Origin of the sequence: Burkholderia sp. RF7-non_BP4, assembly GCF_001521935.1 — a bacterium.
Taxonomy (GTDB): domain Bacteria; phylum Pseudomonadota; class Gammaproteobacteria; order Burkholderiales; family Burkholderiaceae; genus Burkholderia; species Burkholderia diffusa.
Genome location: NZ_LOTA01000035.1, coordinates 57,672 through 167,783, shown reverse-complemented (window position 1 = coordinate 167,783; position 110,112 = coordinate 57,672). Strand labels below are relative to the sequence as shown.

At 66.8% G+C, this 110,112-nt stretch carries 112 protein-coding genes and 6 tRNA genes (2 of these 118 running past the window's edge); 44 read left to right on the top strand and 74 right to left on the bottom strand.

Annotated features, from left to right (window positions below; all coding sequences use genetic code 11):
• The 5 genes in view from WS49_RS16190 to WS49_RS16170 are tightly spaced (at most 43 nt apart) and all read right to left on the bottom strand, a layout consistent with a single transcriptional unit that may run on beyond the window.
• Positions 1–337 carry the start of an MraY family glycosyltransferase gene (locus WS49_RS16190; protein WP_059530334.1) on the bottom strand. The gene continues 770 nt to the left of window position 1, outside the view, so 337 of the gene's 1,107 nt are visible here — the first part of the coding sequence; the start codon lies at positions 335–337; its stop codon lies beyond the left edge, outside the window.
• Between the two features lie 27 nt (positions 338–364).
• Positions 365–1,387: a UDP-glucose 4-epimerase GalE gene (gene galE / locus WS49_RS16185; RefSeq protein WP_059530331.1), complete on the bottom strand. Its 1,023-nt coding sequence runs from the start codon at positions 1,385–1,387 to the stop codon at positions 365–367.
• A 14-nt stretch (positions 1,388–1,401) separates the two neighbouring features.
• Positions 1,402–2,538, bottom strand: a complete 1,137-nt coding sequence (locus tag WS49_RS16180; protein ID WP_059530328.1) for a glycosyltransferase family 4 protein — start codon at positions 2,536–2,538, stop codon at positions 1,402–1,404.
• 43 nt (positions 2,539–2,581) lie between these two features.
• The gene (locus WS49_RS16175; protein ID WP_059530325.1) at positions 2,582–3,406 is read right to left on the bottom strand and encodes a glycosyltransferase; all 825 of its coding nucleotides are present in this window, start codon (positions 3,404–3,406) and stop codon (positions 2,582–2,584) included.
• A complete protein-coding gene (locus tag WS49_RS16170; RefSeq protein WP_059530322.1) occupies positions 3,403–4,659 on the bottom strand; it encodes a lipopolysaccharide biosynthesis protein in 1,257 nt (418 codons plus the stop codon). The genes WS49_RS16175 and WS49_RS16170 overlap by 4 nt, the downstream gene beginning before the upstream one ends.
• A gap of 242 nt (positions 4,660–4,901) precedes the next feature.
• Between WS49_RS16170 and WS49_RS16165 the strand changes: the two genes are divergently transcribed.
• The 4 genes from WS49_RS16165 (at position 4,902) to waaA (ending at position 9,793) form a co-directional block, all read left to right on the top strand.
• Positions 4,902–6,296, top strand: a complete 1,395-nt coding sequence (locus WS49_RS16165; RefSeq protein WP_059530319.1) for a phosphomannomutase/phosphoglucomutase — start codon at positions 4,902–4,904, stop codon at positions 6,294–6,296.
• A 177-nt stretch (positions 6,297–6,473) separates the two neighbouring features.
• Positions 6,474–7,469, top strand: coding sequence for a lipopolysaccharide heptosyltransferase I (gene waaC, locus WS49_RS16160; protein ID WP_059530317.1), 996 nt, complete (start codon positions 6,474–6,476; stop codon positions 7,467–7,469).
• A 43-nt stretch (positions 7,470–7,512) separates the two neighbouring features.
• Positions 7,513–8,397, top strand: a complete 885-nt coding sequence (locus WS49_RS16155) for a Kdo hydroxylase family protein (protein ID WP_059530314.1) — start codon at positions 7,513–7,515, stop codon at positions 8,395–8,397.
• A 37-nt stretch (positions 8,398–8,434) separates the two neighbouring features.
• Positions 8,435–9,793, top strand: a complete 1,359-nt coding sequence (gene waaA / locus WS49_RS16150; protein ID WP_059530311.1) for a lipid IV(A) 3-deoxy-D-manno-octulosonic acid transferase — start codon at positions 8,435–8,437, stop codon at positions 9,791–9,793.
• 60 nt (positions 9,794–9,853) lie between these two features.
• Here waaA and ureG read toward each other — a convergent pair whose 3' ends face one another.
• The 16 genes from ureG to hemN form a co-directional block, all read right to left on the bottom strand.
• A complete protein-coding gene (ureG, locus tag WS49_RS16145) occupies positions 9,854–10,501 on the bottom strand; it encodes an urease accessory protein UreG (protein WP_059530309.1) in 648 nt (215 codons plus the stop codon).
• A 14-nt stretch (positions 10,502–10,515) separates the two neighbouring features.
• Entirely contained in the window at positions 10,516–11,196 is a 681-nt protein-coding gene (locus WS49_RS16140; RefSeq protein WP_059530307.1) for an urease accessory protein UreF, read from the bottom strand.
• Complete coding sequence (gene ureE / locus WS49_RS16135) at positions 11,183–11,803, bottom strand: urease accessory protein UreE (protein WP_059530305.1); 621 nt, start codon at positions 11,801–11,803, stop codon at positions 11,183–11,185. The genes WS49_RS16140 and ureE overlap by 14 nt, the downstream gene beginning before the upstream one ends.
• 18 nt (positions 11,804–11,821) lie before the next feature.
• Positions 11,822–13,528, bottom strand: a complete 1,707-nt coding sequence (ureC, locus tag WS49_RS16130; protein ID WP_044846265.1) for an urease subunit alpha — start codon at positions 13,526–13,528, stop codon at positions 11,822–11,824.
• Positions 13,529–13,556: 28 nt separating this feature from the next.
• Positions 13,557–13,862 (bottom strand): urease subunit beta, encoded by a 306-nt coding sequence (locus tag WS49_RS16125; protein WP_059448107.1) that lies wholly within the window; start codon positions 13,860–13,862, stop codon positions 13,557–13,559.
• 14 nt (positions 13,863–13,876) lie between these two features.
• The gene (gene ureA, locus WS49_RS16120) at positions 13,877–14,179 is read right to left on the bottom strand and encodes an urease subunit gamma (protein ID WP_006048588.1); all 303 of its coding nucleotides are present in this window, start codon (positions 14,177–14,179) and stop codon (positions 13,877–13,879) included.
• Positions 14,180–14,415: 236 nt separating this feature from the next.
• The gene (locus WS49_RS16115) at positions 14,416–15,291 is read right to left on the bottom strand and encodes an urease accessory protein UreD (RefSeq protein WP_059530302.1); all 876 of its coding nucleotides are present in this window, start codon (positions 15,289–15,291) and stop codon (positions 14,416–14,418) included.
• Positions 15,292–15,476: 185 nt separating this feature from the next.
• Entirely contained in the window at positions 15,477–16,169 is a 693-nt protein-coding gene (gene urtE / locus WS49_RS16110; RefSeq protein WP_059530298.1) for an urea ABC transporter ATP-binding subunit UrtE, read from the bottom strand.
• Between the two features lie 4 nt (positions 16,170–16,173).
• The gene (gene urtD / locus WS49_RS16105; RefSeq protein WP_059530295.1) at positions 16,174–17,031 is read right to left on the bottom strand and encodes an urea ABC transporter ATP-binding protein UrtD; all 858 of its coding nucleotides are present in this window, start codon (positions 17,029–17,031) and stop codon (positions 16,174–16,176) included.
• Positions 17,028–18,215, bottom strand: a complete 1,188-nt coding sequence (urtC, locus tag WS49_RS16100) for an urea ABC transporter permease subunit UrtC (protein ID WP_059530292.1) — start codon at positions 18,213–18,215, stop codon at positions 17,028–17,030. Before urtC ends, urtD begins: the two co-directional genes overlap by 4 nt.
• A gap of 1 nt (position 18,216) precedes the next feature.
• On the bottom strand, positions 18,217–19,836 hold the full coding sequence (urtB, locus tag WS49_RS16095; RefSeq protein WP_059530290.1) for an urea ABC transporter permease subunit UrtB: 1,620 nt from the start codon (positions 19,834–19,836) through the stop codon (positions 18,217–18,219).
• Positions 19,837–19,976: 140 nt separating this feature from the next.
• Positions 19,977–21,284 carry an urea ABC transporter substrate-binding protein gene (gene urtA, locus WS49_RS16090; RefSeq protein ID WP_059530287.1) on the bottom strand — a complete coding sequence of 436 codons (1,308 nt, stop codon included), beginning with the start codon at positions 21,282–21,284 and terminating at the stop codon, positions 19,977–19,979.
• A gap of 533 nt (positions 21,285–21,817) precedes the next feature.
• The gene (locus tag WS49_RS16085) at positions 21,818–22,141 is read right to left on the bottom strand and encodes a rhodanese-like domain-containing protein (protein WP_059530285.1); all 324 of its coding nucleotides are present in this window, start codon (positions 22,139–22,141) and stop codon (positions 21,818–21,820) included.
• Between the two features lie 14 nt (positions 22,142–22,155).
• Positions 22,156–22,812, bottom strand: a complete 657-nt coding sequence (locus tag WS49_RS16080; RefSeq protein ID WP_059530282.1) for a protein-L-isoaspartate O-methyltransferase family protein — start codon at positions 22,810–22,812, stop codon at positions 22,156–22,158.
• A 104-nt stretch (positions 22,813–22,916) separates the two neighbouring features.
• Positions 22,917–23,174 carry a hypothetical protein gene (locus WS49_RS16075; RefSeq protein ID WP_059448113.1) on the bottom strand — a complete coding sequence of 86 codons (258 nt, stop codon included), beginning with the start codon at positions 23,172–23,174 and terminating at the stop codon, positions 22,917–22,919.
• Between the two features lie 72 nt (positions 23,175–23,246).
• Positions 23,247–24,638 (bottom strand): oxygen-independent coproporphyrinogen III oxidase, encoded by a 1,392-nt coding sequence (gene hemN / locus WS49_RS16070; protein WP_059530279.1) that lies wholly within the window; start codon positions 24,636–24,638, stop codon positions 23,247–23,249.
• A 170-nt stretch (positions 24,639–24,808) separates the two neighbouring features.
• On the opposite strand from hemN, the gene WS49_RS16065 reads away from it, so the two are divergent.
• From WS49_RS16065 to WS49_RS16055, 3 genes are all read left to right on the top strand, one after another.
• Positions 24,809–25,126, top strand: coding sequence for a YkgJ family cysteine cluster protein (locus WS49_RS16065; protein WP_059530541.1), 318 nt, complete (start codon positions 24,809–24,811; stop codon positions 25,124–25,126).
• A gap of 141 nt (positions 25,127–25,267) precedes the next feature.
• On the top strand, positions 25,268–25,849 hold the full coding sequence (locus WS49_RS16060; protein WP_059530276.1) for a DUF1439 domain-containing protein: 582 nt from the start codon (positions 25,268–25,270) through the stop codon (positions 25,847–25,849).
• Positions 25,850–25,927: 78 nt separating this feature from the next.
• On the top strand, positions 25,928–26,758 hold the full coding sequence (locus WS49_RS16055) for an undecaprenyl-diphosphate phosphatase (protein WP_059530273.1): 831 nt from the start codon (positions 25,928–25,930) through the stop codon (positions 26,756–26,758).
• A gap of 110 nt (positions 26,759–26,868) precedes the next feature.
• Here the strand turns inward: WS49_RS16055 and trmB are convergent, their stop codons facing one another.
• From trmB to WS49_RS16035, 5 genes are all read right to left on the bottom strand, one after another.
• On the bottom strand, positions 26,869–27,636 hold the full coding sequence (gene trmB / locus WS49_RS16050) for a tRNA (guanosine(46)-N7)-methyltransferase TrmB (RefSeq protein WP_059530270.1): 768 nt from the start codon (positions 27,634–27,636) through the stop codon (positions 26,869–26,871).
• A gap of 132 nt (positions 27,637–27,768) precedes the next feature.
• Positions 27,769–27,843 (bottom strand) — tRNA-Gly (locus WS49_RS16045).
• Between the two features lie 150 nt (positions 27,844–27,993).
• Positions 27,994–29,877 (bottom strand): P-loop ATPase, Sll1717 family, encoded by a 1,884-nt coding sequence (locus WS49_RS35645; protein ID WP_179949250.1) that lies wholly within the window; start codon positions 29,875–29,877, stop codon positions 27,994–27,996.
• Complete coding sequence (locus WS49_RS16040) at positions 29,807–30,055, bottom strand: helix-turn-helix domain-containing protein (protein ID WP_082725525.1); 249 nt, start codon at positions 30,053–30,055, stop codon at positions 29,807–29,809. The genes WS49_RS35645 and WS49_RS16040 overlap by 71 nt, the downstream gene beginning before the upstream one ends.
• 141 nt (positions 30,056–30,196) lie before the next feature.
• Complete coding sequence (locus WS49_RS16035; RefSeq protein ID WP_156441398.1) at positions 30,197–31,324, bottom strand: hypothetical protein; 1,128 nt, start codon at positions 31,322–31,324, stop codon at positions 30,197–30,199.
• Between the two features lie 509 nt (positions 31,325–31,833).
• Here WS49_RS16035 and WS49_RS16030 point away from each other — a divergent pair.
• Entirely contained in the window at positions 31,834–32,178 is a 345-nt protein-coding gene (locus WS49_RS16030) for a cupin domain-containing protein (RefSeq protein ID WP_059466993.1), read from the top strand.
• Between the two features lie 299 nt (positions 32,179–32,477).
• On the opposite strand, the gene WS49_RS16025 is transcribed toward WS49_RS16030, so the two are convergent.
• From WS49_RS16025 to WS49_RS16010, 4 genes are read right to left on the bottom strand one after another with little or no spacing between them, the layout of a single operon-like run.
• The gene (locus WS49_RS16025) at positions 32,478–32,684 is read right to left on the bottom strand and encodes a hypothetical protein (protein WP_059530263.1); all 207 of its coding nucleotides are present in this window, start codon (positions 32,682–32,684) and stop codon (positions 32,478–32,480) included.
• A gap of 9 nt (positions 32,685–32,693) precedes the next feature.
• Positions 32,694–32,906, bottom strand: coding sequence for a 30S ribosomal protein S21 (gene rpsU, locus WS49_RS16020; protein ID WP_059530260.1), 213 nt, complete (start codon positions 32,904–32,906; stop codon positions 32,694–32,696).
• A gap of 34 nt (positions 32,907–32,940) precedes the next feature.
• Positions 32,941–33,150 (bottom strand): hypothetical protein, encoded by a 210-nt coding sequence (locus WS49_RS16015; RefSeq protein WP_059530257.1) that lies wholly within the window; start codon positions 33,148–33,150, stop codon positions 32,941–32,943.
• A gap of 47 nt (positions 33,151–33,197) precedes the next feature.
• Positions 33,198–33,482 carry a hypothetical protein gene (locus WS49_RS16010; RefSeq protein ID WP_059530254.1) on the bottom strand — a complete coding sequence of 95 codons (285 nt, stop codon included), beginning with the start codon at positions 33,480–33,482 and terminating at the stop codon, positions 33,198–33,200.
• A gap of 480 nt (positions 33,483–33,962) precedes the next feature.
• On the opposite strand from WS49_RS16010, the gene WS49_RS16005 reads away from it, so the two are divergent.
• Positions 33,963–35,123: an enolase C-terminal domain-like protein gene (locus WS49_RS16005; RefSeq protein WP_059530251.1), complete on the top strand. Its 1,161-nt coding sequence runs from the start codon at positions 33,963–33,965 to the stop codon at positions 35,121–35,123.
• Between the two features lie 218 nt (positions 35,124–35,341).
• On the opposite strand, the gene WS49_RS16000 is transcribed toward WS49_RS16005, so the two are convergent.
• The gene (locus WS49_RS16000) at positions 35,342–36,097 is read right to left on the bottom strand and encodes a DeoR/GlpR family DNA-binding transcription regulator (RefSeq protein ID WP_059530248.1); all 756 of its coding nucleotides are present in this window, start codon (positions 36,095–36,097) and stop codon (positions 35,342–35,344) included.
• Between the two features lie 81 nt (positions 36,098–36,178).
• On the opposite strand from WS49_RS16000, the gene WS49_RS15995 reads away from it, so the two are divergent.
• A complete protein-coding gene (locus tag WS49_RS15995) occupies positions 36,179–36,784 on the top strand; it encodes an NUDIX domain-containing protein (RefSeq protein WP_059530245.1) in 606 nt (201 codons plus the stop codon).
• 79 nt (positions 36,785–36,863) lie between these two features.
• The gene (locus tag WS49_RS15990) at positions 36,864–37,739 is read left to right on the top strand and encodes an SIR2 family NAD-dependent protein deacylase (protein ID WP_059530242.1); all 876 of its coding nucleotides are present in this window, start codon (positions 36,864–36,866) and stop codon (positions 37,737–37,739) included.
• A 37-nt stretch (positions 37,740–37,776) separates the two neighbouring features.
• Here WS49_RS15990 and WS49_RS15985 read toward each other — a convergent pair whose 3' ends face one another.
• Together WS49_RS15985 and WS49_RS35035 are read right to left on the bottom strand one after the other, a co-directional pair.
• Positions 37,777–38,988 (bottom strand): S53 family peptidase, encoded by a 1,212-nt coding sequence (locus WS49_RS15985; RefSeq protein WP_059530239.1) that lies wholly within the window; start codon positions 38,986–38,988, stop codon positions 37,777–37,779.
• A gap of 125 nt (positions 38,989–39,113) precedes the next feature.
• Positions 39,114–39,374, bottom strand: coding sequence for a hypothetical protein (locus WS49_RS35035; RefSeq protein ID WP_156441397.1), 261 nt, complete (start codon positions 39,372–39,374; stop codon positions 39,114–39,116).
• 25 nt (positions 39,375–39,399) lie between these two features.
• On the opposite strand from WS49_RS35035, the gene crcB reads away from it, so the two are divergent.
• The gene (gene crcB, locus WS49_RS15980; protein WP_059530237.1) at positions 39,400–39,786 is read left to right on the top strand and encodes a fluoride efflux transporter CrcB; all 387 of its coding nucleotides are present in this window, start codon (positions 39,400–39,402) and stop codon (positions 39,784–39,786) included.
• Positions 39,787–39,810: 24 nt separating this feature from the next.
• Positions 39,811–40,161 carry a DUF190 domain-containing protein gene (locus WS49_RS15975; RefSeq protein WP_059530233.1) on the top strand — a complete coding sequence of 117 codons (351 nt, stop codon included), beginning with the start codon at positions 39,811–39,813 and terminating at the stop codon, positions 40,159–40,161.
• 9 nt (positions 40,162–40,170) lie between these two features.
• On the opposite strand, the gene WS49_RS15970 is transcribed toward WS49_RS15975, so the two are convergent.
• Both WS49_RS15970 and WS49_RS15965 read right to left on the bottom strand, forming a co-directional pair.
• On the bottom strand, positions 40,171–40,734 hold the full coding sequence (locus tag WS49_RS15970; protein ID WP_059530230.1) for a YggT family protein: 564 nt from the start codon (positions 40,732–40,734) through the stop codon (positions 40,171–40,173).
• A 76-nt stretch (positions 40,735–40,810) separates the two neighbouring features.
• The gene (locus tag WS49_RS15965) at positions 40,811–41,740 is read right to left on the bottom strand and encodes a Rossmann-like and DUF2520 domain-containing protein (protein WP_059530227.1); all 930 of its coding nucleotides are present in this window, start codon (positions 41,738–41,740) and stop codon (positions 40,811–40,813) included.
• Positions 41,741–42,208: 468 nt separating this feature from the next.
• On the opposite strand from WS49_RS15965, the gene WS49_RS15960 reads away from it, so the two are divergent.
• The gene (locus tag WS49_RS15960; protein WP_059467009.1) at positions 42,209–42,505 is read left to right on the top strand and encodes a hypothetical protein; all 297 of its coding nucleotides are present in this window, start codon (positions 42,209–42,211) and stop codon (positions 42,503–42,505) included.
• A 103-nt stretch (positions 42,506–42,608) separates the two neighbouring features.
• Here the strand turns inward: WS49_RS15960 and WS49_RS15955 are convergent, their stop codons facing one another.
• Together WS49_RS15955 and WS49_RS15950 are read right to left on the bottom strand one after the other, a co-directional pair.
• Complete coding sequence (locus tag WS49_RS15955) at positions 42,609–43,280, bottom strand: LysE family translocator (RefSeq protein WP_059530224.1); 672 nt, start codon at positions 43,278–43,280, stop codon at positions 42,609–42,611.
• Between the two features lie 34 nt (positions 43,281–43,314).
• Positions 43,315–44,871: a UbiD family decarboxylase gene (locus tag WS49_RS15950; protein ID WP_059530222.1), complete on the bottom strand. Its 1,557-nt coding sequence runs from the start codon at positions 44,869–44,871 to the stop codon at positions 43,315–43,317.
• A 596-nt stretch (positions 44,872–45,467) separates the two neighbouring features.
• Between WS49_RS15950 and WS49_RS15945 the strand changes: the two genes are divergently transcribed.
• Positions 45,468–46,598, top strand: coding sequence for a transglycosylase SLT domain-containing protein (locus WS49_RS15945; protein WP_059530220.1), 1,131 nt, complete (start codon positions 45,468–45,470; stop codon positions 46,596–46,598).
• Positions 46,599–46,706: 108 nt separating this feature from the next.
• Here the strand turns inward: WS49_RS15945 and WS49_RS15940 are convergent, their stop codons facing one another.
• From WS49_RS15940 to WS49_RS15900, 9 genes are all read right to left on the bottom strand, one after another.
• Positions 46,707–47,903, bottom strand: a complete 1,197-nt coding sequence (locus tag WS49_RS15940; RefSeq protein WP_059530218.1) for a pyridoxal phosphate-dependent aminotransferase — start codon at positions 47,901–47,903, stop codon at positions 46,707–46,709.
• Positions 47,904–47,973: 70 nt separating this feature from the next.
• On the bottom strand, positions 47,974–48,411 hold the full coding sequence (gene nusB, locus WS49_RS15935; RefSeq protein WP_059530215.1) for a transcription antitermination factor NusB: 438 nt from the start codon (positions 48,409–48,411) through the stop codon (positions 47,974–47,976).
• Complete coding sequence (ribH, locus tag WS49_RS15930) at positions 48,408–48,926, bottom strand: 6,7-dimethyl-8-ribityllumazine synthase (RefSeq protein WP_059530212.1); 519 nt, start codon at positions 48,924–48,926, stop codon at positions 48,408–48,410. The genes nusB and ribH overlap by 4 nt, the downstream gene beginning before the upstream one ends.
• A 53-nt stretch (positions 48,927–48,979) precedes the next feature.
• Positions 48,980–50,122: a bifunctional 3,4-dihydroxy-2-butanone-4-phosphate synthase/GTP cyclohydrolase II gene (gene ribBA / locus WS49_RS15925; protein ID WP_059530209.1), complete on the bottom strand. Its 1,143-nt coding sequence runs from the start codon at positions 50,120–50,122 to the stop codon at positions 48,980–48,982.
• Positions 50,123–50,309: 187 nt separating this feature from the next.
• Positions 50,310–50,828, bottom strand: coding sequence for a DUF1993 domain-containing protein (locus WS49_RS15920; RefSeq protein WP_059530206.1), 519 nt, complete (start codon positions 50,826–50,828; stop codon positions 50,310–50,312).
• Between the two features lie 182 nt (positions 50,829–51,010).
• On the bottom strand, positions 51,011–51,640 hold the full coding sequence (locus WS49_RS15915) for a riboflavin synthase (RefSeq protein ID WP_059530203.1): 630 nt from the start codon (positions 51,638–51,640) through the stop codon (positions 51,011–51,013).
• A 14-nt stretch (positions 51,641–51,654) separates the two neighbouring features.
• Entirely contained in the window at positions 51,655–52,776 is a 1,122-nt protein-coding gene (gene ribD, locus WS49_RS15910) for a bifunctional diaminohydroxyphosphoribosylaminopyrimidine deaminase/5-amino-6-(5-phosphoribosylamino)uracil reductase RibD (protein WP_059530200.1), read from the bottom strand.
• A 15-nt stretch (positions 52,777–52,791) separates the two neighbouring features.
• Complete coding sequence (hemL, locus tag WS49_RS15905; RefSeq protein WP_059530198.1) at positions 52,792–54,075, bottom strand: glutamate-1-semialdehyde 2,1-aminomutase; 1,284 nt, start codon at positions 54,073–54,075, stop codon at positions 52,792–52,794.
• Positions 54,076–54,249: 174 nt separating this feature from the next.
• On the bottom strand, positions 54,250–54,702 hold the full coding sequence (locus WS49_RS15900) for a hypothetical protein (protein ID WP_059530197.1): 453 nt from the start codon (positions 54,700–54,702) through the stop codon (positions 54,250–54,252).
• 254 nt (positions 54,703–54,956) lie between these two features.
• Here WS49_RS15900 and WS49_RS15895 point away from each other — a divergent pair, with 254 nt between their 5' ends.
• Positions 54,957–56,174, top strand: coding sequence for a Bcr/CflA family multidrug efflux MFS transporter (locus WS49_RS15895; protein ID WP_059530194.1), 1,218 nt, complete (start codon positions 54,957–54,959; stop codon positions 56,172–56,174).
• Between the two features lie 95 nt (positions 56,175–56,269).
• Here WS49_RS15895 and WS49_RS15890 read toward each other — a convergent pair whose 3' ends face one another.
• From WS49_RS15890 to zwf, 3 genes are all read right to left on the bottom strand, one after another.
• A complete protein-coding gene (locus WS49_RS15890; protein WP_059530192.1) occupies positions 56,270–58,198 on the bottom strand; it encodes a bifunctional transcriptional regulator/glucokinase in 1,929 nt (642 codons plus the stop codon).
• Positions 58,176–58,856: a 6-phosphogluconolactonase gene (pgl, locus tag WS49_RS15885; protein ID WP_059530190.1), complete on the bottom strand. Its 681-nt coding sequence runs from the start codon at positions 58,854–58,856 to the stop codon at positions 58,176–58,178. The genes WS49_RS15890 and pgl overlap by 23 nt, the downstream gene beginning before the upstream one ends.
• Before the next feature lie 86 nt (positions 58,857–58,942).
• The gene (gene zwf / locus WS49_RS15880) at positions 58,943–60,412 is read right to left on the bottom strand and encodes a glucose-6-phosphate dehydrogenase (protein ID WP_059530188.1); all 1,470 of its coding nucleotides are present in this window, start codon (positions 60,410–60,412) and stop codon (positions 58,943–58,945) included.
• 430 nt (positions 60,413–60,842) lie between these two features.
• On the opposite strand from zwf, the gene WS49_RS15875 reads away from it, so the two are divergent.
• From WS49_RS15875 to WS49_RS15860, 4 genes are all read left to right on the top strand, one after another.
• Positions 60,843–62,090: an ABC transporter substrate-binding protein gene (locus WS49_RS15875; RefSeq protein WP_059530186.1), complete on the top strand. Its 1,248-nt coding sequence runs from the start codon at positions 60,843–60,845 to the stop codon at positions 62,088–62,090.
• A gap of 138 nt (positions 62,091–62,228) precedes the next feature.
• Entirely contained in the window at positions 62,229–63,167 is a 939-nt protein-coding gene (locus WS49_RS15870; RefSeq protein WP_059530184.1) for a carbohydrate ABC transporter permease, read from the top strand.
• Positions 63,157–64,014, top strand: a complete 858-nt coding sequence (locus WS49_RS15865; RefSeq protein ID WP_059448153.1) for a carbohydrate ABC transporter permease — start codon at positions 63,157–63,159, stop codon at positions 64,012–64,014. The genes WS49_RS15870 and WS49_RS15865 overlap by 11 nt, the downstream gene beginning before the upstream one ends.
• A 112-nt stretch (positions 64,015–64,126) precedes the next feature.
• Entirely contained in the window at positions 64,127–65,245 is a 1,119-nt protein-coding gene (locus WS49_RS15860; RefSeq protein WP_059530181.1) for an ABC transporter ATP-binding protein, read from the top strand.
• Between the two features lie 103 nt (positions 65,246–65,348).
• On the opposite strand, the gene WS49_RS15855 is transcribed toward WS49_RS15860, so the two are convergent.
• The 3 genes from WS49_RS15855 to trxB all read right to left on the bottom strand — a co-directional run bounded on the left by WS49_RS15855 (position 65,349) and on the right by trxB (position 67,836).
• Positions 65,349–65,972: a trimeric intracellular cation channel family protein gene (locus WS49_RS15855; protein WP_059530178.1), complete on the bottom strand. Its 624-nt coding sequence runs from the start codon at positions 65,970–65,972 to the stop codon at positions 65,349–65,351.
• Complete coding sequence (locus tag WS49_RS15850; protein WP_059530175.1) at positions 65,959–66,738, bottom strand: Smr/MutS family protein; 780 nt, start codon at positions 66,736–66,738, stop codon at positions 65,959–65,961. Before WS49_RS15850 ends, WS49_RS15855 begins: the two co-directional genes overlap by 14 nt.
• 135 nt (positions 66,739–66,873) lie before the next feature.
• Positions 66,874–67,836 carry a thioredoxin-disulfide reductase gene (gene trxB, locus WS49_RS15845; RefSeq protein ID WP_059530173.1) on the bottom strand — a complete coding sequence of 321 codons (963 nt, stop codon included), beginning with the start codon at positions 67,834–67,836 and terminating at the stop codon, positions 66,874–66,876.
• Positions 67,837–68,124: 288 nt separating this feature from the next.
• On the opposite strand from trxB, the gene WS49_RS15840 reads away from it, so the two are divergent.
• The 7 genes from WS49_RS15840 to WS49_RS15810 all read left to right on the top strand — a co-directional run bounded on the left by WS49_RS15840 (position 68,125) and on the right by WS49_RS15810 (position 77,239).
• Positions 68,125–70,434, top strand: a complete 2,310-nt coding sequence (locus tag WS49_RS15840; RefSeq protein ID WP_059530170.1) for a DNA translocase FtsK — start codon at positions 68,125–68,127, stop codon at positions 70,432–70,434.
• 46 nt (positions 70,435–70,480) lie between these two features.
• Entirely contained in the window at positions 70,481–71,170 is a 690-nt protein-coding gene (lolA, locus tag WS49_RS15835) for an outer membrane lipoprotein chaperone LolA (RefSeq protein WP_059530168.1), read from the top strand.
• Positions 71,171–71,357: 187 nt separating this feature from the next.
• The gene (locus WS49_RS15830; protein WP_014897797.1) at positions 71,358–72,668 is read left to right on the top strand and encodes a replication-associated recombination protein A; all 1,311 of its coding nucleotides are present in this window, start codon (positions 71,358–71,360) and stop codon (positions 72,666–72,668) included.
• A 223-nt stretch (positions 72,669–72,891) separates the two neighbouring features.
• On the top strand, positions 72,892–74,193 hold the full coding sequence (gene serS, locus WS49_RS15825; RefSeq protein WP_059530166.1) for a serine--tRNA ligase: 1,302 nt from the start codon (positions 72,892–72,894) through the stop codon (positions 74,191–74,193).
• A 131-nt stretch (positions 74,194–74,324) separates the two neighbouring features.
• Positions 74,325–74,415: transfer RNA gene (locus WS49_RS15820), tRNA-Ser, on the top strand.
• 135 nt (positions 74,416–74,550) lie between these two features.
• A complete protein-coding gene (locus WS49_RS15815; protein ID WP_257127664.1) occupies positions 74,551–75,498 on the top strand; it encodes a phosphatase PAP2 family protein in 948 nt (315 codons plus the stop codon).
• Positions 75,499–75,703: 205 nt separating this feature from the next.
• Positions 75,704–77,239, top strand: a complete 1,536-nt coding sequence (locus WS49_RS15810; RefSeq protein ID WP_059530162.1) for a methyl-accepting chemotaxis protein — start codon at positions 75,704–75,706, stop codon at positions 77,237–77,239.
• A 33-nt stretch (positions 77,240–77,272) separates the two neighbouring features.
• Here WS49_RS15810 and WS49_RS15805 read toward each other — a convergent pair whose 3' ends face one another.
• Entirely contained in the window at positions 77,273–78,433 is a 1,161-nt protein-coding gene (locus tag WS49_RS15805; protein WP_059530159.1) for an alkane 1-monooxygenase, read from the bottom strand.
• 538 nt (positions 78,434–78,971) lie between these two features.
• Here WS49_RS15805 and WS49_RS15800 point away from each other — a divergent pair.
• The 5 genes from WS49_RS15800 to WS49_RS15780 all read left to right on the top strand — a co-directional run bounded on the left by WS49_RS15800 (position 78,972) and on the right by WS49_RS15780 (position 82,261).
• Positions 78,972–79,625: a GNAT family N-acetyltransferase gene (locus WS49_RS15800; RefSeq protein ID WP_236873226.1), complete on the top strand. Its 654-nt coding sequence runs from the start codon at positions 78,972–78,974 to the stop codon at positions 79,623–79,625.
• Between the two features lie 166 nt (positions 79,626–79,791).
• Positions 79,792–80,559: a septum site-determining protein MinC gene (minC, locus tag WS49_RS15795; protein WP_059530157.1), complete on the top strand. Its 768-nt coding sequence runs from the start codon at positions 79,792–79,794 to the stop codon at positions 80,557–80,559.
• Between the two features lie 59 nt (positions 80,560–80,618).
• Positions 80,619–81,434, top strand: a complete 816-nt coding sequence (minD, locus tag WS49_RS15790) for a septum site-determining protein MinD (RefSeq protein ID WP_044849298.1) — start codon at positions 80,619–80,621, stop codon at positions 81,432–81,434.
• Between the two features lie 12 nt (positions 81,435–81,446).
• Positions 81,447–81,701 (top strand): cell division topological specificity factor MinE, encoded by a 255-nt coding sequence (gene minE, locus WS49_RS15785; protein WP_006486661.1) that lies wholly within the window; start codon positions 81,447–81,449, stop codon positions 81,699–81,701.
• Positions 81,702–81,859: 158 nt separating this feature from the next.
• Complete coding sequence (locus WS49_RS15780; RefSeq protein WP_059530155.1) at positions 81,860–82,261, top strand: YXWGXW repeat-containing protein; 402 nt, start codon at positions 81,860–81,862, stop codon at positions 82,259–82,261.
• Positions 82,262–82,377: 116 nt separating this feature from the next.
• On the opposite strand, the gene WS49_RS15775 is transcribed toward WS49_RS15780, so the two are convergent.
• A complete protein-coding gene (locus WS49_RS15775; RefSeq protein WP_059530153.1) occupies positions 82,378–83,919 on the bottom strand; it encodes a chloride channel protein in 1,542 nt (513 codons plus the stop codon).
• A gap of 175 nt (positions 83,920–84,094) precedes the next feature.
• Between WS49_RS15775 and waaC (WS49_RS15770) the strand changes: the two genes are divergently transcribed.
• Entirely contained in the window at positions 84,095–85,093 is a 999-nt protein-coding gene (gene waaC, locus WS49_RS15770) for a lipopolysaccharide heptosyltransferase I (RefSeq protein WP_059530151.1), read from the top strand.
• Positions 85,094–85,150: 57 nt separating this feature from the next.
• On the opposite strand, the gene WS49_RS15765 is transcribed toward waaC (WS49_RS15770), so the two are convergent.
• The 9 genes from WS49_RS15765 to rph form a co-directional block, all read right to left on the bottom strand.
• Positions 85,151–85,330: a hypothetical protein gene (locus WS49_RS15765; protein ID WP_059530148.1), complete on the bottom strand. Its 180-nt coding sequence runs from the start codon at positions 85,328–85,330 to the stop codon at positions 85,151–85,153.
• A 98-nt stretch (positions 85,331–85,428) separates the two neighbouring features.
• On the bottom strand, positions 85,429–86,739 hold the full coding sequence (locus WS49_RS15760) for an MFS transporter (RefSeq protein ID WP_059530145.1): 1,311 nt from the start codon (positions 86,737–86,739) through the stop codon (positions 85,429–85,431).
• A gap of 301 nt (positions 86,740–87,040) precedes the next feature.
• On the bottom strand, positions 87,041–87,532 hold the full coding sequence (locus WS49_RS15755) for a TonB family protein (protein ID WP_059530142.1): 492 nt from the start codon (positions 87,530–87,532) through the stop codon (positions 87,041–87,043).
• 228 nt (positions 87,533–87,760) lie between these two features.
• Complete coding sequence (locus tag WS49_RS15750; RefSeq protein ID WP_059530138.1) at positions 87,761–88,054, bottom strand: hypothetical protein; 294 nt, start codon at positions 88,052–88,054, stop codon at positions 87,761–87,763.
• A gap of 153 nt (positions 88,055–88,207) precedes the next feature.
• Positions 88,208–88,609 (bottom strand): hypothetical protein, encoded by a 402-nt coding sequence (locus tag WS49_RS15745; protein ID WP_059507119.1) that lies wholly within the window; start codon positions 88,607–88,609, stop codon positions 88,208–88,210.
• Positions 88,610–88,760: 151 nt separating this feature from the next.
• A tRNA-Ser gene (locus WS49_RS15740) sits at positions 88,761–88,848 on the bottom strand.
• Between the two features lie 42 nt (positions 88,849–88,890).
• Positions 88,891–90,105: a radical SAM family heme chaperone HemW gene (gene hemW, locus WS49_RS15735; protein WP_059530135.1), complete on the bottom strand. Its 1,215-nt coding sequence runs from the start codon at positions 90,103–90,105 to the stop codon at positions 88,891–88,893.
• 34 nt (positions 90,106–90,139) lie between these two features.
• On the bottom strand, positions 90,140–90,769 hold the full coding sequence (gene rdgB / locus WS49_RS15730) for an RdgB/HAM1 family non-canonical purine NTP pyrophosphatase (protein WP_059530132.1): 630 nt from the start codon (positions 90,767–90,769) through the stop codon (positions 90,140–90,142).
• Positions 90,762–91,502, bottom strand: a complete 741-nt coding sequence (gene rph, locus WS49_RS15725) for a ribonuclease PH (protein ID WP_059530129.1) — start codon at positions 91,500–91,502, stop codon at positions 90,762–90,764. The genes rdgB and rph overlap by 8 nt, the downstream gene beginning before the upstream one ends.
• A gap of 175 nt (positions 91,503–91,677) precedes the next feature.
• Here rph and WS49_RS15720 point away from each other — a divergent pair, with 175 nt between their 5' ends.
• The 4 genes from WS49_RS15720 to WS49_RS15705 all read left to right on the top strand — a co-directional run bounded on the left by WS49_RS15720 (position 91,678) and on the right by WS49_RS15705 (position 95,983).
• A complete protein-coding gene (locus WS49_RS15720; protein WP_059467048.1) occupies positions 91,678–92,601 on the top strand; it encodes a YicC/YloC family endoribonuclease in 924 nt (307 codons plus the stop codon).
• A gap of 6 nt (positions 92,602–92,607) precedes the next feature.
• Positions 92,608–93,291, top strand: a complete 684-nt coding sequence (gene gmk, locus WS49_RS15715) for a guanylate kinase (protein ID WP_059530126.1) — start codon at positions 92,608–92,610, stop codon at positions 93,289–93,291.
• 58 nt (positions 93,292–93,349) lie between these two features.
• Positions 93,350–93,553, top strand: coding sequence for a DNA-directed RNA polymerase subunit omega (rpoZ, locus tag WS49_RS15710; protein ID WP_006025620.1), 204 nt, complete (start codon positions 93,350–93,352; stop codon positions 93,551–93,553).
• 63 nt (positions 93,554–93,616) lie between these two features.
• On the top strand, positions 93,617–95,983 hold the full coding sequence (locus tag WS49_RS15705; protein ID WP_059530123.1) for a RelA/SpoT family protein: 2,367 nt from the start codon (positions 93,617–93,619) through the stop codon (positions 95,981–95,983).
• Positions 95,984–96,160: 177 nt separating this feature from the next.
• Here the strand turns inward: WS49_RS15705 and WS49_RS15700 are convergent.
• The 3 genes from WS49_RS15700 to WS49_RS15690 form a co-directional block, all read right to left on the bottom strand.
• Positions 96,161–96,237: transfer RNA gene (locus WS49_RS15700), tRNA-Arg, on the bottom strand.
• Positions 96,238–96,298: 61 nt separating this feature from the next.
• Positions 96,299–96,375, bottom strand: a tRNA-Arg gene (locus WS49_RS15695).
• 61 nt (positions 96,376–96,436) lie between these two features.
• Positions 96,437–96,513 (bottom strand) — tRNA-Arg (locus WS49_RS15690).
• A 130-nt stretch (positions 96,514–96,643) separates the two neighbouring features.
• Between WS49_RS15690 and greB the strand changes: the two genes are divergently transcribed.
• Positions 96,644–97,207 carry a transcription elongation factor GreB gene (greB, locus tag WS49_RS15685; protein WP_059530120.1) on the top strand — a complete coding sequence of 188 codons (564 nt, stop codon included), beginning with the start codon at positions 96,644–96,646 and terminating at the stop codon, positions 97,205–97,207.
• A gap of 107 nt (positions 97,208–97,314) precedes the next feature.
• On the opposite strand, the gene WS49_RS15680 is transcribed toward greB, so the two are convergent.
• Complete coding sequence (locus WS49_RS15680) at positions 97,315–98,457, bottom strand: porin (RefSeq protein ID WP_059530117.1); 1,143 nt, start codon at positions 98,455–98,457, stop codon at positions 97,315–97,317.
• A 507-nt stretch (positions 98,458–98,964) separates the two neighbouring features.
• Positions 98,965–99,228, bottom strand: coding sequence for a hypothetical protein (locus tag WS49_RS15675; RefSeq protein ID WP_059530114.1), 264 nt, complete (start codon positions 99,226–99,228; stop codon positions 98,965–98,967).
• 393 nt (positions 99,229–99,621) lie between these two features.
• Here WS49_RS15675 and WS49_RS15670 point away from each other — a divergent pair, with 393 nt between their 5' ends.
• Complete coding sequence (locus WS49_RS15670; protein ID WP_027783827.1) at positions 99,622–99,825, top strand: cold-shock protein; 204 nt, start codon at positions 99,622–99,624, stop codon at positions 99,823–99,825.
• Positions 99,826–99,985: 160 nt separating this feature from the next.
• Complete coding sequence (locus WS49_RS15665; RefSeq protein ID WP_059530111.1) at positions 99,986–101,113, top strand: exonuclease domain-containing protein; 1,128 nt, start codon at positions 99,986–99,988, stop codon at positions 101,111–101,113.
• A gap of 37 nt (positions 101,114–101,150) precedes the next feature.
• Here the strand turns inward: WS49_RS15665 and WS49_RS15660 are convergent, their stop codons facing one another.
• Together WS49_RS15660 and WS49_RS35640 are read right to left on the bottom strand one after the other, a co-directional pair.
• Positions 101,151–101,744, bottom strand: coding sequence for a chorismate mutase (locus WS49_RS15660; protein WP_059530108.1), 594 nt, complete (start codon positions 101,742–101,744; stop codon positions 101,151–101,153).
• Between the two features lie 220 nt (positions 101,745–101,964).
• A complete protein-coding gene (locus WS49_RS35640) occupies positions 101,965–102,111 on the bottom strand; it encodes a hypothetical protein (RefSeq protein WP_167359231.1) in 147 nt (48 codons plus the stop codon).
• A 197-nt stretch (positions 102,112–102,308) separates the two neighbouring features.
• Between WS49_RS35640 and WS49_RS15655 the strand changes: the two genes are divergently transcribed.
• From WS49_RS15655 to WS49_RS15640, 4 genes are all read left to right on the top strand, one after another.
• Positions 102,309–102,698 (top strand): DUF2946 domain-containing protein, encoded by a 390-nt coding sequence (locus WS49_RS15655; RefSeq protein ID WP_059530106.1) that lies wholly within the window; start codon positions 102,309–102,311, stop codon positions 102,696–102,698.
• A gap of 127 nt (positions 102,699–102,825) precedes the next feature.
• Positions 102,826–105,174 (top strand): TonB-dependent receptor, encoded by a 2,349-nt coding sequence (locus WS49_RS15650; protein WP_059530104.1) that lies wholly within the window; start codon positions 102,826–102,828, stop codon positions 105,172–105,174.
• Positions 105,162–106,421, top strand: coding sequence for a sialidase family protein (locus WS49_RS15645; protein ID WP_059530102.1), 1,260 nt, complete (start codon positions 105,162–105,164; stop codon positions 106,419–106,421). The genes WS49_RS15650 and WS49_RS15645 overlap by 13 nt, the downstream gene beginning before the upstream one ends.
• On the top strand, positions 106,418–106,900 hold the full coding sequence (locus WS49_RS15640) for a TlpA disulfide reductase family protein (protein WP_059530099.1): 483 nt from the start codon (positions 106,418–106,420) through the stop codon (positions 106,898–106,900). The genes WS49_RS15645 and WS49_RS15640 overlap by 4 nt, the downstream gene beginning before the upstream one ends.
• An 88-nt stretch (positions 106,901–106,988) precedes the next feature.
• Here the strand turns inward: WS49_RS15640 and WS49_RS15635 are convergent, their stop codons facing one another.
• The 4 genes from WS49_RS15635 to WS49_RS15620 all read right to left on the bottom strand — a co-directional run.
• Entirely contained in the window at positions 106,989–107,243 is a 255-nt protein-coding gene (locus tag WS49_RS15635; RefSeq protein ID WP_059530096.1) for a GlsB/YeaQ/YmgE family stress response membrane protein, read from the bottom strand.
• Between the two features lie 214 nt (positions 107,244–107,457).
• On the bottom strand, positions 107,458–107,670 hold the full coding sequence (locus WS49_RS15630) for a hypothetical protein (RefSeq protein ID WP_059530094.1): 213 nt from the start codon (positions 107,668–107,670) through the stop codon (positions 107,458–107,460).
• On the bottom strand, positions 107,667–109,412 hold the full coding sequence (locus WS49_RS15625; protein WP_059530091.1) for an FAD-dependent oxidoreductase: 1,746 nt from the start codon (positions 109,410–109,412) through the stop codon (positions 107,667–107,669). The genes WS49_RS15630 and WS49_RS15625 overlap by 4 nt, the downstream gene beginning before the upstream one ends.
• Positions 109,413–109,617: 205 nt before the next feature.
• Positions 109,618–110,112, bottom strand: the 3' portion of a protein-coding gene (locus WS49_RS15620; RefSeq protein WP_059530089.1) for a helix-turn-helix transcriptional regulator. The gene runs 315 nt beyond the window's last position; only the last 495 of its 810 coding nucleotides appear in the window; its start codon lies beyond the right edge, outside the window; it ends in the stop codon at positions 109,618–109,620.

Sequence of the window (110,112 nt, the reverse complement as noted above, 5' to 3'; positions counted from 1 at the left end):
GCGCGGCCGCGCCCATCGTGCACAGCAGCCGCGCGCGCGGCGACACGCGCTTGGTCAGGTCCTCGACGAGCCCGGAGAGGAACGCCGGCATCCCGCAGGCCACGATGCCGAGAATGCTGCCGGCGATCGTCGGATAGCGCCGGGTCAGGAGCAGCGCGGCAATGACGACGCCGGCGAGGATCCCGATGCCCCCGACGCGCGGCACGGGCCGCACGTGGAATTTCTGCACGCCGGCCAGATCGCTGTCGATCGAGAATTTCTCGTGCAGATGCGCATAGCGCACGATGAACAGCGTGACGAGCAGGGAGACGATGAAGCCGGACGCGAAGCTGAGCATGGGATCGCTCGAAAAATGGACAGCGGATTATACAAAACCGCGAGGGTTCCCCTCCTGCCATTTCCAGTGGTCGGCACACATCTCCTCGATCCCGAGCGTCGCGCGCCAGCCGATGAGGTCGGCGGCGGCCTGCGGATTCGCGTAGCACTCGGCGATGTCGCCAGGGCGGCGCGCGACGAGTTCGTACGGCACCGGGCGGCCCGACGCCTTCTCGAACGCGCGCACGACTTCCAGCACGCTGTAGCCCTGGCCCGTGCCGAGGTTCACGACGAAGCTCGCATCGCGCTTCGCGAGCGCGTCGAGCGCGGCGATGTGCCCCTTCGCGAGATCGACGACGTGGATGTAGTCGCGCACGCCGGTGCCGTCCGGCGTCGGGTAGTCGGAGCCGAACACGCGCAGCTTCTCGAGCTTGCCGACCGCGACCTGCGCGACGTACGGCATCAGATTGTTCGGGATGCCGGCCGGATCCTCGCCGATCAGCCCGCTCGCATGCGCGCCGACCGGGTTGAAGTAGCGCAGCGTCGCGATGCGCCACGACGGGTCCGATACCTCGAGATCGCGCAGGATCTGCTCGGCGATCAGCTTCGACTGGCCGTACGGGTTGGTCGCGGACAGCGGGAACGATTCGTCGATCGGCGAGCGCTCCGGCACGCCGTACACGGTGGCGGACGAACTGAACACGAATTGCTTGACGTTGCGCTCGCGCATGATCTTGAGCACGGAGAGCAGTCCGCCGAGGTTGTTCTGGTAGTACTCGAGCGGCTTCGCGACCGATTCGCCGACCGCCTTGAGCGCCGCGAAATGGATCGTGCCCGTGATCGGATGTGCGTCGAACACTTTCGCGAGCGCGGCTTCGTCGCACACGTCGACCTGGTGGAACGCGGGCGTCCTGCCCGTGATCCGCTCGATGCGCCGGACGGACTCGGCCTTGCTGTTGACGAGGTTGTCGACGATCACGACATCGTAGCCGTTGTCGAGCAGCTCGACGGCCGTGTGCGAGCCGATGTAGCCCGCACCGCCGGTAACGAGGATGGTGCCTTTAGCGGTCATGCTGATGCGCTCCTTCAGAGTGTGATGCCGGTCAATGTATGAATGGTCTGCCGGTAACGTTCGACGACCTGCTGCTCGTCGAATTCAGCGGCGACCTTGCGGCGGCCGCGCGCGCCCATCGCATCGCGCCCGGCAGTCCCGAGTTCGATCATGCGGATCAACTGCTCGGCGAGGCTCGCGCTGTCGCGCACGCGGCACAGGAAGCCGGTTTCGCCGTCGGCCACGACGTCGCGGCAGCCCGGCACGTCGGTCGCCACGATCGGGCGGCCCATCGCGGACGCTTCCATCAGCGTGCGCGGCACGCCCTCGCGGTACGACGGCAGCACGACGCAATCGGCCGTCGCGATGTGCGGGCGCACGTCGTGCGCCTCGCCGAGATACTCGACGACGCCTTCGCCGACCCACGCGTCGACGTCCGCGCGGCCAATCGCGCTCGGATTGTCGACGCCGAGCGGCCCGAGCAGCTGGAAGCGCGCATCCGGGTAGCGGGCCCGCACGACGCGTGCGGCCTCGACGTATTCGCGCACGCCCTTGTCCCACAGCAGCCGGCCGATCAGGATGAACACCGGGCCACGGCCGGCGGGCAGCGGCGCCGGCGCGAACTGTTCGAGATCGACGCCTTCGCCGTGCAGCAGCCGCGCGCGGTCGGGGTGCGCAAGCAACTGCTCGTCGGTGAAGGTCGCGAGATCGTCGCGGTTCAGGAACCAGACTTCACGCGGAAAGCGGAACGCGAACCGGTACAGGCGCTTCGCGACGCTGGCCGCGCGGCTTTTCTGGATGAACACGTAGCCGAGGCCGGTGGTGACCGCGATCGACGGCACGCGCGCGAGCCACGCCGCGATCGACCCGTAGATGTTCGGCTTGATCGTGTAATGGAACACGAGATCGGGCTTGAGCGCGCGGTAGTGGCGCGCGAGCGCGGCAAGCGTGCCGAGATCCTCGCGCGGGCTCGTGCCTTTCGACGCCACGGCGAGCGCGACGTAGCGACAGCCCATCTGCTCGAGCAGCGGCACCGTGCGGTCGTGCGGCGCGATCACGATGACCTCGGCGCCGCGCGCGACGAGCGCACGGATCAGCCCGTGGCGGTACGTGTAGATCGCCCAGGCCGTGTTGCAGACGAGCGCGATGCGCAGCGAGGGGGTAGCGGACATGAAAAAAAAGAAAAAATAAAGCGTCGAAAATGCCGGATGCGGACTACGCGGACGGGCGCGCCGCGAACAGCGTCCGCTTGATCCGCTGCAACGTGCGGTACGGCGTCACGAAATGCAGCAGGTTCTTGGCGAGGCCGGCCCAGTCGTACGGGTTCAGAACGTTGAAGTGTCGCAGCAGCAGCGATAGCGTCGATATCAGCTGGCGGCGGCGCTTGGTCGCGCTGATCCCGCCCTCGTTGAGCTCGTAGTAGAGGCCGAGCTCGGGCAGGTTCGCGCAATCGTAGCGTTGCATTAACCGTAAAAAAAGATCGAGATCCTCGGCCGCGCGGTACTTCGCCCGATAGTTGCCGACTTCGCGCACCGCGTCGATGCGCAACATGACCGACGGATGCACAAGCGGCGAGCGCAGGAAGCGCGTGCGGCGCAGCGTGCGCGGATCGGCGGGCGGCGTCAGCATGAAGCGCGGCTCGCCGGCGCGCGACACGACCTGGGTCCACATGCCGACGCAGGCCACGCGCGGGTGGGCGTCGAGATATGCGCGTTCTTTCGCGAGGCGCTGCGGCGCGGCGAGGTCGCCGGCGTCGATGCGGGCCGCATAGCGGAAGCCGCGCGCCGCGAGCGCGTCGATGCCGGCCTCGAGCGCGCGCTCGATGCCGCCGTTTTGCGGCATGCGCAGCACCTCGACCGCGAGGCCGGGCAGGTCGGGCGCCGCGATTGGCGGCGTGCTGCCGTCGTCGACGATCAGCACGTGCACCGGCGCGTCCTCGCGAAACGACGCGAGGGTGCGCACGACGTCGTCGTGGCCGTTGTAGGCCGGCATCAGCACGGCCACGTCGTCGAGCGGGGGCGGACAATCGGGAGACGTCATGGGCGCAGCTTGATACGAATGTAATAAAAATTAACGGCGGCGGCGGCAACATAGCCGGCCGCCAGCCCGACGAGCGCGCCGTACAGGCCGAGCGGGGGGATGGCGAACACGTTGACGAGCGCGGCGATCGCGAGCGCGAGCACCCATTTCGCCAGCAACACGAATTTTGCTTGATATTTGAGAACGATAAGATTGCCTATCGCCTCGATGCCGGCCGGCACGGACAGCCAGACGGCCCAGCGGAAGATGTCGACCGACGCCTCGTAGCCGCGGCCGAACACCTTGCCGACGATGAGCGGCGCGGCCGCATCCAGCACCAGCGCGCCGGCCGTCATCAGGCCGGCGGTCATCGCGATCAGCCGGACGATGTTGCGGCGCAGCCGCGCGACGTCCTGCACGCGGTATACGAACGCGGGCGCGATGGTCTGCGCGAGCATCAGTGCGAGCGTGATCCAGTTCTCGTTGAGCTGCTGGGCCGCCGAATAGCGGCCGAGGTCGGCGAACGACACGTGACGCTCGAGCATCAGGCGGTCGAGCTTCAGGAACAGATACATGCAGATCAGGCCGAGCCAGAACACGGTGCCGGCGGTGGCGAAGTGCCCGAACAGCGGTTTGTCGAACGTCCAGCCGAGCGTGCCGCCGTTACGATGGCGGTAGTAGAGCAGCAGCGCGAAGCCGATCGCGGCGGCCTCCAGCGCCCACAGCCATGCGAAGCGGGCGGGGCCGGCGGCCGCGCGGACCAGCAGCCAGACGCACAGCGCCTTCGCCAGCGCGGTGACCATGCTGGTCACGAGCTGCGGCTTGCTGTAGGTCATGCTCTGCAGCCACGCGTTGATCACGCCGACGAACGGCTCGCGGAACACCATCGTGACCGCGAGGCCCGCGAGCATCGCGCCGACGAGCGGGTCGAACGCGCCGGCGCCGATCGCGACCCAGGTCGCGACGAGCGCGGCGGCGGACACGCCGATGCGCAGCGCGAAGGCGCTGCCGAGCACCGCGCCGAGTTGCGCGGGCGGGCGCTGGACGATGGTCGGAACCAGGATTTCGGCGCCGCACACCCAGGTGAGCGGTGCCAGTACGAGGAGAAGCGTATTCGCATACTGCCATTTGCCGAACACGTCCGGCCCGAAATAACGGGCCAGAAGACCGCTGATCGCGATCGCGACGCCGATCTGCGTGAGCCGTTCGAGCCCCAGCCAGACGAGGTTCGCGACGGCCTTCGCGACGTCCGGGTTGCCGAATCGCTTCAGCATGCGGGGCAGCCGCGCGCGCGCGAGGCGGCCGGCAGGGCGCCCGGAGGCGGCAGGGTGGCGGCGGCGGAACGGCTAGGCATTAAAATGGACGGAATCCGCGTCATCAAAACCCGCGATTATAAGTTGGATCGGGGCCGCTCCAGCCGTCCCGTTCCTTGCAGCGCCGGGCCCGCATGTATGATGCCGGGCATGCGCGAAAGGCGGCCAGATTATTTTCCATGCACGCAACCGAGAGAGAATCGATGATCTCCCAATCCATCTTCAAGGCATATGACATTCGCGGTGTGGTCGGCAAGACGCTCGACGCCGACACGGCGCGCGGGATCGGCCGGGCATTCGGCAGCGAAGTGCGCGCACAGGGCGGCGACGCGGTCGTCGTCGCGCGCGACGGCCGCCTGTCGGGGCCCGAGCTCGTCGGCGCACTCGCCGATGGCCTGCGTGCGGCGGGCGTCGACGTCGTCGACGTCGGCATGGTGCCCACGCCGGTCGGCTATTTCGCGGCGAGCGTGCCGCTTGCGCTGAAGGGCGGCGAGCGTCGCGTCGATTCGTGCATCGTCGTCACGGGCAGCCACAACCCGCCCGACTACAACGGCTTCAAGATGGTGCTGCGCGGCGCGGCGATCTACGGCGAGCAGATCCAGGCGCTGTACCGCCGCATCGTCGACGAGCGCTACGAGACGGGCAGCGGCTCGTACGAGGCATTCGACGTCGCCGACCAGTACATCGAGCGCATCGTCGGCGACGTGAAGCTCGCGCGCCCGATGAAGCTCGTCGTCGACGCCGGCAACGGCGTCGCGGGCCCGCTCGCGACGCGCCTGTTCAAGGCGCTCGGCTGCGAACTCGTCGAGCGCTTCACCGACATCGACGGCACGTTCCCGAACCACCACCCCGATCCCGCGCACCCGGAAAACCTGCAGGACGTGATCCAGGCGCTGAAGGACACCGATGCCGAGCTCGGCTTCGCGTTCGACGGCGACGGCGACCGCCTGGGCGTCGTCACGAAGGACGGCCAGATCATCTTCCCGGACCGCCAGCTGATGCTGTTCGCGGAGGAAGTGCTGTCGCGCAACCCGGGCGCGCAGATCATCTACGACGTGAAGTGCACGCGCCATCTCGCGCAGTGGGTGAAGGCGAAGGGCGGCGAGCCGCTGATGTGGAAGACGGGGCATTCGCTCGTGAAGGCGAAGCTGCGCGAGACGGGCGCACCGCTCGCGGGCGAGATGAGCGGCCACGTGTTCTTCAAGGATCGCTGGTACGGTTTCGACGACGGTCTCTACACGGGCGCGCGCCTGCTCGAGATTCTCGCGAAGGCGGCCGATCCGAGCGCGCTGCTGAACGCGCTGCCGGACGCGATGAGCACGCCCGAACTGCAGCTCTGGCTCGACGAAGGCGAGAACTTCCGCCTGATCGAGAAGCTGCAGAAGGAGGCGAAATTCGACGGTGCGGACGAGGTCGTGACGATCGACGGCCTGCGCGTCGAATACCCGGACGGCTTCGGCCTCGCGCGTTCGTCGAACACGACGCCGGTCGTCGTGATGCGGTTCGAATCCGAGACCGAGGAAGGGCTCAAGCGCATCCAGGACGACTTCCGCCGCGTGCTGACGGCCGCGAAGCCGGACGTCAAGCTGCCGTTCTGAAAACCGGCGGCCTGCGGGCCGCCGCCGGCGCGACGATGGTCGAACGATCGTCGCGCCATCCCCGAAAAGCGGCGCACGCCGACGGCGTGCGGCCGCTTTTTGCCTGTGTGGTCCCCGGGGCGCGATAAAATCGCGTCTTTATGCCTGTCGCCGGCCGTCCGCCGGCGTTTTTTCAGCGTGCAAAAGATCCTGATCGTGCGCGTGTCGTCGCTGGGCGACGTCGTGCACAACATGCCGGTGATCGCCGATATCCGGCGTCGCCACCCCGACGCGCAGATCGACTGGCTCGTCGAGGAGAGCTTCGTCGACCTCGTGCGGCTCGTCGACGGCGTGCGCGACGTGCTGCCGTTCTCGCTGCGCCGCTGGCGCAAGAAGCCGTTCTCGGGTGCGACGTGGCGCGAGATCCGCGCGTTCCGCAAGCGCCTCGCGGCCGAGCAGTACGACCTCGTGATCGACTGCCAGGGGCTCATCAAGACGGCCTGGGTCGCGAGCTGGGCGCGCGGCCCGCTCGCGGGCCTCGGCAACCGCACCGACGGCGCGGGCTACGAATGGCCGGTGCGTTTCTTCTATCGCAAGCGCGTGCCGATCGCGCCGCGCACGCACGTGGTCGAGCGTTCGCGCCAGCTGGTCGCGGCCGCGTTGGGCGACCCGGCGCCGACGCCGGCCGATCCGGTCGACTTCGGCCTCGATACGCGTGCGGCGGCGCTCGCGGTCGCGGCGCTCGGCCTGAACCTGCCGGTGCCGTACGTGGTGTTCGTGCATGCGACGTCGCGCGCCGACAAGCAGTGGCCGGACGCCGCCTGGATCGAGCTCGGCCAGGCGCTCGTGCGGCGCGGCGCGTCGCTCGTGCTGCCGTGGGGCAACGACGCGGAGCGCGCGACCAGCGAGCGGCTCGCGAAGGAGTTCGGCGCGGCGGCGATCGTGCCGCCGAAACTGTCGCTGCCGGCCGTCGTCGGCCTGATCGACGGCGCGGCCGCGACGGTCGGGGTTGATACAGGTCTGGTTCACATCGCGGCCGCGCTGAAGCGTCCGACGGTCGAACTGTACAATTTCGCGACGGCCTGGCGCACCGGTGGTTACTGGTCGCCGAACGTCGTCAATCTCGGCACGGCGGGGCAGCCGCCGTCGATCTCGCAGGTGAAGGCGGTGCTCGCGGGCTTCGGTCTGCTGTGATGCCCGTCATGCCTGCCCTGCCCGTCACGCACGCGAATCGATCATGAGCGAATCCCAGATCATCGAAGTCCCGTCCGCCGACTGGAGCGGACACAACCTGTCGGTGCCGCGCGAGCAGCTGCTCGCCGCGGTCGAGGAAGGCAAGGTGCTGTATTTCCCGCACCTGCGCTTCGCGATCGAAGGCGGCGAGGAAGCGCTGCTCGATCCGGCGCTCGCCGATCCGAAACGCAAGAACATCAGCCTCGCGCCGAACGGCGGTGCGCTCGCCGGCGTGCTCGGCGACAGCGTCACGCAGTCGGCCGTGCGCGCGCTGGTCGCGCGCTTCCAGCAGCAGGCCGGCACGCTCGTCGACGGCCTCTTTCCCGAATACCGCGGCAAGCTGCGCGTCGCGCCGACGAGCCTGCGGCTGATGCAGGTCGAGACGCGCCAGACGTCCTGGCGCAAGGACGACAGCCGGCTGCACGTCGACGCGTTCCCGTCGCGGCCGAACTACGGCGAGCGGATCCTGCGCGTGTTCACGAACGTGAACCCGGCCGGGCAGCCGCGCGTGTGGCGCGTCGGCGAGCCGTTCGAGGACGTCGCGAAGCGTTTCCTGCCGAAGATCCGGCCGCAGTTCCCGGGTTCGGCGTGGCTGCTGAACCTGCTGCACGTGACGAAGTCGCCGCGCAGCGCATACGACCACCTGATGCTGAACCTGCACGACAGCATGAAGGCCGATCTCGACTACCAGAAGACCTGCCCGCAGCAGACGATGCCGTTTCCGCCGGGCAGCGTGTGGATATGTTTCTCGGACCAGACTTCGCACGCTGTGATGTCCGGCCAGTTCATGCTCGAGCAGACCTTCTTCCTGCCGGTCGACGCGATGGTGCGTCGCGAATGCGCGCCGCTCGGGATTCTCGAGCGCCTGCAGGGCAGGGCGCTGGTTTGAGCGCGCACCGCATCCTTCACGGTTTCGGAGCCCGCGCATGCTGAGGGCGATCTATCGCGCGCTGTGGTGGCTCGTCGCGCCGATCGCGGTCATCCGGCTCTATGTGCGTTCGCGCAAGGAGCGCGGCTATCGCGAGCACATCGGCGAACGCTTCGGTCACGTCGCGGGCCGGTCGCCGGACGATCGCACGCCGCTGATCTGGGTGCATGCGGTGTCGGTCGGCGAGACGCGCGCCGCGCAGCCGCTGATCGACGCGCTGATGCATGCGCGTCCCGACGCGCGCATTCTGCTCACGCACATGACGCCGAGCGGTCGCGCGACCGGCGAGCAGATCTTCGGCGATCGCGTGTTGCGCTGCTATCTGCCGTACGACATGCCGGGCGCGGTGCGGCGCTTCCTGCGCGCATGGCGGCCGACGCTGGGTCTCGTGATGGAAACCGAGGTGTGGCCGACGCTGATCGACGAGTGCCGCCGCGCGGACGTGCCGCTCGTGCTGACCAACGCGCGGATGTCCGCGCGCTCGCATCGACGTGCGGCGAAGTTCGGCGCGGCGACGCGCGACGTGTTCGGCGGTTTCTCGCGCGTGCTCGCGCAGAGCCCGGCCGACGCGGAGCGGCTGACGTCGCTCGGTGCACGCAACGTGACGGTGCTCGGCAACCTGAAGTTCGACATGACGACGCCGCCTGAGCTGGCGGCGCGTGGCCATGCATGGCGCGACGCGATCGGCACGCGGCCGGTGTGGGTCGCCGCCAGCACGCGCGAGAACGAGGAGGCGCTGGTGCTGCAGGCGTTCGCCGCGATGAAGACGCCCGGCGCGCTCCTCATTCTTGTGCCGCGTCATCCGCAGCGCTTCGCCGAAGTCGAGGCGCTCGTCGAGCGCAACGGGTTCAAGTGTGTGCGGCGTTCGGTGTGGGGTGCGGACGCGGCGGCGCTCGCCGCGGGTCGGCCCGCCGCGGCCGAACCGTTGCCGGCCGACGTGACGGTGCTGCTCGGCGATTCGATGGGCGAACTCGGCGCGTACTATGCGGCCGCCGACGTCGCGTTCATTGGCGGCAGCCTGCTGCCGCTCGGCGGGCAGAACCTGATCGAGGCCTGTGCGGTCGGCGTGCCGGTGCTGATCGGGCCGCACGTGTTCAACTTCACGCAGGCGACCGCCGATGCGGTCGCGGCCGGCGCGGCGATGCAGGTCGCGGATTCGCTCGATCTCGCGCACGTGCTCGACGCGCTGTTCGCCGACAAGGCACGGCGCATCGCGATGGGCGCGGCGGGCGCCGCGTTCGCGTCGCGCCATCGCGGCGCGACCGCGCGCTCGGTCGACGTGCTCGCGGCGTTGCTGCCGCCGGTCGAGCGCGGCGGGCGTGCGATGCACGGCGCAGCCGGCGCATCCGACGACTAAGCGGGCGGCGCAAGGCCGTTTCCCCCGGGTAGACGTGGCGGCATGCTGCCGCCGCGTCGCTCACACCGTCAACAATCCCTTCTTCTCGATGAACGCAATCACGTCCGCGACGCCGTCGAGCGCCTTCAGGTTCGTCATCACGTAAGGCCGCTCGCCGCGCATCTTCTTCGTGTCCGACGCCATCACGTCGAGGTTCGCGCCGACGAGCGGCGCAAGGTCCGTCTTGTTGATCACGAGCAGGTCGGACTTCGTGATGCCGGGGCCGCCCTTGCGCGGAATCTTCTCGCCGCCCGCGACGTCGATCACGTAGATCGTCAGGTCCGACAGCTCGGGGCTGAACGTCGCCGCGAGATTGTCGCCGCCCGATTCGATGAACACGATGTCGGCGTCGGGAAAGCGCGACAGCATCCGGTCGACGGCCTCGAGGTTGATCGATGCATCCTCGCGGATCGCCGTATGCGGGCAGCCGCCCGTCTCGACGCCCATGATGCGTTCCTCGGGCAGCGCGCCCGCGACCGTCAGCAGGCGCTGGTCTTCTTTCGTGTAGATGTCGTTCGTGATCGCGACGAGGTCGTAGCGCTCGCGCATCGCCTTGCACAGCATTTCGAGCAGCGTGGTCTTGCCGGAGCCGACCGGGCCGCCGATGCCGACGCGCAGCGGCGGCAGTTTCTTGGTGCGGCGGGCGGAGGAGAGAGCGGGTGCGTTCATGGCGTGGGTGGGATTCAGGAGCGGAACAACCGCGAATACTGGGTTTCGTGCCGCGCGGACAGGATGCCGAGCTGCGGCGCGAACGTGTTGATGGCGTCGGGCGGCGTCGCGAGCGCGCGGCGCACGGCCGCGTCGATCGCGCCGCGCAGCGCGACGATGATGCGCTGGCCGGCGAGCTGGCCGAGCGGCACGGCTTTCAGCGCGGCCGACGTCTGGTTCTCGACCCAGCCGAATGCGTAGGCGGCGAGCGTCGCGTCGGCGCCGGCATCGTGCGCGGCGGCCGCGTAGGCGAACGCCGTCGGCAGCGCGATCGGCGAGATCGACGCGAGCGTCGCGCGGCGCGCGGCATCGCCCCATTCGAGCGACGCGCAGAGTTGCGCGAGCGACCAGCCCATCTGCTCGGTTTCGCGGCGCAGCTCCGACGATTCGCGGCTCGCGACGAACCACGCGTTCTCGCGTGCGAGCGCATCGGCGTCGTGCGCGTGCCAGCGCGCGAGCTGGTGCGCGAGGAACGGCAGCTCGCCGTGCGCGAGCACGTCGGTCAGCCCGCTCGCGATCCAGTCGCGCGCGGTGTCGGCGTCGCGGATCAGGTTCGCGTCGAGCGCGGCTTCGAGTCCCTGCGAATAGCTGAACGCGCCGATCGGCAGCGCGGGCGACGCGAGATGCAGCAGCGCGACGAGCTCAGTGGTGGTCATGACCGTGGTGGCCGTGCGCGCAGCCCGGACCATGCTGATGATCGTGATCGTGATCGTGATCGTGATCGTGATCGTGATCGTGCGAGTGGCCGTGATGCTCGCCGAATACCTGCTGCGCGAGTGCGTAGTCCTCGGCGAACGTCGCGTCGTGTCCATGCTTGTGGCCGCCGCCGTATGCGCCGGCTTCCGGCTGGAACGGTGCGCTGGTTTCTTCGACCTGCGTGCCGAGCCGGCGCAGCATGTCCGCGAGCACGGGATCGGCTTCGAGCTTCAGGTAGCCGTCGCCGATCTCGACCGGCGTGTGACGGTTGCCGAGGTGATACGCGGCGCGCATCAGCGTGAGCGGATCGGCCGCATGCACGAGCAGCACGGTCTCGGGCGCCGCGGCGACGCGCACGAGGGCGCCGTCGTCGGCGACGAGCACGTCGCCGTCGCGCAGCACGGTGCCGCGCGGCAGCAGGACCGCAACGTCCTCGCCGGTGTCGAGCGTCGCCGCGAGGCGGCTCTTGCAGCGGGCGTCATAGGCGAGCGTGAGCGTCGGCGCGCGCGCGACGAGCGACGCGGCGAGCTTCACGTTCGGGGCAATGCGTTTGTCGAGGGTGCGCATGGAACGAAAAACCGGAAATCAGAACAGGAAATAGCGCTGCGCCATCGGCAGCACCGTCGCCGGCTCGCAGGTGAGCAGCTGGCCGTCGGCGATCACGTCGTAGGTTTCGGGATCGACGCTGATCGACGGGCGCCATGCGTTGTGGATCATGTCGGCCTTCGTCACGTTGCGGCAGTTGCGCACGGGCACGACGCGCTTTGCGAGCCCGTAGCGTTCGGCGATGCCCGCATCGGCGGCCATCTGCGACACGAAGGTCAGCGACGTGCGCGCGAGCGCACCGCCGCGCGTGGCGAACATCTCGCGGTAGTGGACGGGCTGCGGCGTCGGAATCGATGCGTTCGGATCGCCCATCTGCGCCATCGCGATCATCCCGCCCTTGAGGATCATCGACGGCTTGATCCCGAAGAACGCGGGCTCCCACAGCACGAGGTCGGCCCACTTGCCGGGTTCGATCGAACCGACTTCGTGCGCGATGCCGTGCGTGATCGCCGGGTTGATCGTGTACTTCGCGACGTAGCGTTTCGCGCGGAAGTTGTCGTTGCGTGCGCCGTCCTCGGGCAGCGCGCCGCGCTGCACCTTCATCTTGTGCGCGGTCTGCCAGGTGCGGATGATCACTTCGCCGACGCGGCCCATCGCCTGCGAGTCGGACGACAGCATCGACAGCGCGCCGAGATCGTGCAGGATGTCCTCGGCCGCGATCGTCTCGCGGCGGATCCGCGATTCGGCGAACGCGAGGTCCTCGGCGATCGACGGATCGAGGTGGTGGCACACCATCAGCATGTCGAGATGTTCGTCGAGCGTGTTGATCGTGTACGGGCGCGTCGGGTTGGTCGACGACGGCAGCACGTTCGCCTCGCCGCACACCTTCAGGATGTCGGGCGCGTGGCCGCCGCCCGCGCCTTCGGTGTGGTACGTGTGGATCGTGCGGCCCTTGAACGCGGCGACCGTCGATTCGACGAAGCCGCCTTCGTTCAGCGTGTCGGTGTGGATCGCGACCTGGGTGTCGGTGTCGTCGGCGACCGACAGGCAGTTGTCGATCGCGGCGGGCGTCGTGCCCCAGTCTTCATGCAGCTTCAGGCCGATCGCGCCGGCCGCGATCTGCTCGACGAGCGGCTGCGGCAGGCTCGCGTTGCCCTTGCCGAGGAAGCCGAGGTTGATCGGCCAGCCGTCGGCGGCCTGCAGCATCCGCTCCATGTGCCACGGGCCCGGCGTGCAGGTCGTCGCGTTGGTGCCGGTGGCCGGCCCCGTGCCGCCGCCGAGCATCGTCGTGACGCCCGAGGCGAGCGCCTCGTCGATCTGCTGCGGGCTGATGAAGTGGATGTGCGTGTCGATGCCGCCGGCCGTCACGATCAGCCCTTCGCCGGCGATCACTTCGGTCGCCGCGCCGATCGCGATCGTCACGCCCGGCTGGATGTCCGGGTTGCCCGCCTTGCCGATCGCGGCGATGCGGCCGTGCTTGATCGCGATGTCGGCCTTCACGATGCCCCAGTGATCGAGGATCACCGCATTCGTGATGATCGTGTCGGGCACGTCGGCGGCCACCCGCTGCGACTGACCCATCCCGTCGCGGATCACCTTCCCGCCGCCGAATTTCACTTCCTCGCCGTAGGTGGTGAAGTCGCGTTCGATCTCGATCAGCAGTTCGGTATCGGCGAGCCGCACGCGGTCGCCCGTCGTCGGCCCGAACATTTCCGCGTATGCGCGGCGGCTCAAGCGTAGTGTCATGTGCTGTTCCTGAAGAGCGGGGCGCGGCTTACAGCGGCCCCATCACCTTGCCCTGAAAACCGTAGACGGCGCGTTCGCCGGCCAGCTCGACGAGCTCGACGGTGCGCGTCTGGCCCGGCTCGAAGCGCACGGCCGTGCCGGCTGCGATGTTGAGCCGGAAGCCGCGCGCGGCGGCGCGGTCGAACGACAGCGCGTCGTTGACTTCGAAGAAGTGGTAATGCGAGCCGACCTGCACCGGGCGGTCGCCGGTGTTCGCGACGACGAGCGAGACCGTCGCGCGGCCCGCGTTCAGTTCGTGCTCGCCGTCGTCGGTGAGGATTTCGCCGGGGATCATGCGTGCTACCTCGGTCACGGAATCGGGTGGTGGACGGTGACGAGCTTGGTGCCGTCGGGGAAGGTCGCCTCGACCTGGATGTCGGGAATCATCTCCGGCACGCCTTCCATCACGTCGTCGCGCGTGAGCAGCGTCGTGCCGTAGTGCATCACCTCGGCGACGGTCTTGCCGTCGCGCGCGGCTTCCATCAGCGCGGCGGTGATGAACGCGACCGCTTCCGGATAGTTGAGCTTCAGCCCGCGCGCGCGGCGGCGCTCGGCCAGCAGCGCCGCCGTGAAGATCAGCAGCTTGTCCTTTTCTCGGGGAGTCAGTTTCATGAAGGCAATCGTTCAGGAAAACGTAATTTTTATCGGTGCGCGGGGTTCCGGCCGGGGCGCGGGTCATCGTAGCACCGCGCCGTTTTTCGTGCGTCGTGTAGCCGTTATGTAAGCAGCAAGGCGCGTGCCATGTCGATGGAACGCGCCTCGATGCGCGATCGTGGTGCGCGATGCATGAATCGTGGGCGGGGCGGGCGGCGCGGCTGCGCCGAAACGGTGCGTGGCGGGCCGCGCGCTCAGGTCTGCCAGAGGCGCAGCGGCCGTGCGTCGACGCCGTGCACGAGCGGCCGCAGGTAAAGCCAGCAGTCGGCGAAGTGACGCTGCAGCGCTTCCATCGACGTCGATACCGCGCGCACCAGCACGACGCCCGGCGTCACGCAGGTCGCGCCCGCGCGCAGTGCGTCGTCGAACGGCATCCGCGCGGCGAGCGCTTCGGCGAGCGCGGCATCGCACGCGGCGCCGGCCGCCCACAGCGTGCCGTACACGGGAAAGCCGCCGAGGCCCTGCAGCGCGCCGCGCAGCGGATCGTGCGCGTCGAGCAGCGCGCGCTCGGTCCAAAGCGGCCGTCCGTCGGCATCGACGAGTGCCGAACCCGACGCGATGCGGCCGGCCGACCACGTTTCGCCGGCCGCCTGACGGCCGAGCTGCGTCGCGTCCCAGCCGATCGCGCTCGCGCCGGCGCCGAGCGTCACGGTGAAGTCGAGCGCGGCGTGGGCCGCGTCGAAGAACAGGTTGTTCTGCGGCAGCCAGTCGAGCTTCGCGTGCTCGCCGACCGTGATGCCGATGCGCTGCGTCGCGTCGAGGCCGTTCGACTTGTACCACTTGGTCGCGCCGGGTGTCGTCAGCACCGCGTGCGTGCCGTCGCCGAGCGTGATGTCGATGTCGAGCCGGTCGCCGCCCGCGACGCCGCCCGGCGGGTGAACGATGACCGCGTGGCAGATGGCGTCGCCTTCCGGATACAGCGGCCGCTGGACGCGCAGCGGGCCGTCGTGCAGCCGGTGGGCGAGCGTCGTGCGCGCGCCGTGCCGCTCGAAGCCGAGTTCGAGACGGCCGCGCCACGACTTGGCAACGGCGGGACGGGACAGCGGGGCGTGGGAATCGAGGGCGGACATCGGCGGGAAGCTGGAGACGGGCGCGGGGATCGGAGATGCTACCGCAACACTATACGCCTGGGTGTTCGGGATGCCGAACGAGGCGACGGGGAGGGGCGGCCGCGCGGCGGCGATGCCGACGTTCGTCCGGCATGCGTCGATCGCCGGCACCTCGCGGCAACGTCATCGCGTGCCGCATTCCTCGGCTACACCGCGATCAGCTCGCGCACGCCGTGGGTTTCCATGTCACGCGCCTCGCCGCCCGCGATGACCTCGCCGCGGCTCATCACCCAGTAATGGTCCGCGATCGAGCGCGCGAAGTCGTAATACTGCTCGACGAGCAGCACGGTCATCTGCGATTCGTCGACGAGCTGGCGCAGCGTGCGGCCGATGTCCTGGATGATCGACGGCTGGATGCCCTCGGTCGGCTCATCGAGGATCAGCAGCTGCGGCTCGCTCATCAGCGCGCGGCCGATCGCGAGCTGCTGCTGCTGGCCGCCCGACAGGTCGCCGCCGCGCCGCGCGCGCATGTCCTTCAGCACCGGGAACAGGTCGTAGATGCGGTCGGGCACTTTCGACGGCGCCTTGCGGCTCGCCGCGCCGACGAGCAGGTTCTCCTCGACGGTGAGGCGCGGAAAGATGTCGCGGCCCTGCGGCACGTACGCGAGGCCGGCCGCGACGCGCGCATATGGCGGCAATGCGCCGAGCGCCGTGCCGCGCCACGACACGCTGCCGCTCTTCGCGGCGACGACGCCCATCAGGCAGCGCAGCAGCGTGCTCTTGCCGACGCCGTTGCGGCCGAGCAGCACGGTGAGCTTGCCGTCGTCGGCGGCAAGCGTGACGTTGCGCAGGATATGGCTGCCGCCGTAATACTGGTTCAGTGCATCGATCTTCAGCATTGGATTACCGTCCGAGGTAGGACTCGATCACCGCGTCGTCGCGCTTGACCTGGTCGAGCGTGCCTTGCGCGAGCACCGCGCCTTCGGCCATCACCGTCACGCGGCCCGTGTCGCCCGCGAGCGCCGCGACGAATTCCATGTCGTGCTCGACGACCATCATCGAGCAGGTGCCGCGCAGCGTGTTCAGCAGCTTCGCGAGTTCCATCGTCTCGTGGTCGGTCATGCCGGCGGCCGGCTCGTCGAGCAGCAGCAGAGCCGGGCGCTGCATCAGCAGCATGCCGATCTCGAGCCGCTGCTTCTGCCCGTGCGACAACTCGCCGGCCGCGCGATACGCGTCGCTTTCGAGGCCGATCAGCGCGAGCGTCTCCTCGATCTTCGCCTGCGCGGCGCGGTCGAGCCGCGCGCGCAGCGACGCGAGCCAGCCCTTGTCGGTCTGCATCGCCAGTTCGAGGTTTTCCCACACCGGATGCTGTTCGAACACGGTCGGCTTCTGGAACTTGCGGCCGATCCCCGCACGCGCGATCTCGGGTTCGTTCATCCGCGCGAGGTCGATGGTCTGGCCGAGAAACACCTTGCCCGCATCGGGGCGGGTCTTGCCGGTGATCACGTCCATCATCGTCGTCTTGCCCGCGCCGTTCGGGCCGATCACGCAGCGCAGTTCGCCCGCGTCGATCGCGAGCGACAGCTTGTTCAGCGCGCGAAAGCCGTCGAAGCTCACCTCGATGTCCTCGAGGTAGAGGATCGTGCCGTGCGACGTGTCGATGCCGGGCGGCACCACGCGGCCCATCGATGCGGTGCCGCTGACGGTCAGCAGCTCGTCCTCGGCCGGTGGTGTGAACTGATAGAGGGCCGTGCCGTTCATGCGCGTTTCCCCTTTGCGAGCAGTGTGTCGACGAGGCCCATGATGCCGCGCGGCAGCAAGAGCGGCACGAGCACGAAGATCAGCCCGAGAAAGAACAGCCAGTATTCGGCGAAGTACGCGGTGAAGAGGCTCTTCGCGCCGTTCACCGCGAACGCGCCGACGATCGGCCCGATCAGCGTGCCGCGCCCGCCCACCGCGACCCAGATCGCCATTTCGATCGAGTTGCCGGGCGACATCTCGCCGGGGTTGATGATGCCGACCTGCGGCACGTACAACGCGCCCGCGATCCCACACAGCACGGCCGACAGCGTCCATACGAACAGCTTGTACGCGAGCGGGCTGTAGCCGAGGAACATCAGCCGCGTCTCGCCGTCGCGCACCGCGGTGACCACGCGCCCGAGCTTGCTGGTGACGATCGCGCGCGCGGCGATGAACGCGAGCACGAGCGTCGCGAAGGTCAGCAGCAACAGCACCGTGCGCGTGCCGGGCGACGTGATCGGAAACCCGGCGATGCGCTTGAAGTCGGTGAAGCCGTTGTTGCCGCCGAAGCCCGTCTCGTTGCGAAAGAACAGCAGCATCGCGGCGAACGTCAGCGCCTGCGTGATGATCGACAGGTACACGCCCTTCACGCGCGAGCGGAACGTGAAGAAGCCGAACACCCATGCGAGCACGGCCGGCACGAGCACGACCAGCGCGAGCGCCCAGGCGAGATGCTGCGTGCCGCTCCAGTACCAGGGCAGCTGATGCCAGTCGAGGAACACCATGAAGTCGGGCAGGTCGCTGCCGTACTTGCCGTCGCGGCCGATCTCGCGCATCAGGTACATGCCGATCGCATAACCGCCAAGCGCGAAGAAGAGGCCATGGCCGAGGCTCAGGATTCCGCAGTAACCCCACACGAGATCGAGCGCGAGCGCGGCGATCGCGTAGCACATCAGCTTGCCGGCGAGCGTCATCGCGTACGCGGACAAGTGGAACGCGCTCGACTCGGGCGCGACCAGCGCGGCGAGCGGCACGCCGATGCCGATCGCGATGCACAGCGCGACGAGCGCGAGCCACGCGCGGCGCGACAGCAGCGCGGGGCGGGGCGGCAGGCCGAGCGCGAAACCGTCCTCCGCACGCGCGGAGGCAGGAGGCTTCGGCGCGTCGGCGATCGGGTTCGACAACGAATCGGTGATTGAAGTCATGTCAGGCCTCCGCGCTGCGTCCCTTCGGGGCGAACATGCCCTGCGGACGTTTCTGGATGAACAGCACGATCATCACGAGCACCGCGATCTTCGCGAGCACGGCGCCCCAGAACGGCTCGATCGCCTTGCTGACGAGGCCGAGCCCGAAGCCGCCGAGCACGGTGCCGGCGATCTGGCCGACGCCGCCGAGCACGACCGCCATGAATGAATCGATGATGTAGTTTTGCCCGAGGTCCGGGCCCACGTTGCCGATCTGCGACAGCGCGCAGCCGCCGAGGCCGGCGATGCCCGCGCCGAACGCGAACGCATACGCGTCGACGCGCGCGGTCTTCACGCCGACGCACGCGGCCATCCGGCGGTTCTGCGTGACCGCGCGCACGAACAGGCCGAGCCGCGTCTTCGTCAGCACGCCCCAGGCGACGCACACGACCGCCAGCGCGAACGCGAGGATCGCGAGCCGGTTGTACGGCAGGATCAGGTTCTGCATCACGGTCACGCCGCCGCTCATCCACGACGGGTTCACGACCTGCACGTTCTGCGCGCCGAACAGCATGCGCATCGCCTGGATCAGGATCAGGCTCACGCCGAAGGTCGCGAGCAGCGTCTCGAGCGGGCGGCCGTACAGGTGCCGCAGCACGAGCCGCTCCAGCACGATGCCGACCAGCGCGGCCGCCGCGAACGACACCGGTACCGCAACGAGCGGATACCAGTCGAATGCCGCCGGCGCATAGCGCTGGATCAGCGTCTGCACGACATAGGTTGCGTACGCACCGATCATCAGGAATTCGCCGTGCGCCATGTTGATCACGCCGATCAGCCCGTATGTGATCGCGAGGCCGAGCGCCGCGAGCAGCAGCACGCTGCCGAGCGACAGGCCCGCGAACACGGTGCCCGCGATTTCGCCGCGGCGCTGCAGCGCGTGCAATGCATCGAGCCCTTGCTGCGCGGCTTCGCGCACGCGCGCGTCGGGCTCGGCGAAACTGCCGTCCGCGTTCTTCGCGACGAGCGGACGCAACTGTTCGATCATGTCGAGGTCGCGGCGCGCGGCCACCACCTGCACGGCTTCGAGACGCTTCGCCGGATCGGCATCGTGCAGCGCGGCGATCGCCCATAGCGCATCGAGGCGGCGCTTCAATGCCGGATCGGTTTCCTTCGCGCGGGCGCGATCGATCATCGGCTTGAGTGCCGGGTCGGGCGACTTCAGCAGCGCGTCGATCGCGTCGCGGCGCGCGGCGACGTCGGGCGAGGCGAGGGCGAGACCCGACAGCGCGCCGGCGATCTTCGTGCGCAGCAGGTTGTTCAGCATCACGGGCTGCGCGTCGCCGGCGGGCGTCGCGGCCTGCGTGAGCGCGTCGTGCGCGGTGTCGCCGGTCTGGATCAGCAGGCGTCCGTCGCCGGTCGCGAGCGCGTCGCCGGTCGACAGCGCATTGAGCAACGCGACGGCGCGCGGATCGGCATCGGCGGCGAGATGGTCGATCGCGGTCGTCTTCGCGTCGAAGTCGTCGCCGGCGAGCGCGGCGGTATCGGCCGCCGTCAGGGCGAACGCGGCGCGCGGCAGCGCGCCCGCCAGCGCGGCACAGGCAATGACCGTGACGGCGGCGCGGCGAAAGCGTGTAGGCATCGGGAAATCCTGTCGGGCGTGGGAAAGCGAATGCGTGCGGCGGTGCGCGAGCGCCTGCGGCGCGTTACCGCAATCGCGGCGAGTGCCTGCACCGGCCTGCGAATGGAGCGCCACGCCGGTGCGCGGCGCTCCGCATCGCATCAGGCGAGCGCCGCGCGCTGCCGGCGCAGGAACGCCGGGATCGAGCTGACGACGTCCGGCTTGCCCTGGTTGCCCGCGATGAATGGGCTCCACGGCTGCGCGCGCACGGCCGTCTTCGTCTTCCACACGACGTTGAACTGCCCGTCGCCGCGAATCTCGCCGATCATCACCGGCTTGTGCAGGTGATGGTTGCCGTCCATCGAGAGCGTGAAGCCCGACGGCGCGGCAACCGTCTGTCCGATCATCGCGACGCGCACCTTGTCGACGTCGGTGCTCTTCGCCTTCTCGACCGCCTGCTTCCACATGTGGATGCCGACGTAGGTCGCTTCCATCGGATCGTTGGTCACGCGCTTCGCGCCGCCCGGCAGGTTGTTCGCCTTCACCCACGCGGCGAACTGGTCCTTGAACTTCGTGTTCGTCGGGTTCTTCACCGACATGAAGTAGTTCCACGCGGCGAGATGGCCGACGAGCGGCTTCGTGTCGATCCCGCGCAGCTCTTCCTCGCCGACCGAGAACGCGACCACCGGCACGTCGGTCGCCTTGATCCCCTGGTTGCCGAGCTCCTTGTAGAACGGCACGTTCGAATCGCCGTTGATCGTCGAGATCACGGTCGTCTTGCCGCCCTGCGCGAAGTTCTTGATGTTCGCGACGATCGTCTGGTAATCGCTGTGGCCGAACGGTGTGTAGACCTCCTGAATGTCGGCGTCTTTCACGCCCTTCGATTTCAGGAACGCACGCAGGATCTTGTTGGTCGTGCGCGGATACACGTAGTCGGTGCCGAGCAGGAAGAAGCGCTTCGCGCCGCCGCCTTCCGCGCTCATCAGGTACTCGACGGCGGGGATCGCCTGCTGGTTCGGCGCGGCGCCCGTGTAGAACACGTTGCGCGACATTTCCTCGCCTTCATATTGCACCGGGTAGTAGAGCAGGCCGTTCAGTTCCTCGAACACCGGCAGCACCGACTTGCGCGACACCGACGTCCAGCAGCCGAACACGCACGCGACCTTGTCCTGCGTGAGCAGTTGGCGCGCCTTCTCGGCGAACAGCGGCCAGTTGGATGCGGGGTCGACGACCACGGGCTCGAGCTTGCGCCCCATCACGCCGCCGCTCTTGTTGATGTCGGCGATCGTCATCAGCGCCGTGTCCTTCAGCGACGTTTCGGAGATTGCCATCGTGCCCGACAGCGAATGCAGGATGCCGACCTTGATCGGACCCGTGCCCGCATCGGCCGCGTGCGCGAACGGACTCTTGCCCGCCAGCGCGAGTGCACCGGCCATCGAACCGAACTTCAGCAGACTGCGACGTTTCATCGAGTTCCCCTTGACGTGTTGGATAGGCGTGCGCCGTGTCGGCGCCGGCATCGGACTAACGCAAGGCATGTGCCAGTCGCACCGATGCACGCCGGGCGTGCCTGTGCGGGGTGGCGCGGGGCGTCGGCGTGGTGCGCGTGACGCGTCGTGCAGCATGCGCGATCCGTTGCGGTGCAGTCGCGCGGGCGCAAATGGTGCACGGCGTGCGCGCCGGTGCGAGCGCGAAGGTCACTTGTTTAGGGACGCGCGGAACGTGATCGATGCGCATGCATCCGGCCGCGTCGTGCCGGCGTGGTCGTGAAGTGCGACGGGAAGGGCGAGGCGCTCCGCTCGACGGGGGGCCATGTTCGGGTGCCCGCCACCGGTCGTCATCGAACGAACGCGGATGGGCGACGCGCTGAATCAATCGAAGAAGGAGGAAGCAGAAACGCAAACGGGCGCGCCATGCGCGCCCGTTCGGCGGATCGGAGCGATCGGCTGCAACGGGCCGGTCGCCGTGGCGGCGCGCGATGCGCCGCCGGAAGGTCAGTCACTCAGTAACGCGGCACGGACGGATCGACGTCGCGCGACCACGCGTCGATCCCGCCTTGCAGGTTGTACAGCTTCGTGAAGCCGCGCGATTCGAGGAACATCGCGACCTGGGCGCTGCGCATCCCGTGATGGCACACGCAGACGATTTCCGCTTCGTCGTCGAGCTCCTCGCTGCGCGCGGGGATCTGCTGCATCGGGATCGACACGCTGCCGGCGATCTGCGCGGTCGAGATTTCCCACGGCTCGCGCACGTCGAGCACGATCGGCGCGGGACGCGCCGGATCGCGAAGCCATTCCGCGAGCATCGCGGGCGTCAGGATCTGCATGGAAGCTCCGCCGCTCAGAATTTGAAGCGCGACGGTTCGATCGCGTTGACGAGGTGATTGACGTAGGTTTCGAACACGTCGGCGACACGGTACTGCTTGTCGTCGATGCGCGTGATGATTTGCGCCTTCATCACCGGACGGCCGCCGACGAACGCCGACAGGCGGCCGCCGATCTTCAGCTGTTCGAGCATCTGCTGCGGCACGACCGGCAGGCCGCCCGCGACGCAGATCACGTCGTACGGCGCCTTGTCGGGCCAACCGAGCGAGCCGTCGCCGAGCACGACTTCCGCGTTCGTCACGCCGTCGTTGCGCAGGTTGTCCGCCGCGAACTTTGCGATGGTCGGATCGATATCGACGGCCGTCACGTGCTGTGCGCGATGCGCGAACAGCGCGGCCAGGTAGCCCGAACCCGCGCCGATCACGAGCACGTTTTCGTGCTTCTTGACCGCCAGTTCCTGCAGCACGCGTGCTTCGACGCGCGGAAACAGCATCTTGCTGCTGCCGCCGGGCAGCGGCAGCTCGAGGTCGGCGAACGCGAGATCGCGGTGTTCGGGCAACACGTAGTTTTCACGCTTGACGATCGCCAGCAGGCCCAGGACGTCCAGATCCAGCACGTCCCACGGCCGGATCTGTTGTTCGATCATGTTGAAACGCGCGTTTTCGATATTCATGGTGTGGTCACGCAGCCAGGTCGGCCATCAGCGGGGGTAGAGAAACTTCGTGATTGTACCAAACGGGGCAGCGGCGAAGCCTTCAGACGGCCTGCAACAGACCTTTACCCCTTGCTCTTCTTGATCTGCGCTTCGAATGCGAGGTCGAGCTTGCTCGCCTTGCGCGGCTTTTTGGGGCCGAATTCGTCGACGAACCTGACGAATTCGTCGAGCGGCAGCGGCTCGCTGCGCTTCTCGGCAGTGCCGCCCGAGCGGTCGACCAGATAGAACAGGCCGCCCGCCATCGCGACGGCCGCGAATTGCGGGTTGCCGGAACGGGTCTTCAGGCGTTCGACCGCGTTGGTTGCTTTGGTGGTGCGCATCGTGCGGGTTCTTGCAGGGGCGTTGAGCCCCTTACTTTATCAAACCGGCCGCCCGCATGCGGCCGTGCGGCGTCAGACGGTGCGCGAGTAGCGTTGCCGCGGCGTCTGGCCGAGGTAGGCGTCGAACGCCATTGCGATGTTGCGCACGACCATCCGGCCGGCCGGGTGGATCGTCAGGCGGTCGCCGGCGATGGTCAGCAACCCGTCCTGCTCGAACGCGCGCAGCGCGTCGAGCTCGCGTGCGAAGTGATCGGCGAAGCGGATCCCGTGCGCGGCCTCGATGTGCGAGAACGGCAGTTCGAGGTTGCACATCAGCTGGGTGATCACGTCCCGGCGCAGCCGGTCGTCGGCCGTGAGCCGCACGCCGCGCGCGATCGGCAGCCGGCCCGCGTCGAGCGCGGCGCCATACGCCGGGAGGTCCTTCGCGTTCTGCGCGTAGACGTCGCCGACCTTGCCGATCGACGACACGCCGAAGCCGACCAGGTCCGTATCCGCGCGCGTGCTGTAGCCCTGGAAATTGCGCTGCAGCGTGCCGTTTCGCTGCGCACGCACGAGTTCGTCGGTCGGCCGCGCGAAGTGATCCATCCCGATGTACACGTAGCCGGCCTGCGTCAGCATGTCGATCGCGAGGCCGAGCAGCGCGACGCGCGTCGCGGGCGGCGGCAGCGTCGCGTCGTCGATCTGCCGCTGCATCTTGAACAGGTGCGGCATGTGCGCGTAGCCGAACACCGAGAGGCGGTCGGGCGCGAGTTCGATGATCGTCTCGAGCGTGCGCGCGAACACGGCGACCGTCTGGTGCGGCAGCCCGTAGATCAGGTCGACGCTGACCGAATGGAAGCCCGTCGTGCGTGCGGTCGACAGCAGGTCGGCCGTCATCGCGAGCGGCTGGATCCGGTTGATCGCCTGCTGCACGACCGGGTCGAAATCCTGTACGCCGAGGCTCAGCCGGTTGAAGCCGATGTTGCGCAGGTGCACGAGCGTCGCGGGCGTGACCGTGCGCGGGTCGATCTCGATCGAGAACTCCGCGTCGGCGTCCGGCGCGAGCGCGAAGTGTTCGCGGGTGGCCACCATCAGCTCGGCCGTTTCGTCGTCGGACAGGAAGGTCGGCGTGCCGCCGCCCCAGTGCAGCTGCGTGACCGGGCGCGCGGCATCGAACAGCGCGGCCTGCAGCGCCAGCTCGCGCTTCAGTTGCTCGAGATACGGGCGCGCGCGGCGGCGGTTGTTGGTCGCGATCTTGTTGCAGCCGCAATAGAAGCAGGCCGTGTTGCAGAACGGGATGTGGAAGTACAGCGACAGGTCGCTCGACGACGCGCCGGGGTCGCCCGCGGCGCGCACGTAGTCGGCCGGGTCGAAATCGTCGCGGAACTGCAGCGCGGTGGGGTAGGACGTATAGCGCGGCCCGTTCGCGCCGTACTTCGCGAGCAAATCGGGACGGAACAGGGTGTCGGCAGAACCGGAACTCATGATGGTCTCGCGCTTTTTAGATGCTTTCGAGTATATAAACGCGCATTCCGGCTGCATTGTGTAATAACGTCGCAGCCGGCGGTGGCACAATGCGCAGTGGGCCGCCGCACGCTGCGTCCGGTTGCCGCACCGTTTTTCGTTGTTCGTGAGAGAGCAGAGTGTCCGTCGAAATGTCTGTCCGTCCGGCGCCCGCCGATGTCCCGCCGCCGCATGCGTGCCGCGAGCGGTGCGGCGCGTGCTGCATCGCGCCGTCGATATCCTCGCCGATTCCGGGGATGCCCGACGGCAAGCCGGCCGGCGTGCGCTGCGTGCAGCTCGGCGACGACCTGCGCTGCCGGATCTTCGGCCGGCCCGAGCGTCCCGCGTGCTGTTCGGGGCTGCAGCCGTCAGCCGAGATGTGCGGTGCGTCGCGCGACGACGCGCTCGCGTGGCTGACGCGCCTCGAGGTCGCGACGCAGCCGTCGCCCGGCGCCGGCGCGGCTCGCTGACGCATTGCCCGCGCTGCTGTCCACCGGCATGCGCATGGAACCGGCGACATGCGCCGAAGCACTAACTTCGGTCCCCGGCACCGCTTGCGGCCGAGCCGGTAACCCGACTGCCGCTTCGCCCGATACAGGAGATTGTCCAGCATGACCGCATCTTGCACGCCCGGCCGGCGCCGCTTCCTCGCCGCCTGCGCCGGCGCCATCGGCGTGTCGGTATCGCTCGCCGCCTGCGCGTCGACGTTCCCGTTCATCCCCGATCACTACACGTTCTCGCGCGGCGACGTGCAGAAAGCCGTCGCGCGCAAGTTTCCGTACCAGAAGACGGTCGCGCAGGTGGTCGACGTGTCGCTCACCAATCCGGCCGTCAACCTGCTGCCCGACCAGAACCGCGTCGCCGTGCAGCTCGACGCGCATTTCGCGAGTCCGTTCCTGCGCGAACCGGTGAGCGGCAAGTTCATCGTGTCGGGCCAGCTCGCTTACGACGCGCCGAGCCGCTCGGTCGTGCTGAAGGCGCCGGCCGTTGACAGCCTCGTGCTCGACGGCAACGCGCAGATGTACGCGCAACAGGTCGGCGCGGCCGCCGGCCTGCTCGCGACGCAGGTGCTGACCAACTACCCGATCTACACGTTCAAGCCCGAGCAGCTGCAATTTGCCGGCGTGAACTACGAACCCGGTACAATTACGATTCTTACAAACGGCATACGCGTGGCGATCGTCGAAAAGTGACGGCGCACCGCGCGCGGCCGGGCGGGCCGCGGCGGTGACGCGGCCCTTTCTTTCGACTACTTCGGAGTTGGGCCACGGATGGACTGGATCCTGATCTGCAAGGCATTGATCCTCGGCGTCGTCGAGGGGCTGACGGAATTCCTCCCGGTGTCGAGCACCGGCCACCTGATCGTCGCGGGCAGCTTCCTGAATTTCAACGATGCGCACGCGAAGACCTTCGACGTCGTGATCCAGTTCGGCGCGATCCTCGCGGTCTGCTGGGAATACCGGCAGCGGATCGTGTCCATCGTGACCGGGCTGCCGAGCCGGCCCGACGCGCGGCGCTTCACGCTGAACGTCGTGATCGCCACGATTCCCGCGATCGCGCTCGGCCTGCTGTTCGAGAAGAAGATCAAGGCCGTGCTGTTCTCGCCGGTGCCGGTCGCGTTCGCGCTCGTCGTCGGCGGCGCGATCATCCTGTGGGCCGAGGCGCGACAGCGCGAACGCGGCGAGCCGCCGCGCGTGCAGTCGGTCGATGCGCTCACGCCGCTGGACGCGCTGAAAGTCGGCATCGCGCAATGTTTCGCGCTGGTGCCGGGCATGTCGCGTTCTGGTTCGACGATCATCGGCGGAATGCTGTTCGGCCTCGACCGGCGCGTCGCGACCGAATTCTCGTTCTTCCTCGCGATTCCGATCATCTTCGGCGCGACGCTCTATGAAACGGTCAAGGACTGGCAGGCGTTCACGGTCGATGCGCTCGGCCTGTTCGCGCTCGGGCTCGTGGCCGCGTTCGTCAGCGCGTTCGTGTGCGTGCGCTGGCTGCTGCGTTTCGTCGCGACGCACGACTTCACCGTGTTCGCGTGGTACCGGATCGCGTTCGGCCTGTTCGTGCTGCTGGTGGGTTACAGCGGGTGGCTGAACTGGGCGTGATGCCGGTGCGGGGGCGACGGCGCATCCAATAGAAAACGGCCCGATCGGCAGCAGATGCCGGTCGGGCCGTTCGTCATTGTGCGGCAGGTAGCGTGCGTTGCGCGCCGTGTTCAGCTGGCGCGTTTGCGGAACACCAGGTCCCACACGCCGTGGCCGAGCCGCAGCCCGCGCCGTTCGAACTTCGTGACGGGGCGGTAGTCGGGGCGCGGCGCGTAGTCGGCGGCCGTGTTTTCGAGCGTCGGTTCGGCGCCGAGCACTTCCAGCATCTGTTCCGCGTAGTTTTGCCAGTCGGTCGCGCAGTGCAGGTATGCACCGGGCTTCAGGCGCGATGCGAGATGCGCGACGAGCGGCGGCTGGATCAGCCGGCGCTTGTGGTGGCGCGCCTTGTGCCACGGATCCGGGAAGAAGATGTGCACGCCGTCGAGGCTCTCCGGCGCGAGCATGTGCTCGAGCACCTCGACCGCGTCGTGCTGGATGATGCGGATGTTCGGCAGGTCCTGCTCGCCGATCAGCTTCAGCAGCGCGCCGACACCCGGCTCGTGCACCTCGACGCCGAGGAAGTCGTCGCCTGGGCGGTGCGCGGCGATTTCCGCGGTCGATGCGCCCATCCCGAAACCGATCTCCAGGATGCGCGGCGCGCGGCGGCCGAACACGGCGTCCCAGTCCGGGATTTCCGCCGCGTACGGGACGACGAAGCGCGGGCCGAGATCGTCGAGCGCGCGGCGCTGGCCGGTCGACACGCGGCCGGCGCGCGTCACGAAGCTGCGGATGCGGCGGCGGTGCAGCGGGTTGACTTCGTCGGCGCCGTCGGCGGCTTCGTCGGGAAGGGCGGCGTCGTCCGGCGGCAGGCCGGCTTCGTTCGGATCGTCGTGCATCATCGGTGACAGAGAAAGGCTCGGTTCGGGCGCGGGCCCGTCATGCGCAGCGGCGCTACCGGATGAACCGGCAGATGGTACAAAAAAGCCGCCTTCGACGAGGCGGCTCTTGCGCAGGCTGCGAGCAGCCGAAGGTGGAGCGGGCGATGGGAATCGAACCCACGTCATCAGCTTGGGAAGCTGAGGTAATGGCCATTATACGACGCCCGCAGAGCCTGCGATTCTACAGGGGTTTGGGTGGGGATGGCAAGCGGGGGAGTTTGGCTGCTGGCACCGAAACTGGCATGGCCGCTCGGTGGAGCGGTGGCATCGCTGGGGCCAGCAATTCACCGCTCTTGTTGCTGAACAATCTACTTGTGGTTAAACATCCGGCTTGGTCGATGCTCGCTTCGGCGAGCGGTCCTTCCACGGCCGACGACGTTGAGACGGTGCTTCGCCGGCAACTTTACTTGCACTAGTGAATTTCTTCCCAGCGTTCACATTGGCATTCCCGGGCGCACCATCGAGGCGTTCCCCTCTGATCTGATGCTGCTTTATGCCAGTTGTTGTTTTGGCGTTGCTGGTATTTGCATTATGAATTCGTCCCTTCCTTTTTCTACTATATTTCTGTCGTTTCTCTGAGTCGGTGGGGGTGTGTGATCTCGTTCTTTTCCCAATGTCTAGTGCTTTGGCTACGCCTGGGTTGATTATAAGTGTGCCGGTAGTTTTAATTTTTGGGGAGAGATTATTGAGGGATCTTTCTCGATATGACCAATGGAAGAAGCGATCCGAGTCTTGCAGGGAATTTTCTTTGTAGCCAATTAAATTGACATCGTAAAAAAATTGAAGAAGTGCTTCGGGATCGCGAAGGTAATCTCGATTTCCAATGCTCTCGCCCTCTGCCCATGCGGAGAAGTGCTTGAAAGCTATCGAGAATGTGTTTAGGTCGAAATTTGATCGCCCATTTAGGTATTGGAAAAATTTTATATAGATGGAAAAATCATTTTGATGCATGTAAAAGGCTGCGTAATTCCTTATCTCCCCTAGTAGGTAATCCGAGTATTCTCGGGTAAAATTGGGGTCCTGCATAATGTCGACGGGGATGTGGAATAGTCCGCCTCCTGCTCTTTTTGATATCGTTATTTTTCTGGAGATCCTCACGAAAGTTAATATATCTCGTGGTTTCTGAAATGAATTCTTGAGAAGTTTTTTGAATGTCGAGTTTTCTTTTTCTGCGACGAAATACTGATCGGCAGCGGCCACGGAATCGATTTGGAAATTTTGTTGGCTGGAAAAAAATTTACCAGATGCTTCGTAGAGACGCGAAATTCGAAGATCTTGCTCTGTGGTTGACCAATCAAGAAATACGGAATTGTCTTGTAATCTTGAATTGGAGTTGTAAAGATTCAGTGCGTGAAACACATCGGGTCGTACTAGCAAGACAATTTTAATTCGGCCATTTGAGTCACGGATTGATCCAAAAAATTCATTGTTGAGTTGCCACGTGGCTTCTCCGAGGCCTTTGATGCAAGCAATGTAATCGGCATATGGTACCGACTCCGGGCGGTAATCGATTCCGTCAACGAATACGACGTGATGATGTTTGAGGGAGAGATCTGCAAGCGCAGATTTAAGTCTGCCTTCTATGTCAAGTAAGTGGTGCTTGATTCTCTCGGTGGTGTCGGTTGATTTGTTCTTGTGCTCCCCCGAGAATTTGGCGACCTTCTCTTTGCCTGCTTCTGCAGAATAATTTCGCTCCTGAATCATTTCGAAAGCAACTTCCACTTCCGGGTTTAGCGCCTCTTTGTTGAACTCTCGTATTTCGCGCTCGATTGTGCTGAATTTTCCTGTAATTCCGGCGAAGAATCCTTTTGATTTTGCGATTATGGCTTGGCAGGTCATGTTTAGGAGCAGGGGGCGCCAAATGTTTGCGTAATCGCTGTACGCCAGTTTCCCGCTCCTTTTTAGCTCAATGAAGCGTTTATACTGACTCTCGGTCATCGTGGTGAGCTTGCATCGATGACGGTCCAGCTCGTTAGCTTCAAGGTACGCTGCATACGCCGTCTTCCCAGATCCTTTTTCTCCGATAAGGAAGTAGACAGATGGCTGAAGGCAATCTTGCAGATCCGTCGTGCGTAGAAAAATTTTATTAAAAAATTCTCGTTGTTTTCGTGTCTTATAATTTACGGCGTCATTAAATGGTTCTTGTAGGTCCTGAAGTGGCTTCCATGCGCGCGTATTCCCGCTCGTCGCTATCCAGTCCATCGAGCGCGTCCGCAATCATCGCCAGTTGGTCATCCGGTCGCTTCGATCCGCGCTGCAACAACTGGTCTACCGAGCAGTTGAGTGCGTCACTAAGCTGCTGGAGCCGATGCAAAGTCGGCGCACGAGCGCCATGCTCCCATCGGCTGAGAGTGACATGAAAAATGTCACTGTTGCTCATCGGATTTCTCGATGAGCGGACGAAGGTTCCAGGAAATTTATGCTGACGGACGAGAAATGAATGCGAATCGCAACCTCATTTTTTAAATGAGGTTGCGCGCGGCCGAGGTTTGTCAAGCCCCATTTAGACTTATTTAAGCAATTAATCAAAGAGGTCTCTATTCTGTCCGGAGATCGGTTCGAGGCTACTGAATATCAATTTGGGCCTCTTTGCACCAATTCGTCCTTTTTCGTCCATCCTATCAACTACCCCAATGAGACGGCAAGTCTCGAAAAGCATGGGTTTATATGGCACTATATTTCTGGTTTCGGGATGGGCGGTAAGAATATGTCCTTGATACTTGAAGCCCATTGATTGAGACGTTTTGTTTTCACGAGTTACTTCGCCGGTGAGCGAAACGGTGGCGCCGTGAACAAGTTCTGGGAAAAGAAGCTCGTCAATCAACTCGTCTTCGTCATCTGAGAAGATTGATTTTTCGCGCGCAGTGATGATCTCTTGATCAATTTTTCCATCCACAAGTACGCCGATCGATAAAGTGGTCTCTGTATCAATGTTCGCGGCTAGCGCGCCGATGTACTCAGGGTCCGTCATTGCAATCGGCTGGCGCACTGCCTCCAAGCGCTTGCGCGCCGCCAACTCCCAGCGCGTTAGATGTTTGTCTACTTCATCAATTGCGGGTCGCAATACGTCTAAAGCTACAATCTGCCGGACGGGCAGGACCGCACGTGCTATGTCGACGTCGGCTATGCCAGCGTCCCGCATCTGTTGCAGAAGCGATTCCTCAAGTTCAAGACTTTCTTTGCGTCCTATGGGGCCGCGCAGGCGGCCGATTCGTGACATCATCTCAAAAGCTAGTTGAGCAAGCGATGCTGTTAGGCTCTTTAACGCCGCGTTGATCTGATCTGCCTCGCGGATTTTGCTATCCAACTGACGGACTTTTGCTTCAATGCCGAAGCCCTTGACCGACTCGAACCGTTCGAACTGGCTAAGCAAAAAAAGCAGAATGCCGACCGTGAAGGCCAAGGACGCATTCGTCGTTTGGTTCCGCCATAGAAGATAGAATCCGTTTCCTATGCCGGCGACAGCGAATATCGCAGAAAGTAACGGCAAGAGCTGAGCCAGCATCGGTTTACGGTTTTCGGAGTTTGTTGCCACAACGGTTCCTTTTTTATCCGTGACGCTGGAACTGGATCGTACCGCAAAGTTGGGCCGCGTTTGCGGCGCATAGCGTGCGTGGCAGCTTATTCGATCGGACTTGCCGATATCCAATGGCTGTCCTTCGCCGGGTAGATTCGATGCTGCGTCTATATCGTCAGCTTCTTGGGATTGGCGCTGGCATGAAAACTGGCATCGCCGTGAACCCCGCATGAACAGTGGTTTTTCGTGGAGCCGGGAGAAAATACGACGTGAGAACGCGCGTGAATAGTGGTTTTGATTAACGCGCTGGGGCTTGGGAAGCTGAGGTAATGGCCATTATACGACGCCCGCGGAACGCGTAGTTCTACAGGGTTTGGCTTGGATGTTGCAAGCGAGCCGTTTTTGGCCGCCTGCGTCGAAGCAGGCATGGGCTCGGTGGTTGAGCGACGGATCGCCGGAAGCGGGTGTCAAGGATCGGCCCGAATCGGTCCGTCAACGCAAGGCCGACCGGAACACGACGCGCGCCCGCACACAGGCCCGTGTCGAAAATTGACGAGTCGGTGTCGGACGCATACAAGCCCCGGTGAAGCTTTCGAACTAACGTGACAGACCTCTTACCCGATCGTCAGTCTGGAGCCGACATGTCCGATTTCATCACCGTTCTGCGCAAAACCTGCCCGACCCCGGTCGTCGACGCGACCAAGTGGAAGCGCATCGGCGGCGATCCGCACACCGTGAACCTCAACGCCTACCTCTCGAAGGATGGCAGCAAGATCATGGGCACGTGGATCTGCACGCCGGGCAAGTTCGAGGTGAACTACGAGAAATGGGAGTACTGCCACTTCCTCGACGGCTATTGCATCATCACGCCGGAAGGCGAGGAGCCGGTGCATCTGAAGGCCGGCGACGTGTTCGTCATCGAACCCGGCATGAAAGGGACGTGGGAAGTGGTGGAGACGGTGCGCAAGTACTTCGTGTTTGCCTGAGCGGGCCCGTCGATTCGACTTGCGTACGAGCGCCGGTCGAATCGATGCGTTGAACCGCATTCCGGTTCGGAAACAACTCGCCGAGCGTGATCGCACGCTCGGCCGGTTCCGCTATCCCGTCGATCCCACCGATCGCGCCGACTGCCTGTCGCTTCCGAGAGCGGTGGTGATGGGAGCGTGTCGATCGAACCCGCAGGGTCGACGATGAGAAAGAAGCGCGGCCAGTCCAGAGTCGGTCAGGCCGCTCGCATGCGCCGCACTGACCAGCACGATGCGATTCGACAACATCGAGGCGGCATTCAATGCTCGATGCTCAACGCCTTTTCGATCGCGGCAATCAATCTGAATGCATCGTCCCGGCCGATCAGGAGGCCGCGACTGGTGTACTCGCAGCCGAACGCGTAGAAGCTCGGCAGAAGCGTGATCGCGTCGTTCTGTCGATCGAAGTCGACCTCGCATTTCGTCAACGGGAAGAACGGAGGATCCTCGACGGTCGGCTGGTACACGGCGTTCTCCTAGTAGAGCTTGCGAGGCGGCAGCATGCGTTTCGCGCGCAGGCGCTGTCTCGCGACGGCGCTGGCTTTCTTGCGCTTGCGCTCGGTGGTCGGCTTTTCATAGCTGGTGCGACCGCGCAACTCGCGGATCAGGCCCGTCTTCTCGATGTTTCGACGGAAGCGCCGGAGCGCGACATCGACAGGTTCGTCGGGCTTGAGGATGATCGTCGTCATGTAAGTCCTGATTCAAGACATGCGTGGAGGAAAACTAGCCGAGTCGGGTCATGACGGCACTCGCGATCTCGTCGGATTCGAATTCCGAATATCCGGCGCTGATCGACAACGCGCGTACGGCAGCGAACATCTGCAACTCGGGTTGGTGACGCAACGCAGAACCGGCGAGGCCGTCGTTCGGGACCGCGTCGGTCCTGGAAATCTCGCGCCGTTCGATCAGGCGGAGGAGTTCATCGATGATCATTTCGTCATCCGAATCAGAGTGCCGCCGCGCTGCCGCGACAGGAAGCGTCAATGGGAATCGGCGAAGAGCGGCTGCTCGCCGCGATTGCCGTCGATGATCTCCTCCGCGTAGCGTACGGACGCCCGGCGCGCTTCGCCCGCCGATTCGAACGGTGCGTTCTCGAGCAGCCGGAACGTTTCGCTGCGGGTCAGCGTGTCGGTGGTGCCGCGCAGGCAGATCTTCACGGCCGCGTCGAAGCCGCCGTCGTAGTTGTGCGGATTACCGTTCAGTGACGGAATGTGCGGATAGATCAGCGGATAGATTTCGAAGCCACGATAGAGATGCATGCTCATGATGAACTCCTGGGTTCGGTCGCGACAAATCGCGTGGACGAACGCATCCGACCGGTATCGCCGCGGCGCGGCGTGACGGGTGGGGTGAAAAGGGCGGCAATGCGTGCGGGTAACGGCGCGACGCAGTGAGAGGGTAGACGGCGGGGCGAGCGGCGAGTGGACTGACGCGGGCTCGGACAAAATTCATCATACGCGCTTCGCGTCGGATGTCCATCTAATTCGCGGCCGTGCCAGTGCGGTGCGATGACCGGCGTCGAGGCCGCAACACGCGTCGCGCATGACGCGGCATTCGTCCGCACTTCGACGCGGCACGGCGCGATCCGGATGATGTCGATCGAGTCCGATCCCTTCGCCGCATCGTGACGGTCGCGCGCCTGCACGACATCGCGCAAGCGCCTATGATGCAGCGATCCGCCAGTCGCGCCGGCCGCAATGCGCGCATGGCCCGCGAACGCCGAACGTTTTCCCGGAACCCCGACCATGCGCATCATCGACATCCGCGAACAAGCGATCCCGGTTTCCCGCTATGCCGATCCGGCGATTCCGTCGGGCGGCCTGACGACGAGCGTCGTCGCGATCGTCACCGATGTCGTGCGCGATGGCCGGCCGGTCACGGGTTACGGCTACGCATCGGTCGGCCGTCACGCACAGGGCGGGCTGATTCGCGAACGATTCGCGCCGCGTCTGCTGGCCGCCGCGGACGCCATCGCCGACGATGCCGGCACGAACCTCGATCCATTTCGCGCATGGCGCGCGATGATGGCGGGCGAGAAGCCCGGCGGGCACGGCGAACGCTGCGTCGCGGTCGGCGTGCTCGACATGGCGATCTGGGATGCCGCCGCGAAGATCGCGGGCCTGCCGCTCCATCGCTTCGTCGCCGACCGGCTCGCGCGCGACGCGGCACCTCGCGTGCGTGTCTACGCGGGCGGCGGTTACCGCTATCCGCACGACGATCTCGCGCGCCTGTCGGACGAGATGCATCGCATCGCCGATCTCGGCTACACGCACGCGAAGATCAAGATCGGCGGCGCGGATGTCGATCACGACAAAAGACGCATCGAAGCCGCCGCGGCATGTCTTGCCGACAGTTCGCATCTCGCGGTCGATGCGATGAACGCGTACGACGCGACGAGCGGACGCGCAGCCGCCGCGATGCTGGCACCGTTCGAACTCTGGTGGTTCGAGGATCTCTGCGATCCGCTCGACCTGCCGCTTCATGCGGACCTGGTCGCGCAATACGCGCCGCCGGTCGCGGCCGGCGAGGCATTGTTCTCGCTCGCGGAAGCGAAGCTGCTCGAACGCTACGGCGGTCTGCGCCCGGACCGCGACGTCCTCGTGTTCGATCCGGTGCATTGCTATGGCCTGCCGGGCTATCTGCAGATCGTCGACCATTTCGTGTCGAACGGCTGGCAGCGCGATGCGTTCTGGCCGCACGGCGGTCATCTGTTCTCGCTGCACGTCGTGTCGGCGCTCGGGCTCGGCGGCGCCGAAGTCAGCCCGTTCGCGTTCCGTCCATTCAACGGGCTGGCGGACAGCGAATCGGTCGACGCCGGCTACGCGGCCGTGCCGCAGGCGCCGGGCATCGGCTTCGAGCTTCATGCCGATGCGTACCACGCGTTTCGCGCGGTAGCCGGCTTGTGAACGGCGCGGCCGGTCTCGGCGCGCGTCGATCGTGAAGCGGGCCGCGAATCCGAGCCTCGTCGCCGCGATGAACCGGTCGAGCACACGCCACGTGAGCGCGCGGTCGAACCACGCGCGGCATGACCGTACGCCGTGGGCGAGCCGCCGTTACCCGATCACGCGCACGCCGACCAGCAGCAACGCGCCGCCGACGTCCAGACGTCGAAGCCACCGCTCGGCTATGCGCGCACGACCGTCACGCCCGCGGCCTCGATCGGCTCGGTCAGCGCTGCATCGGTTTCCTGTTCGACCACGATCGCTTGTGCGAGCGCGACCTCGCCGATCACGAACTGCGACGCCGCACGCAGTTTGGATTGCGAAGCCAGCACGACCGTCTCGCCGGCGCGCCCCGCCAATGCGCGCTTGATCGCCGCTTCCTCGAAGTCGCCGGTGCTCAGCCCCGCGACCGGATGAACGCCGGTCACGCCCATGAAATACAGGTCCGCGTGGATGCGCGAGATGCCTTCCATCGCCGCGGCGCCCACCGCGACGATCGAATGCTTGTACAGCCGTCCGCCGATCAGGATCACGTCGATCGACGGATGCGCGGCCAGCGCGACGGCGACGCTCGGGCTGTGCGTGACGATCGTCGCGCGCAGGTCGGGCGGCAACTGGCTGACGAGCAGTGCCGACGTCGTGCCGCCGTCGACGATCGCGACTTGTCCGGGCGCGATCATCTGCGCGGCCCGGCGCGCGATGCGCCGCTTTTCCGCGGTTTCGAGCGCCTCGCGCTGCGCGAACGGCGCGACCGCCGGCGACGCCGGCAATGCGCCGCCGTGCACGCGCTGCAGCAGGCCCTCGGCCGCCAGTTCGCGCAGGTCGCGCCGGATCGTGTCCTCGGACACGCCGAATTGCGCGCTCAGTTCGACGGCCAGCACCTGGCCGTCGCGGGCGAGCGCGTCGAGGATCGCTTTCTTGCGTTGGGTCGTCAGCATCGGGGTTGCACGAAATTTCTTGAAATTGCACGAATGTGCACGTTACCATGCGTGCCGTCACTTGTCGAATGGGAGACCACCATGGCCGCAACGCGGGACCGTGTCCGCATCGTCGATACGACGGTGCTGTCCGATGACTGGTATGTGCTGAAGAAGGTAACGTTCGATTTCCTGCGCCGCGACGGCACGTGGCAGCGTCTGAGCCGCGAAACGTACGACCGCGGCAACGGCGCGACGATCCTGCTGCGCAACGCGGCGACGGGCGACGTGCTGCTCACGCGGCAGTTCCGGATGCCGGCGTTCGTCAACGGACACGACGGGATGCTGCTCGAAGCCGCCGCCGGCCTGCTCGACGACGCGACGCCCGATGCACGGATTCGCGCGGAGGCCGAAGAGGAAACCGGCTATCGCGTGCGCGGCGTGCGCAAGGTGTTCGAGGCGTTCATGAGTCCGGGCTCGGTGACGGAAAAGCTGCATTTCTTCGTCGGCGAATACGATGCGTCGCTGCGCACGGGCGACGGCGGCGGCATCGCGGAGGAGGGCGAGGATCTCGAGGTCGTCGAGATGCCGCTGCACGCGGCGCTGGATGCCGTCGAGCGGGGCGAGATCGTCGACGCGAAGACGATCATGCTGCTGCAGTACGTCGCGCTGCGGGAACCCGCGGGCGGGCGCGCCGCGGCGGCGTGATGTCGCGGCGCGGCGCCCGAACCGGCGTATGATCGCGCGACGCCACTCGTGCACCGTTCGACGCTTCCGCTGCTCCATCATGCCGATTTCCGACTCGTCCGATTTCACCGATTCCAGCGCCGCTGCCGCATCACTGCCGGCTCATCTGGTCGCGTCCGCCGTCGAGGCGCTCGCGCGTGCCGATGCACTGCTCGTGACGGCCGGCGCCGGCATCGGCGTCGATTCGGGGCTGCCCGATTTCCGCGGCACGGATGGCTTCTGGCGCGCGTATCCGGCGCTGCGCCACGAGCGTTTCGAATTCCACGAGATTGCCTCGCCGCAGGCGTTTCGCGCGCATCCGCAGCTTGCGTGGGGCTTTTACGGCCACCGTCTCGGACTCTACCGGCAGACGGTGCCGCACGCGGGCTTTGCGATCCTGCGGCGCTGGATGGACGCGATGCCGAACGGCGGCTTCGTGCTGACGAGCAACGTCGACGGCCAGTTCCAGAAGGCCGGCTTCGATCCGGCGCGCGTCGTCGAGATTCACGGTTCGATTCATTCGATGCAGTGCCTGCGACCGTGCTCGGACGACACATGGGACGCCGCGCTGTTCACGCCTGACGTCGACGCGACCGCGTGCCGGCTGGTCGGCGAGCTGCCGCGCTGCCCGCATTGCGGCGGCCTCGCGCGACCGAACATCCTGATGTTCGGCGACGACGGCTGGCTCGGCGAACGCTACGACGCGCAGGAGCGGGCCCTTCAGGACTGGATCGCGCAGGCGGGATGGGTGACCGTCGTCGAGATCGGCGCGGGCACGGCGATTCCCACCGTGCGTCTCTCGAGCGAACGGCTCGGTGCCGACGTGATCCGCATCAACGCACGCGAGGCCCATGCCCGCCGCGCGGACGTGATCGGGCTGAAGGGCGGCGCGCTCGCGACGCTCGTCGCGCTCGACCGAGCATGGCACGGCGGCTGAGCGGCGCGGGACGAACCGGCCGGTCGCGGCCGCGCGATCACGGCTGCGCCACGAGCGCCTGGACGAGCGCCGGCGCGATCGGCGAGCCGAGGCCCGTCACGTAGTCGTAGCCGCCCGCTGCGTTGCAGATGCTGCCGCAAGTGCCGTTGGATCCGCTCGTCACGTCGTGATAGTCGCTGCCGTAGGCGTTTTTCCCGACCGTATAGAGCGTGTCGTAGGTGCCGCTCAGCGAATGTTTGCCGGCTGCCGCACGCAGCGAATTCGCGATCGCGACGAGCGCCGACCATTGCGGCGCGCCCGCGCTCGTGCCGCCGACCTGGAACCAGCCCGCCTGCCCCTGATAGGTGACCGAGTCGTACACCGCGAAGCCGCTGGACGGATTCGCGTCGTAGCTGACGTCGGGCACGCCGCGCTTGCCGGCCACCGGCACCGGCCAGCCGGTCTGCCCGGCCGGCTCGGCCTCGATCGAGCTGACGCCGCCGCCGCTGCCGCTCCACGCGGCCTCGCCGACGTAGGCGCCGGACGCGTCGGTCGACAACGTCGTGCCGCCCACCGCCACCACGTACGGCGACGCCGCCGGGTACTCGGTGCCGGTGCCGCTGTCGCCGGACGATGCGACGAACGTGACGCCCGATACGTTGAAGTGGCTGTCGAAGCCGGTCTCGCTGCCGAACTCGTTGCCGCCGAAGCTCATCGACACGACCGATGCGCCGCGCTTGACCGCGACGTCGACCGCGGCCATCAGGTCGCTGAAGCTCGCCGACGCGGCTTCGACGAGCACGATCTTCGCCTTCGGCGCGATCGCATGCACCCATTCGACGTCGAGCGACATCTCGAGCGACCAGCCCGCATCCGTCTTGGGTCGCGCGCCGCGCGCGTAGACCCTGGTGAAGCAGCCGTTCGACGAAGTGCAGGCCGGCAGCGAGAACGCGTTGCTGAATACGCCGAGATCGGCTTCGATTTTCGGATCGTCGTACGCGTCGACGATCGCGACGACCATCCCGTCGCCCTGGTTGGCGATCGAATCGAACCCGTACGCATGCCGTACGAGCGCGGGTGTGAGGCCGGCTACCGTGGCGGTGTTCGCGCGTTGTTTCGTATGGAACGGCGGGCGCGCATAGCCTTTCGGCGCGCGGTTGCCTTCGACGTAGGACGGGGGGCCGTTGCCCTCGGCGAGCGCGACGCTCGATGCGAGCAGCGACGCGCACAGCGCCGGAATCAACATGGATGACAGGCGGTAATTGTTCATTTTTCGAGTCTCCATGCCGATGGAGTGGTGGGCGAAATTATTTTACGAAACCGGTCGAATGAATTGCATGGAATATCGGCCTGATTCGGGAATGTCTGGATTAGGGAAAACATGCGGAATGCCCGTCAAAGCATGGCTTGCATCGGCGGCGTGGGGCTGCGAGGCTGATTTTTCGACTTCGGGAAAATCAGATGAATAATCGAATTGTTTATAGTGATTTGTAATGTCCTGCGTAATGCATTGGAAAATGCCGACCCCGGCGGCGCATGGAAATAATGAAATGCGCGATTCCGACGCGACACGATCCCGTGCGCGCCGGGGTGCCGGCCGGCATTGCCGGCGCGGCGCGATTGCGCATACAGTTCGGCGTAGGCCGCATCCGCCATGCGGTCTCGTCAGCGAGGAGCTCCCTTGTTCTATTCGATCGTCGCGATCTTCGTCGGCGCCGGGCTCGGCGCATTGCTGCGCTGGTTCCTGAGCCTTGCGCTCAACGCGTTCTTTCCCGCCGTGCCGCTCGGCACGCTCGCCGCGAACCTGATCGGCGGCTACGTGATCGGCATCGCGGCCGTCGCGTTTACCACCCGCGTCGGGCTGCCGCCCGAGTGGCGACTGTTCGTGATCACCGGCTTCCTCGGCGGCCTCACGACATTCTCGACCTATTCGGTCGAAGTGATGACGCACGCGGTGCAGGGCGAATTGGGATGGGCGTTCGCGGTGGCTGCCCTACACTTGACTGGATCGTTCACGCTGACGGCGCTCGGCATGTGGACCGCGCGCGCGTGGTTCGCGGCGGCCTGAGCGCGTCGGCATCGGGAGGGCGCGATGGACAGGGTCTTCTTGCGCTTCTACGTGCACGAGCAGCACCGGCTGCACTGGAAGCCGCTGTGGGAGTGGTTGCTGGAGGAGGGAAACCGGATGGGCGTCGCGGGCGGTTCCGCGTTTCGTGCGATGGCCGGCTTCGGCCGGCACCGGGTGCTGCACGAGGATCGCTTTTTCGAGCTGCAGGGTTCGCTCGCGATCGAGGTCGAGTTCATCGTCACCGAGGACGAGGCGCAGCAACTGCTCGAGCGGCTGGCGCGCGAGAAGGTGCGCGTGTGCTACGCGATGATTCCCGCGCGCTTCGGCGTGATCGACACGCTCGAGGCGCCGCCGGCGCAGGGGCCGGCAGCGTAGCGCAATACGTCAGATGCCGAACATCGTCAGCGACACGGCGGCGCGCGTGACGATCATCAGCAGCACCTGGACGATCACGAACAGCAGGATCGGCGACAGGTCGATGCCGCCCAGGTTCGGAATCACGCGGCGCAGCGGGTTCAGGAACGGCGCGGTGAGCTGGTAGAGGATCGGCATCGCCGGCGAGCGCGGATTGAGCCACGACAGCAGCGCCATCAGGATCGTCATCCAGATCACGAGATTGAGCGCCCACTTCACGACGGTGAGCAGCGCGACCACGACGAGCGTCGCGATCACCGAGGCCGGATCCAGGCCGGCCATCACGACCATCAGCACCACATAGACGAGCGCGGTGAGGAGGGCGGCGACGACGCTTGCCCAGTCGATGCCGCGCACGCCCGCGATCACGCGGCGCAGCGGCAGCACGAGCCAGTTGGTCGCCTGCAGCACGGCCTGCGTGACGGGGTTGTACGGCGGCACGCGGACGGCCTGCATCCAGACGCGCAGAATCAGCGCGGCGCCGAACAGCGTGAAGACGGTATTGAGCAGAAAACGGGCGATCTCGCCGAACATCGTTGGCATCCTTTTTATACAGTCGAGTAGCGTGCGGCCGCCAACGCCGGATGGCGGCGCATCGGCCGACACCTTATCACGCCTCGTCTTGCGGCGGGGAGGGGTGCCCGATCGTGCGCTCGAGCGACGTTTCGACGGCCTGCGCAAGCGCCGGCAGCGCGGGCGGCGGCGCCGCGCGCTTCGCCGCGAGCGCGACCGCGCGGCGGGTCATCAGCGCATACAGCGTCGCGTGGTCGCCGCCGCGCGCCTCGAGCAGCGCGAGCTGACGCTCGACGATGCCGGTGTCGCCGCGCGACACCGGGCCTGCCAGGGCGTTCGCGAGGCCCTTGTCGCGCGCGGTCGCGATCGTGCCGGTGAGCATCGGCAGCAGCGCGCGCAACGCGGCTTCCTCGTCGAAGCCGAGGCCGCGCCACAGCTCGACCGCTTCCGACAGCCCGCACAGCGCGAAGCTCGCCGCGTAATGCGCGGCCGCGTGATACAGCATTCGGCCGCCGGCCGGAATCGACAGCGGATGGCAGCCGAGTGCGGCAGCAAGTCGCAGCAGCGTCGCATGCAGCGCGCCGTCGGCTTCGAGCGTGACCGAGCAGCCGTCGATGCGGGTGAGATCGGCGTCCGTGCCGCCGAACAGATAGAGCGGATGGAAGCCGCCCGTGGCCGCGCCTTGCCGCTTTGCCGGATCGAGCAATTCGACCGCCGACGCGCCGCTGCAGTGGACGAGCGCCTGGCTTGCCGCGCGCGCCGCATCGAACCGCAGCGCGGCGGCGGTCGATGCGAGATGGTCGTCGGGCACGGTCAGGAAGATCAGGTCGGCGGTGTCGACGACCTGCTGCGGCGTGTCGACCGCCCGGCAGCCGTCGATGCGCGCGGCAAGCGCCGCGGCCGATTCCGCCGTGCGGCTCGCGATCGCGACGACCGGAAAGCCGGCCGCCGCGAAGCGCAGCGCGAGACAGCGCGCCAGGCGGCCGGCGCCGATGAAGCCGAGGCGGGGAGTGTCGGGGAGGGGCATGGCGGGTCCACGAAGCGCAAACGGAGCAGACGCCAGTATCGCAGGAATGACGGGGCGGTCGTGGATAGGCGGCGTTTGCCGAACGGGGACGGCCCGAACGGGCGGCGTTCGCTACGGCCACGCGGCAAATTCTTGAGGTGGCTGTGCCCCGCTTGGCGTGTCGGCGTCCTGTCGCAAATTTGTAATCGTTGATTACTGAAGCATGCGCGCCGCGCTTACCGGATCCGGTAAAACTGACCGGCCGGCATGGCGCGATTTCGCTGGTCGGACGGAATCGCGGGACCCGCGAGGGGGATCGCCGGTCCGCGCGGCCCTGCCGCACGGTGGCCGCGGCCGTCTGGAATTGCAATTTGCAACAAATGCGCGATACGCGGGCGGCGGGTTTTCGCTACATTGCATCCATGCGACGTGCATGCCCGCCGTTGCCGACAGGAGCGCACAAATTACCGCTCCAGCAGGAGAATCGAAGTGAAAAAGCTCATTCCGTTCATCGCCGCCGCCGCGCTGGCCCTGGGTGCCGCAAGCGCCGCGCAGGCTCACGTGTCGATCGGGGTCGGCATCGGTGTCCCGGTCGCACCTGCGTATCCCGTGTATGCGCCGCCTCCGCCCGTGTACTACGCACCGCCCCCGCCCGTGTATTACGCGCCGGCGCCGGCTTACTATGCGCCGCCCGCCGTGGTCGTCGGCGGCTACGGTGGCTACTACGGCCGTCCGTACTGGCGTCACGGCTACGGCGGCTGGGGTCACCACGGCTGGCGTCGTTGACGCATTCCGCGTGGCGGCCTGACCGCGCGCGGCAAAACGGCGCAACGTCCCTCGCGGGGCGTTGCGCCGTTTTTCATTCGGGGCGCGGCTCGGGGCGCGGCGGTCACGCCGCGTGGGCAATCAGGTCGCGGTAGCCGCCGACGATCACGCTGTACGAGAAATACGCGAACAGCAGCGCCGACGCGACGTGGCACGCGCGCATCATCCCCGCGCCCGCGCGCTTGCGGCCCTGGCTCGCGAGCGTGCACATGAAGAGCGTCCACGCGAGGCCGCCGAGGAAGAAGCCGGACAGGAACACCGACGCCGTCGCCGGCGTGGTCGCGCCGGCTTTCGCGATCAGCGCGCCGCCGACCGCCGCGAACCACAGGATCGCGCTCGGCGACGACATCGCAAGCAGCATGCCGCGCACGAAGCTGCGCCGCGCGCTGGCACGCGGCTGCGGTGTTTCGTCGGCCGTGCCGTCGCCGGCGCTGCCGGCCGGCGCGAGCGCTTCACGCGCCATCTTCCACGTGAGGAACAGCAGCACCGCACCGCCGCCGATCCAGACGATCCAGCGCACGGCCTCGAACTGCAGCAGCACGGCCATGCCCGCGAGCGCGAGCGTCGCGTAGACGAGATCGCCGAAGCACGAGCCGACGCCGAGCCAGAAGCCCGGCCGGAAGCCGTGCGACAGCGTCAGCGACAGCATCGCGACGTTGACGAGGCCGATGTCGAGACACAGCGACAGCGACAGGAAGAACCCGTCGGACAGCATCGAGGCGGGGGGAAAGCTCATCGTCGTTCTTGTCGGGTGCGTTCAAGGCGTGGACTTACAGTCCGATTTCCTGCCAGAGCCGGTCGACGCGCGCCTTCACGGCCGCATCCATCTCGATCGGGCGACCCCATTCGCGGTTCGTTTCGCCGGGCCACTTGTTGGTCGCGTCGAGCCCCATCTTCGAGCCGAGGCCCGCGACGGGCGACGCGAAATCGAGATAGTCGATCGGCGTGCTGTCGACCATCACTGTGTCGCGCACGGGGTCCACGCGCGTCGTGATCGCCCAGATCACCTCGTTCCAGTCGCGGATGTTCACGTCCTCGTCGACGACCACGATGAACTTCGTATACATGAACTGCCGCAGGAAGCTCCACACGCCGAACATCACGCGCTTCGCATGGCCGGCGTAGCTCTTCTTCATCTGGACGATGGCCATCCGGTAGCTGCAGCCTTCCGGCGGCAGGTAGAAGTCGGTGATCTCGGTGAACTGCTTCTGCAGCAGCGGCACGAACACCTCGTTGAGCGCGACGCCGAGCACGGCCGGCTCGTCGGGTGGCTTGCCGGTGTAGGTCGAGTGATAGATCGCGTCGCGGCGCATCGTGATCCGCTCGACGGTGAACACCGGGAACCACTCCTGCTCGTTGTAGTAGCCGGTGTGGTCGCCGTACGGGCCTTCGAGCGCGTGTTCGTATGCGGCGGCCGCGTTGCCGGCCGGCCGCGGCGGTGCGCCGGCCGGGGCAGGGGCGGGCGCGCCTTCCTGCGGATGGATGAAGCCTTCGAGCACGATCTCCGCGCGCGCGGGCACCTGCAGCGTATCGACGCCGGGCGTCAGGCACTTCGCGAGCTCGGTGCGGCTGCCGCGCAGCAGGCCGGCGAACTGATACTCGGACAGCGAATCGGGCACGGGCGTCACCGCGCCGAGCGTCGTGGCCGGATCGGCGCCGAGCACGACCGCGACCGGATACGGCTTGCCGGGGTTCTTCAGCGCGAATTCGCGGAAGTCCAGCGCACCGCCGCGATGCGCGAGCCAGCGCATGATCAGCTTGTTGCGGCCGATCAGCTGCTGGCGGTAGATGCCGAGGTTCTGGCGCGGCTTGTTCGGCCCGCGTGTGACCGTGAGGCCCCACGTGACGAGCGGCCCCGCGTCGCCGGGCCAGCAGGTCTGGATCGGCAGCTTGTTCAGGTCGACGTCGGCGCCCTCCCAGACGATCTCCTGGCACGGCGGCGACGACACCGATTTCGGCGCCATGTCCCATACGGCCTTCGCGAGCGACAGCAGCTTGCCGGCGTCCTTCAGGCTCTTCGGCGGATCCGGCTCCTTCAGCGCGGACAGCAGCCGCCCGAGGTCGCGCAGCGAGCCGAGCGCGGCGTCGTCGCCCGCATCGACACCCATGCCGAGCGCCACGCGGCGCGGCGTGCCGAACAGGTTGCCGAGCACCGGGAACGCATTGCCGGGCGGCGCTGCGAACAGCAGCGCCGGGCCGCCGGCACGCAGCACGCGGTCGCACAGTTCGGTCATTTCCAGCACGGGCGACACGGGCTGCGTGACGCGCCGCAGTTCGCCGAGCGCCTCGAGGCGCTGGATGAAATCGCGTAAGTCTTTGTATTTCATGAAGAAGGTCCGGGCCGCCCGCAAAGCGGGCAGCGATGGGCGGGCGCAGCGGCCGGCTGCGGCCCCGAATCGACCGACGATTTTACCCGGGCGGCCGCTCGCACGCCCGGCGGAGAAAATTGTCGACGACGCGCAGAGCCCCTACGGCAGGGGGCCGGCGATCTGAAGGGTGATTCAAAATTACTTTTTGTTATAATTTCAAAGTTTTATAGTGTTGACGATCTATAAAACCCTGCTAGAATCCGCTCACATTGGTTGCAGGGTAAAAGGCTTCGAGCCGCCAATCACCGATCTTTGACGCAGCGCGTCACCGTCCGCCGAAACCTGCACGGCGTATTCGACGGCCATTGTCGTAGTCCCAGCCAGCGCCACCAGACGCTGGTTTTTTGCGTGGGTGCCACCGCGTATGCCCGCCTCGCCCACTGTGCGAAGGTGCAGGCCCTCTTACACCGTGGCCTCGAACGGTACTTATACCGTTTCCCCGATGCTTGCGCGTCCCAACCAAGGCGTGCGGTGTCGTGATTCCGCGGCGCGTTTTCCGTCTCGCCATCGAGCAGAGCGAGCCGCACGAGTCATGTTCATGGGAGATGATCTGAATGAACGCTTGGTTATCGTGGCGTCCCAGTGAACAGCATGCGCAAATCGTGCGCAACATGCTGCGTCGCGGGACGCGTGTCAGTCACCATCTATTCAGCGTTGTCGGCTGTCTCGCTGTCGCGGTCGCACTTGCCTTGTGGCTGCTGCCGACCGTGCGCGGGAATCTCGCCGCGAAGCTGATGCCGGTCGTATCCGCGGCCGTGCAGGCCGGTCCGGCCCGTTTGCTGACCGGTCATCCGCTGCCGAACTTCGCGCCCGCTGGCGCGCAGCCGCAGCAGGAAGACGTCCCTGAAACGGATGCGCTCGCCGTCGGTCTCGACGTCGCACCGGAAACCGCCGCGCAGAACGATGCGTCCGATCCGGCCCGTAACGGCCCGTCGCCCGTCGCGCTGGCGAAACTGATCCCGACCCAGCGGGTCCCGGCCGATGCGCGCGACGATCGCGCGCTCGCGTCGAACCGCGAACAGGCGCTGGTCGCCACCTACCTGTCGCGCCGTTACCGGGTCGCGCAGGAGCCGCTCGGCCAGCTCGTCAAGGCTGCTTTCCAGACCGGCCGCGACGTCGGCCTCGATCCGCTGCTGTTGCTGTCCGTGATGGCGATCGAATCGGGCTTCAACCCGTACGCGGAAAGCGGCGTCGGCGCACAAGGCCTGATGCAGGTGATGTCGAAGGTTCATTCCGACAAATTCGAGTATTTCGGCGGTACCGACACCGCGCTGCAGCCGCTCGCGAACCTGCAGGTCGGCGCGCTCGTGTTGAAGGACTGCATCGCCCGCGGCGGCTCGCTCGCGAACGGCCTGCGCCTGTACAACGGCTCGACCAACCCGGACGACACCGCCTACGGCTCGAAGGTCATGGCCGAGCGCGGTCGCCTGCGCGACGTCGCGCATGGCCGCAGCGTGCCGGTCAATGCGCCGCAGGCGCCGGCCCAGCCGTCGAAGCCGATCGTGACCGCGGCCGTGACGGCATCGGCCGGCGGCGCCAAGCGCGTGCATGCGACGCTCGACGGCGCGCAGCCGATCACCGCGAAGGCGGCTGCCGCGCCGAAGGGCGCACCGCAGCAGGACGACGCGAGCGTCGATACCGCGAAGCAGGCGCACGGCGGCGACCACTCGGAACTCGGCGCGTAACGTCCCGCGGTTCCGGCCAGGCTCCAGCAAAAAGGCACCCGATTCGGGTGCCTTTTTCTTTCGCGCGGGCGGAAAGGCCGGCGTGCCGGCCGGGAACGCGGATCGCGGTCAGTGCTGGCCGAAGAGTGTCGCGAGCCGCTCGACGGCCTCTTCGAGGCGCGAGTAGGCGGTCGCATAGGACAGCCGGATATAGTCGCGCGGTGCATGCACGCCGAAATCCATGCCCGGCACCAGCACGACACCCGCGTCGTGCAGCATCGCCTGCGTGAGCGCCGCGCTGTCGCCGGCCGCGGGATGAGCGACGCCGCCGCAGTGCGCATACACGTAGAACGCACCGTCCGGCATCACGGGCACGGTGAAGCCGAGCTTCTCGAGCGCTGGCGCGATGAAGTCGCGGCGACGCTTGAATTCGAGGCGGCGCGCCTCGTAGATGTCGAGCGCCGCCGGCTCGAAGCACGCGAGCGCCGCGTGCTGCGCGAGCGCGGACGGACAGATGAACAGGTTCTGCGACAGCTTTTCGAAGGTACCGACGAGCGCGGGCGGCACGACGAGCCAGCCGAGCCGCCAGCCGGTCATGCTGAAGTACTTCGAGAAGCTGTTCACGGTGACGACGTCGTCGCCGAACGACAGCGCCGACACGGGCGCCGCGTCGTAGCTGAGCCCCTGGTAGATTTCGTCGACGATCGTGAAGCCGCCGCGTGCGCGCACGGCTTCGACGATCCGCTTCAGCTCGTCCGGCTCGAGCGACGTGCCGGTCGGGTTCGACGGCGACGCGAGCAGCACGCCGCGCGTGCGACTGCCCCAGCGCGTGCGGACGTCGTCCGCGGTGAGCTGGAAGCGCGCTTCCGGGCCGCTCGGCACGAGCACCGGCCGACCTTCGGCCGCCGCGACGAAGTGCCGGTTGCACGGATACGACGGGTCGGGCATCAGCACCTCGTCGTCGCGGCCGACGAGCGCCAGGCACGCAAGCAGCAGCGCGGCGGAGGCGCCGGCCGTCACGACGATCCGCTCGGGGCTGATCGTGAGGCCGTAGGCGCGTGCATAGTGCGCGGCGATCGCTTCGCGCAGCGACGCGATGCCGAGCGCGCTCGTGTACTGCGTGACGCCGCGGCGCAGCGCGGCCGCCGCCGCCTCGACGACGGGCTCCGGCGCGGTGAAATCCGGTTCGCCGATGCCCATGTGGATAACATCGCGCCCGGAGGACTCGAGCCGCTGTGCCTCCTTCATCAGTTCCATCACGTAGAAGGGCTGGATCGCGTCGACGCGTGCGGCGAGCGTGACGAGCGAATCGGCGGTGGTATTCATCGGTCGGGCGGAGCGGGGAGGGGGAGGGAGAACGAAAAACGGGCGCTTGCGCGCCCGTCTGCCTGCGGAATCAGCCGTTGCGGCGCGCCTGCGTTTCGGCGGGGCGCAGCTTCGCGGCGAGCTTGTCGAGCACGCCGTTGACGTACTTGTAGCCGTCGGAGCCGCCGAACGTCTTCGCGAGTTCGACTGCTTCGTTGATGATCACGCGGTACGGCGTTTCGACATGATGCGTGAGCTCGAACGTCGCGATCAGCAGCACGGCGCGTTCGACCGGCGACAGTTGATCGACCGGACGGTCCAGCGACGGCGTGAGGGCTTCGACGAGCGTCGCATGCTCGCGAATCACGCCGTGCAGGATCGCGTCGAGCAGCTCCTTGTCGGCCTTGTCGTAACCGAGCGCGCCGCGCAGTTGCGCGTCGATCTCGCCGGAGGCCGCGTTCGACAGCAGCCACTGATACAGGCCCTGCGTCGCCAGCTCGCGCGATTGTCGGCGGGCGCTCTTCTTCATGCGCGCTCCTCTTCGTCGTCTTCGTCCTCTTCTTCCTCGTCCTCGTCGTCGCCGAGTTGGTCGAGTGCCATCGTCAGGTTGGCCATCTCGACCGCGACGCGTGCGGCGTCACGACCCTTTTCGGTCATGCGCGCGACGGCTTGCTCGTCGTTTTCGGTCGTCAGGACCGCGTTGGCGATCGGCAGGTTGAAGTCGAGGCCGATGCGGGTGATGCCCGCGCCGCTTTCGTTCGACACGAGTTCGAAGTGGTACGTCTCGCCGCGGATCACCGCGCCGAGTGCGATCAGTGCGTCGAACTGGCCGCTTTCCGCGAGCTTTTGCAGCGCGAGCGGGATTTCCAGCGCGCCGGGCACCGACACGAGCAGCACGTCTTCACCGGAGACGCCGAGGCGCTCGAGTTCCTCGACGCACGCATCGGCGAGGCCGTTGCAGACGGGTTCGTTGAAGCGGGATTGCACGATGCCGATACGCAGGCCGTCGCCTTCGAGATTCGGTTGGTATTGTCCGATTTCCATGATCTGGTCCGTGGTGTGGATGAACGGTTATAGGGCGAAAGCGTCGTGGCGGGTTACGCGTGGGACGCCGGGCAGGACTTGGCTTCGCCGCCGGGCATCGGAATGAAGCCCGTGACTTCGAGGCCGTAGCCGGACATGCTGCCCAGCTTGCGCGGATTCGACAGCACCTGCATCTTGCCGACGCCGACGTCGCGCAGGATCTGCGCGCCGATGCCGAACGTCTTGAAATCGACTGGCCGGCGCTTCAGCGCAGCGGCCTTTTCTTCCTCGTCGAACGCCTTGAAGACGTCGATCAGATGTTCCTTCGTGTCGCCGCAGTTGAGCAGCACGATCACGCCGAGGTCGCGCTCCGCGATCTCGTGCATCGCCGCGTCGAGCGTCCACGAGTGCGTCGAGATGCCCGTCTCGAGCAGATCGAGGACCGACAGCGGCTCGTGCACGCGCACGGGCGTATCGACGTCGGGCGACGGCGTGCCGCGCACCAGCGCGATGTGCGGCGAGCCGCTCGGCTGGTCGCGGTACAGCACCGCGCGGAACGTGCCGTGCGCGGTCTGCATCGTGCGCTCGGCGATCCGCTCGATGATCGATTCGGTGCGGCTGCGGTACTGGATCAGGTCGGCGATCGTGCCGATCTTCAGATCGTGTTCCTTCGCGAACTCGAGCAGGTCGGGCAGGCGCGCCATCGTGCCGTCGTCCTTGATGACCTCGCAGATCACCGCGGCGGGCGTGAGCCCGGCAAGCGCGGTGAAGTCGCAGCCGGCCTCGGTGTGGCCGGCGCGCACGAGCACGCCGCCCGGCTGCGCCATGATCGGGAACACGTGGCCCGGCTGCACGATGTGCTCGGGGCGGACGTCGTGCGCGACCGCCGTGGCGATCGTGTGCGCGCGGTCGGCGGCCGAGATGCCGGTCGTCACGCCTTCGGCCGCTTCGATGCTGACCGTGAACGCGGTGCCGTATTGCGTGCCGTTGCGGTAGGTCATCAGCGGCAGGTGCAGCTGCTTGCAGCGTTCCTGCGTCAACGTCAGACAAATCAGGCCACGGCCGTACTTGGCCATGAAGTTGATCGCTTCCGGCGTGACGAATTCGGCGGCGATCACGAGGTCGCCTTCGTTTTCGCGGTCTTCTTCGTCGACCAGGATCACCATCCGGCCGGCTTTCAACTCCGCGATGATGTCGAGCGTGGAGGCGAGCGTCATAAGGGGGCGAGAAAGAGGAAAGTGCGTATTTTACGCCAGCCGGACCGCGTTTCGGCTGGCACCGGCTGCGCGCGGCCGGCGAGCGCGCCGGAAAGCGGTGTGGCCGGCAGTCGGGACGGGCCCGTCCGGGCCGGCGCGGGCCGCCCGAAGACGGGCCGCCGCAGGCCGGCCGAGGCCCGGCCGTGCGTCACGCCTGGTCGTTACGGCCGCCGAGGTAGTCGAGCTTGCCGAGTTCGACGCCGCTGTGGCGCAGGATGTCGTACGCCGTCGTCACGTGGAAGAAGAAGTTGGGCAGCACGAAATTCAGCAGATACGACTGGCCGGTGAACTCGATCGGGCCGACGCGCATCTTGAGCACGACCTGGCGCGCTTCGCTGCCGTCGATCTGCGCGGCGTCGAAGCCTTTCAGATAGTCGATCGTCTTCTGGATGCGCGCGTGCAGTTCGTCGAATGTCTGCTCGACGTCGGGATAGCTCGGGATGTCGACGCCGGCAAGCCGCGCGGCGCAGCCCTTGGCCGTGTCGGTCGCGATATACACCTGGCGGACGAGCGGCAGCATGTCCGGATAGAGGCGTGCGCCGATGAACACCGACGGGTCGATCTGCTTTTCGGCCGCGTGCGCCTGAGCCTTGCCGAGGATGTGCTGCAGGTTGGTGAGGCCGCGGATCAGGACGGGCAGCGAAGCCTGGTACATCGAGATGGACATGGGGACGACTCCTGGAGGAAAAGGGGCAGCCGGTACGCGGCGCACCGCGCGCCGCGGCGCCGAAACCGCTGCCGTTGCATCTTAGCGCGACGGGATGACCCGTGCGCGTCGTTGGCCATCAGGCCAGGTGCCGGGCCACGCCGCCGGGCGCCATTTCCCATCCAGCGGGCGGAACCGCCTGGTCAGTCCTGAGGCACGCCCTGCGATGCCGACATCATCCGCTCCACATACCGCGCGATCATGTCGATTTCGAGATTGACCTTGTCGCCGGCCTTCACGTGACGCAGCGTCGTGACCTCGACCGTATGCGGGATCAGGTTGATCGAGAACTCGCAGCCGTCGGCGCGATCGTCGACCGAGTTGACGGTCAGGCTCACGCCGTTGACCGTGATCGAGCCCTTGTACGCGAGATAGCGGCCGAGCTCGCGCGGCGCGACGATCCGCAGCTCGTGCGATTCGCCGACCGGCGCGAAGCGCGTCACGGTGCCGAGGCCGTCGACGTGGCCCGACACGATGTGCCCGCCGAGGCGGTCGTGCGCGCGCAGCGCCTTCTCGAGGTTCACTTCGCCGGGCTGCGCGAGGCCGACCGTGCGGTTCAGGCTTTCGCGCGACACGTCGACGTCGAATCCGGTGCCGGTCTTTTCGATCACCGTCATGCACGCGCCCTGGATCGCGATGCTGTCGCCGAGCGCGACATCGGCCAGGTCGAGCCCGCCGGCCTGCACGGTCAGCCGCACGCCCGCCTCGGGCGACGCGCCGAGCGGGTTGATCGCTTCGATGCGGCCGACGGCCGCGACAATTCCGGTAAACATCGTGACGGCTCCGTTCAAAGCGTGGCGGAGGGCGGCGCGACGCGCGCCAGGATCCGCAGATCGTCGCCGATCCGCTCGACGCTGTGGAACGCGAGTCGCGTGCGGGCGTCGAGGCTCGCCGGCGCGGCGAGGTCGAACATGCCGGCCGCGTCGCTGCCGAGCAGGCTCGGCGCGAGGTAGACCAGCAGCTCGTCGACGCACTGCTCGCGCAGCAGCGAGCCGTTCAGCTTGTGACCGGCCTCGACGTGCAGTTCGTTGACGCCGCGCGCGCCGAGTGCAGCCAGCATCGCGGGCAGGTCGACCTTGCCGTACGCATTCGCGAGCGGCACGATTTCCGCGCCGCGCGATTTCAGCACGTTCGCGCGCACTTCGCCGGCGGCGTCGAGCCGGCCGCAGAAGATCAGCAGCGGCGCGCCTTCGAGCAGGCGCGCATCGAGCGGCAGGTCGAGGCGGCTGTCGACCAGCACGCGCTGCGGCTGGCGCGGCGTGTTGACGCCGCGCACGGTCAAGAGCGGGTTGTCCTCGCGCACGGTACCGATCCCGGTGAGGATCGCGCACGCGCGCGCGCGCCAAGCATGGCCGTCGAGGCGCGCGGCCTCGCCGGTGATCCACTGGCTTTCGCCGGACGGCAGCGCGGTGCGTGCGTCGAGCGACGCGGCCGTCTTCATCCGCACCCACGGGCGGCCGCGCGTCATCCGTGACACGAAGCCGATGTTCAGTTCGCCCGCTTCGTTCGCGAGCAGCCCGCAGCGCACGTCGATGCCCGCGTCGCGCAGCATCCCGAGGCCGCGCCCCGACACCTGCGGATTCGGGTCTTCCATCGCCGCGACGACCTTCGCGACGCGCGCGTCGATCAGCGCGTTCGCGCACGGCGGCGTGCGGCCGAAGTGGCTGCACGGCTCGAGCGTCACGTACACGGTGGAGCCGGCGACGTCATGGCCGCGCGCACGCGCGTCCTTCAGCGCCTGCACTTCCGCGTGGTCCTGGCCGGCCGGCTGCGTGAAGCCTTCGCCGATCACGTCGCCGTCCTTGACGATCACGCAGCCGACGCGCGGGTTCGGCGCGGTCGTATACATGCCGCGCGCCGCGAGCGTCAGCGCGCGCTGCATGTGGGCGAAATCGGTATCAGAGAACATGCGTGCGGACCCGGGTCAGGCGGCGAGGGCCGCGAATGCGCGGCGTGCGGCCGCGAGCGTCGCGTCGATCACCGCGTCGTCGTGCGTGCTCGACACGAAGCCGGCCTCGTACGCGGACGGCGCGAAGTACACGCCTTCGTCGAGCATCAGGTGGAAGAAGCGGTTGAAGCGCTCGACGTTGCTCTTCGTCACTTCCGCGAAGCTGACCGGCACGCGCTCGGCGAAGTACAGGCCGAACATCGCGCCGATCGAGTCGGCGGCGAACGGCACGCCGGCCGCGCGCGCTTCGGCCGCGAGGCCATCGGCGAGGCGTTTCGTCTGCGCGGTCAGCGCGTCGTAGAAGCCGGGCGCCTGGATCAGTTGCAGCGTCTTCAGGCCCGCGGCGACCGCGATCGGGTTGCCCGACAGCGTGCCGGCCTGGTACACGCCGCCGAGCGGCGCGAGGTGGGCCATGATGTCGCGCCGGCCGCCGAACGCGGCGGCCGGCATCCCGCCGCCGATCACCTTGCCGAGGCAGGTGAGGTCGGCCGCGATCCCGTAGTACGCCTGCGCGCCGCCCAGCGCGACGCGGAAGCCGCACATCACCTCGTCGAAGATCAGCACGGCGCCGTGCTTCGTGCACAGCGCGCGCAGCGCATTCAGGAATTCGGGCGTGCCGCGCACGAGGTTCATGTTGCCCGCGACGGGCTCGACGATCACCGCGGCGATCTCGTCGCCGAACGCGCCGAACGCTTCTTCGAGCGCGGCGACGTTGTTGTATTCGAGGACGGTCGTGTGTTTCGCAATGTCGGCGGGCACGCCGGCCGACGTCGGGTTGCCGAACGTCAGCAGGCCGGAGCCGGCCTTGACCAGCAGGCTGTCCGCGTGGCCGTGATAGCAGCCCTCGAACTTGACGATGCGGCTGCGGCCCGTGAAGCCGCGCGCGAGACGCAGCGCGCTCATCGTGGCCTCGGTGCCGCTCGACACCATCCGCACCTGCTCGATCGACGGCACGAGCTTGCAGATTTCCTCGGCGATCTCGATTTCCGCCTCGGTCGGCGCGCCGAACGAAAAGCCGTCGGCGAGCACGTTCTGCACGGCCGACAGCACTTCCGGATGAACGTGGCCGACGATCATCGGGCCCCACGAGCCGATGTAGTCGATGTACTGCTTGCCGTCGGCATCCCAGAAGTACGGGCCCTGCGCGCGCGAGACGAAACGCGGCGTGCCGCCGACCGAACGGAAGGCGCGCACCGGCGAATTGACGCCGCCCGGAATGGTCTTCTGGGCGCGTTCGAAGAGGATCTGATTGTTGGACATGTGCGAAACCTGCGAGAGAAGGGCGCGGGGGCCTGTGCACGGGCCGCGGCGCCTGGGCGGAACGATCGTCCGATTGTACCGGAGACGCGCATGACGGGCCCGCCGCGCGGTCTGCGGCCTTTCGGCACGCAGGGGACTGGCCGGCGCGCATGGCCGGCGTCCGATCCGGCCCGTTTATCGCGGCGGCTTGCGCTTGCCGGTCAGTTCGACCCAGCGCTTCTCCAGCGGGCCTTCGACCATCGGCTTGATCGACGTGCCGGAGGACTGCGCGTCCCAGGTCTGCACCGAGTATGGATGCACGCGCAGCGCGTCGCGCGGGATCACGACGTCCTGATGGGCGTCGACCAGCCAGTCGTAGACGAAATCGATGCACAGCCGGTAGCCGCGCTTCGTCGCCGGGTCCGGCACTTCGTAGGGCGCGCGCGTCACGTAGCCCGAGCCGAACACGCCCTTCGGCTCCTTCGCGACGCGGTGCAGGAACACGCGATCGCCCGGCAGGATGCCGCGGGCAAAGCCGCAGCCCCACACGTCGTGCACGGCCTCGCCGGCCTTCACGCGCGCGGCGACGTCGGGCAGCTCGGGCCACGGCCATTTCTTGGGGCTCCAGATCAGCAGGAAAGCGGTCATCGGTTCGGTCGTGCGTCGATTGGGTCGGACAAGAGAAGCGGGGAGCCGCAAGCTTAATCGAATCCGCGTGCCGCCTCGCGCGCCAGCGGCGGCGATCGGCCGTACGGCGCCGTCCGGCCGTGCGCGGCGCCCGGCCGCCGGCACGCGAAAAAGTTGCGCGTACAATCATGGGCCTGAGCGCCGTCCGCGGCGCGGCCTCCCGTCTTCACCGCCACGCGCGCCCCGATGCGCGCGGGCCTCCATTCCGGATACCCATGTCCCACGTCGTCCGGCGCCGGCCCGATGCCCGGCTGATCCTGTTGCTTGGCGCGCTCGCCGCTTGCGGGCCGATCGCCACCGACATGTACCTGCCGAGCCTGCCGTCGATCGCCGACGGCTTTTCCGTCAGCCCCGGCGCCGCGCAGCGCACGCTGACGAGCTTCATGGCCGGCTTCTCGATCGGCATGCTGCTGTACGGTCCGATGTCCGATACGTGGGGCCGCCGGCCCGTGCTGCTCGGCGGCATCGCGCTGTTCACGCTCGCGAGCATCGGCTGCTTCGTGTCGAACTCGATCGACATGCTGATCCTCGTGCGGTTCCTGCAGGCGCTCGGCGCCGGCGCGGCGTCGGTGCTGTCGCGTGCGATCGCGCGCGACGCGCACGAGCCGACCGATGCGGCGAAGGTGCTGTCGATGGTCGCGATCGTCACTGCGGTCGGGCCGCTGCTCGCGCCGCTGATCGGAGGGCAGATCCTGCGCTTCTCGGGCTGGCGCGGCGTGTTCGTCGTGCTGGCCGTGTTCGGTGCGGTGTGCGCGACGACCGCGTACCTGCGCGTGCCCGAAACCTGGCCGAAGGAGCGGCGCAAGAGCGCGGCCGTGCTCGCGTCGTTCGCATCGTACGGGCGCATCCTCTCCGATCCGGTCGCGTGGGGGCACATGCTGTGCGGCGGGATGGCGTTCGCGTCGATGTTCTCGTACATCACCGCGACGCCGTTCGTGTACATCGAGTATTTTCACGTGTCGCCGCAGCACTACGGGCTGCTGTTCGGCCTGAACGTCGTCGGGATCATGATCGGCAATTTCGCGAATACGCGGCTCGTCGGCCGCGTCGGCTCGCTGCGCATCATCGCGGCCGCATCGCTCGTGAGCTGCATCGCGTCGCTCGCGGTCGCGCTCGTCGCGCTGACCGGGTGGGGCGGGTTGTGGTCGATCGTCGTGTGCCTGTTCTTCGTGGTCGGCGTGGTCGGGATCCTGTCCGCGAACTGCACGACCGACCTGATGCATCGCTATCCGCACAACGCGGGCGCGTCGGCGGCCGTGTTCGGCGCGATGCAGCTCGCGCTGGGCGCGATCGCGAGCGTCGCGATCGGCGCACTCGCGGACGGCACGCCGTTCGCGATGGGCGTGACGATCGGCGTCACCGGCGTGCTGTGTTTCGTCGGCCGCTCCCTCGTGCTGCGCTGGCATGGCCGGCCGGTGAAAGCAGGCGCCTGAGCCGCCGCGGCATGAAAAAACGCCACCGCGCGATGCGTCGGTGGCGTTTTTTTTCGGGCGGACGGAAAGCGGCCGCCGCCGTGCCGTGTCGGGCGTCAGTCCCGCGCGACGTCCTTCGCCGCCGGCGACGCGCCGTGGCTCAGCCAGTCGAGCACGTCGGCCGTCTCGTCGTCGCTCGCCCGTGCGCGCGCCTGCGCGACGGCCTCCGGCAGCTCGCCGTTGGTCGACGCGCGACGGATCGCGACGCCGACCGCGAGGATGTCGATCATCAGCAGATGCAGGATCCGCGAGATCATCGACAGCTGCGATTCGCGCATCTCGATGTGGTCGGTCTCGAGCGCGACGGTCGCGCGCTTCGCGAGCGGCGTGTTGCTCGACGTGATCGCGATCACCTTCGCGCCGGCCTGCATCGCGACTTCGAGCACGCGCAGCAATTCCGGCGCGCGTCCCGACTTCGACACCGCGACGATCACGTCGCCCTTGCCGAGCAGCGCGGCCGATGCGGCCTGCATGTACAGGTCGCCGTACGCGATCGTCGGAATCCCGAAGCGGAAGAACTTGTAATGCGCGTCCTGCGCGACGATGTTCGAGTTGCCGAGCCCGTAGAACTCGATGCGCCGCGCGCCGTTCAGGATCTCGATCGCGTTCTCGACGTGCTCGAAGTTCAGGTGTTCGCGCAACTGCAGGATCGCGGACACCGTGTTGTCGAGCACCTTCGCGCCGAAGTCGGTGGCCGTGTCGCCGAGATGCACCTGGCTGTGGCTCATCGGAATCGTGCCGGTGAGGCCGGTCGCGAGCTTCAGCTTGAAGTCCGACAGCCCCTGGCAGCCGAGCGAGCGGCAGAAGCGGATCACCGTCGGCTGGCTCACGTCCGCCTTGCGTGCGATGTCGACGATCGGGTCGTTGATGATCGAGCGCGGATGGTTCAGCGCGAGATCGGCGACGCGGCGCTCGGCCGGCGTCAGCGCGTCGCGCATCTGGCGGATCCGCTCGAACACGGCCGACGATGCGCCGCCCGACCGGTTCGACAACTGCTCCGCGAGGATCGCCGACACGCCGAGGAACGCCGGATATTCTGCGGTGATCAGGTAGGTCGGGATGTTCTGGAGATACTGCGCGAAGCGGCCCTTCGCCTCGAAGCGCGCGCGGAACGACGAGCGCGTGAACAGTTCGCCGAGCTTCAGCGCGACGCCGCCGCCGATGTATACGCCGCCGAGCGCGCCGAGCGTCAGCGCGAGGCTGCCGGCGAACGAGCCGAGGATGCCGCAGAAGCATTCGACCGCCTCGAGCGCGAGATCGTCGCCCGCATGCGCGCGCTCGACGATCTCCGCCGTGTCGACGGTCGCGGCCACGCGCTTCTTGTCGCGCGCGGCGAACGCGCGGTAGATGACCTCGATGCCGGGACCCGCGCACACGCGTTCGAACGACACGTGCGGAAACTTCTTGCGCGCGTATTGCAGCACGAGATCCTCGCGCTCGTCCTGCGGCGCGAACGATGCGTGACCGCCTTCGCTGCCGAGCGCGATCCAGCGGTCGTCCGCGGGAATCAGGCCGGAGACGCCGAGCCCGGTGCCGGGCCCGAGCAGCCCGATCACGCTGTTCTGGCGGCGCGTGCCGCCGCCGATCTGCACGCGCTGCGCATCGGTCAGGCCCGGCAGCGCCATCGCGAGCGCGGTGAAGTCGTTCACGACGAGCAGCGTGTCGAAGCCGAGCGCGCGGCGCGTGGCCTCGATCGAGAAGCTCCAGTCGTGATTGGTCATCGTGACCTGGTCGCCGTCGACCGGGTTCGCGATCGCGATCGCCGCATGGTTCACGCGGCTGATCTTCACGTCCTTCAGATACTTGCGGATCGCGTCGGTGAGCGTCGGATAGTCGGCGCCGGGGTAGACGCGGATCTGCGTGATCTCGCCGGGGCCGGTTTCCAGCGCGAAACGCGCGTTCGTGCCGCCGACGTCCGCGAGCAGGCGCGGGCCGTCGGCATGCTGGCCCGCGACGACAGCCTTACTTTGCGCACCAGTAGACATCGAGCTTGGTCCCCTTGTCGTTGGCCAGTTGGGAAATCGCGTTCTTCTGCAGCGATGCGGCCGCTGCGTCGAGCACCGCGCGTTTGCGTTCGCCCGCGATCAGCAGGAACAGCCGGTCGACGCGCTTGAGCGCATCGAGCGAGAAGCTCACCCGCGCATGCGGCGCGGCGCCGGGATGCACGGCGACGAAGCGCTCGGGCGTCGCGATCGCGTGGTCCCATTCGGGCGCGTCCGCGAAGATCGACGCGGTGTGGCCGTCCTCGCCCATGCCGAGCACGGCGACGCTCGGTACGCGGTAGTCGGCGTTCGCGTTGAGCGCGGCGACGTGCGCGTCGAGCGACACGCGCGTGTCGACGAGCGGCAGGAAGCGGGCAGGGGCCGCCGCGTGCTGCAGCAGCGTGTCGCGCACGAGGTGCGCGTTGCTGGCCGCATCGTCCTCCGGCACCCAGCGGTCGTCGACCAGCGTGACGTCGACGCCGGCCCAGTCGAGCGCCGCGTGCGACAGCGTTTGCAGGAACGGGCGCGGGCTCGTGCCGCCGGACACCGCGAGCGTCGGGCGCGCGGGGCCGCCGAGGGCGGCGCGCAGCGCATCGCCGACGGCGCGCGCGAGCGCTTCGCTTTGCGCTTCCTGGGTGTCGAAAGCGTGAATCTCGATCACATCTCCTCCGGACTGCTTTGTCTGTTCAATTCGTGCGAATCATGGGGCACGTTGCCGCGCGCTTGCGCGCACGACAACGGTTTGCATCAGTTTTCTTCTTCGAGCCAGCAGGTGCCGTGCTGCGCGAGCATCGCGCTCGCCGCGGCCGGCCCCCACGTGCCTGCCGCATACGGCTTCGGCGGCTTCAACGAGCGGGCCCATTCGTTCAGGATCGGCTCGACCCAGCGCCACGCGGCTTCCTGCTCGTCGCGACGCACGAACAGCGCGAGGCGGCCGTTGATCACGTCGAGCAGGAGGCGCTGGTACGCCTCCATCTGCCCTTCCTTGAAGAAGCGGTCGAACGCGAGGTCGAGGTGCACGCTCGCGAGGTTCATCCCTTCGCCGGGCTGCTTCGCGAGGCAGTACAGGCGAATCGTCTCGTTCGGCTGCAGCCGGATCACGAGGCGGTTCGAGCCGGCGCGCAGCGCGGTCGGCCCGAGGGCCGAGTGCGGCACCGGCCGGAAGTTGACGACGATCTCCGCGACGCGATCGGCGAGACGCTTGCCGGTGCGCAGGAAGAACGGCACGCCGGCCCAGCGCCAGTTCTCGATCTCGACCTTCAGCGCGACGAAGGTTTCGGTCGGGCTGTCCGGCTTCACGCCCGGCTCGGTCGCGTAGGCCGGCACCTGCGCGCCCTTGATCACGCCCGCATGATACTGGCCGCGCACCGCGACCTTGCCGATGTCGCGGGAATCGACGGGTTTCAGCGCGCGCAGCACGCGCAGCTTTTCGTCGCGCACCGAGTCGGAGTCCATCGAATGCGGCGGCTCCATGGCGACGATCGACAGCAGCTGCAGCAGGTGGTTCTGCACCATGTCGCGCAGCGCGCCCGTATTGTCGTAGAAATCGCCGCGCGCCTCGACGCCGAGCTCCTCGGCGATCGTGATCTGGATGCTCTCGACCCATTCGCGGCGCCACAGCGGCTCGAACAGCGCATTGCCGAAGCGCAGCGCGAGCAGGTTCTGCACCGGCTCCTTCCCGAGGTAGTGGTCGATCCGGTAGATCTGGTCTTCCGCGAAGATCTCGCCGACCGCGTCGTTGATCGCGTTCGACGAGCGCAGGTCGTAGCCGAGCGGCTTCTCGAGCACGATGCGCGCGCCTTCGTTCAGCCCGACCGACGCGAGCGCCTTGCAGATCGGCACGAACAGCGACGGCCCCGTCGCGAGATAGAACACGCGGATGCCGGGAAGCTGCGCGACCGCGTCGCGCAGCACGACGTAGTCCTCCGCGCGACCGAGGTCGAGCTTCACGTATTCGATGCGTTCGAGGAAGGATTTCCACGCGGTGTCGTCGAAGGCCTTGCCGGCCGCCTTCGCCGCGTGCGGCTTCACATGCGTGTCGACCCACTCGAGATAGCCGGCCCGATCCGATTCGTGCCGCGCGACGGCAACGATCCGGCCGCTTTCCGCGAGCATGTTGCCGCGGTGCGCTTCGAACAGCGCGGGCAGGATCTTGCGCATCGACAGGTCGCCGGTGCCGCCGAAAAGTACGAAGGTAAAGCTGGAATCGGTATGCATGTGTCTCCGCCGGTTGGGGTGCTGGGAAGCGATCCGTAGTGCGATAAAAATATTTTTGACACTGAATTGTAGTTTAACTACAATCCGCCGCAAGGGGTAGCACCTGGGCGAAGAAAAAAAGAAGTGCGGTCGATGAACTGCGCGAGCTTCGCCTTCGGGAACGCCTTGTGCCGAATGTTATCGGACATTGACGGTGCGCATCGTCCGCGCGCCGTCGCCCCCGGGCTCGCGCCGCAGCATCGCGGCGGGCCAGAAACACAAAGAGGAGACACGCCGTTGAATCTCGATTCACGCTTTCTGTAAGAGCCCGGCCGGTCATCGGCCCCGTACGCTGCATGCGTCCCGCGGCTCGATTTCCCCGTCGTTTATCAAGAAGCCGGTTCCCCGTCGGGGAACTTCACGAGTTGATTCAGTCTGGAGGAGATAAGTAATGAAAGTTCGCTCGATCATGGGCGCGCTCTGCGCCGCGGGTCTGATGGCTGGCGCCGTGGCGGCGCAGGCGGCCGAGAACGTAACCGTGCTGCACTGGTGGACCTCGGGCGGCGAGTCGAAGGCCGTCGGCGTGCTGAAGGACGACGTGCAGAAGCAGGGCTACGTGTGGAAGGACTTCGCGGTCGCGGGCGGCGCCGGCGCCGCGGCGATGACCGCGCTGAAGACCAAGGTGATCAGCGGCGACGCACCGTCGGCCGCGCAGATCAAGGGCCCGCTGATCCAGGACTGGGCCGACCAGGGCGTGCTCGTCAACATCGATTCCGCCGCTGGCGACTGGAAGCAGAACCTGCCGCCGGAAATCGACAAGATCATCAAGTACAAGGGCCACACCGTCGCCGCGCCGTTCTCGGTGCACCGCGTGAACTGGCTCTATATCAACAAGGCCGCGCTCGACAAGGTCGGCGCGAAGGTGCCGACCACCTGGCCGGAATTCTTCGCGGTCGCCGACAAGCTGAAGGCCGCGGGCATCCAGCCGGTCGCGATGGGCGGTCAGCCGTGGCAGGACCTGACGCTGTGGGAAGACGTCGTGCTGTCGCAGGGAGCGGCGTTCTACAAGAAGGCGCTGGTCGATCTCGACCAGGCGACGCTGACGTCGCCGCAGATGCTGTCCGTGTTCGACACGGTGCGCAAGATCCAGGGCTACTTCGATACCGGCCGCAACGGCCGCGACTGGAACCTCGCGACCGCGATGGTCATCAACGGCAAGGCCGGCATGCAGTTCATGGGCGACTGGGCGAAGGGCGAGTTCGAGAACGCCGGCAAGAAGGCGGGCAAGGACTACATCTGCGCGGCGGTCCCGGGTACGGCGAACTCGTACACGTTCAACGTCGACTCGTTCGTGTTCTTCCAGCAGAAGGGCCAGAAGGACGCGACGCCGGGCCAGGTCGCACTCGCGAAGACGATCATGACGCCGGGCTTCCAGGAGCAGTTCAGCCTGCTGAAGGGCTCGGTGCCGGTGCGCCTCGGCGTGAAGATGGACAAGTTCGACGACTGCGCGAAGAAGTCGTACGCCGACGAGCAGACCGCGATCAAGTCGGGCGGCTTCGTGCCGTCGCTCGCACACGGGATGGCGCAGGGCGATGCAACGGCCGGCGCGATCACCGACGTCGTGACGAAGTTCATGAACTCGCAGCAGGATTCGAAGAGCGCGGTCGCCGCGCTCGCGAAAGCCGCGAAGGTGAAGTAAAGCGCGACAGGCGCCCGGCCGGAAACGCTTCGTCGGCCGGGCGTTTTTGCAAGTGCAGCAAACGGGCTCGCCCGCGGGCCCGTGCCGTACCTGGCGCCGGCCCGGCCTGCGTCACCCTCGTTCCAGGAGTCGAATCAAGTGGCTGCCCCTCTTAGCGGAAACGGATCCGGCGCTGCCGCCGCACGGCGCACGTCGCCGCTGTCGGCCTTCGCCGATCGCTGGATCCCGAAGCTCGTGCTCGCGCCGAGCCTCGCGATCGCCGTGGTGTTCATCTACGGCTTCATTCTGATTACCGGCTATCTGTCGCTGACCAACTCGCGGCTGTTGCCGAACTACGAATTCGACGGCTTCGGCCGTTACACGGACCTGTTCCAGAACGACGTGTGGTGGACCTCCGCCGCGAACCTCGGCTGGTTCGGGATTCCGTTCATCGCGATCTGCGTCGCACTCGGGCTGTTCCTGGCGATCCTGCTCGACCAGCGGATCCGCAACGAAGGCGCGCTGCGCGCGATCTTCCTGTATCCGATGGCGCTGTCGTTCATCGTCACGGGCACCGCATGGCAGTGGATCCTGAACCCGGGCCTCGGCCTGGAGAAGGTGATGCACGACTGGGGCTGGACGAGCTTCTCGTTCGGCTGGCTCGACGATCCGGACAAGGCGATCTTCTGTATCGTGATCGCCGCCGTGTGGCAGTCGACCGGCTTCGTGATGGCGCTGTTCCTCGCTGGGTTGCGCGGTGTCGACGCCGAGATCTTCAAGGCCGCGCAGGTCGACGGCGCGACGCTGCCGACCATCTACCGCAAGATCGTGATCCCGAGCATGCGCCCGGTGTTCTTCTCGGTGCTGCTGATTCTCTGCCACATCACGATCAAGACCTTCGACCTGGTGGTCGCGTTGACGGCGGGCGGCCCCGGCACGTCGTCGTCGCTGCCGGCCATGTTCATGTACACGTTTTCGTTCAACCGCGGCCAGCTCGGGCTCGGCGCGGCGTCGTCGGTGATGATGCTCGCGACCGTGGTCGCCGTGCTGGTGCCGCTGATGTATATGGAATCGAGGAGCACCCGCAATGCAGCCTAAGATGACGATCAGCCGGGCAGTGATCTATGCGGCGCTGATCCTGTTCGCGCTGTATTTCCTGTTCCCGATCTACGTGATGCTGTCGACGTCCTTCAAGGATCTCGACCAGTTGCGCACCGGCAACCTGCTGACGCCGCCGACGCACTGGACCGTCGATCCGTGGGTGAAGGCGTGGAGCGGCGCGTGTACCGGCGTGCGCTGCGACGGCATGAAGCCGTTCTTCCTGAACTCGCTGCAGATGGTGATCCCGGCCGTGCTGATCTCGTCGCTGATCGGCGCGTTCAACGGCTACGTGCTCACGCACTGGCGCTTTCGCGGCGCGGATGCGCTGTTCACGATGATGCTGGTCGGCTGCTTCATTCCGTTCCAGGTGATCCTGCTGCCGATGGCGCGCCTGCAGGGGATGCTCGGCCTTGCCAACACGATTCCGGGCCTGGTGTTCGTGCACGTCGTGTACGGGATCGCGTTCACGACGATGTTCTTCCGCAACTTCTACGTGAGCGTGCCGGCCGAGCTCGTGAAGGCCGCGCGCATCGACGGCGCGGGCTTCTTCACGATCTTCACGAAGATCCTGCTGCCCGTGTCGCTGCCGATCTTCATGGTGTGCCTGATCTGGCAATTCACGCAGATCTGGAACGACTTCCTGTTCGGGATCGTGTTCTCCGGCGTCGACTCGATGCCGATCACGGTCGCGCTGAACAACCTCGTCAACACGTCGACGGGCGTGAAGGAGTACAACGTCGACATGGCCGGCGCGATCATCGCCGCGCTGCCGACGCTGCTCGTCTACGTGGTCGCCGGCCGCTACTTCGTGCGCGGGCTGACGGCGGGCGCGGTGAAGGGGTAAGCGCGGATTCATCCGATACGACGAACCGGCCGCGCACGACGCGCGGCGCATCGAAACGAACCCGACGCGGCGCCGCAGTGCGTCGCGCGAGACGAGACAGAGGATTCACAGCATGGCAAGCCTTTCCATCCGTGACGTGTACAAGACCTACCCGAACGGGGTGCCGGTCCTGAAGGGTGTCGACATCGAGATCGAGGACGGACAGTTCCTGATCCTGGTCGGCGGATCGGGCTGCGGGAAGTCGACGCTGCTCAACATGATCGCCGGCCTCGAGACCGTGACGAGCGGCGAGATCTGCATCGACGGCAAGGTCGTGAACGACCTGTCGCCGAAGGATCGCGACATCGCGATGGTGTTCCAGTCGTACGCGCTGTATCCGTCGATGACGGTGCGCGAGAACATCTCGTTCGGCCTGAACATCCGCAAGGTGCCGAAGAGCGAGCAGCAGCAGATCGTCGAGCGCGTGTCGGCGATGCTGCAGATCCAGCATCTGCTGGACCGCAAGCCGGGCCAGCTGTCGGGCGGCCAGCGCCAGCGTGTCGCGATGGGCCGTGCGCTCGCGCGCGATCCGTCGCTGTTCCTGTTCGACGAACCGCTGTCGAACCTCGACGCGAAGCTGCGCATCGAGATGCGCGCGGAAATCAAGCTGCTGCACCAGCGCCTCGGCACGACGATCGTCTACGTGACGCACGACCAGATCGAGGCGATGACGCTCGGCGACCGGATCGCGGTAATGAAGGACGGTGTGGTCCAGCAGTTCGGCGCGCCGCAGGAAATCTACGATTCGCCGTCGAACCTGTTCGTCGCGGGCTTCATCGGCGCGCCGCCGATGAACTTCATCAACGGCAAGCTGGTCGAGCAGGGCAGCGGGATCGCGCTCGAGATCGACACGGGCCTCGCGCGTGGCGCGCTGAACCTGCCGTTCGACGCGAAGCGGATGAACGGCCACGTCGGCCGCGAGGTGATCCTCGGCCTGCGTCCGGAGCGCATCACCGACGTGCGCAACGCGCACCACGGCGAGACGTCGCAGCTGCAGCCGATCGACGTGCGCGTTGACGTGACGGAGCCGACCGGGCCGGACACGCACGTGTTCGCGCAGGTCAACGGCAAGCGGATCGTGAGCCGCGTGCATCCGGCCGCGAATCCGCAGCCGGGGCAGACGCAGTCGCTGCTGTTCGACGTGTCGAAGGCGGTGCTGTTCGATCCGGCGTCGGAAGAGCGGATCGCGTGAGGGCGCGTATGCGCTGAACGAAAGAGAAGGGGCCGTCTCGAACGGCCCCTTTGCGTTTTGGCGTGCCGGCGATGCGCGGCGGTATCGCGGTATCAGTGCGGTGTCAGTGCGGCAACCGCACGTCGAACTTGAACGTCGCGAGCCGCGCGACGAGGATGAAGCCGGTCGCGAGCAGCACGCTGTAGACCGAATCGAACTGCAGCCACGCGAGCAGCAGGTAGAACCAACAGCCGATGAACGCGCAGGTCGCGTACGGCCGCGAATCGCGCAGGATCAGCGGGATGTCGTTGCACAACACGTCGCGGATGATCCCGCCCACCACGCCCGTGATCACGCCCATCATCACCGCGATGAAGCGCGGCATCTCGGCATCGAGCGCGATCGCGGTACCGGAGATGCTGAAGATGCCGAGCCCGATCGCGTCGGCCACCAGCAGCAGCCGCTCGGCCGACAGTCGCGACAGCATCCGCAGCACGAACGGCGCGAACAGCGCGAGCACGAAGATCGCGATCACGTAGTCGTCGTGCACGACCCAGTAGAACGGCCGGCGCTCGAGCAGGATGTCGCGCAGCGTGCCGCCGCCGAACGCGGTGGCGAGCGCGACGACGAACGTGCCGACCGAGTCGAGCCGGTTCTTGCGTGCCTCGATGAAACCCGAGATCGCGAACGCCAGCGTCGCGATCGCTTCCAGTACCGCGATCGCGAGCGTCAGCCTAGGATGCGGCACGCGGCCCCCGATCGGCGGGCGCCGCGTGCGGCTGCAGCAGCACGAGCACCGCGCCCGCGCCGCCGTCGTGGCTGCGCGCCTCGCAGAACGCGATCACTTCTTCCTTCTGCACGAGCCATGCGCGCACCTTGCCCTTCAGCACGGGTTCCTTGCCGATCGAGCCGAGCCCCTTGCCGTGAATCACGCGCAGGCACCGCAGCCCCTTCTTGCCGGCCTCGCGGATGAATTCCGCGAGTGCGTCGCGCGCTTCGTCGCGCCGCATCCCGTGCAGGTCGAGCTGCGCCTGCACGATCCATGCGCCGCTCCTCAGCTTGCGCACGACGTCGCGGCTGATGCCGGGGCGGTGGTAATACAGCGATTCGTCGCTGTCGAGCAGCGTCTCGGGATCGAATTCGTCGGACAGCGTCGCATTCAGCACGTCTTCCTCGTCGCGCCGAGTCTGCTTCGGCACCGGGTCGGGCGGCGTGCGGCCGGACTTCGCGCGCGGCGGCGCGTTCAGCGGCTGGATCGCGCCGATTTCGTTGCGGAACAGGTTCGCGTCGGCCTCGGCCTGGCGGGCGGCCTTCGCGGTTTCGACGCGGGTGCGCTCGCGGCGGTCGGCTTCGCCTTGCAGCGACTTGCGCAACGCGCCGAGGCCGGCCAGACCCTGGCCGCGCAGCGCGGCTGCGTCGGGCGCGGGCGGCGGCGCGGCGGGCGCGGGGTTCGACGGACGGGCGGCGATCTGCCGCTTCGCGGGATCGCTCGGATGGGGCTGGTTCTTTGCCATGATTCGGTAACCGGGCAGGCGCGTTCGGACGCGCGGGCACAAAAAAGCCGCTGCACGGCGGCAGCGGCTTTCCGGTCGAGCCCGCTTCGCGGCAGCGGACGCCATTGTAGCGCCCGGCGCGTGAAGGCCCGACGCTTACTTCTTGTCGTGCAGGCTTTCGAGGTAGCGCTGCGCGTCGAGCGCGGCCATGCAGCCCGTGCCGGCGCTCGTGATCGCCTGGCGATACACGTTGTCCTGCACGTCGCCGGCGGCGAACACGCCCGGCACGCTGGTCGACGTCGCGTTGCCTTGCAGGCCGCTCTTCGTCAGGATGTAGCCGTCCTTCATCTCGAGCTGGCCCTGGAACAGGTCGGTATTCGGCTTGTGGCCGATCGCGACGAACACGCCCTGCACGCTGAGGTCCTGCTTCTCGCCGGTCTTCACGTTCTTGATGCGCAGGCCCGTGACGCCCGATTCCTCGCCCGTCACCTCGTCGAGCACGTGATCCCACTTGATGTCGACGACGCCTTCCTTTTCCTTCTCCAGCAGACGGTCGATCAGGATCGGCTCGGCGCGGAACTTGTCGCGGCGGTGGATCACCGTGACCTTCTTCGCGATGCCCGTCAGGTAGAGCGCTTCCTCGACGGCCGTGTTGCCGCCGCCGATCACAGCGACTTCCTGGTTGCGATAGAAGAAGCCGTCGCAGGTCGCGCAGGCCGACACGCCCTTGCCCATGAATGCTTCCTCGGAAGCCAGGCCGAGATACTGCGCGGACGCGCCGGTCGCGATGATCAGCGAGTCGCACGTGTATTCGCCGGAGTCGCCGATCAGCCGGATCGGCTTTTCGTGCAGTTTCGCGGTGTGGATGTGATCGAATACGATTTCGGTGTTGAAACGCTCGGCGTGCTCCTGGAAGCGCGCCATCAGTTCCGGGCCTTGCACGCCCTTCGCGTCCGCCGGCCAGTTTTCGACGTCGGTCGTGGTCATCAGCTGGCCGCCCTGCGCGATGCCGGTGATCAGCACCGGGGACAGGTTGGCGCGTGCCGCGTAGACGGCAGCCGTGTAGCCGGCGGGGCCGGAACCGAGAATCAGGACTTTGGCGTGTTTGGGCGTGGACATGTGCGAATCCGTAAAAGGCGGCCGCGGCGGGCGGGGTAGGCCCGCCGTACGATCCGGGTTGACCGGGATGCCGTCATAGATGGGTATCAGACGCGCATTATAAAGGCCCCGTTGCTGCGCTGCCGAACGAGAGTTTCAATCGTGGCGATAGCATTGCCCGGCAGTCGCTTCGGCGCCCCCGGCCCTCTTATGTAACCGTCATTTACACTTGACGCCCCGATGCAGCGTTTACAATAAGCGCGATCGAACGACAGGCGGGCGCGCGGCCCGTCCTCTTTATACGGATTCATGGCAAAAGCTCCTTATTCCGCCCAGGCACAGGCGTTGCCGCACCGGATGTCGAAGCTCCTCACGGAGATCCGCTGGATTCTCCAGGTCGCGCTCTGCGCTTTTCTGGTGATGGCCCTGTTGAGCTACAGCCGGCGCGATCCGAGCTGGACGCACGCCGCGCAGGTGGACCACATCTCGAACTGGGCCGGTCGCGTCGGCGCATGGACGGCCGACATCATCCTGCTGCTGTTCGGCCTGTCGGCCTACTGGCTGATCGTGCCGCTCGGGCGGCGCATCGCGGTCAACTACCGGCGCATCACGCGTCACGAGGCGGTCGCCGACGAACCGGAGCGGCCGATCGGCTGGCTCACCGAGATCTTCGCGTTCGTGCTCGTCGTGCTGGCGTGCGACGGCATCGAGGCGCTGCGGATGTGGTCGCTGAAGGTGCAGCTGCCGCGCGCGCCGGGCGGCGTGATCGGCGAGGCCGTCGCGGGTGCGATGTCGCATGCGTTCGGCTTCACCGGCGGCACGCTGCTGCTCCTGATCCTGCTCGCGATCGGCCTGTCGCTGTATTTCCGCTTCTCGTGGCTGTCGGTCGCCGAGCGCGTCGGCGGCGCGATCCTGTCCGCCGTCAACGTCGCGAAGCTGCGCCGCGAGGCCGAACGCGACCGCAAGCTCGGCGAGGCCGCGGCCGTGCGCCGCGAAGGGAAGGTCGAAGAGGAGCGCGTGCGCATCGAGGATCACGAGCCCGTGACGATCGTGCCGCCGGTCGTCACGCCGGCGAAGTCCGAGCGCGTCGAGCGCGAGCGCCAGGTGCCGCTGTTCACCGACCTGCCGGGCGATTCGACGCTACCGCCGGTGTCGCTGCTCGATCCCGCGCCGAAGACGCAGGAAGCGATTTCGGCCGATACGCTCGAATTCACGTCGCGCCTGATCGAGAAGAAGCTGAAGGACTTCGGTGTCGAGGCGAGCGTCGTCGCCGCGTATCCGGGCCCGGTCGTCACGCGCTACGAAATCGAGCCGGCCACCGGCGTGAAGGGCAGCCAGATCGTCAACCTCGCGAAGGATCTCGCGCGTTCGCTGTCGCTCGTGTCGATCCGCGTGGTCGAGACGATCCCCGGCAAGAACTACATGGCGCTCGAGCTGCCGAACCAGCGCCGCCAGACGGTCCACCTGTCCGAGATCATCGGCTCGGAAGTCTATGCGGCCGCGTCGTCGGCGCTGACGCTGAGCCTCGGCAAGGACATCGGCGGCAAGCCGGTGTGCGCGGATCTCGCGAAGATGCCGCACTTGCTGGTCGCCGGCACGACCGGTTCGGGCAAGTCGGTCGGGATCAACGCGATGATCCTGTCGCTGCTCTACAAGGCCACCGCGGAGCAGGTGCGCCTGATCCTGATCGATCCGAAGATGCTTGAAATGAGCGTCTACGAAGGTATTCCGCATCTGCTGTGCCCGGTCGTCACCGACATGCGCCAGGCCGGCCATGCGCTGAACTGGACCGTCGCGGAGATGGAGCGCCGCTACAAGCTGATGAGCAAGCTCGGCGTGCGCAACCTCGCGGGCTACAACAACAAGATCGACGAAGCGGCGAAGCGCGAGGAAAAGATCCCGAATCCGTTCAGCCTGACGCCGGACGATCCCGAACCGCTCGGCCGCCTGCCGAACATCGTCGTCGTGATCGACGAGCTGGCCGACCTGATGATGGTCGTCGGCAAGAAGGTCGAGGAGCTGATCGCGCGGATCGCGCAGAAGGCGCGCGCGGCCGGTATCCACCTGATCCTCGCGACGCAGCGTCCGTCCGTCGACGTGATCACCGGCCTGATCAAGGCGAACGTGCCGACGCGGATCGCGTTCCAGGTGTCGTCGAAGATCGACTCGCGCACGATTCTCGACCAGATGGGCGCCGAATCGCTGCTCGGGATGGGCGACATGCTGTACCTGCCGCCGGGCACCGGGCTGCCGGTGCGCGTGCACGGCGCGTTCGTCGCCGACGACGAAGTGCATCGCGTCGTCGACAAGCTCAAGGAGCAGGGCGAGCCGAACTACGTCGAAGGGCTGCTCGAGGGCGGCACCGTCGACGGCGACGAGGGTTCGGCCGGCGCGGGAACCGGCGAAGGCGGCGGCGAGTCTGATCCGTTGTACGACCAGGCGGTCGAGATCGTCATCAAGAACCGCCGCGCGTCGATTTCGCTCGTGCAGCGCCATTTGCGGATCGGCTACAACCGCGCGGCGCGGCTGCTCGAACAGATGGAACAGTCGGGGCTCGTGTCGGCGATGTCGTCGAGCGGCAACCGCGAAATTCTTGTGCCGGCGCGCGACGCGGAATGAGTCCGCGGCGCCCGCAGCGCCGGCCACCCAGGGAGAAAACCGCAACATGCAGCAACTTTCGTTCGTCCCTTCCCTTCGTTCGACGCGGCGCTGGCTCGGCGCGGCGTTCGCCGGCGCATCGCTGATGCTCGCGGCGACGCACGCGTTCGCGGGCGGCACCGAGCAACTGAAGGCCTTCGTGTCGCAGGTGCGATCGGCGAAAGGCGATTTCACGCAGCAGATCGTCAAGGCGCCGGCCAAGGGCGCGAGCGCCGCACAGGCCGCGCCGAAGCCGAACGACAACTCGAGCGGCACGTTCGTGTTCTCGCGTCCGGGCAAGTTCATCTGGACGTACCAGAAGCCGTACCAGCAGGTGCTGCAGGCCGACGGCGACAAGCTCTACGTGTACGACCGCGACCTGAACCAGGTCACCGAGCGCAAGCTGAACGGCGCGCTGGGCGCGAGCCCGGCCGCGATCCTGTTCGGCAGCAACGATCTCGACAAGAACTACACGCTGCGCGACGCCGGCGAGAAGGGCGGCATCGAGTGGCTGGAGATGCTGCCGAAGGCGCAGGACACGCAGTTCCAGCGGATCGGCATCGGTTTCCGCAACGGCACGCTCGCCGCGATGGAACTGCACGACGTGTTCGGCAACGTCACGCTGCTCACCTTCACGAACATCCAGACGAACCCGCCGCTGAAGAGCGATGCGTTCAAGTTCGTCGTGCCGAAGGGCGCGGACGTGATCAACGGCTGATCGGCGCCGCACCATTTTCCCGACACGGGCCTGCCGGCGACGGCAGGCCCGTGTTGTTTTGGGGCGCGGGCACTGGGCGCGGGCACCGGGCGCGGGCATCCGGCCCGGCGGCGCCGTCGTGCGGCTGTCATAATGTCGGGTCCGGCGGCCGGTTCGGCCGCCATCGTTTGATCTGGAGCGAGGGTTCATGTCCGACCTGTTTCAAGTCGAGCCGCGCCGGCCGCTCGCCGAGGCGCTGCGGCCGAAGACGCTCGCCGAGGTGATCGGCCAGACGCATCTGCTGGGCGAAGGCAAGCCGCTGCGGCTCGCGTTCGAATCCGGCAAGCCGCATTCGATGATCCTGTGGGGGCCGCCCGGCGTCGGCAAGACGACGCTCGCGCGTCTTACCGCGCTCGCGTTCGACTGCGAGTTCATCGCGCTGTCCGCGGTGCTCGGCGGCGTGAAGGACATCCGCGAGTCGATGGAGCAGGCGAAGGACACGCTGAACCGCACCGGCCGCCACACGATCCTGTTCGTCGACGAAATCCACCGCTTCAACAAGGGGCAGCAGGACGCGCTGCTGCCGTTCGTCGAGTCGGGGCTCGTGACCTTCATCGGAGCGACGACCGAGAACCCGAGCTTCGAAGTCAACTCGGCGCTGCTGTCGCGGGCGCAGGTGTACGTGCTGCAGTCGCTGAACGACGACGAAATGCGCCAGCTCCTCAAGCGCGCGCAGGAAATCGCGCTCGACGGCCTCGCGTTCGACGACAAGGCGATCGATACGCTGATCGGTTATGCCGACGGCGACGCGCGGCGCTTCCTGAATCTGCTCGAGCAGGCGCAGACGGCCGCATCGTCCGCAAGGGTCACGACCATCGATGCCGATTTCGTCAGCAGCGCGATGACGCTGAACGCGCGGCGCTTCGACAAGGGCGGCGACAACTTCTACGACCAGATCTCGGCGCTGCACAAGTCGGTGCGCGGTTCGAGCCCGGACGGCGCGCTGTACTGGTTCTGCCGGATGATCGACGGCGGCGCGGATCCGAAATATCTCGCGCGCCGGATCGTGCGGATGGCGTGGGAAGACATCGGCCTCGCCGACCCGCGCGCGCTGCAGGTGGCGAACGACGCGGCCGAGACCTACGAGCGGCTCGGCTCGCCGGAAGGCGAGCTGGCGCTCGGGCAGGCGGTGATCTATCTCGCGTGCGCGGCGAAGAGCAACGCGGGCTACAACGCGTTCAATCAGGCGATGGCGTTCGTGAAGCAGGACAAGTCGCGCGAGGTCCCCGTGCATCTGCGCAATGCGCCGACCAAGCTGATGAAGGAACTCGGCTACGGTCACGCGTATCGCTACGCGCACGACGAGCCGAATGCCTACGCGGCCGGCGAGTCGTACCTGCCGGAGGGGATGCGCGAGCCGCGCTGGTACAAGCCGGTGCCGCGCGGGCTCGAATCGAAGATCGCCGACAAGCTCGCGTGGCTGCGCGAACTCGACCGCGAGGCCGGCAAGAAGGACTGACCGGCCGCGCGCGGCTTGGAGCGCCGGCTCCTGGCCGGCACGGCTGACGCACGCCGAGCAGCGGCGCCGCGCGACGCGTTTCGCCGGCTGCCGACGCGCAGCCGGGATTGCGATATTCCCACGCCCGTCACGCGTTTGCGGCACTGTCCATCCGGCCAATGCCGTGGCGGCCCCGCGGTGCGTTAGAATTCCCGTCTTACACAACGATTTTCCAAGTCCTCCCATGCTCGACATCCAGTTGCTGCGCAAAGACCTCGACGGCGTCGCGAAGCGCCTCGCCGATCGCGGCTACACCCTCGACGTCGCCGCCTTCTCCGCACTCGAAGCGGAACGCCGTGCGATCCAGACCCGTACCGAAGAGCTCCAGGCACGCCGCAACAGCCTGTCGAAGCAGATCGGCGCGATGAAGGGGAAGGGCGAGGACACGTCGGCCGTCATGGCCGAAGTCGGCGGGATCGGCGACGAGATGAAGGCGTCGGAGACCAAGCTCGGCGAGATCCAGACGCGCCTGTCCGACCTGATGCTGGGCATGCCGAACATCGCGCACGAAAGCGTGCCGGTCGGCAAGGACGAGGCCGACAACGTCGAGGTGCGCCGCTGGGGCACGCCGCGCGAGTTCGACTTCGAAGTGAAGGATCACGTCGACGTCGGCACGCCGCTCGGCCTCGATTTCGAAACCGGCGCGAAGCTCGCCGGTGCGCGCTTCACGATGCTGCGCGGCTCGATCGCACGCCTGCACCGCGCGCTCGCCCAGTTCATGATCGACACGCACACGCTGCAGCACGGCTACAGCGAGACGTACACGCCGTACATCGTGAACCCCGAAATCCTTTACGGCACGGGCCAGCTGCCGAAGTTCGCCGACGACATGTTCCGCGTCGAGAAGGGCGGCGCCGAAAACACGATCACGCAGTACCTGATCTCCACGTCCGAGATTTCGCTGACGAATACCGTGCGCGAATCGATCGTCGAAGGCGCCGCGCTGCCGATCAAGCTGACCGCGCATTCGCCGTGCTTCCGTTCGGAAGCCGGTTCGTACGGCCGCGACACGCGCGGCATGATCCGCCAGCACCAGTTCGACAAGGTCGAGATGGTGCAGGTCGTCGCGCCGGACGCTTCGTACGCGGCACTCGACGAGATGGTCGGCCACGCGGAAGCGATCCTGCAGAAGCTCGGCCTGCCGTACCGCGTGATCACGCTTTGCACGGGCGACATGGGCTTTTCGGCCGCGAAGACGTTCGACCTCGAAGTGTGGCTGCCCGCGCAGAACACCTATCGCGAGATCTCGAGCTGCTCGAACACCGAGGCGTTCCAGGCGCGCCGCATGCAGGCACGTTTCCGCAACGCGCAGGGCAAGCCGGAACTCGTGCATACGCTGAACGGTTCCGGCCTCGCGGTCGGCCGCACGCTCGTGGCCGTGCTGGAGAACTACCAGAATGCCGACGGTTCGGTCACGGTGCCGGAGGCACTGCGTCCGTACATGGGCGGCATGGAGCGAATCGAAGCGCCTGCGCAGGCGTCGTGAGATTGCTCCGCGATCGGTCTTCGAAGGCCCCGCAAAAAAATTTGCAAAAAGGGCTTGTGAGATTCAAAGAGATCGTTCTATAATCTTTTCTTTCCCGGACGCGACCAACCGGGAAATGAAGCAGCAAGGAAGGAGAGGTGGCAGAGTGGTCGAATGTACCTGACTCGAAATCAGGCGTACGGTTTCCCCGTACCGTGGGTTCGAATCCCACCCTCTCCGCCAAAATACGAAGCCCCGTGATCCGGAAGGATCACGGGGTTTTTCGTTTGGGTCGCGCGTGAGTGAACGCTGCGTCGATGGCGGTGTACGATAGCGCCCAGGCGTTGGGGCCCGTCACACGAACCACAAAAAGCCACGATGAGAGCGAGCACGCGAATCTGGGGGATGCTGACCGGGGCGGTATTGCTGACGGCGCTTGCCGCCGGCATGTGTGTCACGCACGCGGATTGGGTCGTGAATCCTGGCAGCGTCGTCGAGTTCGCGCAGCACGTCGCGCTCGGCTTTGCTGCAAGCGCGTTCCTTGCCGTGCTGTCTCGCGTGCGCCGCTATCGCGACATCGCGCGAACGCTGCGCTGTCGCGAATTCGCATTCGCGCTACTGAGCGTGGCGCTGCTCGCAACGCTCAGCGCGGCCGTCGCCGTGCTCGATTATCTTTGCGTGGCGATCGCCCCGCCGTCGATCGAAAGCCATCTCGTTCGCTTCGATGCGATGCTCGGTTTCCATTGGCCGGACCTGTACCGATGGGTGACGGCGCAAGCCGGCCTGCACCGTGTGCTCGACCTCGCGTATCGCAGCGGCATGCCGCAACTGTTTGCGGTGCCGTTCATCCTCGCGGCGGTCCGTCGCGTCGACGATCTCGCCGAGTTCGTCGCGCAGTTCATGTTCGCGGTGATCGTGGTCGTGCTCGTCTCCACGCCGTTCCCCGCCGCCAGCGCATTTGTCCATTTCGGCATCACCGACCCGGGCACCGCATCGACGGTGACGCACTACGGCCTGTTGCGCAGCGGGCAACTCCGTCAACTGAATCTGGCCGACGCGCAGGGGCTCGTGTCGTTGCCGTCGTTTCACGTGATGCTGGCGCTGCTGTTCGCGTATGCGGTGCGGCATGTCCGCTACGTGTTTCCGGCTGCGATCGTGCTGAATGCGGTGATGATCGCGTCGACGCCGACGCAGGGCGGCCACTATCTCGCCGACGTGATCGCCGGGATCGTATGCGGCGCGCTGTCGATCGCCGCGGTACGTCGCTGGATGGGCGGTCGACGCGCGATCGAGGCGGCCGGACCGCACGCGGCAAGCCCGACCTGATCGCGCGACGCCAGAGTCGCAATCTCCCCTTGCGTGCCGGCGGGCCCGGTTCCTCGCCGTCGCCGAATCGCCGTCCTCCTCGCGGCAGCTCCGGCGGAATCCCGCTGCCGATGTCCCGCTTCAGCCTTGGTTTCGCGCGCCGTTAACAATGGGCGACGGCACGCGCCTTTTGCGTCGTCGCCGTTTCCCGTCGATTCAAGGTCCCATGAAGCTGAGCTACAAGATTCCCCTCGCATTCGCCATCGCGCTGCTGCTGATGTTCTGCGGCGCCCTGTACGGCATCCGCATCCTCAATCGCTCGATCGATACGTTCGCGAACGACGTGCAGACCCGGGTCGCCGACGAGCGGCTCGTGTCGGCGACGCTCGTGCAGTTCAAGCTGCAGGTCCAGGAATGGAAGGACACGCTGCTGCGCGGCAAGCAGCCCGACAAGCTCGACAAGTACTGGCAGGCATTCCAGACGCGCGAGCGCACGGTCGATACGCTCGCCGCGCAGCTCGTGAACCAGTTGCCGCCCGGCGAGAGCCGTACGCTCGTCGAGCAGTTCTTGCGCGCGCATGCCGCGATGGGTGACGGCTATCGGCGCGGGTTCGACGCATTCAAGGCCGCTGGCTTCGAGCCGACGGCCGGAGATGCGGCCGTCGCGGGCGTCGACCGTGCACCCGCCGCGCTGCTCGAGCGCGCGGCGAAGGCGATTGCCGACGAGAGCGCCGCCGTGTCGGCGCAAGCGAGCCGCGATGCGAGCCACGCCACCGCGGCGAGCGTCGTGCTGATGCTGATCGTACTCGGCATCGCGATGATCGGTGCGTTCCTGTTCAGCCGCGCGATCCTGCGGCCGCTCGATCGCGCCGTGGCCTGTGCGCAGGCGGTAGCGGGCGGCGACCTGACGCGCGATGTCGACGCGGCCGGTCGTGACGAAATCGCCGATCTGCTGCGGGCGTTGCGGACGATGCAGGCAAGCCTGTCGGGCGTCGTGCTCGAGGTACGGACGCATGCCGAAGCCGTCGCGACCGCGAGCGCGCAGATCGCGGCGGGCAATCATGACCTGTCGTCGCGCACCGAGGCGCAGGCTGCGTCGCTCGAGGAAACCGCCGCCAGCATGACCGAGCTGACGGGTATCGTGCGTCAGTCGGCCGAGCACGCGCAGCACGCGGCGCAACTGGCGCGCGACGCGTCGGACATCGCGTCCGCGGGCGGCGGCGTGATGACCGACGCCGTCGACACGATGGGCGGGATCGCCGCCAGCGCGGCGAAGGTCGGCGAGATCATCGCGGTCATCGACGGCATCGCGTTCCAGACCAACATCCTCGCGCTGAACGCGGCCGTCGAGGCGGCGCGCGCGGGGGAGCAGGGGCGTGGCTTCGCGGTCGTCGCGTCGGAGGTGCGCACGCTCGCGCAGCGCAGCGCGGCCGCCGCGAAGGAGATCAAGGCGCTGATCGAGCAATCGACGCGGCGGGTCGACGAGGGCGCCGTGCTGATCGCGCGCGCGGGCGAATCGATCCACGAGATCGTCGGCGCGGTGCAGCGGGTCACGTCGATCGTCGGCGAGATTTCGTCCGCATCGCAGGAGCAGAGTGGCGGGATCCAGCAGGTGAACGTCGCGGTCACGCAGATGGACGAGGCGACGCAGCGCAACGCGGCGCTGGTCGAACAGGCGTCGGCCGCGACGCAGGCGCTGGCCGAGCAGGCGAGCGCGCTGCGGCACGCGGTCGCCGTGTTCAGGCTGCCGCAGGCCGCGTGACGATATCGCAGACCGCGACCACACCGTCGAGCATCACGCCGCGGCCGAATACTGCGCGAGCACGCGCGCGCGGATCGACGGCTTGATGTTCGACTGCGCCATGTCGCCGCCGTAATGCGCGACGACACGCGGATTCATCACGCGATACCAGAGCGGCGGCACATACGCGAACAGGATCATCGTCGCGTAGCCGGCCGGCAGTTGCGGCGAGTCGTCGAAGTGGCGCAGCGCCTGGTATGAGCGTGTCGGGTTCGCGTGATGGTCGGCGTGCCGCTGCAACTGATACAGGAACAGGTTGGTGACGACGTGATTGCTGTTCCACGAATGCTGCGGCGTGCAGCGTTCGTAGCGGCCGCTCGGCAGCTTGCGGCGGCCGAGCCCGTAGTGTTCGACGTAGTTGACGACTTCGAGCAGCGACGCACCGTACACGGCCTGGATCACGAGGAACGGAATCACGACCTTGCCGGCCATCGCGATCGCGATGCCCCACACGACGACGGTCATCGCCCACGCATGCAGCACCTCGTTGCGCCAGGTCCACGGCGAATGCCCGAGGCGCTCGAGGCGCGCCGTCTCGAGCCGCCAGGCCGAGCGGATGCTGCCGGTCACGGTGCGCGGCAGGAACGCCCAGAACGATTCGCCGTAGCGCGCGCTCGCCGGATCCTCGGCCGTCGCGACGCGTACGTGATGGCCGCGATTGTGCTCGACGAAGAAGTGCCCGTACGCGACCGGCGCGAGCGTGACTTTCGCGAGCCAGCGCTCGAAGCGGCTGGTCTTGTGCCCGAGTTCGTGCGCGGTGTTGATCGAGATGCCCGTCGCGGCGCCGAGCGACAGCGCGAAGCCGACGTAGTCGTACCACGCGAGCGCATGCGTGCCGACGATCCACACGCACACGAAGAACGCGATGTATTCGACCAGCGTCGCGAGATAGACGATGTAGCGGTAGTAGCGCTCGCGTTCGAGGTGCGGGACGGCGGCTTCGGGCGGATTGTCGCGATCGTCGCCGATCAGCGTATCGAGGACCGGGATCACGCCGAACGCGAACAGCGGGCCGAACCACCAGAACACGTGAAGGCCCGTCGACAGTGCGAGCTGGGCCGAGAGGATCGGCAGCGTGATCGTCACCGCGCCGAGCAGCCATAGATAACGTTTGCCATCCGACCAGCCCGAGGCCGATGCGTCGGTCATTGCCATCGTCTCCCTCCTTGTTTTGGCCGGCTCCCGCGTGTGCGGGCGCGGCGGCCGGGTGACGCGTTCGTCGTCGTTCGAATCGTCGTGGGTCCGCGGTGCAACGCGCGGCACGGATCGTTGGTCCGGTTGTGCCATTTATACGACCGTCGCGCACGCTTTCCAAACCCTCGCGTTAGGCGTGCAACTCCAAACGGCGGACCGTCCATGACACCGGTCGGGAAGGGCCGGCATGGGGTGATTGAAACAGGCGGGCGCGGGCCGATTCCCTTGCGCGGCCTGCGTTCTTGTCAGACGAATGCTCGGCGCGACGCACGCGTGCATTCGGCGGCGAAGTTCGCAACGAATGTTGCGGCGCAGCAGGCGCGGCGCGACGCCGCCCGGCGGCGCGGTTCGTCTGGATACATATGTAACGAACCATTACGGCCTCGACGACGAAATGCAGGACCCTCGCCGCATGAGCGCCATGCATGACAAGGCGAGCGAGGCGACGCCTCCGGTCTCGCAGTGCGGGCCGTATGCGTCGCAGCACGTCGACACATCGATGCTGCACCTGCACACCGGCGTGTGCGCGACATCGATTGCCTTTCGATCGGCGCTGCCATTTGAAAATTACGATTTGACTCATGCCCCGCTTTCGGTTGAAGCTAATAGCTTGCTGTCCGAAGGGGGCTGTGCCTGCATGAGTTCGACCTTGACCGTTCGTCGTATCGCTGCCGACCAAGGCCGCGTGTATCGCGAACTCCGCGCCGCATCGCTGCGCGAGCCCTACGCGCCCGGGGAAGCGCCGGAGGCCGAATTGCTGAACGTCGATTCCGACGCGGCGGCGGCCGTCGCCGCGCTGCGTGCCGCGTCCGACGAGTCGACGACTTTCCTGCTGTATACCGAAGGCCATCCGGCCGGCATGATCGGCGCGTATTTCGACAATACGCCCGAGCGGCGCGCGTTCGTCAGCGAGCTGTGGGTCGCGCATGCGGTCCGTCACCTGCGCGGCGGCGTGCTGTTGCTCGAAACGGCCACCGCGTGGCTGGCCGAACGCGGTGCGCAGGACGTCTACGCATGGATCGCCGATGCGAACCGCAACGCGATCCGTTTCTACGAACGCGCGGGTTTCGGCAACACGGGCGAGCATGCGCCGATCGCGCGGATGCCCGGCGCGATGAAGTCGTTGTTCGTGTCGCACGTCAACACGCCCTGACGCATGAATGCGCGGGCCGCACGGTGCGATGAATTCCCGGCCGCCCGTCCGATTGCCCGCCTGCCGGTTGCGCGTTCGCCGCGACCGTCGCCACCCGGTTCCCCAAAAATAATGGCCGCGCGCGTGGACGCCTGTAAAATACGCAAAAATTTTTTGCAGAGTGTCCATGTCGCTTAAAAAATCGCCATTCTTCGAGCTGCGCAGCGGATCGGTCGATACGTTGCTGTTCACCGTGAAGACGACCGATCTCGATGCGTTGCGTACCGAACTGGTCAAGCGCTTCGAAGCGACTCCCGAGTTTTTTGCCGATGATGTCGTCGCGATCGACGTCCGCCGCCTCGCGGACGGCGAACGCGTCGCGCTTGCCGACATCCGCCAGATGCTGAACGATGTGCGGATGCGCCCGGTGGGCGTCGTCGCGCTCGCCACGCAGGGCTGGGCGGCGGAAGCCGGCCTGCCGTTGCTCGAGGCGCGCGACCGCCGCGTGTCGACGGCGAAGCCGGCCGAGGAAGCGGAGCCGGCGCCCGTCGCGGCCCCGGCCGCTGCCGCGGCAGCCGAACCGGCGCCGGAACCCGCGCCGACGCCGGTTGCGGCGGGCGGCCAGACGCTGGTGATCGATCGGCCGCTGCGTTCGGGGCAGCAGATTTACGCGAAAGGAGACCTCGTGGTGCTTGCGCCGGTCAGTCACGGCGCCGAGATCATCGCGGAAGGCAACATCCACATCTACGCGCCGTTGCGCGGCCGCGCACTCGCGGGCGTGCACGGCAATCACGACGCGCGCATTTTCTGCACGTGTCTGGAGCCGGAACTGATTTCGATCGCGGGTATCTATCGAACGACCGAGAACCCGTTGCCCGCCGACATACTGGGCAAATCGGTGCAGATCCGGCTCGAAGAGGAAAAACTGATGATCGAACCGCTGCGCCTGACGTGATTCACGCGGTACGCTCCGGATCGATCGGCTCTCATTGACGAACACAGGGTATTGGGTAAATGGCAAAAATCATCGTGGTGACTTCGGGCAAGGGCGGCGTGGGCAAGACGACGACCAGCGCGAGCTTCGCGTCCGGCCTCGCGCTGCGCGGCCACAAGACGGCCGTGATCGACTTCGACGTCGGCCTGCGCAACCTCGATCTCATCATGGGCTGCGAGCGTCGCGTGGTGTACGACCTGGTCAACGTGATCCAGGGCGAAGCGAACCTGAACCAGGCGCTGATCAAGGACAAGAAGTGCGAGAACCTGTTCATCCTGCCGGCGTCGCAGACGCGCGACAAGGATGCGCTCACGCGTGACGGCGTCGAGAAGGTGCTGAACGACCTGGTCGCGATGGACTTCGAATACATCGTCTGCGATTCGCCGGCCGGTATCGAGGCGGGCGCGCTGCACGCGATGTACTTCGCGGACGAAGCGCTGATCGTCACGAACCCGGAAGTGTCGTCGGTGCGCGACTCGGACCGCATTCTCGGCATCCTGTCGTCGAAGACGAAGCGCGCGGCCGAAGGCAAGGATCCGATCAAGGAACACCTGCTGATCACGCGCTACAGCCCGAAGCGCGTGAGCGAAGGCGAAATGCTGTCGCTCGAGGACATCAGCGAGATCCTGCGCATCAAGCTGATCGGCGTGGTGCCGGAATCGGAAGCCGTGCTGCACGCATCGAACCAGGGTCTGCCGGCGGTGCATATCGACGGCACCGACGTTGCGGAAGCGTACAAGGACGTCGTCGCTCGTTTCCTCGGCGAGGACAAGCCGCTGCGCTTCACCGATTACCAGAAGCCGGGCCTGCTGCAGCGCCTCTTCGGCAGCAAGTAACGGAGGCCGCCCATGTCCATCCTTTCGTTTCTCCTCGGCGAGAAGAAGAAGTCCGCATCGGTCGCGAAGGAGCGCCTGCAGCTCATCATCGCGCACGAGCGGGTCGGCGGCCGGCCGCCGGCCGATTACCTGCCGGCGCTGCAGAAGGAGCTGGTCGCGGTCATCTCGAAGTACGTCCATATTTCGAACGATGACATCCGCGTGAGCCTCGAGCGCCAGGACGATCTCGAAGTCCTCGAAGTGAAGATCGAGATCCCGCAAGCCTGACGCTTGCCTGCCCCCCCCGCACGGCGGCGCATGCCGTCGTGCGCGTCTTACGCCCTGTTGCACTTTCGGGCTCGCCGTAACACGGCGCCTGTCGGCCGCCGATCGACCTCCCGCATTGAACGAATACGCTCGCGTCATTTGTTAATCAGGAGGTTGTAATGGCTGTCTCTACCGTTCGACGTCGTATCGTTTCGCTCGCGCTGTTCGCCGCGGGCCTGTCAGCCATCGCCGCGCCGCTTGCCGCACGCGCGGACGAAATTCTCGTCGGTGCGCCGGTGATGGTGCAGTCGGGCCGGATGGTCGTCGCCGAACCGGTGGCGGCGCCCGTCGAGGAAATCGTCGTCGTCGCGCCGAATGCGCCGCCGCCCGTGCGCTACGAGGTCGTGCCCGACGCGCGCGTCGGCTACGTGTGGGAGCGCGGGCACTGGCGCTGGGATCACGGCCGCTACGTCTGGATCGGCGGTCACTGGGAAGCCGAGCGCATCGGCATGCACTGGGTGCCGGGCCACTGGGATCAGCGTGGCCCGAACTGGTTCTGGAACCGCGGCCACTGGGCCTGACGGAGGCATGCGATGAAACGAACCGCCATTGCCATCGCGCTCGTCGCGATCACGCTCGCCGGCTGTATCGTCGTGCCGGCCCGTCCCGTCTACTATCGGCCGGCGCCGGTGGTGATCTACTGAGGGTCACGCGGGCCCGTCCGCGCCGGGCCGCTCGCACCGGATGCTGGCGGATCGGGTTCGTGCGGCGTCGCCGTCGTGTGCGTGGCGACGTTGCCGGCCACCGGGGCCTCCGGCTCGCCAGCGTCCTGCTCGCGCAGCGTGTCGAGCGGATCGGCGGGCGCGGCGGCTGCATCCTGCGGCTCGACGACACCGGCCGCAGCCGCCGGTGCCGCGGCGGGGGCGGCGGTGGTCGCGGGCGGCGCGAGATAGCGCTCGGCGAGTGTTTCGTAGAGCGGCGGCGCGAAGAAGCGCGCCATGCGGCTCGATACCAGCGCGGTCGCCATCAGCGAAATCACGAGCGCGTGACCGTTGATCATCTCCATCACGATCACGAACGACGTGATCGGCGACTGCGTGACCGCCGCGAGGTAGCCGACCATCGCGAGCGCGATCAGCATCGGCAGGCTCATGTCGCCGAACACGATGTGCAGCAGGTTGCCGAACCCGGCGCCGATCGACAGCGAAGGCGCGAAGATCCCGCCCGGGATGCCCGGCAGGTACGACGCGACCATCGACACCATCTTCAGGAACGGATAAAGCACCGACAGCCGTTCATGGCCGTCGAGCAGGCCGCGCGCCTCGGCATAGCCGCTGCCGAACGTCGTCCCGCCCGACACGAGGCCGACGACCGCGATCACGAAGCCGCACAGCGCCGCGAACGCGATCGGGCGCTCGCGATACAGGCCGAGCAGGCGCGCGGGCAGCCAGCGGCCCGTATTGAGCAGCAGCCAGCTGAAAAGGCCGCCCGCGATGCCCGTCACGATCGCGGTGACGAGCACGGCGACGGCAAGCATCTTCGGAAAATGCTGACCGGCGTCGATCGTGCCGAAGTACGTGTAATTGCCGTTCAAGCCCAATGCGACGACACCGGCGAGGATGATCGCGGTGATCAGCACGCCGCTTGCGCGGGCGGAGAAGCTGCGGGTCAGCTCCTCGATCGCGAACACGATCCCGGCGAGCGGTGTGTTGAACGCGGCCGACAGGCCGGCCGCCGCGCCGGCGAGTACGAGCTGCCGTTCGATCTGCGCGTTCGAGCGCGGGTAGAAGCGCCGCAGGTTGAACATCAGCGCCGCGCCGACCTGCACGGTCGGGCCTTCGCGGCCGATCGTGAAGCCGCCGAGGATCCCCAGGAACGAGATCAGGACCTTGCCGAACAGGATGCGCAGCGTCAGCAGCCGCGCACCGAATGCGCTCGGGCTCGCGTGCAGTGTCGCGATGACCTGCGGGATCCCGCTGCCCTCGGCACCGCGGAAGAAGCGGCGCGTCAGCCATGCCGACGCCGCGGCGATCGACGGCGTCAGCAGCAGCGGCAGCCATGCGGCGTGGTCGCGCATCGTGCGGAATGTGTCGTAGCCCCAGTCGATCAGTCGCGCGTACAGCACCGCCGCGAGGCCGACGGCGATCGCGCCGAGCCAGAACACGCCATACTGGCGCCAGATCCGCAGCGACCGGCGGGTGAGAGCAGGAAACAGCGCGGGAAAGGGAGGGCGTTGCATCGGCAGCGGGCCGGAAGAGCAAAGAACGCATTATAAAAAGAACCAGATGCGGCCGGGGCTCGACAAATATTCACAAGAACGTCGCATTTTGTTGCAAATGTAATGTCGGCGTAATGTCTGCGCACCGCAAGCGTCGTTAGCATGGCGCAATGGCCAGCCATTCCTCATAACGAACGTGAAACGCATCCTCATCGTGAAAGTGACGTCGCTCGGCGACGTCGTCCAGACGCTGCCCGTCGTCGCGGACCTCCATCGCGCCTTCCCGGGCGTGACGGTCGATTGGGCCGTGGACGAATCGTGCGCGGAGGTCGTGCGCTGGCATCCGGGCGTGAGCGAGGTGCTCTGCGCGCCGCTGCGGCGGTTCAAGAAGCTGCGCAACGGCGGCGACCTGAAGGCGATCTCCGCGTCGATCGGCGCGCTGCGCGCGCACCGCTACGACGCCGTCATCGACCTGCACGGCGTCTACAAGAGCGCGATCATCTCGGCACTCGCGCGCGCCGCACGCCGTGTCGGCTATCAGACCCAGGATCTCGGCGAGACGGGTGCCCGTTTCGCGTACTCGCATCGCTTCGGCCCGCGGCCGGACTGCGACGCGTGGCACGGAATGCGCGTGAGCGCCGGCGAGGCGCTGGGCTATGTCCCCGAAGGCATCGCCACGTACGGAATCGTCCCGCCGCAGGATGCGAACCTGCCGCCCGCCGTGGCCGACGGCGCACCGTTCATGCTGCTGTTCCACGCGACGTCCAATCCCGACAAGAAATGGCCGGCCGACGACTGGGCCGCGCTGGCCATCCGGATGATGGCGCGCGGCGTGCGCGTGCTGTTGCCGTGGGGATCGGCCGCCGAGCACGACGATGCGCAGGACATTGCCGCCCGCGCGCCGGGCGCGATCGTGCTGCCCGCGATGTCGGTGCGCGAACTGGGCGCGGCCATCGGCCGGGCTGCGCTCGTGGTGGGGGTCGATACCGGGTTCGTGCACATGGCGCACGCGCTGCAGCGGCCGACCGTGATGATTTTCGTCGCGACCTCGCGCCACCATTGCGGCATCGGCGGCGCACCGAATGCACTGTCGATCGGCGAGCCCGGCATGCCGCCGACGGTGGCGCAGGCACTCGATGCGATCGATGCGGTCGGGCCGGCCTACGACGCGCAGCGCGAGCGGCTGACGGCCTAGCCTGCACAGGTCCGGCTTTCGGTGTGAACAGGCCCCGGGGAAACGGAGCCGATCGGTTCAGGCGAGCAGCGCTTCGACCGTGATCACCGCGGCGACGGCGGCCAGGTTGGCGAGCAGCGCCTCGAACAGGAGGCCGCGCCAGGTTTTCGGCCGGAAGCGTGCCGCGAGCAGCAGGGCGCCACCCAGCGCAAGCGCCAGGATCAGCACGAGGTCGGCGTTGTTGAGGTGGATGTTCATCGCGGCGGCTCCTTCGGGGATCCAGGGGGGCGCCACGGCGCCCTCGGATCGAGTATAGGCAGCGCCGCCCGCCGAACAACCCGGGGCGCCCCGGAGGCTCAAACGAGCGATGCGTCGCGGGTTTCGCGCATCAGCAGCACGCCGATCAGGCTGATCGCCGCCGCGACCGACACGTAGCCGCCAACCCACGACAGGCCGCCTTGAGCGGCGAGCAGCTGCGCGATGTACGGCGCGATCGACGCGCCGAGGATCCCGCCGAGGTTGTACGCGACGCCCGCGCCCGTATAGCGGACGTTGGTCGGGAACAACTCGGGCAGCAGCGCGCCCATCGGCGCGAACGTCACGCCCATCAGGAACAGCTCGAGCGTCAGGAACAGCGCGACGAGCGGCATCGAGCCGCTGCCGAGCAGCGGCTCCATCGCGAAGCCGGACAGCAGTGCGGCGATCGCGCCGACGGCCAGCACCGGCTTGCGGCCGAAGCGATCCGACGCCCACGCCGACAGCGGCGTCGCGAGCCCCATGAACACGACAGCAAAGCACAGCAGGCCGAGAAAGCTCTGGCGCGGAATATGCAGCGTCGACACGCCGTACGACAGTGAAAACACCGTCGAGATGTAGAACAGCGTGTAGCAGACCACCATCGCGAGCGCGCCGAGCAACGTGGGCTGCCAGTGTTGCGAGACGAGCGTCGCGACCGGCACGCGCACGCGTTCGTTGCGGTCGAGTGCGGCCTGGAACGCCGGCGTCTCGGTGATCTTCAGCCGCACGTACAGGCCGAGCGCGACGAGCACCGCACTGACGAGGAACGGGATACGCCAGCCCCAGCTGCGGAATTGCTCGTCGGACAGCGACAGCGCGAGCGCGAAGAACAGCCCGTTCGACATCAGGAAGCCCACCGACGGGCCCAATTGCGGGAACATCCCGAACCAGCCGCGCTTGCCTTGCGGCGCGTGCTCGGTCGCGAGCAGCGCCGCGCCGCCCCATTCGCCGCCGAGGCCGATGCCCTGGCCGAAGCGCAGCACGCACAGCAGCACCGGCGCGAGCGTGCCGATCGTGTCGTAGCCGGGCACGAAGCCGATCGCGGTAGTGGACACGCCCATCACGAGCAACGACGCGACGAGCGTCGACTTGCGGCCGATGCGGTCGCCGAAGTGGCCGAACAGGAACGAGCCGATCGGCCGCGCGATGAAGGCGATGCCGAACGTGACGAATGCGGATAGCGCCTGCGCGGTCGCGGAGCCGTGGGGAAAGAACACGGGGCCGATGACGAGCGCCGCGGCGGTCGCGTACACGTAGAAGTCGTAGAACTCGATCGCGGTGCCGATGAAGCTCGCGAACACGATGCGCCGGTGGCTGACGGCGCCGGCCGAACCGGTTGCGTGTGCAACGGCCGGGGGAGATGCGGACATGGATGTCTCCGTTTTGTCGTTGGGGCATTCGACTGAGCGTGCGCTCGGGCGGGCAGGTGGACGCCTGCCGGGAGAGCGCAGCCGGGCGGATGATGCGGTAGCGGCGTGGACGCGCGTCGTGGCGCGGACGTCACCCGCCGGTCGACGATGGAGACGGATAGGCCGCCGCCGCCCTGTGCCGGCATGGTCGGCTCGCATGCCGGGTGCGGCGCGCGAACGCGCGCGCGGGCGGGTGGCCGCGCGATTGCGGAAAATTATAGCCAGCGCCGCGACATAGCGGCAATCGCGGGCGGGCGCGGGCTCAGTCGATCGATTGCGCCTGTGCTGATGCAGTGCTTTGCAGCTGGAAATGGCCGTCGTCGTTGAACAGCCACCCTTCCATCATCTCGAGCCGGCCATTGCCGTCCAGCAGTTTCGACGGCGGTGGCGGCAGCGGTGCCGAGCGGCGCAGCGACGCGAGCGCGAGCCCTTCCGCTTCGCTGTCGCCGTTGCTGCGATAGACGGACGCGTTGACGAGGCGGCCGCTGCCATCGACGGTGTACGCGACGACGACGAGCGAGCGCAGCATCGCCTGCGGCGTCCCGTGCGAGACGCCGGACGGATTGTGCTCGGTCACGCAGCGCGCGACTTCCACGCGATATTGGTCGCGATTCGCGCTGCGGATGACGGACGGGATCGTCAGCACCGAGTGCAGCGACGGCGGCGGCGTGATCGTGCACGCGGCAAGCAACGAGGCGGCGACCAGCGCGGCAATACGCAGCCGGCTGGCGCATGAGAGGGGAAGAGGGGACATGGCGGAGTGCCGGAGGGTGACTATAAAAAAATGATAGGCGTCCCGGCGCGACCTGTTATCGGGAGAAACGCATAGTGGGCGAAGCGCGACCTGGCGATTCGCGGAGGATGGCGATCGGCGGGCCGACCGGCATGCGTCGCGAGGTGACGTGACATGTGACGGCGTGGGCGCGATATGTGCTCGCGTATCGCGCGCCGTGGGGCGGTGGGCGTGGCCCGACCGGCCCGCTCAGTAGCCGTGCGTGACGAGCGACAGAACGGACAGGTCCGGATGCGTGCCGTCGATGATGCTCTTGCCGATGTGCACGGCTTCCCGAACCGCTTCGTCGACGCTCGCGAAGCTTTCCTCGCCGTCGGCGTGGAAGGGCACCGCATGATCGGGCAGCGCGGGATTCACGCCGGGATGGCAGACATAGCCGGTGTAGGTGTAACGCGTGTCGCTGCCGGGAGCGAGGCCCGGCACCACATGGATCTCGAAGCCTTCGTAATCGACGTGATCCGTCGCTGTCGACAGTTCGGTCATGGCGGTCTCCGTGGGCCGCTCGCACGGATGGCGCGGGCGGCATCGAGTCACGGCGGCGGTCGTGTCGCCGTGCTGATCGAATTCTAGGCGATGGCGGCCCGGCTCGTGAGGCGCGCGTCGTCGGCTGCCACGGTGGGCGTGCGGTGTCGCGCGTTACCGCGTGCAGCGCGCGTCCTTGCGCTGCACCACGAGGATCACGGGATACTTCTCGCCGTGCTCGAGTTCCACCGGCGCGACGACCGTCAGCGTCGCCGGGTCGGAATCGTCGTACACGCTGACCTGTTCATTGCGGATATAGGTCACGCCGGTGCAGTTCGATGCGCGCCCATCGTCCGACACCTTGCACTGGATCTCGTTTTCCTTCAGGTAGTTGTACGGCGTCGGGCTCGCGAGATATTCGCGCAGGCTGCGCGGCGAGCCGCCGACGCCCTTCACGTACGCGATCGCGCACGATGGCGTTTGTGCGTCCGTGCCGGAGGCGGAATCGGCGGCCGCGGCGTGCGTGCCGACGGCAGCCAGCAGGGCGACGAGCGACGAGGCGATGAAGGGCTTCATGACGTGGTTTCCCGTTTCGCGAATCGGAGCGCCGGATTGTAACGGCATCGGGTGAGATGCGTCGGCGCGCCGGGCGGGCACCGAGCGCGGCGCGCGGCGGACAAACAAAAACCCCGTCATTCGATGAATGGACGGGGTTTGGCGAACTTCCTGGCGGAAGCGGTGAGATTCGAACTCACGGACAGTTTCCCGTCGCCGGTTTTCAAGACCGGTGCCTTAAACCGCTCGGCCACGCTTCCACACGAGGCGGCATTGTAACCGAAATGCCGCTTCGTTCAGCCTCAATCGTCGCGCAGGAACAATTCCTGCAAGTCGTTGAGGAAACGTTGGCCAAGCGGCGTCGGCGCGATCTGCGCAAAATCGCGCGTGATCAGTCCGCGCTGCTCCGCTTCCTTGAGTGCCGGCTCGATCGTGCCGATCGGCAAGCCCGTGCGTTCGACGAAGCTGTGCACGGGGAAGCCCTCGACGAGCCGCAGCGTGTTCAGCATGAACTCGAACGGCAGGTCGCGCGCACCGACTTCACGTTCCTCCTGAACCGGCGTGCCGGCCATCGCCTGTTCGATGAAGGTGGCCGGATGCTTGTAGCGTGCCTGCCGCAGGATCCGGTTCGGGAACGACAGCTTCGTGTGCGCGCCCGCGCCGATCCCGAGATAGTCGCCGAAGCGCCAGTAGTTCAGGTTGTGCTTGCACTGATGATTCGGCTTCGCGTAAGCGGACACTTCGTAGCGGTCGTAACCGGCCTCGGCCGTGCGCGCGTGGATCCATTCCTGCATGTCGGCCGACGCGTCGTCGTCGGGCACCGCGGGCGGAAACTTCGCGAACAGCGTGTTCGGTTCGAGCGTCAGGTGATACAGCGACAGATGCGGCGGCGCGAACGACAGCGCGGTCTCGATGTCGGCCCGGCATTCGTCGAGCGTCTGGTTCGGCAGCGCGAACATCAGGTCGAGGTTGAAGTTGTCGAACGTCTTCGCGGCTATCTCGACGGCCGCGCGCGCCTGCGCGGTGTCGTGAATGCGGCCGAGCGCCTTCAGATGGCCGTCGTTGAAGCTCTGGATGCCGACCGACAGGCGGTTTACGCCGCTCGCGCGGAACTGCGCGAACTTCGCGGCCTCGAACGTGCCCGGGTTTGCCTCGAGCGTGATCTCGGCGTCGGCATCGAGCGGCAGCAGCGCGCGCACGTCGGACAGCAGCCGGTCGAGACCGGCTGCGGACAGCAGGCTCGGCGTGCCGCCGCCGATGAACACCGTATGCACCTGCCGGCCCCAGACGAGCGGCAGCGCCTGTTCGAGGTCGGCGCGCAGCGCGTCGAGGTACTCGGTTTCCGGAAACCGCTCGCCCTTCCACTCGTGCGAGTTGAAATCGCAGTACGGGCACTTGCGCACGCACCACGGAAAATGCACGTACAGCGCGAGCGGCGGCAGCGATGTGAGCCGTACCTGCCCGGGCGACGTGAAGGCCGCGACGACGCGCGCGCCGGTTTCCGCCGCCTGGCTCATGCGGCCTCCGGTTGCGAATGCGTGACGAAGACGATCATGCCGGTTCCTCCGCGAGCCGCGCGAGCAGTGCCTTCAGCGCGAGCGCGCGATGGCTGTGCGTGTTCTTCACGGCCGGCTCGAGTTCGGCTGCCGTCGCGCCGAGCGACGGCAGGTGGAAATACGGGTCGTAGCCGAATCCGTGCTCGCCGCGCGGCGTGTCGACGATCTCGCCCGCCCAGCGACCTTCGGCGAACAGCGGCTCGGGATCGTCCGCGTGGCGCACCAGCGCGAGCACGCAGCAATAGTATGCGCGCCGGTCGGCGACGCCGCGCAGCTGCTCGACGAGGTACGCATTGTTCGCCGCGTCGCCCTTGTCGCCGCCCGCGCGCTGCGCGTAGCGTGCCGAATAGACGCCCGGCGCGCCGCGCAGCGCGCGCACGCACAGGCCGGAATCGTCGGCGATCGCCGGCAGGCCGGTGAGCCGCGACGCGTGCCGCGCCTTCGTCAGCGCGTTCTCGATGAACGTGCCGAACGGCTCTTCCGCCTCCGGCACGGCCAGGTCGCCCTGCGGCACGATCTCGATGCCGACCGTCGAGAACAGCGCGGTGAACTCGCGCAGCTTGCCGGCGTTGTTCGACGCGAGCACGATGCGCGACAGCGGCGCGAGGGTGCGATCGTCAGACATGGCCGGCGCCCAGCACGTCCTTCTGCAGCTGCACGAGCTGGCCGATCCCGCTTTGCGCGAGGTCGAGCAGCGCGTTCATCTCGGCGCGCGAGAACGGCACGCCTTCGGCGGTGCCCTGGACTTCGACGAAGCCGCCGGCGCCCGTCATCACGACGTTCATGTCGGTGTCGCAGCGCGAATCTTCCGCGTAGTCGAGATCGAGCACGGGCGCGCCTTCGTACACGCCGACCGAGATCGCGGCGACGTGGTCGGTGATCGGCGAGCGCGCGAGCTTGCCGGCCGCGATCAGCTTCGACACGGCGTCGTGCGCGGCGACGAAGGCGCCGGTGATGCTGGCCGTGCGCGTGCCGCCGTCGGCCTGGATCACGTCGCAGTCGATGTGGATCGTGCGCGGGCCGAGCGCTTCGAGATCGAACACCGCGCGCAGCGCGCGGCCGATCAGGCGCTGAATTTCCTGCGTGCGGCCCGTCTGCTTGCCGCGCGCGGCTTCACGGTCGCTGCGCGTGTGCGTCGCGCGCGGCAGCATCCCGTATTCCGCCGTCAGCCAGCCCTGGCCGCGATCGCGCAGGAATTCGGGCACGCGTTCGGCGACGCTCGCGGTGCAGATCACCTTGGTATCGCCGAATTCGACGAGTACCGAGCCTTCGGCGTGTTTCGTGTAATGGCGCGTGAGGGCGACCTTGCGCAGTTCGTCGGCGCGGCGGCCGCTCGGGCGGGACAGGGAAGACGTCATGGGGGAATCGTGGACGGAAGAGGAAACCCCGATTTTAGCGCCGAACGGCAGCCTTGCCCGGCGGGGTGGGGCGCAAAAATGGGATAATGCGCGCTTCCCGCCCCGCGCCTTGCAATGCGCCGGGCGCCTCGACATATTCCCGCCCGAGAAGGGCACCCAGACGGCGAGACGAACCATGATCTACAGCATGACGGGCTATGCGAGCGCGACGCGCGAACTCGCGACGGCTACCGGCAACGGCGGCACCAGCGTGTCGGTCGAACTGCGCACCGTGAACTCGCGCTTCCTCGACCTGAATTTCCGCATGCCGGACGACGTGCGCGCGTGCGAGCCCGCGCTGCGCGAAATGCTGATGAACAAGCTGTCGCGCGGCAAGGTCGACGTGCGCATCAACCTGCAGCGCGGCGAGCAGAGCATCGGTGCCGGCGCGCTGAACCAGACGGCCCTCGGCCAGCTTGCCGAGCTCGAGCGCTCGGTGCTCGATTCGTTCCCGGGCGTCGGCCGCCTGCGCGCGGGCGAGATCCTGCGCTGGCCGGGCGTGCTCGCCGAGAGCGGCGTGTCGGCGGAAGCGATCCGCGACGCGGTGCTCGCGTGCGGCAAGGAGGCGATCGGCGAGCTCGTCGTCGTGCGTTCGCGCGAAGGCGCGCAGCTGGCGACGATGCTGCTGTCGAACGTCACCGAAATGGAAGCGATCGTCGCGCGCATCACGCCGCTCGTGCCGGAGCTGATCGCGAAGCATCAGCAGAAGATCGTCGAGCGGCTGCAGGAAGCGCTCGGCCTCGCGGCGCCCGAAGGCAGCGCGCCGATCGTCACGCGCGAGGAAGCCGCGGAACGCATTCGTCAGGAAGTGACGATGTACGGCATCCGGATCGACATCGCGGAAGAACTGTCGCGACTCACCGCGCACCTGAACGAAACGCGTCACGTGATCGAGAAGGGCGGCCGCGTCGGCAAGCGTCTCGACTTCATGATGCAGGAACTGAATCGAGAAGCAAACACGCTCGGCTCGAAGGCGGCGGCAAAGGAACTGGCCGACGCATCGATGGCGCTCAAGCTGTTGATCGAGCAGATGCGTGAGCAAGTGCAAAATCTGGAGTAACGCAACATGACCCATCCCACTCACGACGGCCACGCATCGCATGCGCTGCACGGCGGCGTCTATCCCGGCAACCTGTTCATGGTCATCGCGCCGTCGGGCGCCGGCAAGTCGACGCTCGTGAACGCGCTGCTGTCGAAGGACAGCGACATCTGCCTGTCGATTTCGTACACGACGCGCAAGCCGCGCCCGGGCGAGCAGGACGGCCAGCACTACCACTTCACGACCGTCGAGGATTTCCGCACGCGCCACGCCGCGCACGAATTCCTCGAAAGCGCGGAGGTGCACGGCAACTATTACGGTACGTCGCGCGTCTGGATCGAAGAGCAGATGATGAACGGCCACGACGTGCTGCTCGAGATCGACTGGCAGGGCGCGCAGCAGGTGAAGAAGCAGTTCCGCAACGCGGTCGGCATCTTCATTCTGCCGCCGTCGCTCGACGCGCTCGAGGAACGTCTGAAGAAGCGCGGCCAGGACGAACCGAACGTGATCACGCGACGCCTGCTCGCGGCGGGCAGCGAGATGGCGCACGCGTCCGAAGCGGAATACGTCGTGATCAACGAGAATTTCGATCGTGCACTGGCCGAGCTCGAATGCATCGTCGCGGCGACGCGCCTGCGCTTTGCTTCGCAGTACGCGCGACATGCCGAGCTGTTCATCGAGCTCGGCATCCATTTGCCCCACGCGGAATGACGCGGGGGTAGAGGGACATAAGGTAGAATAGGGACTATATTCAGAAGGAATTACCAACATGGCTCGCATTACCGTCGAAGACTGCCTGAAGCAAATCCCCAACCGCTTCGAACTGGCGCTCGCCGCCACTTACCGCGCGCGGCAGCTCGCGCAAGGCCATACGCCGAAGATCGAGAGCCGCGACAAGCCGACCGTCGTCGCGCTGCGCGAGATCGCCGCCGGCCAGGTCGGCGTCGAGATGCTGAAGAAGGTGCCGGTGTAACGCGCATCCGGCCCGTTCCAGCCATGTAGTCCACGCGCGCAACGACTCGACCTGGAGGCGAATATGAGCACCACCCCATCGTCCGCCTCCGCGGATTCGACCACCGAAGCCACGGCCCAGTCGCCTGCGCGCCAGTACATCGACGCGGTCCTCGAACAGTCCTTCCGGCATCTGTTCGGGCCGACCGCCACGCCGGAGCAGCCGCGCAAGCACGGCGTCGTTTCGATCGCGAAACTGACGACCGCGCTTGCCGAGTATCTCCCTCCGGAAGAAATCAAAGAGGTCAAGGCGGCGTTCCACTTCAGTGACGAAGCCCACCTCGGTCAATATCGCCAGAGCGGCGAACCCTATATCACCCATCCCGTCGCCGTCGCGGAAATCTGCGCCGGCTGGAAGCTCGACGCGCAAGCCGTGATGGCCGCGCTCCTGCACGACGTGATGGAAGACCAGGGCGTGACCAAGAGCGAGCTGGCCGAACGGTTCGGCCCGAAGGTCGCTGAACTGGTCGACGGCCTGTCGAAGCTCGACAAGATGGAGTTCCGCAGCCGCGAGGAAGCGCAGGCGGAAAACTTCCGCAAGATGCTGCTCGCGATGGCGCGCGACGTGCGGGTCATCCTCGTCAAGCTCGCCGACCGTCTGCACAACATGCGCACGCTCGGCGCGGTGCCGATGGAAAAGCGCCGCCGCGTCGCACGCGAGACGCTCGACATCTACGCGCCGATCGCGCACCGCCTCGGGTTGAACAACACGTATCGCGAGCTGCAGGACATGAGCTTCGCGAACTTCAACCCGCATCGCTACGCGACGCTCGAGAAGGCCGTGAAGGCCGCGCGCGGCAACCGCCGCGAAGTGATCAGCAAGATCCTCGAGGCCGCGCAGCGCGCGATGGGCGACGCGAAGCTCGACGCCGAGATCACCGGCCGCGAAAAGACGATCTACAGCATCTATCGCAAGATGCGCGACAAGCAGCTGTCGTTCTCGCAGGTGCTCGACGTATACGGCTTTCGCGTCGTCGTCGAGAATCCGCTCGACTGCTACACGTGCATCGGTGCGTTGCACGCGCTGTACAAGCCCGTGCCCGGCAAGTTCAAGGACTACATCGCGATCCCGAAGATCAACGGCTATCAGTCGCTGCACACGACGCTCGTCGGCCCGTTCGGCGCGCCGATCGAGTTCCAGGTGCGCACGCGCAAGATGCACGAGATCGCCGAGGCGGGCGTGGCCGCGCACTGGCTGTACAAGAACGGCGGCGCGGATCTGAACGACGTGCAGAAGCGCGCGCATCAGTGGCTGAAGTCGCTGCTCGACATCCAGAGCGAAGCCGGCGATTCGAGCGAATTCCTCGAGCACGTGAAGATCGACCTGTTCCCGGATGCGGTCTACGTGTTCACGCCGAAGTCGAAGATCATGGCGTTGCCGCGCGGCGCGACGGCGCTCGATTTCGCGTATTCGATTCACAGCGATCTCGGCAACCAGTGCGTGGCCGTGAAGATCAACAACGAGTTGCTGCCGTTGCGTACCGAGCTGAAGAGCGGCGACATCGTCGAGGTGATCACCGCGCCGTATTCGAAGCCGAACCCGGCGTGGCTCGGCTTCGTGCGCACCGGCAAGGCACGCTCGGCGATTCGTCACTACCTGAAGACGATGCGCCTGAACGAGTCGGTGCAGCTGGGCGAGCGGCTCGTCGACCAGAGTCTGAAGGGTTACGGGCTCGCGCTCGCCGATGTCGCGCCGGAGGTGTGGGAGAAGCTCGTCCAGTGGACGGGCAACAAGAGCCGCCAGGAAATCTTCGCGGACATCGGCCTCGGCCGCCGCGTCGCCGCGGTGATGGCCAAGCGCATCGAGGTGCTGATGAGCGGCCGCGATGCGGACGACGATCTGCCGAAGTCCGAGCGGCATCCCGCACACAATGCGCCGCCGGTCGTGATTACCGGCACGGAAGGGATGTCCGTGCAACTGTCGGCGTGCTGCCGGCCGATTCCGGGCGATGCGATCATGGGCTATATCGGCATCGGGCTCGGGATGGCGATTCATACGACCGATTGTCGGGTCGCGCAGCGCATCCATCGTCGCGATCCGGGCCGCTGGATCGACGTCGAGTGGGCGCCGCAGCCGGGTCGTCTGTTCGACGTCGCGGTGAAGGCGCTCGTGAAGAACACGAAGGGCATCTTCGCGCGCGTCGCGGCGGACATCACGTCGGCCGACGCGAACATCGTGCACATCGCGATGGACGAGGATCTGACGCACGAATCGACGGTGCTGCGGTTCGTGATCCAGGTCAGCGATCGCGTGCATCTCGCGAACGTGATGCGGCGCGTGCGGACCAATCCGGACGTGATGCGGATCATGCGCGAGCGCTCGACCGACGACAGCGTGCATGCGCGTCACGACGGCGGCATGCGCATCGAGCGCGAGCGGCAGGATTACTGACGCCGCGCGTGGGTTTGCGGCGGGATATGACGGCGGCCACGGGCCGCCGTTTTCGTTTGTGCCGCGGGTCGGGCAGTGTCGCGCAGCGGCAACCCGACTCGAGCCGAGCGGGCGATGGCCGAAGAGAAGAGGGGTGGAAAAGAAAAAGGGCCTTCCCGGAGGAAGGCCCTTCTGAGGTGGCGCGGCTGGCAGGATTCGAACCCACGACCCCTTGGTTCGTAGCCAAGTACTCTATCCAACTGAGCTACAGCCGCACGCAAAACGGTACTGCTTCAACTGTCGGAACCTTCTGCGATGGGAAGGCCCCCAAAAAGGTGGCGCGGCTGGCAGGATTCGAACCCACGACCCCTTGGTTCGTAGCCAAGTACTCTATCCAACTGAGCTACAGCCGCACGCAAAACGGTACTGCTTCAACTGTCGGAACCTTCTGCGATGGGAAGGCCCCCAAAAAGGTGGCGCGGCTGGCAGGATTCGAACCCACGACCCCTTGGTTCGTAGCCAAGTACTCTATCCAACTGAGCTACAGCCGCACGCAGAAGCGGAAGTATAGCAGGGTTGTATAAAAAGGGAAGCCTTATTCGCAAAAAATGTCACCCGATCTTGGGCGGCCGCGTTCGTGTACCCTTGATGCATCAGTCATCCATGTGTTGAATCTGCATCATGAACAAGGCGTTTGTCAAAGAGTCGGACGGCGACGACGACGATCTCGACCCGAGTCAACCCGCGATTCCGGCGGGCACGAAGAACTACATCACCCCGGCCGGCCACAAGCGGCTCAGGGACGAACTCCTGAACCTGATCGACGTCGAGCGTCCCGAGGTCGTGCGGCTGGTGTCGTGGGCCGCGTCGAACGGCGATCGGTCGGAGAACGGCGACTACATCTACGGCAAGCGGCGGTTGCGCGAGATCGACCGCCGGATCCGCTTCCTGACGAAGCGGCTCGATCTCGCCGAAGTCGTCGACGCGAGCCGGCAGGAGAATGTCGACCAGGTGTTCTTCGGCGCGACCGTCGATTACGCGACGCCGGACGGCGAGGATCACACCGTCACGATCGTCGGGATCGACGAGGTCGATCTCGATCGCGGTTGTGTCAGCTGGATCTCGCCGGTCGCGCGGGCCCTCATCAAGGCGAAGATCGGCGACACCGTCACGCTGATGACGCCGGCCGGTCCCCAGCCGATCGACGTGCTCGACGTTCGCTATCCGGCGCCGGGTAGCGCGTGAGCAGCGAGTGGCGCATCCGCGCGGTGCCGCGCTGAAACGACGAGCGCCCCGGGGTGGGGCGCTTGTCATGATGCTCCCGGCCGAAGCGCCGGGACCGATGGCGTGGCTCAGAAGCGGTGGCGCATGCCGGCCGTGACCGCGATCTGCTTGTTCGTCGACGACGCGGTGCCGAGCCCGTTGATGTTCGCGCCGACCGCCAGGCCGTCCGCATTGACCCGCTGGTACTCGCCCTGCAGATACAGGTCGGTGCGCTTCGACAGCGCATAGTCGGCCTGCAGGTTGAACTGGTGCCAGCTCGGCGTCTGGCCGTCGAGGCGGCCGTCGGTGTACGTGTACGAGCCCGCGAGCGAGAATGCCGGTGTCAGCGCGTAGCGGCCGTTCACTTCGTAATTGTTGAAGCGCGTGCCGCCGGCGAGCGGGATGCCGCCCGACACGCCGGACTGCCCGGCGCTGATCCTGGCCGAATCGGTCAGGCGCGTCTGCGTGAACACGAAGCCGGCCGTCGCGGGCCCGAACGTGTAGTTGAGGCCCGCGCCCCAGGTGCGCTGACGGCTGGCGGCAAACGTCCAGTCGCCGGCCACCGCGCCGGGGTCGCTGGCTGCGAGCGACAGCGCGTTGATGTTGTTGTTGAGCTGCATGTACGCGGCCGCGACGTTGAAGCCCATGTAGCTGTACGACGCGCCCACGCTGTATGCGCGGTTGTTCGAGAAATCGCTGGAATTCGAGAAGCCGTACAGCGCGCCGAACTTCAGGCCGCCGTAATTGGCACTCTGATACTTGACCGAGTTGTTGATCCGGAACGAGTTGTTCAGGTTGTCGTTGTCGAACGGGTGCGCGAACTGCGTGCCGCCGTATTGGGTGCCGGTCAGCGACAGCGGGCCGAGGAAATCGACGACGCTGTCGTACTGGCGGCCGAGCGTGAGCGACCCGTAGCTCTCGTGCGCGAGGCCGACGAACGCCTGGCGGCCGAATTCGCGGCCGTTCTGCTTGAGCGAACCGTTGTTGATGCCGAAGCCGTTTTCCAACGTGAAGATGGCTTTCAGTCCGCCGCCGAGATCCTCGGTGCCGCGCAGGCCCCAGCGGCTGCCGTTGATCGAGCCGCTCGTCTCCTGCCACGCGCTGTGGCCACCCTGGTTGTTCGTATAAGTGATGCCGGCGTCGATCAGGCCGTACAGCGTGACGCTGCTTTGCGCATGGGCGGCAGTGGCGCACACGCCGGTCAATGCGGCGACGATCAGGGGCTTTTTCATGATCTGTCTCCAAACAGGATGATGTCGATCGAACCTGCTGCGGGCATCGGCGGCGTCGCGGGTCGGCGACGCCGTGCGCGTGGAGCGCGGCACCCTCATCGGAAATCCATTTGCAGTGTACGGATGGGGCCGGGTGCAGAAGAAAATTGCTTCCGGCAATACTGTATTTTGAATCCCGCAAGAATAAGTGTATGCGCCGGGAGCCCCGGCCATCAAGGCGTTGCGGCAGCGCAGCAGGCGGAGAAGGTGCTCAGGACTGCATAAAGGGTGTCGTGGACGTTGCGCGGTCGCGACAGGCACTCACTGGCGGGCGGAATTAGGCCTGGCGCGATTATTGACACATCGGCAATAGAGGTTTGTGTGGAGCATGGATAATGAAAGGATGTTCTCTCGCTATACTGCGATCTCTGCTTTCCGAAGCAGACTTTTTCGTTGACGGAAAAGATCTCCAAACCTTTGTCGGCGCGACTTCCCAGTCGCGCTTTTTTTTGCCCGTCTTCCAGGTCCCTATTGCGTGTACGAGCGTCGCTTGCGCTTGCCCGTCGGCGGCGTGTCGTCGGCTTCGGGTTGCGGCGGCGTATACGTCCAGTCTTCCATCACGTAGTGACGGGCGTCCAGCGGTGACGCCAGCAGGTTCTGCCAATGATCGCCGTGCCAGGTCGGGTCGAATTCAGTGTCGCAAGGTGTGTCGCGGGACTCGGCCAACGCGCGGGACTTGCGGCGCACGCGTGCGAGTCGGCTCGCGAAGCGTTTGATTCCGTCCAGCCACATGACCTTCTCCTTCCATTGCCTTGCACCAGCATCGCAACGTCCCTCGTTCTTCGCAATCCGGAAAAAACCCGAGGATTTTACCGGCCCGATTTGTCCCCGGTAGGTTTTTCACGGTTTTGATTATGTGGGATTCGATCCCGGTAATATTGACAGGTTTTTGATGCGGATCAATTAATAAAAGACGATGGTGTACCGATTCCAGTGGTATTGACGTTTTTTTGATAAAGAAAGCGCCAAAAATTCCCTTGACGCGCCTGGATTGTCCAATTTATAAAGTCAGCACTCCGTCCCCGGGCGGAGCGCTGGGGGTGAGTGTCGGCGCGCCGTTGCGGGATTTCGGGAAGCGGCTATAAACAGTAGCTTTTTTGATCTAATCGAGTGGGGAACGAAGGTATGGATACCGGTATCGTAAAATGGTTTAACGATGCTAAAGGTTTCGGCTTTATTACGTCCGACAATGGCGGCGAAGATTTGTTTGCGCACTTTTCCGAAATCCGCATGGACGGCTTCAAAACGCTGAAGGAAAACCAGCGCGTTTCCTTCGAAGTGAAAGTCGGGCCGAAAGGCAAGCAGGCAGCGAATATCCAGGCGGTCTGACGCGCCACGCATTGCCGAACTCGTCCGGCCCCCGCATCGCGGGGGCTTTTTGCTTTTCGGGGCACGAAAACCCGGGACCGGTGAATCGAATCCGCTTCGGACTGGTCGCGAACACGCCTGCCGGTGCATACTCACGGAAGCATCGTTTCTCCCGCCTTTTATGTCCGATTTCAGCCCGTCAGATCCCGCCTGCGAACAGCCGCTCGTCTTCGTCGACCTCGAAACCACCGGTGGTTCGTCCGCCGAGCACCGCATCACTGAAATCGGCGTGGTCGAAATCGGCCCGCTGGGCGTGTCGACATGGACGACGTTGGTCAACCCGGGGCAATCGATTCCGCCGTTCATCCAGCAACTGACGGGCATTTCCGATGAGATGGTGCGCGACGCGCCGTCGTTCGCGTCGCTCGCGCCCGTGCTGTTCGAGCGGCTCGACGGCAAGCTGTTCGTCGCGCACAACGCGAGCTTCGACCGGGGCTTCCTGCGTGCCGAATTCGAGCGCGCCGGCTTCGCGTTCAATCCGGACGTACTGTGCACGGTGCGGCTGTCGCGTGCGCTGTTTCCGCGGGAGGCGCGACACGGACTCGATGCGCTGATCGAACGCCACGGTCTCGTCCCCGCCGCCCGCCACCGGGCGCTCGCGGATGCCGATCTCCTTTGGCAGTTCTGGCGGCAATTGCACGAGATCGTGCCGCTCGAGCGTCTGCGCGACCAGATTACGCGCACGACGCGTCACTTCCGTCTCGCGGGCGGCATGACCGAAGCGTGGCTCGATACCGCACCGGCCGGATGCGGCGCGTACGCGCTGTTCGGGGAGGGCGACGAAGCGCTGTACGTCGGCCGCAGCGTGCGCGTGCGGCAGCGCTTGCGTGCGCTGCTGACCGGCGAGCGGCGTTCGTCGAAGGAAATGCGGATTGCGCAGCAGGTGCGGCGCGTCGAATGGCGGGAGACCGGCAACGAGCTCGGCGCGATGCTTGCGGAAGCGCAGTGGATCGCTCGCCTGCGTCCGTCATACAACCGGCGTCCCACGGCCGAAAGTGGCCGTGCCGGCAATGCGCCCTGGCCGTTCGACGGCCCGGTCGCGTTCGAGGCGAGCGGCGAGCGCCGCCTGTTTCACGTGATCGACGCCTGGCGCTACCTCGGTGCGGCCGAATCGCTCGATGCGGCCGCGCGGCTCGTGGCCGACGGCGCGGACGGTGCGTTCGAACCGCATACCCATCGTCTGCTGCAGACGCATCTCGCGCGCGGCCTGCAACTGATTCCGCTAGCGGCGCTCACGCCAGCCGACTGAGCACGGCCGTGCTGCCGCGTGCAATGGCCGTGCGCCGTCAGCCGATCGCACTGGCGCCGCCGGCGGAGCAGACGTGCGACAGCGCGATGCCGAGCGCCTGCGTCTGGGTGCGGTCGTAGCGGGTCAGTGTCTTCCAGTTCGCGATGCTGCGTGCGAGCCGCGCCTGGCAGTCGGGTGCGTCGCGCAGCGGTGCGACTTGCGCGAGGCCGGCCAGCATCTTTTGCGTGAGCTGATCGAGCGCCGGCCGCGTGCTGGTCGCGAGGTCGGGCGGGGAGCCTTCCGGCGGCCGCGTCGCGCGCCACGTTGCAAAGAGCGCGTTCTGCACGTCCTTGCTCGCGGCGATCTGATCCTCGAAGAACGTGCGCGCGAACGCCGGATCCACGCCGGACTGTGCGGCGCGCTTCTCGACCGATGCGAGCAGTGCCGCTTCGCGCGGCTGGTCCTCGATCGCCTTGTGATTCGCCCATTTCCATCGCGCGACGGGTTCGGCAAGCGCGAGCCGCTGTGATGCGAGCGCGACGAGATTGGTGAGCGCGGTGTCGTCGCCGTCCGCGCGTGCGATGTGCGGTGACGAAAAAAGGGCGACGCCGAGCGCGGCGACAGCGACGCTGGCACGAATGGCTTGTTTCATCGGAACGATCGGGAGAACCGGACGGGCCGGAGGTGGAAAACCAGAAGGATAGACGAAGACAGTCGCGCGGCGGAACGACGCGACAGAAGAATCAGCGGACGCGCTGATCCGGCACCGTCAGGCCGTTGCAGCCCGGGTGCGAAGCGATCTGCGCCGAAAACGCAGCGATGAACCGCACGATATCGATCGACACGTGGCGGTTACAGAACGGAACGTAGGTTCACTTCGGCGAGTACAGCTTGTGCTGCTCGTCGAAGAATGCCCGGACATACTCGGGCAACTCGGCGAGGAATTCCACGCCGACGGGTTCCGGATCCGGGCTCATCACTTGCTCGGGCGGGGGCATGCGGGTTGGTCTTTCGTCCATGGTCGTTTCTCCAGCAGGTTCAATAATTATCAACCTCGCGCTCGGATTTATGCCAGAGGCGAATCGTTAGATTTTGTCTCTGTTGTATTAACGGCACATGCGCTGCTGCGCACCGTGCGATGCCGGCTATTGCACCTCGCACGTCGGCAACGATCGGGCCGCTTGTTATACTTGCGCGCACTTTTTCCTGGACCGTGATGAAACGAACGACGCGATGGATCGGCCTCGTATGGTTGGCGCTCGTACTGAACGTACTGTCGCCCGTCGTCGGCTACGCGCGTCTCGCATCGAACGGTTCCGGCGAGCTCACGCTCGAATTGTGCAGTGCGGCAGGTGCGCGTCAGATCGTCCTCGCGCAGTCGGGCGACGACCGCGGCACGTCGTCGTTCGACCATGCCGGCGTGCCGCACTGCGTGTACTGTCCCGGCTTCGCGGCGAACGTGGCGCTCGGCACGAGCCTGCCTGCGTTGCCGGGCTTCGTGCGCGCCTTCGCATACCGGGCCGCCGCCCCGGCCGTTCCTGTTTTTCCCCGCAAGGGCATCCGTCTCGCGCAGCCGCGCGGTCCGCCTGAAAACGTCCCGATCTGATTGATATCGTCCGCGCGCCCCGGTGGCGCGCGTGCCGCCCGCGGCCCGGTCCGCGCGCCGCGCCGTGTGCGCGCGGCGCGTCGGCTCGCGCCCGGCGGTGTCCGGTCACGTTTTCAGGAATTCATCCATGTCGTTCACCTTCGCCGCGCGGCCGTCGCGCGGCCGGCTCGCGCTCGCCTGCGCGGCCGTTTTTGCCTGGCCTGCCGCGCAGGCGGCCACGATCGATGGCGTATCCGCCGACCCGGCGCCCGGCGGTCCGGGCGACCCGGCCGGCCATGCCGCACCGGTTGCCGCGCCCGCGCCGACCGGCGACACGCTGACCGCCGTCAGCGTCACCGCCCGGCGGCAACCCGTCGATCCCGATACGCCGGCCGTCGTCGAGTCGATCACGCGCGAGCAGATCGACGCGCACACCAACGTCACCACCGAGGACGCGCTGAAGTACGCCCCCAACCTGATGGTTCGCAAGCGCTACATCGGCGACCGCAACAGCGTGTTCGCCGGCCGCGACTTCAACGAGCTGCAGAGCGCGCGCGGGCTCGTCTACGCCGACGGCCTGCTGCTGTCGAACCTGCTCGGGTCGAGCTATGCGTATCCGCCGCGCTGGTCGCTGATCGCGCCCGACGATATCGCGCGCGTCGACGTGCTGTATGGTCCCTTTTCCGCGCTGTATCCGGGCAATGCGATCGGCTCGACCGTGCTGCTGACGACGCGGCGCCCCGACGCACTCGAGGCGTCGCTGTCGACGCAGTTCTTCACGCAGCGCTATCACGACGGCTACGGCTTCGCGGATAGCTTCGGCGGCAATCACCAGACCGCGCGGATCGCGAACCGCATCGGCAAGTTCTGGTTTTCGCTGTCGCTCGACCGGCTGGAGAACAACGGCCAGCCGATGCAGTATGCGAGCCCCAATTCAGCCTACAACCCGAAGCTCGGCGCCGCGGTGCCGGTGACGGGGGCGGCCACCGACATCGGGCCGAACGGCAAGCCGCGCACGATCGTCGGCGCGCAGACCATCGAGCGGACCGAGCAGCTCAACGGGACGGTGCGGATGGGCTACGCGTTCACGGACCGCGTCGACGCGACGCTGACGCTCGGGCACTGGGAAAACCATTACCGGCAGCACGGCGAGACCTTCCTGCGCGATGCGGCCGGCAATCCCGTCTACGGCGGCAACGTGTCGATCGGCGGCCGGAACATGACCGTCGCGCCGAGCGCGTTCGCGCCGCAGCGCGGCGACCAGGAGAACTGGCTGTACGCGCTCGGCCTGAACGGCCGGCTCGATTCGGGCTGGCGGCTGTCGGGCGTGGTGTCGGCATACGACGTGTCGCGCGACGTGCTGCGCGCGGCGTCGACCGTGCAGGGCGGGGCGGGCACGCTGTTTCAGGGCGACGGCACGGGCTGGCGCACGTTCGACCTGAAGGCCGAGGCGCCGGAAGTGAAGGGCCACGCATTCACGTTCGGCTATCACTACGACAACTATTTCCTGCGCAACGTCACGTACAACACGGCCGACTGGCTGGCCGGGCCGACTACGTCGCTCGCGAGCGTCTACCGGGGCGACACGCGCACGCAGGCGCTGTTCGCGCAGGACGCGTGGCGTTTCGCGCCCGGCTGGCTCGCGACCCTCGGCCTGCGCTACGAGCGCTGGGACGCATACGGCGGCGCGCTCGGCAACGCCAACGGCATGCTCGGCTACGCGGACCGCGGCGCGAATGCGCTGTCGCCGAAAGTCGCGCTGCAATGGGACGCGACGGACGTCTGGCGCTTCCGACTGTCGTTCGCGACCGGCACGCGCTTTCCGACGGTCGGCGAACTGTTCCAGGGCACGATCTCGAACAACGCGATCGTCAACAACAACCCGAACCTGCGCCCGGAAAAGGCGATCGACTGGGACTTCACGGCAGAGCGCGACGTGGGTGTCGGCGTCGTGCGCGCGAGCGTGTTCCAGAGCGACCTGCGCGATTCGATCTACAGCCAGACGACGGTGTCGGGCGCGTCGACCGTCACCAACATCTCGAACGTCGATCGGGTGCGCGTACGTGGCGTCGAACTCGCATTCAGTGGTCAGAACGTCGGGCTGCGCGGGCTCGACATCGACGCGAACGTGTCGGCGAGCAATGCGCAGATTCTGGCCGACACTGCGAATCCGGCTTACGTCGGTTCGCGCTTTCCGCGCATCCCGCGCATGCGCGCGAACCTGCTCGCGTCGTACCGCTTCGACGAGCACTGGCTCGCGAGCGTCGGCGTCCGCTACTCGGGCCGCCAGTTCAATACGCTCGACAACGGCGACGTGAATCCGGACGTGTACGGCGGCACGAGCATCTTCACGGTCGTCGACCTGAAGGCGCGCTACCGGTTCGACCGTCACTGGACCGCATCGCTCGGCATCGACAACCTGACCGACCGCCGCTATTACGTGTTCCACCCGTATCCGGGCCGCACTTTCTTCGGAGAACTGAAATGGTCGCTGTGAAATCGTTCGCGGCAGGCTGCGCGCTGTGGCTCGCGGCGCTGTCGCCCGCACGCGCGCACGACGCGCCGAACGCCGTCGATCCGCATGCGGCGCACATGAGCATGCAGGCCGCGCCGGCGCAGCAGAAGCAGCCGCTCGCGACCGGCGCCGCATTCGACGCGCGGCACCGGCTGTGGGTCGCATGGGTCGAAGGCGCGCACGTCGTTGTCGCGCGCTCGGACGACGCGGGCCGCACGCTGTCCGCACCCACGACCGTCAACGCGATGCCCGAGCCGATCTACACGAGTGCGGAAAATCGCCCGAAGATCGCGACGAGCCCGGACGGTCGCGCGGTGTACGTGTCGTGGTCGATGCCGCTCGATGCGCCGTACACGGGCATGGTGCGCTTCTCGCGTTCGCTCGACGGCGGCGCGACGTGGAGCGTGCCCGTCACCGTGCATCGCGACCGGCAGGCGATCACGCATCGCTTCGACATGATGGCGGTCGATCCGGCCGGCAACATCGCGATCGCGTGGATCGACAAGCGCGATCTCGTCTCGGCGAAGGCGGCGGGGCAGACGTACGACGGCGCGGCCGTGTACTACGCCGTGTCGCGCGACGGCGGCGCGTCGTTCGAGCCCGAGCGCAAGGTCACCGATCACACATGCGAATGCTGTCGCATCGCGATGGCGATCGATCCGGCCGGACATATCGAAGCGGTGTGGCGCAACGTGTTCCCGGGGCAGATCCGCGATCATGCGCTCGCGGTGTTGCCCGTGTCGGCGTCGGAGCCCGTCGTGCCGGTGCGCGCCACGTTTTCGAACTGGCACGTCGAGGCGTGCCCCGAGCACGGGCCGGCGCTCGCGATCACGCCGGACGGCACGCGCCACATTGCGTGGTTCGGCGTCGTCGACGATCGCGCCGACGTGTTCTACTCGCGCATCGGCGCCGATGGCCGGCCGCTCGGCACGCCCTGGGCGTTCGGCGCGAATCCGTCGGTACCGGCCGAGCAGGCATCGCATGCGGCGCTCGTCGCGCACGGCGATGTCGTGTGGCTCGCATGGAAGGCGTTCGACGGCGACACGATGCAGATCAAGCTGCGCCGCTCGGACGATCGCGGCGAGCACTGGTCGGCGCCACGCGTGATCGCGTCGACGTCGGGCGCGAGCGACAACCCGCAACTGCTCGACGATGCAGGACGCATCTACCTGTCGTGGCGCACGCGTTACGACGGCTATCGGCTCATTCCCGTGGAGGGAGCGCAATGAAACGGCTGATGGTGTCGATCGGCGCCGTGCTTGCGAGCCTGCCCGCATGGGCCGGTGAACTGCAACCGCTGCGCGCGGCCGAGGTCGCGAAGTTGTACGCGACGGCGCCCGAACGGCCGCTCGCGGTCGAGATCTGGTCGCTCGATTGCGGCTACTGCCGCGAGAACGCCGCGCATCTGGTCGCGTGGCAGCGCCGGCATCCGGACGTGCGGCTCGCGATGGTTTCGATGGACGCGTACGACGACAACGGTGCGGCGATCGCACAGGCACTCGCGCAAATGAACCTGCCGCCGCAGGTCGCGCAGTATGCGAATGCGGAGCCGATGCCCGAGCGCCTGCGAGCGGCACTCGATGCGAGGTGGCGGGGAGAAATGCCGCGTACCGTGTGGATCGGACGCGATGGCGCACGCGAGGCGCGCAGCGGATTGCTGACGACCGACGTGCTCGACGGCTGGTTGCAAGGCGGCAAGCGCCGGTGAAAGCGGAAGGTGGCGCGCGGGCGGTGCCGCGCGCCGCTTCGATGCAGATACGAAACGAAAGCGCGCCCGAAGGCGCGCGAGAAGATCGTCAGGCCGCGCGCCTGAACAGCCGGATCACGAACAGCAGGATCACGGCGCCGATGACCGCGACGATCACCGAACCGATGAAGCCGCTGCCGAGGCTGATGCCGAGCACCCCCGCCAGCCAGCCGCCGATCACCGCGCCGACGATACCGACGATGATGTCGACGATCAGGCCGAACCCGCCGCCCTTGACGAGCAAACCCGCCAGCCAGCCGGCGATCGCGCCGATGATGAGCCACATAATCAAGCCATGAGTCATGGTGATCCTCTCCTTGTGTTGAGTCGAAATGACCGGACGTCGGCTGTTTCGCCGCAAGCTGCATGAAGGCGGCATGCGACCCGCCGCGCCGCCCACGCAATGTAACGCGATAGACGGGTCGGAATCGTTAAGTAATGTTATGCACCCTTAACGGGTTTTTCCAGGGGATTCGTCTGTCTACGCAATGAATCTGTAAGGAAAGGAGCGCTATGTGTCATCGTCCGTGCGTCGGCGTCGATGCGTCGGTGTCGGGCAGGCCGTCACCGGCGTCGGCAATCAGGCGGGTGACGGTCGCCGCGTCGCCGATCGCCTCGATCGCGAGCAGTGCGAAGCGCGCGAGAAAGAGCGATGCATCGGTTTCGCCGATGCGAGTCATCGTGCGGCACAGGTCGGTGTAAAGGATGTCGCGTTCGGTGTCGGTCATCATGCGTTCTCCTGAGGATCGGATGACGTGTGCGGGTGCAGCACGCGTTCGAGTGCGGCGCTCAGGTCGGTGACGCGCGCATCGTGCCAGCGGCCGAGCACATGTCCGTCCGGACGCACGAGATAGACGGTGCCGTCGCGCGCGCCGTACAGGTCGAACAGCCGGCCGTCGGCATCGTAGCCGCCGCATCGCGGATGTTGCGGTGCCGCGTGCCGCGCGAGCGTGACCAGCGCGAACGGTATGTCGGCGTCGTGCAGGCGTCGTTCGAGATCGGCGAACGACGGATCGGACGCACCGTCGCGTGTGAAGCGGAACGCGGTGAAGCACGCGCCGACGAGATCGGTCAGGTGACCGCGACGTGCGCCGTTGTCGTTGCCGATGTCGCTCGACGCCTGCAGCATCAGCGGACATTCGGCGAGTACCGTGCCGGGCGGCGGCCCAGCCAAGAACGCATCGCGTTCGTCCGCATTGAGCGGCGACGCCGTGTAAGCGATGGCCGATGTCTGACGCGGATTGATCAGCGAACGCAACGCCGGATGCCGGGCCGCGAGCGTCAGCACGGCCTTGCGCATCAGGTCGAATGCGAACGACGGCGGCGCCATGAACTCGGTGCTCTTGGTGCCGTAGCGCAGGTTCTCGTGCGTCGCGAACACGCGCTCGTCCGAATAGCTGTCGAGCAGCGCGTCCGACGCGAGGCCGCGAATCACGTACGCCAGTTTCCACGCGACATTGTCGGCGTCGTCGATGCCCGAGTTCGCGCCGCGCACGCCGAAGATCGGCACGAGGTGCGCGGCGTCGCCACAGAACAGCACGCGGCCGTGCCGGTAGCGTTCGAGCGTCAGCGCGTTCGCCTTGTAGATCGTGATCCAGATCGGCGACCAGTCGCCGCGCTCGCCCATCATGTCGAGCAGGCTCTGCACGCGCGGGATCACGTTCTCGGGTTTGACGGCCGCTTCGGGATCCTCATCGTCGCGCAGCTGGTAGTCGATCCGCCACACGTTGTCGGGCTGCTTGTGGACGAGCACCGTCGAGCCCGGATTCGACGCCGGGTCGAAGTAGGCGAGCCGCTCGGTCGGCCGATCGCTGTCGAGCGCGATGTCGACGATCACGTAGCGGCCTTCGTAGCTGGTTCCGTGCAGCGACAGGCCGAGCGCATCGCGCATCGTGCTGCGCCCGCCGTCGCTCGCGACGACCCAGTCGGCATCGAGCGCGTAGCCGCCGAGCGGCGTATCGACGTCGAGACGCACGCCGTCCGGGCGCTGCGTGACGCCGGCGACCTTCGTCTGCCAGCGGATTTCGATGAGTTCGGGGCGGCGCAGTGCGGCGTCGAGCAGGAACTGCTCGATGTGATACTGCGCGAGGTTCACCATCGGCGGCAGCTTCTGGTTTTCGTCCTGCGGCATCGTGAAATGCAGCACTTCGTCGTGACGATAGAAGCTGCGTCCGCCGCTCCACGGCAGTCCGACGCGAAGGAAACCATCGAGTGCGCCGAGCCGCTCGATGATCTCGAGGCTGCGTCGCGAGATGCAGATCGCGCGGCTGCCGTGACAGACTGAATCGTCGGCTTCGAGCAGCACGCTGCGGATGCCGTGATTGGCGAGGCCGAGCGCGACGGCGAGGCCGACCGGCCCGCCGCCGACGATCGCGACGCGGTGCCGCTGCACGTCGACACCGTCGCTGCAGGTCGGCAGATGCGCGGGATGGCGCGCGGCGACGAACGGATATGGCTTGAATTCGATGCCCATCGTTGGCTTCCAGGTTGCACGTTGGATTGCGCACGCTCGACCATGCGATGCGATGCGATGCGATGCGATGCGATGCGATGCGTGCGGCAGGCTGGATGCAGTATGAAAGCCATACCAAACACCGCTGTCCCCATTCCGGGTACAGCGTACGGCCGGCGGCGGGCCGGGATTTACCCCCGACGCGTTCAGGATCGGCGAGCGCGGTTCAGGGTTGCAGGCACAGCGCAAAAAGCTGGCGCTGGCTCGAGATGCCGAGGCGCCGGTACGCGCGCTTCTGATAGGTGACGACGCTGGAGGCCTTCACGCCGATCGTTTCACCGATCTCCTGCGCGGTCTGGCCTTCGAGCACGCCGCGCAGCACGTCGAGTTCGCGCTTGGACAGTGCCGGGCATGCGCCGCGCAGCCGCGCGAGCATCAGTTGCGGGATGCCGATCTGCGCCGCGCCGGCGAGCGCGTAGTGATGCTGCGCGGCCTGCGCGATCAGCGGTGCGAGCGTTTCGATGGCCGCGATCTCGCGCGGCTGGAACGCGCCGCTGCGATGCGCGCGATACAGGTTGATCGACAGCCAGGTCGAGTCGTTCGGCTGCATCAGCAACGCGAGGCGATCGGACACGTCGGGGCCGCGATAGCAGGCTGCCCGATATGCGTCGTGGCAGATCTCGTCGCCGGCCTGCTGATGCAGCAGCACGTCGCGGCGGTG

What these genes read in the sequence shown, in the direction of transcription:
- galE (WP_059530331.1), bottom strand. Translation starts at nt 1,387, where the DNA reads ATGACCGCTAAAGGCACCATCCTCGTTACCGGCGGTGCGGGCTACATC.
- WS49_RS16180 (WP_059530328.1), bottom strand. Translation starts at nt 2,538, where the DNA reads ATGTCCGCTACCCCCTCGCTGCGCATCGCGCTCGTCTGCAACACGGCC.
- WS49_RS16175 (WP_059530325.1), bottom strand. Translation starts at nt 3,406, where the DNA reads ATGACGTCTCCCGATTGTCCGCCCCCGCTCGACGACGTGGCCGTGCTG.
- WS49_RS16170 (WP_059530322.1), bottom strand. Translation starts at nt 4,659, where the DNA reads ATGCTGAAGCGATTCGGCAACCCGGACGTCGCGAAGGCCGTCGCGAAC.
- WS49_RS16165 (WP_059530319.1), top strand. Translation starts at nt 4,902, where the DNA reads ATGATCTCCCAATCCATCTTCAAGGCATATGACATTCGCGGTGTGGTC.
- WS49_RS16155 (WP_059530314.1), top strand. Translation starts at nt 7,513, where the DNA reads ATGAGCGAATCCCAGATCATCGAAGTCCCGTCCGCCGACTGGAGCGGA.
- waaA (WP_059530311.1), top strand. Translation starts at nt 8,435, where the DNA reads ATGCTGAGGGCGATCTATCGCGCGCTGTGGTGGCTCGTCGCGCCGATC.
- ureG (WP_059530309.1), bottom strand. Translation starts at nt 10,501, where the DNA reads ATGAACGCACCCGCTCTCTCCTCCGCCCGCCGCACCAAGAAACTGCCG.
- WS49_RS16140 (WP_059530307.1), bottom strand. Translation starts at nt 11,196, where the DNA reads ATGACCACCACTGAGCTCGTCGCGCTGCTGCATCTCGCGTCGCCCGCG.
- ureE (WP_059530305.1), bottom strand. Translation starts at nt 11,803, where the DNA reads ATGCGCACCCTCGACAAACGCATTGCCCCGAACGTGAAGCTCGCCGCG.
- ureC (WP_044846265.1), bottom strand. Translation starts at nt 13,528, where the DNA reads ATGACACTACGCTTGAGCCGCCGCGCATACGCGGAAATGTTCGGGCCG.
- WS49_RS16125 (WP_059448107.1), bottom strand. Translation starts at nt 13,862, where the DNA reads ATGATCCCCGGCGAAATCCTCACCGACGACGGCGAGCACGAACTGAAC.
- ureA (WP_006048588.1), bottom strand. Translation starts at nt 14,179, where the DNA reads ATGAAACTGACTCCCCGAGAAAAGGACAAGCTGCTGATCTTCACGGCG.
- WS49_RS16115 (WP_059530302.1), bottom strand. Translation starts at nt 15,291, where the DNA reads ATGTCCGCCCTCGATTCCCACGCCCCGCTGTCCCGTCCCGCCGTTGCC.
- urtE (WP_059530298.1), bottom strand. Translation starts at nt 16,169, where the DNA reads ATGCTGAAGATCGATGCACTGAACCAGTATTACGGCGGCAGCCATATC.
- urtD (WP_059530295.1), bottom strand. Translation starts at nt 17,031, where the DNA reads ATGAACGGCACGGCCCTCTATCAGTTCACACCACCGGCCGAGGACGAG.
- urtC (WP_059530292.1), bottom strand. Translation starts at nt 18,215, where the DNA reads ATGACTTCAATCACCGATTCGTTGTCGAACCCGATCGCCGACGCGCCG.
- urtB (WP_059530290.1), bottom strand. Translation starts at nt 19,836, where the DNA reads ATGCCTACACGCTTTCGCCGCGCCGCCGTCACGGTCATTGCCTGTGCC.
- urtA (WP_059530287.1), bottom strand. Translation starts at nt 21,284, where the DNA reads ATGAAACGTCGCAGTCTGCTGAAGTTCGGTTCGATGGCCGGTGCACTC.
- WS49_RS16085 (WP_059530285.1), bottom strand. Translation starts at nt 22,141, where the DNA reads ATGCAGATCCTGACGCCCGCGATGCTCGCGGAATGGCTTCGCGATCCG.
- WS49_RS16080 (WP_059530282.1), bottom strand. Translation starts at nt 22,812, where the DNA reads ATGAATATCGAAAACGCGCGTTTCAACATGATCGAACAACAGATCCGG.
- WS49_RS16075 (WP_059448113.1), bottom strand. Translation starts at nt 23,174, where the DNA reads ATGCGCACCACCAAAGCAACCAACGCGGTCGAACGCCTGAAGACCCGT.
- hemN (WP_059530279.1), bottom strand. Translation starts at nt 24,638, where the DNA reads ATGAGTTCCGGTTCTGCCGACACCCTGTTCCGTCCCGATTTGCTCGCG.
- WS49_RS16065 (WP_059530541.1), top strand. Translation starts at nt 24,809, where the DNA reads ATGTCTGTCCGTCCGGCGCCCGCCGATGTCCCGCCGCCGCATGCGTGC.
- WS49_RS16060 (WP_059530276.1), top strand. Translation starts at nt 25,268, where the DNA reads ATGACCGCATCTTGCACGCCCGGCCGGCGCCGCTTCCTCGCCGCCTGC.
- WS49_RS16055 (WP_059530273.1), top strand. Translation starts at nt 25,928, where the DNA reads ATGGACTGGATCCTGATCTGCAAGGCATTGATCCTCGGCGTCGTCGAG.
- trmB (WP_059530270.1), bottom strand. Translation starts at nt 27,636, where the DNA reads ATGATGCACGACGATCCGAACGAAGCCGGCCTGCCGCCGGACGACGCC.
- WS49_RS35645 (WP_179949250.1), bottom strand. Translation starts at nt 29,877, where the DNA reads ATGGACTGGATAGCGACGAGCGGGAATACGCGCGCATGGAAGCCACTT.
- WS49_RS16040 (WP_082725525.1), bottom strand. Translation starts at nt 30,055, where the DNA reads ATGAGCAACAGTGACATTTTTCATGTCACTCTCAGCCGATGGGAGCAT.
- WS49_RS16030 (WP_059466993.1), top strand. Translation starts at nt 31,834, where the DNA reads ATGTCCGATTTCATCACCGTTCTGCGCAAAACCTGCCCGACCCCGGTC.
- rpsU (WP_059530260.1), bottom strand. Translation starts at nt 32,906, where the DNA reads ATGACGACGATCATCCTCAAGCCCGACGAACCTGTCGATGTCGCGCTC.
- WS49_RS16015 (WP_059530257.1), bottom strand. Translation starts at nt 33,150, where the DNA reads ATGATCATCGATGAACTCCTCCGCCTGATCGAACGGCGCGAGATTTCC.
- WS49_RS16010 (WP_059530254.1), bottom strand. Translation starts at nt 33,482, where the DNA reads ATGAGCATGCATCTCTATCGTGGCTTCGAAATCTATCCGCTGATCTAT.
- WS49_RS16005 (WP_059530251.1), top strand. Translation starts at nt 33,963, where the DNA reads ATGCGCATCATCGACATCCGCGAACAAGCGATCCCGGTTTCCCGCTAT.
- WS49_RS16000 (WP_059530248.1), bottom strand. Translation starts at nt 36,097, where the DNA reads ATGCTGACGACCCAACGCAAGAAAGCGATCCTCGACGCGCTCGCCCGC.
- WS49_RS15995 (WP_059530245.1), top strand. Translation starts at nt 36,179, where the DNA reads ATGGCCGCAACGCGGGACCGTGTCCGCATCGTCGATACGACGGTGCTG.
- WS49_RS15990 (WP_059530242.1), top strand. Translation starts at nt 36,864, where the DNA reads ATGCCGATTTCCGACTCGTCCGATTTCACCGATTCCAGCGCCGCTGCC.
- WS49_RS15985 (WP_059530239.1), bottom strand. Translation starts at nt 38,988, where the DNA reads ATGAACAATTACCGCCTGTCATCCATGTTGATTCCGGCGCTGTGCGCG.
- WS49_RS35035 (WP_156441397.1), bottom strand. Translation starts at nt 39,374, where the DNA reads ATGGCGGATGCGGCCTACGCCGAACTGTATGCGCAATCGCGCCGCGCC.
- WS49_RS15975 (WP_059530233.1), top strand. Translation starts at nt 39,811, where the DNA reads ATGGACAGGGTCTTCTTGCGCTTCTACGTGCACGAGCAGCACCGGCTG.
- WS49_RS15970 (WP_059530230.1), bottom strand. Translation starts at nt 40,734, where the DNA reads ATGTTCGGCGAGATCGCCCGTTTTCTGCTCAATACCGTCTTCACGCTG.
- WS49_RS15965 (WP_059530227.1), bottom strand. Translation starts at nt 41,740, where the DNA reads ATGCCCCTCCCCGACACTCCCCGCCTCGGCTTCATCGGCGCCGGCCGC.
- WS49_RS15955 (WP_059530224.1), bottom strand. Translation starts at nt 43,280, where the DNA reads ATGAGCTTTCCCCCCGCCTCGATGCTGTCCGACGGGTTCTTCCTGTCG.
- WS49_RS15950 (WP_059530222.1), bottom strand. Translation starts at nt 44,871, where the DNA reads ATGAAATACAAAGACTTACGCGATTTCATCCAGCGCCTCGAGGCGCTC.
- WS49_RS15945 (WP_059530220.1), top strand. Translation starts at nt 45,468, where the DNA reads ATGAACGCTTGGTTATCGTGGCGTCCCAGTGAACAGCATGCGCAAATC.
- WS49_RS15940 (WP_059530218.1), bottom strand. Translation starts at nt 47,903, where the DNA reads ATGAATACCACCGCCGATTCGCTCGTCACGCTCGCCGCACGCGTCGAC.
- nusB (WP_059530215.1), bottom strand. Translation starts at nt 48,411, where the DNA reads ATGAAGAAGAGCGCCCGCCGACAATCGCGCGAGCTGGCGACGCAGGGC.
- ribH (WP_059530212.1), bottom strand. Translation starts at nt 48,926, where the DNA reads ATGGAAATCGGACAATACCAACCGAATCTCGAAGGCGACGGCCTGCGT.
- ribBA (WP_059530209.1), bottom strand. Translation starts at nt 50,122, where the DNA reads ATGACGCTCGCCTCCACGCTCGACATCATCGCGGAGTTGAAAGCCGGC.
- WS49_RS15920 (WP_059530206.1), bottom strand. Translation starts at nt 50,828, where the DNA reads ATGTCCATCTCGATGTACCAGGCTTCGCTGCCCGTCCTGATCCGCGGC.
- WS49_RS15915 (WP_059530203.1), bottom strand. Translation starts at nt 51,640, where the DNA reads ATGTTTACCGGAATTGTCGCGGCCGTCGGCCGCATCGAAGCGATCAAC.
- ribD (WP_059530200.1), bottom strand. Translation starts at nt 52,776, where the DNA reads ATGTTCTCTGATACCGATTTCGCCCACATGCAGCGCGCGCTGACGCTC.
- hemL (WP_059530198.1), bottom strand. Translation starts at nt 54,075, where the DNA reads ATGTCCAACAATCAGATCCTCTTCGAACGCGCCCAGAAGACCATTCCG.
- WS49_RS15900 (WP_059530197.1), bottom strand. Translation starts at nt 54,702, where the DNA reads ATGACCGCTTTCCTGCTGATCTGGAGCCCCAAGAAATGGCCGTGGCCC.
- WS49_RS15895 (WP_059530194.1), top strand. Translation starts at nt 54,957, where the DNA reads ATGTCCCACGTCGTCCGGCGCCGGCCCGATGCCCGGCTGATCCTGTTG.
- WS49_RS15890 (WP_059530192.1), bottom strand. Translation starts at nt 58,198, where the DNA reads ATGTCTACTGGTGCGCAAAGTAAGGCTGTCGTCGCGGGCCAGCATGCC.
- zwf (WP_059530188.1), bottom strand. Translation starts at nt 60,412, where the DNA reads ATGCATACCGATTCCAGCTTTACCTTCGTACTTTTCGGCGGCACCGGC.
- WS49_RS15875 (WP_059530186.1), top strand. Translation starts at nt 60,843, where the DNA reads ATGAAAGTTCGCTCGATCATGGGCGCGCTCTGCGCCGCGGGTCTGATG.
- WS49_RS15865 (WP_059448153.1), top strand. Translation starts at nt 63,157, where the DNA reads ATGCAGCCTAAGATGACGATCAGCCGGGCAGTGATCTATGCGGCGCTG.
- WS49_RS15860 (WP_059530181.1), top strand. Translation starts at nt 64,127, where the DNA reads ATGGCAAGCCTTTCCATCCGTGACGTGTACAAGACCTACCCGAACGGG.
- WS49_RS15850 (WP_059530175.1), bottom strand. Translation starts at nt 66,738, where the DNA reads ATGGCAAAGAACCAGCCCCATCCGAGCGATCCCGCGAAGCGGCAGATC.
- trxB (WP_059530173.1), bottom strand. Translation starts at nt 67,836, where the DNA reads ATGTCCACGCCCAAACACGCCAAAGTCCTGATTCTCGGTTCCGGCCCC.
- WS49_RS15840 (WP_059530170.1), top strand. Translation starts at nt 68,125, where the DNA reads ATGGCAAAAGCTCCTTATTCCGCCCAGGCACAGGCGTTGCCGCACCGG.
- lolA (WP_059530168.1), top strand. Translation starts at nt 70,481, where the DNA reads ATGCAGCAACTTTCGTTCGTCCCTTCCCTTCGTTCGACGCGGCGCTGG.
- WS49_RS15830 (WP_014897797.1), top strand. Translation starts at nt 71,358, where the DNA reads ATGTCCGACCTGTTTCAAGTCGAGCCGCGCCGGCCGCTCGCCGAGGCG.
- serS (WP_059530166.1), top strand. Translation starts at nt 72,892, where the DNA reads ATGCTCGACATCCAGTTGCTGCGCAAAGACCTCGACGGCGTCGCGAAG.
- WS49_RS15815 (WP_257127664.1), top strand. Translation starts at nt 74,551, where the DNA reads ATGAGAGCGAGCACGCGAATCTGGGGGATGCTGACCGGGGCGGTATTG.
- WS49_RS15810 (WP_059530162.1), top strand. Translation starts at nt 75,704, where the DNA reads ATGAAGCTGAGCTACAAGATTCCCCTCGCATTCGCCATCGCGCTGCTG.
- WS49_RS15805 (WP_059530159.1), bottom strand. Translation starts at nt 78,433, where the DNA reads ATGGCAATGACCGACGCATCGGCCTCGGGCTGGTCGGATGGCAAACGT.
- WS49_RS15800 (WP_236873226.1), top strand. Translation starts at nt 78,972, where the DNA reads ATGCTGCACCTGCACACCGGCGTGTGCGCGACATCGATTGCCTTTCGA.
- minC (WP_059530157.1), top strand. Translation starts at nt 79,792, where the DNA reads ATGTCGCTTAAAAAATCGCCATTCTTCGAGCTGCGCAGCGGATCGGTC.
- minD (WP_044849298.1), top strand. Translation starts at nt 80,619, where the DNA reads ATGGCAAAAATCATCGTGGTGACTTCGGGCAAGGGCGGCGTGGGCAAG.
- minE (WP_006486661.1), top strand. Translation starts at nt 81,447, where the DNA reads ATGTCCATCCTTTCGTTTCTCCTCGGCGAGAAGAAGAAGTCCGCATCG.
- WS49_RS15780 (WP_059530155.1), top strand. Translation starts at nt 81,860, where the DNA reads ATGGCTGTCTCTACCGTTCGACGTCGTATCGTTTCGCTCGCGCTGTTC.
- WS49_RS15775 (WP_059530153.1), bottom strand. Translation starts at nt 83,919, where the DNA reads ATGCAACGCCCTCCCTTTCCCGCGCTGTTTCCTGCTCTCACCCGCCGG.
- WS49_RS15765 (WP_059530148.1), bottom strand. Translation starts at nt 85,330, where the DNA reads ATGAACATCCACCTCAACAACGCCGACCTCGTGCTGATCCTGGCGCTT.
- WS49_RS15760 (WP_059530145.1), bottom strand. Translation starts at nt 86,739, where the DNA reads ATGTCCGCATCTCCCCCGGCCGTTGCACACGCAACCGGTTCGGCCGGC.
- WS49_RS15755 (WP_059530142.1), bottom strand. Translation starts at nt 87,532, where the DNA reads ATGTCCCCTCTTCCCCTCTCATGCGCCAGCCGGCTGCGTATTGCCGCG.
- WS49_RS15750 (WP_059530138.1), bottom strand. Translation starts at nt 88,054, where the DNA reads ATGACCGAACTGTCGACAGCGACGGATCACGTCGATTACGAAGGCTTC.
- WS49_RS15745 (WP_059507119.1), bottom strand. Translation starts at nt 88,609, where the DNA reads ATGAAGCCCTTCATCGCCTCGTCGCTCGTCGCCCTGCTGGCTGCCGTC.
- hemW (WP_059530135.1), bottom strand. Translation starts at nt 90,105, where the DNA reads ATGAGCCAGGCGGCGGAAACCGGCGCGCGCGTCGTCGCGGCCTTCACG.
- rdgB (WP_059530132.1), bottom strand. Translation starts at nt 90,769, where the DNA reads ATGTCTGACGATCGCACCCTCGCGCCGCTGTCGCGCATCGTGCTCGCG.
- rph (WP_059530129.1), bottom strand. Translation starts at nt 91,502, where the DNA reads ATGACGTCTTCCCTGTCCCGCCCGAGCGGCCGCCGCGCCGACGAACTG.
- WS49_RS15720 (WP_059467048.1), top strand. Translation starts at nt 91,678, where the DNA reads ATGATCTACAGCATGACGGGCTATGCGAGCGCGACGCGCGAACTCGCG.
- gmk (WP_059530126.1), top strand. Translation starts at nt 92,608, where the DNA reads ATGACCCATCCCACTCACGACGGCCACGCATCGCATGCGCTGCACGGC.
- rpoZ (WP_006025620.1), top strand. Translation starts at nt 93,350, where the DNA reads ATGGCTCGCATTACCGTCGAAGACTGCCTGAAGCAAATCCCCAACCGC.
- WS49_RS15705 (WP_059530123.1), top strand. Translation starts at nt 93,617, where the DNA reads ATGAGCACCACCCCATCGTCCGCCTCCGCGGATTCGACCACCGAAGCC.
- greB (WP_059530120.1), top strand. Translation starts at nt 96,644, where the DNA reads ATGAACAAGGCGTTTGTCAAAGAGTCGGACGGCGACGACGACGATCTC.
- WS49_RS15680 (WP_059530117.1), bottom strand. Translation starts at nt 98,457, where the DNA reads ATGAAAAAGCCCCTGATCGTCGCCGCATTGACCGGCGTGTGCGCCACT.
- WS49_RS15675 (WP_059530114.1), bottom strand. Translation starts at nt 99,228, where the DNA reads ATGTGGCTGGACGGAATCAAACGCTTCGCGAGCCGACTCGCACGCGTG.
- WS49_RS15670 (WP_027783827.1), top strand. Translation starts at nt 99,622, where the DNA reads ATGGATACCGGTATCGTAAAATGGTTTAACGATGCTAAAGGTTTCGGC.
- WS49_RS15665 (WP_059530111.1), top strand. Translation starts at nt 99,986, where the DNA reads ATGTCCGATTTCAGCCCGTCAGATCCCGCCTGCGAACAGCCGCTCGTC.
- WS49_RS15660 (WP_059530108.1), bottom strand. Translation starts at nt 101,744, where the DNA reads ATGAAACAAGCCATTCGTGCCAGCGTCGCTGTCGCCGCGCTCGGCGTC.
- WS49_RS35640 (WP_167359231.1), bottom strand. Translation starts at nt 102,111, where the DNA reads ATGGACGAAAGACCAACCCGCATGCCCCCGCCCGAGCAAGTGATGAGC.
- WS49_RS15655 (WP_059530106.1), top strand. Translation starts at nt 102,309, where the DNA reads ATGAAACGAACGACGCGATGGATCGGCCTCGTATGGTTGGCGCTCGTA.
- WS49_RS15650 (WP_059530104.1), top strand. Translation starts at nt 102,826, where the DNA reads ATGTCGTTCACCTTCGCCGCGCGGCCGTCGCGCGGCCGGCTCGCGCTC.
- WS49_RS15645 (WP_059530102.1), top strand. Translation starts at nt 105,162, where the DNA reads ATGGTCGCTGTGAAATCGTTCGCGGCAGGCTGCGCGCTGTGGCTCGCG.
- WS49_RS15640 (WP_059530099.1), top strand. Translation starts at nt 106,418, where the DNA reads ATGAAACGGCTGATGGTGTCGATCGGCGCCGTGCTTGCGAGCCTGCCC.
- WS49_RS15635 (WP_059530096.1), bottom strand. Translation starts at nt 107,243, where the DNA reads ATGACTCATGGCTTGATTATGTGGCTCATCATCGGCGCGATCGCCGGC.
- WS49_RS15630 (WP_059530094.1), bottom strand. Translation starts at nt 107,670, where the DNA reads ATGATGACCGACACCGAACGCGACATCCTTTACACCGACCTGTGCCGC.
- WS49_RS15625 (WP_059530091.1), bottom strand. Translation starts at nt 109,412, where the DNA reads ATGGGCATCGAATTCAAGCCATATCCGTTCGTCGCCGCGCGCCATCCC.